The 90,945-nt window shown below is 50.2% G+C and carries 82 protein-coding genes and 4 tRNA genes; 24 read left to right on the forward strand and 62 right to left on the reverse strand.

Going from position 1 to position 90,945, the window contains the following annotated elements; translation table 11 throughout:
• The 3 genes from PG728_RS07565 to PG728_RS07575 form a co-directional block, all read right to left on the reverse strand.
• On the reverse strand, nucleotides 1-3,116 hold a 3,116-nt coding region (locus tag PG728_RS07565), incomplete at its 3' end, for a leucine-rich repeat protein (RefSeq protein ID WP_270626786.1).
• 2,544 nt (nucleotides 3,117-5,660) lie between these two features.
• The gene (locus PG728_RS07570; protein WP_270626787.1) at nucleotides 5,661-7,040 is read right to left on the reverse strand and encodes a UTP--glucose-1-phosphate uridylyltransferase; all 1,380 of its coding nucleotides are present in this window, start codon (nucleotides 7,038-7,040) and stop codon (nucleotides 5,661-5,663) included.
• 58 nt (nucleotides 7,041-7,098) lie between these two features.
• Nucleotides 7,099-8,439 (reverse strand): DUF349 domain-containing protein, encoded by a 1,341-nt coding sequence (locus tag PG728_RS07575; protein ID WP_270626788.1) that lies wholly within the window; start codon nucleotides 8,437-8,439, stop codon nucleotides 7,099-7,101.
• Between the two features lie 132 nt (nucleotides 8,440-8,571).
• Between PG728_RS07575 and PG728_RS07580 the strand changes: the two genes are divergently transcribed.
• Complete coding sequence (locus PG728_RS07580; protein WP_270626789.1) at nucleotides 8,572-9,327, forward strand: MBL fold metallo-hydrolase; 756 nt, start codon at nucleotides 8,572-8,574, stop codon at nucleotides 9,325-9,327.
• Between the two features lie 116 nt (nucleotides 9,328-9,443).
• Entirely contained in the window at nucleotides 9,444-10,217 is a 774-nt protein-coding gene (locus PG728_RS07585; protein ID WP_270626790.1) for a hypothetical protein, read from the forward strand.
• On the opposite strand, the gene PG728_RS07590 is transcribed toward PG728_RS07585, so the two are convergent.
• The 16 genes from PG728_RS07590 to thrS all read right to left on the reverse strand — a co-directional run bounded on the left by PG728_RS07590 (nucleotide 10,194) and on the right by thrS (nucleotide 27,214).
• The gene (locus PG728_RS07590; RefSeq protein WP_072509699.1) at nucleotides 10,194-12,521 is read right to left on the reverse strand and encodes a RelA/SpoT family protein; all 2,328 of its coding nucleotides are present in this window, start codon (nucleotides 12,519-12,521) and stop codon (nucleotides 10,194-10,196) included. The two genes, PG728_RS07585 and PG728_RS07590, sit on opposite strands and share 24 nt — an antisense overlap.
• A gap of 75 nt (nucleotides 12,522-12,596) precedes the next feature.
• Nucleotides 12,597-13,136, reverse strand: coding sequence for an adenine phosphoribosyltransferase (locus PG728_RS07595; protein WP_270626791.1), 540 nt, complete (start codon nucleotides 13,134-13,136; stop codon nucleotides 12,597-12,599).
• Nucleotides 13,133-14,221, reverse strand: coding sequence for a protein translocase subunit SecF (secF, locus tag PG728_RS07600; protein ID WP_072509701.1), 1,089 nt, complete (start codon nucleotides 14,219-14,221; stop codon nucleotides 13,133-13,135). The genes PG728_RS07595 and secF overlap by 4 nt, the downstream gene beginning before the upstream one ends.
• The gene (gene secD / locus PG728_RS07605) at nucleotides 14,218-16,101 is read right to left on the reverse strand and encodes a protein translocase subunit SecD (protein ID WP_270626792.1); all 1,884 of its coding nucleotides are present in this window, start codon (nucleotides 16,099-16,101) and stop codon (nucleotides 14,218-14,220) included. Before secD ends, secF begins: the two co-directional genes overlap by 4 nt.
• Nucleotides 16,102-16,137: 36 nt before the next feature.
• On the reverse strand, nucleotides 16,138-16,593 hold the full coding sequence (locus PG728_RS07610; RefSeq protein WP_270626793.1) for a preprotein translocase subunit YajC: 456 nt from the start codon (nucleotides 16,591-16,593) through the stop codon (nucleotides 16,138-16,140).
• A 113-nt stretch (nucleotides 16,594-16,706) separates the two neighbouring features.
• Nucleotides 16,707-17,765: a Holliday junction branch migration DNA helicase RuvB gene (ruvB, locus tag PG728_RS07615; protein ID WP_270626794.1), complete on the reverse strand. Its 1,059-nt coding sequence runs from the start codon at nucleotides 17,763-17,765 to the stop codon at nucleotides 16,707-16,709.
• 9 nt (nucleotides 17,766-17,774) lie between these two features.
• Complete coding sequence (gene ruvA / locus PG728_RS07620) at nucleotides 17,775-18,374, reverse strand: Holliday junction branch migration protein RuvA (protein WP_270626795.1); 600 nt, start codon at nucleotides 18,372-18,374, stop codon at nucleotides 17,775-17,777.
• 39 nt (nucleotides 18,375-18,413) lie between these two features.
• Nucleotides 18,414-19,055 carry a crossover junction endodeoxyribonuclease RuvC gene (gene ruvC / locus PG728_RS07625; protein ID WP_270626796.1) on the reverse strand — a complete coding sequence of 214 codons (642 nt, stop codon included), beginning with the start codon at nucleotides 19,053-19,055 and terminating at the stop codon, nucleotides 18,414-18,416.
• Between the two features lie 29 nt (nucleotides 19,056-19,084).
• Nucleotides 19,085-19,846 (reverse strand): YebC/PmpR family DNA-binding transcriptional regulator, encoded by a 762-nt coding sequence (locus tag PG728_RS07630; RefSeq protein WP_270626797.1) that lies wholly within the window; start codon nucleotides 19,844-19,846, stop codon nucleotides 19,085-19,087.
• Between the two features lie 87 nt (nucleotides 19,847-19,933).
• Nucleotides 19,934-20,521, reverse strand: coding sequence for an NUDIX hydrolase (locus PG728_RS07635; RefSeq protein WP_270626798.1), 588 nt, complete (start codon nucleotides 20,519-20,521; stop codon nucleotides 19,934-19,936).
• Entirely contained in the window at nucleotides 20,522-21,862 is a 1,341-nt protein-coding gene (locus PG728_RS07640; protein WP_270626799.1) for a PrsW family intramembrane metalloprotease, read from the reverse strand. It lies immediately after the preceding gene.
• A gap of 89 nt (nucleotides 21,863-21,951) precedes the next feature.
• Nucleotides 21,952-23,076, reverse strand: coding sequence for a glycosyltransferase family 4 protein (locus tag PG728_RS07645; RefSeq protein ID WP_270626800.1), 1,125 nt, complete (start codon nucleotides 23,074-23,076; stop codon nucleotides 21,952-21,954).
• Complete coding sequence (locus PG728_RS07650) at nucleotides 23,073-24,023, reverse strand: LpxL/LpxP family acyltransferase (RefSeq protein ID WP_270626801.1); 951 nt, start codon at nucleotides 24,021-24,023, stop codon at nucleotides 23,073-23,075. Before PG728_RS07650 ends, PG728_RS07645 begins: the two co-directional genes overlap by 4 nt.
• Complete coding sequence (gene pgsA, locus PG728_RS07655; protein ID WP_270626802.1) at nucleotides 24,020-24,637, reverse strand: phosphatidylinositol phosphate synthase; 618 nt, start codon at nucleotides 24,635-24,637, stop codon at nucleotides 24,020-24,022. Before pgsA ends, PG728_RS07650 begins: the two co-directional genes overlap by 4 nt.
• A 3-nt stretch (nucleotides 24,638-24,640) precedes the next feature.
• The gene (locus PG728_RS07660) at nucleotides 24,641-25,201 is read right to left on the reverse strand and encodes an HIT family protein (protein ID WP_270626803.1); all 561 of its coding nucleotides are present in this window, start codon (nucleotides 25,199-25,201) and stop codon (nucleotides 24,641-24,643) included.
• Between the two features lie 3 nt (nucleotides 25,202-25,204).
• A complete protein-coding gene (gene thrS, locus PG728_RS07665) occupies nucleotides 25,205-27,214 on the reverse strand; it encodes a threonine--tRNA ligase (RefSeq protein WP_408648218.1) in 2,010 nt (669 codons plus the stop codon).
• Nucleotides 27,215-27,359: 145 nt separating this feature from the next.
• Between thrS and gluQRS the strand changes: the two genes are divergently transcribed.
• The gene (gluQRS, locus tag PG728_RS07670) at nucleotides 27,360-28,262 is read left to right on the forward strand and encodes a tRNA glutamyl-Q(34) synthetase GluQRS (protein ID WP_270626804.1); all 903 of its coding nucleotides are present in this window, start codon (nucleotides 27,360-27,362) and stop codon (nucleotides 28,260-28,262) included.
• A gap of 19 nt (nucleotides 28,263-28,281) precedes the next feature.
• Here gluQRS and pflA read toward each other — a convergent pair whose 3' ends face one another.
• The 9 genes from pflA to PG728_RS07715 form a co-directional block, all read right to left on the reverse strand.
• Entirely contained in the window at nucleotides 28,282-29,211 is a 930-nt protein-coding gene (pflA, locus tag PG728_RS07675) for a pyruvate formate-lyase-activating protein (RefSeq protein WP_270626806.1), read from the reverse strand.
• Nucleotides 29,212-29,352: 141 nt separating this feature from the next.
• Entirely contained in the window at nucleotides 29,353-29,604 is a 252-nt protein-coding gene (gene grcA2 / locus PG728_RS07680) for an autonomous glycyl radical cofactor GrcA2 (protein WP_072509713.1), read from the reverse strand.
• Between the two features lie 85 nt (nucleotides 29,605-29,689).
• Nucleotides 29,690-31,786 (reverse strand): formate C-acetyltransferase, encoded by a 2,097-nt coding sequence (gene pflB, locus PG728_RS07685; protein ID WP_072509714.1) that lies wholly within the window; start codon nucleotides 31,784-31,786, stop codon nucleotides 29,690-29,692.
• 154 nt (nucleotides 31,787-31,940) lie between these two features.
• Nucleotides 31,941-33,194 (reverse strand): tRNA guanosine(34) transglycosylase Tgt, encoded by a 1,254-nt coding sequence (gene tgt / locus PG728_RS07690; RefSeq protein WP_270626809.1) that lies wholly within the window; start codon nucleotides 33,192-33,194, stop codon nucleotides 31,941-31,943.
• Nucleotides 33,166-33,909, reverse strand: coding sequence for a queuosine precursor transporter (locus tag PG728_RS07695; protein ID WP_408648221.1), 744 nt, complete (start codon nucleotides 33,907-33,909; stop codon nucleotides 33,166-33,168). The genes tgt and PG728_RS07695 overlap by 29 nt, the downstream gene beginning before the upstream one ends.
• A 502-nt stretch (nucleotides 33,910-34,411) precedes the next feature.
• Nucleotides 34,412-35,074 carry a dephospho-CoA kinase gene (coaE, locus tag PG728_RS07700; protein ID WP_270626811.1) on the reverse strand — a complete coding sequence of 221 codons (663 nt, stop codon included), beginning with the start codon at nucleotides 35,072-35,074 and terminating at the stop codon, nucleotides 34,412-34,414.
• A 141-nt stretch (nucleotides 35,075-35,215) separates the two neighbouring features.
• Complete coding sequence (gene rpsA, locus PG728_RS07705; protein WP_270626813.1) at nucleotides 35,216-36,673, reverse strand: 30S ribosomal protein S1; 1,458 nt, start codon at nucleotides 36,671-36,673, stop codon at nucleotides 35,216-35,218.
• A 213-nt stretch (nucleotides 36,674-36,886) separates the two neighbouring features.
• Nucleotides 36,887-39,550 carry a DNA polymerase I gene (polA, locus tag PG728_RS07710; protein ID WP_270626815.1) on the reverse strand — a complete coding sequence of 888 codons (2,664 nt, stop codon included), beginning with the start codon at nucleotides 39,548-39,550 and terminating at the stop codon, nucleotides 36,887-36,889.
• An 80-nt stretch (nucleotides 39,551-39,630) separates the two neighbouring features.
• The gene (locus PG728_RS07715) at nucleotides 39,631-40,239 is read right to left on the reverse strand and encodes an ANTAR domain-containing response regulator (RefSeq protein WP_270626816.1); all 609 of its coding nucleotides are present in this window, start codon (nucleotides 40,237-40,239) and stop codon (nucleotides 39,631-39,633) included.
• Between the two features lie 50 nt (nucleotides 40,240-40,289).
• On the opposite strand from PG728_RS07715, the gene PG728_RS07720 reads away from it, so the two are divergent.
• Nucleotides 40,290-40,375: transfer RNA gene (locus PG728_RS07720), tRNA-Leu, on the forward strand.
• Between the two features lie 207 nt (nucleotides 40,376-40,582).
• On the opposite strand, the gene der is transcribed toward PG728_RS07720, so the two are convergent.
• From der to xerD, 8 genes are all read right to left on the reverse strand, one after another.
• On the reverse strand, nucleotides 40,583-42,022 hold the full coding sequence (gene der / locus PG728_RS07725) for a ribosome biogenesis GTPase Der (RefSeq protein ID WP_270626818.1): 1,440 nt from the start codon (nucleotides 42,020-42,022) through the stop codon (nucleotides 40,583-40,585).
• Nucleotides 42,023-42,063: 41 nt separating this feature from the next.
• The gene (gene cmk / locus PG728_RS07730) at nucleotides 42,064-42,774 is read right to left on the reverse strand and encodes a (d)CMP kinase (protein WP_072509720.1); all 711 of its coding nucleotides are present in this window, start codon (nucleotides 42,772-42,774) and stop codon (nucleotides 42,064-42,066) included.
• 121 nt (nucleotides 42,775-42,895) lie between these two features.
• A complete protein-coding gene (locus tag PG728_RS07735; RefSeq protein WP_072509721.1) occupies nucleotides 42,896-44,026 on the reverse strand; it encodes a prephenate dehydrogenase in 1,131 nt (376 codons plus the stop codon).
• Between the two features lie 10 nt (nucleotides 44,027-44,036).
• Complete coding sequence (locus PG728_RS07740) at nucleotides 44,037-44,903, reverse strand: pseudouridine synthase (protein ID WP_270626821.1); 867 nt, start codon at nucleotides 44,901-44,903, stop codon at nucleotides 44,037-44,039.
• A 52-nt stretch (nucleotides 44,904-44,955) separates the two neighbouring features.
• Entirely contained in the window at nucleotides 44,956-45,528 is a 573-nt protein-coding gene (gene scpB, locus PG728_RS07745) for an SMC-Scp complex subunit ScpB (RefSeq protein ID WP_270626823.1), read from the reverse strand.
• Complete coding sequence (locus PG728_RS07750) at nucleotides 45,512-46,381, reverse strand: segregation and condensation protein A (protein ID WP_270626825.1); 870 nt, start codon at nucleotides 46,379-46,381, stop codon at nucleotides 45,512-45,514. The genes scpB and PG728_RS07750 overlap by 17 nt, the downstream gene beginning before the upstream one ends.
• Nucleotides 46,382-46,396: 15 nt before the next feature.
• Nucleotides 46,397-47,263 (reverse strand): ParA family protein, encoded by an 867-nt coding sequence (locus PG728_RS07755; RefSeq protein WP_270626929.1) that lies wholly within the window; start codon nucleotides 47,261-47,263, stop codon nucleotides 46,397-46,399.
• A gap of 446 nt (nucleotides 47,264-47,709) precedes the next feature.
• A complete protein-coding gene (gene xerD / locus PG728_RS07760) occupies nucleotides 47,710-48,663 on the reverse strand; it encodes a site-specific tyrosine recombinase XerD (protein ID WP_270626827.1) in 954 nt (317 codons plus the stop codon).
• Between the two features lie 124 nt (nucleotides 48,664-48,787).
• Between xerD and PG728_RS07765 the strand changes: the two genes are divergently transcribed.
• Nucleotides 48,788-49,075, forward strand: coding sequence for a YciI family protein (locus PG728_RS07765; protein WP_270626829.1), 288 nt, complete (start codon nucleotides 48,788-48,790; stop codon nucleotides 49,073-49,075).
• A gap of 133 nt (nucleotides 49,076-49,208) precedes the next feature.
• On the opposite strand, the gene PG728_RS07770 is transcribed toward PG728_RS07765, so the two are convergent.
• The 5 genes from PG728_RS07770 to PG728_RS07790 form a co-directional block, all read right to left on the reverse strand.
• Nucleotides 49,209-50,492, reverse strand: coding sequence for an ATP-binding protein (locus PG728_RS07770; RefSeq protein ID WP_270626831.1), 1,284 nt, complete (start codon nucleotides 50,490-50,492; stop codon nucleotides 49,209-49,211).
• Between the two features lie 307 nt (nucleotides 50,493-50,799).
• A complete protein-coding gene (locus PG728_RS07775; RefSeq protein WP_270626833.1) occupies nucleotides 50,800-53,352 on the reverse strand; it encodes an AAA family ATPase in 2,553 nt (850 codons plus the stop codon).
• A gap of 143 nt (nucleotides 53,353-53,495) precedes the next feature.
• Nucleotides 53,496-54,590, reverse strand: coding sequence for a redox-regulated ATPase YchF (ychF, locus tag PG728_RS07780; protein ID WP_270626835.1), 1,095 nt, complete (start codon nucleotides 54,588-54,590; stop codon nucleotides 53,496-53,498).
• Between the two features lie 53 nt (nucleotides 54,591-54,643).
• Nucleotides 54,644-56,095, reverse strand: coding sequence for an alpha/beta hydrolase (locus tag PG728_RS07785; RefSeq protein WP_270626837.1), 1,452 nt, complete (start codon nucleotides 56,093-56,095; stop codon nucleotides 54,644-54,646).
• An 8-nt stretch (nucleotides 56,096-56,103) separates the two neighbouring features.
• Entirely contained in the window at nucleotides 56,104-57,108 is a 1,005-nt protein-coding gene (locus PG728_RS07790; protein ID WP_270626839.1) for a 4-hydroxy-3-methylbut-2-enyl diphosphate reductase, read from the reverse strand.
• A 107-nt stretch (nucleotides 57,109-57,215) separates the two neighbouring features.
• Between PG728_RS07790 and xseA the strand changes: the two genes are divergently transcribed.
• Both xseA and PG728_RS07800 read left to right on the forward strand, forming a co-directional pair.
• Nucleotides 57,216-58,502, forward strand: coding sequence for an exodeoxyribonuclease VII large subunit (gene xseA, locus PG728_RS07795; RefSeq protein ID WP_270626841.1), 1,287 nt, complete (start codon nucleotides 57,216-57,218; stop codon nucleotides 58,500-58,502).
• Nucleotides 58,495-58,710, forward strand: a complete 216-nt coding sequence (locus PG728_RS07800; RefSeq protein WP_072509731.1) for an exodeoxyribonuclease VII small subunit — start codon at nucleotides 58,495-58,497, stop codon at nucleotides 58,708-58,710. The genes xseA and PG728_RS07800 overlap by 8 nt, the downstream gene beginning before the upstream one ends.
• Nucleotides 58,711-58,761: 51 nt before the next feature.
• Here PG728_RS07800 and greA read toward each other — a convergent pair whose 3' ends face one another.
• Nucleotides 58,762-59,238, reverse strand: a complete 477-nt coding sequence (gene greA / locus PG728_RS07805) for a transcription elongation factor GreA (RefSeq protein ID WP_270626843.1) — start codon at nucleotides 59,236-59,238, stop codon at nucleotides 58,762-58,764.
• 130 nt (nucleotides 59,239-59,368) lie between these two features.
• Complete coding sequence (gene trhA / locus PG728_RS07810; RefSeq protein ID WP_270626845.1) at nucleotides 59,369-60,058, reverse strand: PAQR family membrane homeostasis protein TrhA; 690 nt, start codon at nucleotides 60,056-60,058, stop codon at nucleotides 59,369-59,371.
• 128 nt (nucleotides 60,059-60,186) lie between these two features.
• Between trhA and PG728_RS07815 the strand changes: the two genes are divergently transcribed.
• On the forward strand, nucleotides 60,187-60,951 hold the full coding sequence (locus PG728_RS07815) for an isoprenyl transferase (RefSeq protein ID WP_072509733.1): 765 nt from the start codon (nucleotides 60,187-60,189) through the stop codon (nucleotides 60,949-60,951).
• Between the two features lie 27 nt (nucleotides 60,952-60,978).
• On the opposite strand, the gene PG728_RS07820 is transcribed toward PG728_RS07815, so the two are convergent.
• The 4 genes from PG728_RS07820 to PG728_RS07835 form a co-directional block, all read right to left on the reverse strand.
• Nucleotides 60,979-62,556 (reverse strand): AI-2E family transporter, encoded by a 1,578-nt coding sequence (locus tag PG728_RS07820; protein WP_079985863.1) that lies wholly within the window; start codon nucleotides 62,554-62,556, stop codon nucleotides 60,979-60,981.
• A 99-nt stretch (nucleotides 62,557-62,655) separates the two neighbouring features.
• Entirely contained in the window at nucleotides 62,656-63,153 is a 498-nt protein-coding gene (locus tag PG728_RS07825; RefSeq protein WP_072509735.1) for a hypothetical protein, read from the reverse strand.
• Nucleotides 63,154-63,233: 80 nt separating this feature from the next.
• Complete coding sequence (locus PG728_RS07830) at nucleotides 63,234-64,175, reverse strand: Bax inhibitor-1/YccA family protein (protein ID WP_270626849.1); 942 nt, start codon at nucleotides 64,173-64,175, stop codon at nucleotides 63,234-63,236.
• A gap of 156 nt (nucleotides 64,176-64,331) precedes the next feature.
• Nucleotides 64,332-64,405: transfer RNA gene (locus tag PG728_RS07835), tRNA-Leu, on the reverse strand.
• Nucleotides 64,406-64,548: 143 nt separating this feature from the next.
• Between PG728_RS07835 and nhaA the strand changes: the two genes are divergently transcribed.
• On the forward strand, nucleotides 64,549-65,910 hold the full coding sequence (gene nhaA / locus PG728_RS07840; protein WP_270626851.1) for a Na+/H+ antiporter NhaA: 1,362 nt from the start codon (nucleotides 64,549-64,551) through the stop codon (nucleotides 65,908-65,910).
• 172 nt (nucleotides 65,911-66,082) lie between these two features.
• Here nhaA and PG728_RS07845 read toward each other — a convergent pair whose 3' ends face one another.
• From PG728_RS07845 to PG728_RS07865, 5 genes are all read right to left on the reverse strand, one after another.
• A complete protein-coding gene (locus tag PG728_RS07845) occupies nucleotides 66,083-67,387 on the reverse strand; it encodes a histidine--tRNA ligase (protein ID WP_270626853.1) in 1,305 nt (434 codons plus the stop codon).
• Nucleotides 67,388-67,481: 94 nt separating this feature from the next.
• Nucleotides 67,482-67,554 (reverse strand) — tRNA-Glu (locus PG728_RS07850).
• 29 nt (nucleotides 67,555-67,583) lie between these two features.
• Nucleotides 67,584-67,655: transfer RNA gene (locus PG728_RS07855), tRNA-Gln, on the reverse strand.
• 103 nt (nucleotides 67,656-67,758) lie between these two features.
• Complete coding sequence (gltX, locus tag PG728_RS07860; RefSeq protein ID WP_270626855.1) at nucleotides 67,759-69,291, reverse strand: glutamate--tRNA ligase; 1,533 nt, start codon at nucleotides 69,289-69,291, stop codon at nucleotides 67,759-67,761.
• Between the two features lie 255 nt (nucleotides 69,292-69,546).
• Nucleotides 69,547-70,341, reverse strand: a complete 795-nt coding sequence (locus PG728_RS07865) for a fumarylacetoacetate hydrolase family protein (protein ID WP_270626857.1) — start codon at nucleotides 70,339-70,341, stop codon at nucleotides 69,547-69,549.
• Between the two features lie 55 nt (nucleotides 70,342-70,396).
• Between PG728_RS07865 and PG728_RS07870 the strand changes: the two genes are divergently transcribed.
• Nucleotides 70,397-73,153 (forward strand): DEAD/DEAH box helicase, encoded by a 2,757-nt coding sequence (locus PG728_RS07870; protein WP_270626859.1) that lies wholly within the window; start codon nucleotides 70,397-70,399, stop codon nucleotides 73,151-73,153.
• Here the strand turns inward: PG728_RS07870 and PG728_RS07875 are convergent.
• The 3 genes from PG728_RS07875 to PG728_RS07885 are packed head-to-tail and all read right to left on the reverse strand — an operon-like array spanning nucleotide 73,098 to nucleotide 74,210.
• Nucleotides 73,098-73,526 (reverse strand): hypothetical protein, encoded by a 429-nt coding sequence (locus PG728_RS07875; protein WP_270626861.1) that lies wholly within the window; start codon nucleotides 73,524-73,526, stop codon nucleotides 73,098-73,100. The genes PG728_RS07870 and PG728_RS07875 overlap by 56 nt on opposite strands.
• Before the next feature lie 55 nt (nucleotides 73,527-73,581).
• The gene (locus PG728_RS07880) at nucleotides 73,582-73,719 is read right to left on the reverse strand and encodes a hypothetical protein (RefSeq protein ID WP_270626863.1); all 138 of its coding nucleotides are present in this window, start codon (nucleotides 73,717-73,719) and stop codon (nucleotides 73,582-73,584) included.
• Nucleotides 73,695-74,210, reverse strand: a complete 516-nt coding sequence (locus PG728_RS07885; protein ID WP_270626865.1) for a ClbS/DfsB family four-helix bundle protein — start codon at nucleotides 74,208-74,210, stop codon at nucleotides 73,695-73,697. Before PG728_RS07885 ends, PG728_RS07880 begins: the two co-directional genes overlap by 25 nt.
• A gap of 334 nt (nucleotides 74,211-74,544) precedes the next feature.
• Between PG728_RS07885 and PG728_RS07890 the strand changes: the two genes are divergently transcribed.
• Nucleotides 74,545-75,129, forward strand: coding sequence for a nitroreductase family protein (locus PG728_RS07890; protein ID WP_270626867.1), 585 nt, complete (start codon nucleotides 74,545-74,547; stop codon nucleotides 75,127-75,129).
• 144 nt (nucleotides 75,130-75,273) lie between these two features.
• Here PG728_RS07890 and dcm read toward each other — a convergent pair whose 3' ends face one another.
• The 4 genes from dcm to PG728_RS07910 all read right to left on the reverse strand — a co-directional run bounded on the left by dcm (nucleotide 75,274) and on the right by PG728_RS07910 (nucleotide 80,252).
• Nucleotides 75,274-76,566, reverse strand: coding sequence for a DNA (cytosine-5-)-methyltransferase (gene dcm / locus PG728_RS07895; RefSeq protein ID WP_270626869.1), 1,293 nt, complete (start codon nucleotides 76,564-76,566; stop codon nucleotides 75,274-75,276).
• A 63-nt stretch (nucleotides 76,567-76,629) separates the two neighbouring features.
• On the reverse strand, nucleotides 76,630-77,325 hold the full coding sequence (locus PG728_RS07900) for an Eco47II family restriction endonuclease (RefSeq protein ID WP_270626871.1): 696 nt from the start codon (nucleotides 77,323-77,325) through the stop codon (nucleotides 76,630-76,632).
• Between the two features lie 226 nt (nucleotides 77,326-77,551).
• A complete protein-coding gene (locus tag PG728_RS07905; RefSeq protein WP_270626873.1) occupies nucleotides 77,552-77,713 on the reverse strand; it encodes a hypothetical protein in 162 nt (53 codons plus the stop codon).
• A 43-nt stretch (nucleotides 77,714-77,756) separates the two neighbouring features.
• On the reverse strand, nucleotides 77,757-80,252 hold the full coding sequence (locus tag PG728_RS07910; RefSeq protein WP_270626875.1) for an isopeptide-forming domain-containing fimbrial protein: 2,496 nt from the start codon (nucleotides 80,250-80,252) through the stop codon (nucleotides 77,757-77,759).
• A gap of 240 nt (nucleotides 80,253-80,492) precedes the next feature.
• Between PG728_RS07910 and PG728_RS07915 the strand changes: the two genes are divergently transcribed.
• The 3 genes from PG728_RS07915 to PG728_RS07925 all read left to right on the forward strand — a co-directional run bounded on the left by PG728_RS07915 (nucleotide 80,493) and on the right by PG728_RS07925 (nucleotide 83,372).
• Nucleotides 80,493-81,827 (forward strand): TrkH family potassium uptake protein, encoded by a 1,335-nt coding sequence (locus tag PG728_RS07915; protein ID WP_270626876.1) that lies wholly within the window; start codon nucleotides 80,493-80,495, stop codon nucleotides 81,825-81,827.
• Complete coding sequence (locus PG728_RS07920) at nucleotides 81,820-82,488, forward strand: potassium channel family protein (protein ID WP_072509743.1); 669 nt, start codon at nucleotides 81,820-81,822, stop codon at nucleotides 82,486-82,488. The genes PG728_RS07915 and PG728_RS07920 overlap by 8 nt, the downstream gene beginning before the upstream one ends.
• A 347-nt stretch (nucleotides 82,489-82,835) precedes the next feature.
• The gene (locus PG728_RS07925) at nucleotides 82,836-83,372 is read left to right on the forward strand and encodes a hypothetical protein (protein WP_270626879.1); all 537 of its coding nucleotides are present in this window, start codon (nucleotides 82,836-82,838) and stop codon (nucleotides 83,370-83,372) included.
• A gap of 376 nt (nucleotides 83,373-83,748) precedes the next feature.
• On the opposite strand, the gene PG728_RS07930 is transcribed toward PG728_RS07925, so the two are convergent.
• Nucleotides 83,749-83,877, reverse strand: coding sequence for a hypothetical protein (locus tag PG728_RS07930; protein WP_270626881.1), 129 nt, complete (start codon nucleotides 83,875-83,877; stop codon nucleotides 83,749-83,751).
• Nucleotides 83,878-83,879: 2 nt separating this feature from the next.
• Complete coding sequence (locus tag PG728_RS07935) at nucleotides 83,880-84,098, reverse strand: hypothetical protein (protein ID WP_072509746.1); 219 nt, start codon at nucleotides 84,096-84,098, stop codon at nucleotides 83,880-83,882.
• Between the two features lie 304 nt (nucleotides 84,099-84,402).
• Here PG728_RS07935 and PG728_RS07940 point away from each other — a divergent pair, with 304 nt between their 5' ends.
• From PG728_RS07940 to PG728_RS09365, 6 genes are all read left to right on the forward strand, one after another.
• Complete coding sequence (locus PG728_RS07940) at nucleotides 84,403-85,056, forward strand: hypothetical protein (RefSeq protein ID WP_270626883.1); 654 nt, start codon at nucleotides 84,403-84,405, stop codon at nucleotides 85,054-85,056.
• A gap of 519 nt (nucleotides 85,057-85,575) precedes the next feature.
• Nucleotides 85,576-85,905: a hypothetical protein gene (locus PG728_RS07945; protein ID WP_270626884.1), complete on the forward strand. Its 330-nt coding sequence runs from the start codon at nucleotides 85,576-85,578 to the stop codon at nucleotides 85,903-85,905.
• A gap of 65 nt (nucleotides 85,906-85,970) precedes the next feature.
• Nucleotides 85,971-86,543 (forward strand): hypothetical protein, encoded by a 573-nt coding sequence (locus PG728_RS07950; RefSeq protein ID WP_270626886.1) that lies wholly within the window; start codon nucleotides 85,971-85,973, stop codon nucleotides 86,541-86,543.
• A gap of 217 nt (nucleotides 86,544-86,760) precedes the next feature.
• Nucleotides 86,761-87,048, forward strand: coding sequence for a hypothetical protein (locus PG728_RS07955; RefSeq protein ID WP_270626888.1), 288 nt, complete (start codon nucleotides 86,761-86,763; stop codon nucleotides 87,046-87,048).
• Nucleotides 87,049-87,243: 195 nt separating this feature from the next.
• Entirely contained in the window at nucleotides 87,244-87,399 is a 156-nt protein-coding gene (locus PG728_RS07960; protein ID WP_270626890.1) for a hypothetical protein, read from the forward strand.
• Nucleotides 87,400-87,437: 38 nt separating this feature from the next.
• Nucleotides 87,438-87,620 (forward strand): DUF1963 domain-containing protein, encoded by a 183-nt coding sequence (locus PG728_RS09365; RefSeq protein WP_408648222.1) that lies wholly within the window; start codon nucleotides 87,438-87,440, stop codon nucleotides 87,618-87,620.
• A gap of 204 nt (nucleotides 87,621-87,824) precedes the next feature.
• On the opposite strand, the gene PG728_RS07965 is transcribed toward PG728_RS09365, so the two are convergent.
• Nucleotides 87,825-88,436, reverse strand: coding sequence for a helix-turn-helix domain-containing protein (locus tag PG728_RS07965; RefSeq protein ID WP_270626891.1), 612 nt, complete (start codon nucleotides 88,434-88,436; stop codon nucleotides 87,825-87,827).
• 72 nt (nucleotides 88,437-88,508) lie between these two features.
• Between PG728_RS07965 and PG728_RS07970 the strand changes: the two genes are divergently transcribed.
• From PG728_RS07970 to PG728_RS07985, 4 genes are all read left to right on the forward strand, one after another.
• A complete protein-coding gene (locus PG728_RS07970; protein ID WP_270626893.1) occupies nucleotides 88,509-88,667 on the forward strand; it encodes a hypothetical protein in 159 nt (52 codons plus the stop codon).
• Nucleotides 88,668-88,863: 196 nt separating this feature from the next.
• Complete coding sequence (locus tag PG728_RS07975; protein ID WP_270626895.1) at nucleotides 88,864-89,655, forward strand: sensor histidine kinase; 792 nt, start codon at nucleotides 88,864-88,866, stop codon at nucleotides 89,653-89,655.
• Between the two features lie 12 nt (nucleotides 89,656-89,667).
• The gene (locus tag PG728_RS07980; protein ID WP_270626897.1) at nucleotides 89,668-90,336 is read left to right on the forward strand and encodes a response regulator transcription factor; all 669 of its coding nucleotides are present in this window, start codon (nucleotides 89,668-89,670) and stop codon (nucleotides 90,334-90,336) included.
• Between the two features lie 162 nt (nucleotides 90,337-90,498).
• A complete protein-coding gene (locus tag PG728_RS07985; RefSeq protein ID WP_270626898.1) occupies nucleotides 90,499-90,834 on the forward strand; it encodes a hypothetical protein in 336 nt (111 codons plus the stop codon).
• The last annotated feature ends 111 nt before the right edge of the window (nucleotides 90,835-90,945 follow it).

Genomic DNA, 90,945 nt, shown 5'->3' on the forward strand with positions numbered 1-90,945 from the left:
AAACCCAAAAAATCCCGCGACATATGCGGACATATGTCGCGGGACATCACATTAACAACTTCACCCCAATCAGAACCTGCAGATACCAGTGTCGGTATACTAGAGAAAGCATATCTTGGAATAGTAGTTATTTCCCCCCAAGAATCAGGTAGATTGGCAAAATCATTAAGACAAAAACACTCCGAACCCAAACTATTGACTTTACCCCAGGAATCTGGCAAGGCCGCAATGTCATTATAGGCAAATGCGCTATTTCCAATAGATTTAACATTATCCCAAGAAGCGGGAATAGTAATCAGCTTATTATACCGAAAGGTTTCATCGGGGATAGCAGTTATCTTCCCCCAGGGCGCACTTAACTTAATTAACTGGTTTCTCTCAAATACGCCTTTGCCTAAAGAGCTAACTTCACCCCAAGAATCTGGTAGTAGGGTAAGCGCATTACCGGAGAAAGCTTGTTTCCCGATTTTAGTTATTTTTCCCCAAGAAGCAGGCAGTTTCGTTATCTTATTAGATTCCTTACCGTACTCGTAATAGCCGAATGCCCTCTCTCCTATTTCAGTAATCTCACCCCAGGAATCTGGCAAAGAAGTCAAACGATTAAAAGCAAATGCGTCTCCAGGAATTTTAGTAATCTTTCCCCAGGGCGCAGTTAGAGAAGTCAGCAGGTTACTCTTAAAAGCCGATACTCCAAGCTCTGATACCTCTCCCCAGGACGCAGGTAAACTGGTTAATTGATTTTTTTGAAAGGAATAGTGGGCAATTTTAGTTATTTCACCCCAGGAGTCCGGTAGGGATTTGAGCTGATTATTCTCAAAGGCAAACATACCGATCTGTTTTACGGTTCCCCAACTATCAGGCAGAGATGTTAAACGGTTGCTGGAGAAGATACTATTAGGTATTTCTGGCCATCCATCCCAGGAAAACTTTAATTCACTAATCTGATTACTGGAAAAAGCTCCCGTTAACAAACACCACTTCTGAACACAATCACTTTTAGCCTTTGTAACATCAATTTTACCCCAGTTATCCGGTAACGCAGGGATTTGATTCTTATAAAAAGCATAAAAGCCTATAAAATTAACATCTTTCCAAGAGTCCGGAATACTAGTTATCTGATTGTCAGCAAACGCGCTAGCATCTATTCTTTTTATACTTCCCCAGGAAGCTGGTAGGGAAGCTATTTTATTTCTTTCAAACACTCCCTCCGGAAGCGCAGTAATCTTGCCCCAGGGTGCTTCCAACGCCGTAATTTTATTGCCCCAAAAAGATTCCTCCCCCAGGGATGAGACATTCCCCCAAGACTTTGGAAGGGAGGTAAGGCTGCAATTCATAAATGCCTTATCACTGATACTGGTTACTTTGCCCCAAGAATCCGGCACCGCAGTAAGTTTAGTACCAGAGAACGCTTCCTGACCGATACGCTCGATATTTCCCCAAGATTCTGGCACCGAGGTTAAATCTGTTACCTGCCGGAAGCCATCAACCGCATTAATTGCCTGCCCTTTGTCACCAAATGTGGGCCAACACCAATCTGAACTATTTTTAGTCTTACCGGCTTTATGCTTATCTAACCCAGTTTCACTAAATCCGGAAATAGTGCCGCCCCTGTATTTGAAGTCTTTTACTTGCCAGCCGGGGCAGATGATTTGTTCTGGCCAGTCCGGGCCGACCGCGATAGTACCCTTAACAGTCTTAGAACGCCCCTTAGCATCAGTAACCGTATAGAAAACCTGGGTCGTGCCCTCTACCGAAGTATCCACACTCTCCGGAGACACCTTCAATAGGTTAGTTATATTGTGTCCCTCAACGTCCTTAGCACTCACGCCCTTCAATAAAGCCGCTGTAGAGCCGTCAGCCCCATTAGCTAAATGCTTATTAACCTCACCAGTAATAGTCGGCGAAAAATCAGTACGCTTATAAACAAACGTAACCGTATTATCCCCACCCACCTTCGGGGTAATCTCCTCAGCCTCCTTAACAGCCACAAAACCAGCCAAAACCGGAGCCTTAACCGTATTCTTCTGACCCGCAAAATAAACCCCATCCGGCTCCGTAAACTCACTTTGCAAAACCTCAGGGCTACGCAAGGGCTTATTAGTACCCTGTTCAATGTAGTTAATGGTGATCGAGACCGCATCCCCCGCAGCCACCTGACCAAACCCAGATTTGTACTTTTCGGACTTTACCGCGGCCGGGAGCGATTGTTGCCCGTCAGCCTTTTCCAGCACCACCCAACGCTTATTATTCGCAAACACTTCCGAACCAAAATCGGTGACAGTAGATGGAATCTTTACTTTCTCAATCTGGTTACCACTAAAAGCCTCCTGCCCTACTTGCGCCAGCTTAGACGGAAACGTAACCCCCTTGAGCTGGTTATTAGCAAACGCACTGACACCAATCTCAGTTACCGTATCTGGCAGTTCCACCGTTTCCAACTGATTATCACGGAAAACATTCGCCGAAATAACAGTTACCGGCGCATCCTTAATCTTTACCGATTTCAGGGCGTTATCGCTAAACGCGCCCTCACCAATAGTTTCCAGCGTGGAAGACTCAAACACCGTCAGCTTATTCTTCTGAAACGCGCCCTCACCAATAACCTTCAAACCCGAAGCCACAAGCTCCTTAATCTGATTATCGTAAAACGCACGATCAGCAACCTCAGTCACCGAATCCGGCAACGTAACCTTAGTCAGCTCCAGCCCCGAAAACACGCCCTCCGCAATCTTAGTAGTACCCGCCGGGACAGTCAGTTCCTTATTAGCTTCTAGCGCAGCCTTGCCCTTATCAGTCAGACCCACTAAAACGCTATCTTCAAAAACAAAACGATCATCACTAGGACTAGCACCGGCACGCAACGGCCCCGCAGCCCGCCCCGCAGCACCAGAACCAGCCTCCCGAAAATCAAGCTGCGAAGTAGCAGCCGAAGATCTATTTGCCACCTGGGTAGAGTGATTCGCGGCAGGCGCCGACAGGGGTATAACCGCCAGTAAAGAGGAGAAAACCAATCCCACCACCGACAGCAACGCCACGGTGCGCCGACTTAAAGATGCACGTGAAAAGGTTTTAGCGCCAGTTATTGAGCGACTCGCCAGATCGAAAAGTTTATCCATATCCACGCTTACCTCGTTCACGTAACATCGAAGCTAATACCGAGAATCAGCAGGAAAAAATCAGCTAATTCTCAGAAATCCACAGATTAATATCTATTATCCGGCTCTAATAGAAGGGTGTCAATCATTAATCAACTGGCGGGCGACGCCAAAAATAGGCACTTTAAGCACCCCCCCCCCGAAAAACCTTGAAATCCAGCTAAAACGCCACTTAGGAGCCTCAGGAGACTTAAGCCCTAAACCGTAGATTAAATTATTCTAATCTCCGTTTTAGGACTTTCTCCCTATCCCGACCCCGGTTTTATTCTCCCCTTATCCCGGTTTTTCCCTCTCCCTCCGCTTTTATTCACCCATTCCTCCGCTTTTATCCCCCCAGCAGTTCTTCCTTCCCAATCCCGACCCCAGCTTCGTTTTTCCCTTTCCCTAGCAGCGCTTCCCTACCAATCCTGTCCCCGGATTCGTTCTTCTCTTACCCCCCCAAGCCATCCACCCGGCATGACCTTCCGTCCCCACCAAACCGGGAGGGCGATTCCGCACCGGGAGGGTCATTCTGTCGCCGGAGAGTGATTCTGCCAAATTCCACCAGCAGTTTTAATCAATCCCCCAACCATTCCGCCCTCCCGAAACAGCTCCGCCCTCCAAATCCCAACCCTGACTTTACCCTTCCCTTATCTCCCCCTACCTTCATTCTTCCTTCTCCTTCCAAAGCCGTTCGCCGGGCATGACCACCAAAACCCAGCCGTCCCCACCAAACCGGGAGGGTCATTCTGTCCCCGGGGGGGCGATAACGACAAGCCAATCAACGCGAACAGTAAAAACACGCAACCATTCCACCCTCCCGAAACAGCACCGCCCTCCAAATCCCAAGCCAGCCGACCATTCCATCCTCCCCAGACAGTTCCACCCTCCCAATCCCAAACCCAGCAGACAATTTCCAACCATTCCACCTTCCACAGACAGTTTCACCCTCCCAATCCTGACCCTGGCTTCGTTCTTCTCTTACCCCCAAGCCATCCATCCGGCATGACCCAGCCGTCCCCACCAAACCCGGAGGGCAATTTTGCACCAGGAGGGTCATTCTGCCAAACCCCACCAGCAGTTTTAATCAATCCCCTAACCATTCCACCCTCCACAGACAGTTCCACCCTCCCAATCCGGGCAAAACCGCCAAAATCCAGCCCTCCCCACCGAACCCGGAGGGTGATTCGGTTATTGGAGGGCGATTTTACACCAGGAGGGTCATTCTGTTGCCAGAGGGTGATAACGTCAGGCAGACAAACACAACCAGCAAAAACACACGCTAACACCACCCTCCCGAGACAAAACCCCCCTCTCAGAACAGTTCCGCCCTCCAAATCCCGAACCCAGCAGACAAATCCCGACAGTTTCACCCTCCCGATTCAAAACCACCCTCCTAATTCAGCAATCAAGCCCAAATAGCGGCGATTTCACATAAACCCGGAGGGAGATTCGGTTATTGGAGGGTGATTCGGTTGCTGGAGGGCGATTTTGCACCAGGAGGGCGATAACGTCAGCCAGACAAACACAACCAGCAAAAACACACGCTAACACCACCCTCCCGAGACAAAACCCCCCTCTCAGAACAGTTCCGCCCTCCAAATCCCGAACCCAGCAGACAAATCCCGACAGTTTCACCCTCCCGATTCAAAACCACCCTCCTAATTCAGCAATCAAGCCCAAATAGCGGCGATTTCACATAAACCCGGAGGGAGATTCGGTTATTGGAGGGTGATTCGGTTGCTGGAGGGCGATTTTGCACCAGGAGGGCGATAACGTCAGCCAGACAAACACAACCAGCAAAAACACACGCTAACACCACCCTCCCGAGACAAAACCCCCCTCTCAGAACAGTTCCGCCCTCCAAATCCCGAACCCAGCAGACAAATCCCGACAGTTTCACCCTCCCGATTCAAAACCACCCTCCTAATTCAGCAATCAAGCCCAAATAGCGGCGATTTCACATAAACCCGGAGGGAGATTCGGTTATTGGAGGGTGATTCGGTTGCTGGAGGGCGATTTTGCACCAGGAGGGCGATTTTGCACCAGGAGGGCGATTTTGCACCAGGAGGGCGATAACGTCAGCCAGACAAACACAACCAGCAAAAACACACTCCAACACCACCCTCCCGAGACAAAAGCACCCTCCCAATCCCGCCAAAACCCGCAAAATCCAGCCATTTCCACCAAACCGGGAGGGTGATTCCGTCCCCGGAGGGTGATAACGTCAGGCAGACAAATACAACCAGCAAAAACGCAGGGCAATTCCACACCCGGTGGGTCATTCCGTCCCCGGAGGGGGATACCACCAAACCCCACGAGCTCCCCGGTTAAAGATGACGGGAAAAAGCCAGAAACTACGGGCATTAGCCAGAAACTATTCCCTAGTTAAAGCTAATCAAACCTAACGTGAACAGGAATTACCCTGAAAAACCCTAAAAAATACCCCGAAACTAACTCTAAAATCAGTCCTAAAATTAACCCTAAAAAATAGCCCGGAATATACTCCTGAAACTAACTCAGAAATTACTCGGAAAGAGTAGTGTTATCAGGAACCATCTGCTCGCCCTCGGCGCTCAAAGCCACATCCCCAACAACTTTAACGTTTCTACCGAAAGTAAAAGCGCCACTAACCTTAAAGGAATTAGCTTCCCGAAGTGAAGGAACCCCGAAAGCAAAACGGGACTCAAAATCAGCAATCTTCTTGAAGAAATGGCTATCCAAATCGACTTCTACATTCCGGTTATTAACCTGACGCAAATGGAAATCCTCACCAAGCTCATAAATGTCAGAACGCACCAAAGTCAGCTCGTTAGTGGTTTTAACCGGCAAGAAACGACTGCGAGGAACCAAAATCGCAGTAGCGCCCGCAAACGACGCAATCGCCGCGCCCATCGCGGTTTCCATTTGGATAACTGCGGGACTGTCAGAATCAGAGGGATCAACCGTCTTGTGATTGGCAATCAACGGCAACCCCAAAACTGCGTTACGCTCTACCAACGCATCACGTAGCTTCAACAAATCAAACCAAAGATTATTAGTATGAAAAAACGGGTGTCGATGCTCATCAGTAAAATAATCCATCTGCTCGGGAGGAGTCTGCGCCGTATCGCGCAAAATCAACTGCCCATCAGATTTACGAATCGCCAAATGACCACCCTTACGGTCATTAACTGTACGAGTACAAAGCTCCGCCGCATAGGGCGCGCCACTGCTGGCAAACCAACCAGCTATCTCCGGGCTGGGGGTAGCCCCCAAATTATCCGAATTGGAAGTCATTGCGTAACGATAACCAGCGTCAATCAGTTTATCCAGCAACCCCGAACCGAAAAGGGCGGTATAAATGTCGCCATGACCCGGAGGACACCATTCCAACGAAGGATCCTTATCCCAAGAAACCGGGGTTAAATCATCGGCGCGCAGCTTCGGCTCTTGATTTTGCAGAAAATCCAAAGGCAAATCATCAACCTGGATACCAGGATGCTTTTCCAAAGCCGCCAAAGTATCGGCTTTTGTGCGGAAAGAATCCATAAAAATCAGCGGCAATTTCACCCCGTAAGATTGCCGCGCCGCCAACACCTGACGGCAAATAATATCCAAAAAAGTTAGCCCCGAACGAACCGGCAATAAGGACTTGGCTTTATCCATACCCATAGAAGTGCCCAGCCCGCCGTTGAGCTTAATCATTACGGTTTTAGATAAAGCCTCACGAGCTTGCTCGGGACTGACCTGCGCATCTTCCAGGCTATCAACACTGGTGAGCGGGGAAATGGTTTCCTCCGGGATAAAACCGGTATGCTCGCCCTCTAGCACCTGGTAATAGTGAGAAAACACCGAGATAGCTGCCGGGCTAACCCCAGCTTGCTCCATTTTTTCCACCGCTTGAGCCAGCCCTGCTTCACTCATCTTCAGCTTTCTCCTTTACCTAAAACCATACCTAGACTGGAAAGTCTCCACCTTAAGACTAGAAAGTTTCCACCTGTTGCAACCAAGCTCTCCGTGCCTGTAAAGAGTCCTCAAGTTCTTTCAACTTGGTCTCGTCACCGGCAGATTTAGCCTGTTCGATTTGCGCCTCAATATCGGCTATTAAGCTCTTAAGCTGCCCCGCCATACCCTCGGCGCGAGCTTTAGTCTCGGGATTGGATTTACGCCAGAGGTCTTCCTCCAAGGTGCGTAAATGATCCTCAACCGCGCGCATACGTCGTTCTATCCGCTCAACATCGGCACGCGGCACATGACCAATCTCGTCCCACTGTTCTTGCAAAGGACGCAGCTTGGCTTTGAGCTGCTCAATATCGGTTAAGTCCTTCAGCGGCTCTGCCTTCTCTAAAATGGCTTCCTTCTTCGCCAAATTTTCCGTCTCTACAGCGCTCTCTGCTTCTTGCTGGGCGTTCCGGGCATCAAAAAATACCTGTTGAGCATGGTGAAAACGCTGCCACAAAACATCATCATCACGCCGAGAAGCTCGACCAGCCCGCTTCCACTGGCTCATCAAATCCCTAAACGCCCGAGAGGTATCGCCCCAATTAGTAGACGAAGAAAGCGCCTCCGCCTGTTTAATCAGTTTCTCTTTAGCGACTTTCGCCTGAGTCTGGGCAGAATCCAACTCGTTGAAAAATGCCCGCCGGTTCTTTTCAAATAAAGAACGCGCCGCCGCGAAACGCTTCCAAAGTTCGTCCTCGAAAGAGCGCTCAATCCGCGGTCCGTCGTGCTGAAGCCGCTTCCATTGGTCAAGCAAATCCCGCAGTTCCTGCCCGGACTGTTTCCATTGGGTGCGGGAAGAATCCTGCCCGGCAATTTCCTCAGCCCTGACCACCACTTTTTCGCGGTTCGCCCGTGCCTCTTCCTTAGCTTGAGCACGCTGCGCCGCAACCTCTTCTTTACGTTTATCAGCCTTTTCTTGCAGCTTAGCTACTTTTTCACGTAAAGCCGGTAAATCACCAACCGCAGCCGGTTCGCTCACCTGCTCCCGTAAAGAACTCATCGTTTGATCAATTTCGCGTTCAGCCAACTTTGGAAGCCGCTCTGCAAACAAAGAAATCTGGGCAGCTAAATCCAAATAGCGCCGCGCGTAAATCTTTAACGGATTTTCGGGAACTTCCGCCGGGAACTGTCCAATCTGGCGTTCCTGGTCACCATCCTTCACCCAAACGCGACCATCTTCATCAACCCGTCCAAAGGACAGAACCTGAGACAAATCAGGAGTTTTAGCGGTATTCACCGGTTTATTTTGGGCAGATAAATGAATCTTCCCCGGAGTGGGAACAGGTTTAGGCTTCGGTGTCATATCAGGCTGTTCAGTCACTAATTTTTTCCTTAAATCAGTTCTTCCTGCGGCTAGGTTAAGCCGCGTGCGCGTGGGATGTTTTACCCCAACAACATATTACGCACTAGAGCCCCTAAAGCGCCAACAGCCGACATACTTTAGGATAAAAACATGAGGATAGAAAAACTGTACGCGCCCTATTACAGCGAAAATCCCTACATACTGCTGGCTGACGACAGTCGAGAAGCTCTGGTTGTAGACCCCGGATATGGCGCTCTAGAGCAAATTCAATCAACATTGGACAACCTTCAGGCAACGGTGGCAGCTGTGCTGTGCACCCACGGACATTCCGACCACATTTGGGATGCGCACGCGGTCGCCGGCTCAGCTCCGGTCTATATTCCCGCCCCCGATGAATACCGTTTTCACCCCGATAAACTAGACCCGCGAGAGCGAGCCGAACACCAAATGAACTTGCCGCCTTGGCAAGAACCCCAGAATCTGCAAGTCCTGCCCGATATAGCCGCTGTAGAGGGCGTAGAGCTAGCTCCTGGAGTCTTCCTGCGTCTGCTGCCCACTCCAGGACATACCGAAGGCTCTAGTCTGTTCTTGTTGGAGACTTCTAAAGTTTCCGGCTCCGCCGCCCAGGAAGCTCAAAACTCATTTAACCAGTGGCTACGATACTCCAATCAAGAGGACAGCTTGCTAACAAAACTGGCGCTTTGCGGGGATGTAGTCTTTGCTGATTCTGTAGGACGAACCGATTTGCCCGGTGGGGACAGTAAACAAATGTTGCACACCTTGCGCACCCTGCAAAACGTAATCGACCCGGACACAGTGCTGCTACCGGGGCATGGCCGGGCCACCGTGTTCGGTTTAGAAAAAGCGCACAACCCATTTTTGGCGCAAGCCCGCTACCAGGGATAAGAATAACAACCCCGACAAAGCATCCTAGTTTTCCACAGCTATCCAGGTTGCATACTTTTCCTTACCGGCTTATTGCAGCATTTCCCGGAAAGGTTTCTAGCCTAAATCCTTAAAAGGTGGAAGCAATACTGGTAGATCCGTTAGGAAACCAAGTGATACATGGGGCCGCGCGTACCTCCCTGATTAAAGGTAACCGTTTTCAAATCTGGAACGGCGCCGACCGGGAAATACTCGCAGAACCAATCACTTTACGCTCGATTTATGGGCGCGCCTTGTTCTTAGCTCCAGTCATTCCTCGAGATTGTATCTTGACCGGGAACTCGGCTGCCTGGGTATGGGCGGGCAGTGGTAATGCCCCCGAGCTGCTGTATATAGCTTCCCCTAATCGTCCGCGCCGCGCGCAAGACTCCCGGTTTTGGATTTACCTAAATAAATCCGCCAGGCAGCACCTGCAAACCCAGAAATTAAAACCTCTAGGCTCCAGGCGCGCTAGCAGACCAGTTTTACCGACCCTGCAAGCAGTACATCCCCGAGGCCTCCCCCATAAAACCGACAAGGCTACCCCACCAGAACGCAGCTCCCTTTTTCCAAAGGACGCACCCGCAAGCTCTAAGATAATCTCCTTCTACCCCGCGCACTCCCCTAGTGCAATCCCAGACACACAACCCCGTGAAAACTCTATGAAAAGCAGAAACAATCTGAAAAGAGCCCGGAAGAAAGCAAGTAACACCCCAAAATATCTACCTGGTGACTGCTTACAGCTGGCGGGAATACAAATCTTAAGCCCCGCCGCCACCCTGGAGTTTTGCGACCGCCACCCAAACCTACCCGGAAGTCAGACCTGGGAGCGTACCTGCCTAGAATCTTTAACCTGCCGGGTGTTTACGTAAAGAATTAGTAGTCCGGTTCGCTGAAAATACTCCAGGAATCTTGCGAATATCAGTCAAAATCGTATGCAAATAGCGGCTATCAGCCACTTCGAACGTATAGCGGGAACTGGCAACCCGATCCGAAGAAGTATTGACTACCGCCGCTAAGATATTGGCTCGATAATCGGAAAGCACCTTGGTGACATCGTTAATCAGCCCTTCACGGTCAAGAGCCTGAATCTCAATCTCTACCTGGAACTTCGCCGTCGGGTGAGCTGCCCAAGACACTTTAACTACCCGGTCGGTATTCACCATCAGGTTTTGGGCATTAGAACACTCTTTGCGGTGAATCGAAACCCCATGCCCGCGGGTAACAAACCCCACGATTTCATCACCGGGCAACGGGTTACAACAGCGGGCAATCTTCGTCCAAATCTCCCCCTGTCTCATTCCCTCCACTTGGATGCCAGCGCCCTCGGCAACGGTATTAGAACGGGTATCACCCTGGGCGGGCAGTACCGCCTCGGATAGAGTTTCCTCCGCGCCGTCCTCTCCTCCGACACTTTCCATCAGCTTATCTACCACATTGGAGGCTGAAATATGGTGGGAGCCGACCGCCGCGTAAAGTGCAGAAATATCGCTATATCCCATATCGGAAGCTAAAGCCGTCATGGTGTCATGGCTCATTAGCCGCTGCAAGGGGAGATTCTGTTTGCGCATATAGGCAGAAATAATGCCTTGACCAGCTTCGATTGCTTCTTCACGGCGTTCTTTAGAGAACCAGGCTTTAATTTTGTTGCGAGCCCGGGGACTGGCAACAAAATTTAGCCAATCACGAGAAGGACCCGAATTTGCCGAACGGGAAGTGAGCACTTCTACGTTGTCGCCATTTTGCAGCTTGGTGTCCAGGGGAACCAATTTACCGCCAACTTTTGCCCCCACCGTACGGTTACCAACTTCGGTATGAACCGCGTACGCAAAATCAACCGGGGTGGAATCAGCTGGCAATTCTTTAACCTCACCGGCGGGAGTAAACACATATACCCTGGAACCAGACATTTCATAGCGCAGCGAATCCAAAAACTCGCCCGGGTCTTGGGTTTCCTTTTGCCAATCCACCAGTTGGCGCAGCCACCCCATTTCCTCTCCATCTGCTAAAACAGTTTTATTATCGCTAGTTGTTTTAGCGTTTTTAGCGTTGGGGTTCTCTTTGTAACGCCAATGGGCGGCAATACCGTATTCAGCCCGCCGATGCATCTCGTGGGTACGTATCTGGATTTCTACCGGTTTACCGCCCGGTCCTACCACCGTTGTATGTAGCGACTGGTAGAGGTTGAATTTGGGCATTGCAATATAGTCTTTGAAACGACCGGGAATCGGATTCCAGCGGGCGTGCATTTCCCCAAGAACCGCATAGCAGTCCCGCACCGTATCTACCAGCACCCGCACGCCAACTAAGTCGTAGATATCGTCAAAGTCACGACCACGCACAATCATTTTTTGATAGATGGAATAGTGATGCTTAGGACGACCAGTGACCTGACCAGCAATTTTATTTAGACGTAGCGCTTCTTTAATCTGGTCAATTACTTCCCGTAGATATTTTTCTCGCTGCGGGGCGCGCTCATGTACCAGATTATCGATTTCTTCATACAAATCGGGGTACAGGGTTCTGAAAGCTAAATCCTCTAGTTCCCACTTAATGGTGTTCATACCTAAACGGTGAGCGAGGGGGGCAAAAATCTCTAGAGTTTCGCGTGCCTTATTTTGAGCCGATTTAGGGGAAACATATTTCCAGGTGCGGGCATTATGAAGCCGATCACCGAGCTTTATCACCAGTACCCGAATGTCGCGTGACATGGAGATAATCATTTTGCGCACGGTTTCGGACTGCGCCGCCTGCCCGTAGGTAACTTTGTCTAGTTTAGTTACCCCATCTACCAGTAGGGCGATTTCTTCCCCAAATTCGCTGGTCAGCTGCTCTAAGGTATAGTCAGTATCTTCTACCGTGTCATGAAGCAGAGCCGCCGCTAAAGTGGTGCTGGTCATCCCGATTTCTGCCAAAATAGTGGCGACCGCTACCGGATGGGTGATGTATGGCTCCCCCGATTTTCTGAATTGTCCCTGGTGGCAGCGGGAGGCTGTTCTATAGGCGCGCTCGATTAGGGAAATGTCGGCTTTCGGGTGGTTCGCCCTGAGCGCACGCACCAGGGCTTGAATGTGGGGATCTATATTTTTGGAACGTCCAGTCAGCCAAGCTAAGGACGCGCGCACCCTAGAGGACGGAACCGCATTAGCGCCCTCATCAAAGGTGGTAGAACTCATGTAACTATTTTAGTGACCTAGCAGTCATTTCCCCAACTTGCCAGCTAAAAGCGTTACAAAAGCAATGGTATCTAGCTAAATCATGGTGAGGGCTTCACAGGGCAGGTCGCCAAGAGTGGAACGACCATCAAGCTCTGAAAGCTCCATTAACACACAAACTGATTCAACCTTTCCTCCCGCCCGTTTAATCAAGGTAGCGGAGGCATTCACGGTTCCCCCAGTTGCCAGCACATCATCTAGTACCAGCACACGCGCTCCCGGTTCAATAGAATCAGGTTGCAGCTCCATCCGGGACTTACCGTATTCAAGACCGTAATCAATCCCAATCACGGGGCCTGGCAGTTTACCAGCTTTGCGAATCATCAAAGTTCCCAGCCCCAGCTCTACTGCCACCGGAGCCGCAATCAAGAAACCCCGAGACTCTAGACCCGCCACTAAATCAACCCGGCCACGGTAAAAATCAGCCAGTCCCTTAACCAGCTTAGAAAAAGCCTCTCCGTTAGCCAGCAGCGGGGAAATATCGCGGAACAGCACCCCGGTTTCCGGAAAATCCGGTACATCGCGCAGATTTGCGCGAATCAATTCCCCTAGCGGCGCAAGTTTAGGGTTAATCATCGTTTACTCCTGGCAGTGCGTTTAGGCTGAGCCTGTTGCCCCTGGTGGTGACCGGCTTTTAAGGGATGAGCAACCCGAATAGTATCTTTAGCGTCCTCGGCGTCCATATCAGAGCCATTGGCTCGTTTATCCAAAACTTTTTGTGTATGGGCAGCAATCTTTGTGCTGCGCGAACGCAACACAATCAACAGTGAAGGTGCAATCAAAATCGAGGAAAGCGTACCGGCAATCATACCTACGAACAATGCCAAAGAAATATCGCGCAAAGTTCCGCCACCTAAAGCAACCCAAGAAATCAATAAAATTGAGGTCACCGGCAGCAATGCCACCACAGAAGTGTTAATCGAACGTACCAAAGTCTGGTTGATAGCCAAGTTTACAAGCTCGCCGTAGGTGGAACGAGTTTGCTGCTCGAAATCAACCGACAATTCGCGAACCTTGTCAAAGACCACCACCGTGTCATAGAGGGAATAACCCAAAATGGTAAGCACCCCAATAATAGTGGCTGGAGAAATCTCAACCCGGGTAAGTGCCAGCACCAAACCGGTAATCAGCACGTCATGGCACAGCGCAAACAAGGCGGAAACCGCCATTGTCCAGGTTCTGAAATATGCCCACAACATCAGGGAAACAAGCAGGAAGAAAATAATCAACGACTGCAGAGCCTTGTAGGTAACGTCGGCTCCCCAGGACGGGCCGATAGTGGTGGCTGCTACTTTAGCTTCCGAAACGCTATAGGCTTTCGCCAAATCGGTTACTACCTGCCGTTTGTCGTTAGTGTCAAGACTAACTGACTGTACCCTGACCGAGGACGCGCCTACCGAATTAACGGTCGAGCCTTTAAGTTTCGGGTTGGCATTGACTACGTTTTGCGCCGGTCCTTGATCAGCGCCGCTAACCGAAGAAACGGTGAACTCGGTTCCGCCCTTGAAATCAATCGAACGCTCTAGACCAAGCACTGACATTGCCAGTACCGAAATCGCCATTAAAATAGCGCCTGCAATCAGCAGATATTTACGATTACCAATAAAGTTATAGGACTTGCGACCAGAATAAAGGGCGTTACCCCAACTTGAAAAACTCACTTTTCTTCCTCCTGGTCCGTCGCGGATACTTTCGCTAACTCATCTGTGGCAGCATCATCCTGGTTGGAATCCCTATTTGCCACCTCTGTTTGCTCAGCTTTGTTTTCACTGGGCTCGTTTGAATCTTCTTCCGGCTTAGCTTTATATACCGAACGTATCTTGCGTACTTTACCAGCGCCTACATAACGGTAGGTGCCCCGCTGCGCGCCCAAATGCTCTGGGTCAAGACCAGAAAGCTTATGACCTTCGGAATAGAACTTGAAACGCAGCAGCCACACCATCATCGGGTGAGTAAAGATAAAGATTAACGCCAAGTCAATCAGGGTGGTTACCCCCAGGGTAAAGGCGAAGCCCTGAACCCCACCGACCGCAAGGAAATAAAGGACGCAGGCGGCCAAGATATTAACCAGGTCAGAGGTAATAATCGTGCGTTTGGCCCGGTCCCAACCCACGCTGACCGCGCTAGATAGAGCTTTACCATCACGTACCTCGTCACGAATCCTCTCGAAGTAAATGATGAACGAGTCCGCCGTAGTACCAATCGACACAATCACACCGGCGATACCGGCAAGCGAGAGACGATACCCCATTGACCAAGAAAGCAAGGTAAGAACCAGGTATAACAGACCGCCCGCGCTGACCAGCGAACCGACAGCAACTAAAGCCAACCCGCGATACTGCCAAATCAGGTAGAACACCACCAGAATCAAACCGATGATACCGGCGATAACGCCATAACGCAGCTGGTTAGCACCCAAAGTAGCTGAAACTTGCTGCTCGGATTGCACATCAAAGTTCAACGGCAAAGAGCCAAACTTTAACTGGTTAGCTAAAGCGGTAGCAGAAGAGCGGGTAAAAGATCCCGAGATTTCGGCTTTACCGTTAGTAATAGCGTTGTTTACCCCCGGAGCTGAAACTACTAAACCGTCTAGCACAATTGCGAACCGGTTCTTGTCATTGTTTTGTCCCGCGGGCAGACCATTTTGTCCTTGCACAGCCTGATTGCGGAACTTAAACAAGCGGGTGGTAGTGTTTCCAAACTGGGTAGCGCCTTGCTTATCGAAAGCGAGATTAACTACCCACTGACCGGTAGATTGACCAGAAGCGCCAGTTCCCATCCCGGATTCTGCCGAAGAAATCCGCGCACCCGATACTTCTGCCGGAGAGAGAATATATTTCTCGTGCCCGTCACTAGCACAAGCTACCAGCGGTTTCTTGATATCACCGGAAGAACCACCCTCTAGAGAGCTCTTCTGGGTACAGTCTTTAGCGTAAAACTCTTCAATGACTTTCTCGGTAATCCAAGCATCATCGGAGTTATCTTTAGGCTGGCTAGCGGGCTGGTCGCTAATTTTGCCGTCTTTATTTATATCGGCAGCCTGTTTAGCGAATGCCTTGGGATCGACATTAGTTTTCGGAGCAGCAGTCTTTCCAGCTTGTTGCTTCGCGGCTTGCTGAGCAATCACCGAATGCGGAACCCCGGGAGCCGAGCGCAGCACTGAACGGAAATAAAGTTCTGCCGATTGACGCACCAAATCCAAAGTTTCTTTCGAGGGATTACCTGGTAAAGACACCAAAATATTGGAGTTACCTTGCGAGGTAATCTCGGCTTCGGAAACGCCGGAGGCATCAATACGCTGACGGATAACCTCAATCGCCTGGGTGATATCTTCGGCGGTTACCGCCCTTTTTGCCCCCGAGGCAGCATTAGCTTTCGGGGTGAGAATCAGCTGAGTACCGCCCTCTAAATCCAAAGCCAAGGAGGGAGTAGGCTTTGCTTTCTTAGTGAGTACCCCCACCAGTAAAGTGCCGCCCAAAGCTAACACAAGGATTAGGAATACTGCCAGGACGCGCCCGGCCCGATATTTTTTCGTAGCCACTTGTTGTTCTTTCCGCTAAAACACCGATTATTTCGTTTAGTTATTGTCAGAAGAGTTAGGTTGTTCTAAATCAGATTCTTCAGATTTGGATTCCACAGATTCCTCTTTACTGAGGTCGCCAGCCTCTTCGGTATCAGATTGCGCCATCTCATCATTCATTGCCGAAGCGCTATCCTGGTTATCTTTTTCGCTAGCTTTCATGTCCGAATCGGTATCTGCCTCATCGGGAGCAAAAGGCGGGTTACCTACGCTGACGATTGCCCGAGATGTCCACAGGGTTTCGGTACCGTCAGAGGTTTCTAAGACAACTACGTCCCCATCGGTTTCCACATAACGACCATAAAAACCGGAAGTAGTCATTACCCATGCACCGGGAACCATGTCCCTTTCCATTTGCTCTTTGCGCTGTGCCTGCTGCTTTTTTGCATTGCGTGAAGAAAAAATCATCATCACTAAGAACGCGGCAATAACTGCCAGCAGTAGCATACTCATTGTCAAACCTTCCAATCAGAAAATCTTAACCTTAACGATTCTAAGGGTTAAGGCACGTTTGTTTCATCTTTGGCACTCAGATTTAGCCAGTTTTGTGACCAGTAGCGCCCTGATTACGTCTGTTCGATATTAAAAAGAGAATCTTCTTCCCCTAGCTGGGGCGGGGTTAAACCCAAATGAGAGAAAGCAGTACTGGTAGCTATCCGCCCTCTAGGGGTCCGCGCAATAAACCCTTCCCGCACCAAGTATGGCTCTGAAACCGTCTCTACAGTTTCCGGTTCCTCTCCCACGCTAACCGCCAAGGTAGTAAGCCCTACCGGTCCGCCCGCAAAACGCTCACACAGAGCCTGCAAAACCAAACGGTCAAGCCTATCCAAACCGGCAGGATCAACCTCAAATAGGTCGAGGGCGGCCTTCGCGGCAGACAGGGATAGCTCCCCGTTTCCGTGTACCTGGGCATAGTCGATTACCCGTCGCAGCAAACGGTTAGCAATCCGAGGAGTTCCCCGGGAGCGAGCTGCCATCTCTGCCGCTGCCTGGGGGTCAAGTTCAGCATCCATAAGCCGCGCCGAACGGGTAAGTACCTCGCGTAGCTCAGCTGGGGAATAGTAATCAAGATGGGCAGTAAAACCGAAACGATCGCGCAAAGGAGCAGGTAACAGCCCAGAACGAGTAGTAGCACCCACTACCGTAAAGGGAGGTAAAGTTAGCGGAATGGAGGTCGCACCCGGCCCTTTACCCACCACCACATCAACCCGAAAATCCTCCATTGCCAGGTACAACATTTCTTCGGCGGTACGCGCTAAGCGGTGAATCTCATCGATAAATAGGACGTCGCCCTCTTGCAGGGCAGAAAGAATCGCTGCTAAATCGCCTGCATGTTGAATCGCTGGCCCGGAAGTAAGACGCAGCGAAGTACCGGTTTCGTGGGCAATAATCATTGCTAAGGTGGTTTTCCCTAAACCGGGAGGACCGGCCAAAAGCACATGGTCAGGGCAGGCTCCCCTCCCAATAGCGGCTTTGAGCACCAGGTCAAGTTGGCGGCGAATCTTTTCTTGCCCTACAAAAGAATCCAGGTCTTTAGGACGCAGCGCCGCTTCCGCAGCCCGCTCAACCTCATCGGCACCTGCCCCCAGCGGCGAAGTAACTGCCCAATCGTTTGTTTCTTCCACTTAACTCCCCTATGCGTGGTGTTTGCCCAGTAATTGTAAGGCAGCCCGCAAAAGTTCTGGCACTTGTGCCTGGGGATTTGCCTCGGCAGCCTGGGTAACTGCCTTTTGTGCCAGCGCCGTTTTCCAACCCAACTGTTCGAGGGCGTGGCAGACTTCTTCGCGTCCCACGCTGCCAATACCCCCCAGGTTAGCGGCTTGCGTTCCCCTGGGTTCACCCAGTTTGTCACCGATTTCCACCAGGATTCTTTGTGCTGATTTCTTTCCCACTCCCGGGATTTTAGTAAGGGATTCTAGATCCTGCTGGCTAACCACCGTGCGCAACTCCTCGGGAGTAAAGACCGCCAAAGCCGCCAATGCTAGTTTGGGACCAATCCCCGACACCGAAATTAATTTAGAGAAAACATCACGCTCAGCGGGTTTTATAAACCCGAAAAGAATCCATGCGTCCTCACGCACCACCAGATAGGTTAATAGTTTTACCTGGTCACCAACTTTTAGAGCCGAAAGCGTAGTCGGAGTAGCAAAAAAACTATACCCTACTCCCGACACCTCAATAGTGGCTTGATCTAAGCGAACTTCTTCAATCGTTCCCGATAAATGCGTAATCATAAAAATTCCTGGTAAATGGCTATTAGCTACCAAAATATCCTATTTTGAAGCTTTTTGCTTTCGACGGCGAGGATCAACCGCCCCTGTTCGCCTAGTAGCCGCCTGTGCCTGTGCCCAAAGTTTTTGGGCGTTGGTAAGTTCTCCCCGGGCAGAAATCTTTCCTGATAGGGAAACATTGACTGTGCCGTCTCGGCTAGCGCCTTGCAGACCGTCACCGCGCCAACCATGACAGATAGCAATCGCTAAAGCATCAGCAGCGTCGGCAGGACGCACAACTTTATCCATTTTCAAAATGCGCTGCACCATGGCTTGAACCTGGGCTTTACCGGCAATCCCTGACCCGGTAACCGCAGCTTTTACCTCTGAGGGGGTGTGAATAGCTAGCGGCAGTTTATGCGCGGCGGCCTCACTCATGGCGATGCCCATCACCCACATAGTTGAAGTAACCGATTGCACGTTATCTTGAGCAAATACGCGCTCAACCGACATTACTTCCGGTTCAAAGCGTTCTATAGCTGCCGCAATATGGCGACGTATCCTATCAAGGCGAAAGTGCGCCGCCATATTTTGGGCAGAGCGAGCCACCTCTACATGAACCAGATGAGCCTGCCGGGTGGAATCCATATCAATAATTCCAATCCCGCAGCGGGTTAAACCAGGATCAATACCAATAATGCGCAAGGAGAAAACCTAACTTGCGTCCTATTGACCTATTCTTCTTCCTCGTATTGAGCCTGTACTTCGGGGCTAACCGTAAGATTGGTGAATACGTCTTGCACATCGTCACTGTCATCTAGGGCGTCAATTAGCCGCATCACTTGACGATATTTAGCAAGGTCAAGCTCGACTTCGGTGGTTGCTTGCCAACGTACTTCCGCGCTATCGTATTCGATTTGGGCTTCCTGTAGGGCGGTACGCACCTCAACCAAAGTCGCCGGGTCACATAGAACAGTGAAAGTATCCTCACCCTCAACTACTTCTTCGGCACCGGCATCAAGTACCGCCATCAAAATAGCGTCCTCGTCGATACCCTCAGCTTTCTCTACTTCAATGGTTCCCACCCGATTGAACAGGTAAGACACTGAACCGGGGTCAGCTAGATTTCCCCCATTTTTATTAAAGGCGGTACGCACATCGGCGGCTGCCCGATTCTTGTTATCGGTCAAGCACTCTACTAGCATTGCAACCCCAGCCGGACCATACCCCTCATAAGAAATGGTCTGCCAGTCAGCCCCACCGGCTTCTGCGCCCGAGCCCCGATTAACCGCGCGTTTAATGTTATCGGCGGGTACCGAGTTCTTCTTTGCCTTTTGAATCGCATCATAAAGCGTGGGGTTACCAGCAGGATCACCGCCACCAGTACGGGCTGCCACCTCGATGTTCTTGATTAGACGGGCAAATAGTTTACCGCGCTTAGCATCAATCGCTGCTTTCTTGTGTTTGGTGGTAGCCCACTTAGAGTGACCCGACATTCGCTCTCCTTTATCCCGCTCACATAGTAAGTTTCAAAATAACCAAGCTGATTTTACCGCTTTGATGGTCGTAGCGTCTAAATTGGCTTAATCATAGAGGGTATGGACGCTGCCGTCCCAACCTGAAAGCCATTTACTGGCAAAATCCGCCAGCTTCGTTGGATAAATCGTTTGCTGCTGGTTCAAGGACGCAAGCTCGCTAACTGGAATCCAACTAAGTTCGTCCAACAGTTGCTTTTCCGATAATGTCCAACCACTGGCATTGGCTGGTGGCGTATCTTGGTCAAGGCGGGCGAGAAAATACTGTTCTGCTTGGATAGCCCAAAGACTATGGAATTTTAATAAAGATTCCCGGTAAAGCACCGGTCCGGTTAATTGGGTGATATTAAGCTCTATCCCGGTTTCTTCTTTTAGTTCCCTTAACGCTGCTACCTGGGGACTTTCCCCCGCTTTGATACCGCCTCCGGGAGTAAACCACCAGCGGTGGTTAGCATCAGAAAAATCATGACCAGAGATTAAAAGTATCCGATCATAGCTGTCGAAAAGGATAATCCGAGCCGCCTGTCGCCCCGGATATCCGTCCTCGTCAATAAGCCAATCGCTCCCTAAAGAGTTTGTGCCAGAAGGCGGAAAAGGATTAGGGATAGGGCGCGGAAGCCGAAAATGGTTACTCACCTACGCGCGCCCCATTCTAAACGCTGCCACCTGCGAACTTGCGGACGCAAAATCTGCGCGTGCGCGTAGTAATTTCTTCACTGCCTCTTGGTTTTCTTGGCTGATAGTGTCACTAAGTCCTCGATGGGAACTGGCCACATAGTTTAACGCCAATACGGTACATGCCTGTTGGAAAGCAGATACTGCTTTGCGGGCCAGCGGAGAAATAGTGCGTGCCGAACGTCTAGCGCGACGCCGCCCCGATAAAGAACAGAGCATTTGCGCTTCCCGTTCATCAATCCAGCCAGCAGCGATATAGGCTTGTAACCCATTTTCAATTGCGTTTCGCTGCCGCACCGAAACCACCAAGTTAATCACTAACCAAGTGATAAACATTGGTCCCCAAAAAAACACGTAAGAAACCACAAACAAGGTTGCAGAATAGGTCGCTAAACCATTCCAGGCAGCGTGTAAACAAACCGCGGAAGCCAACCCGGAAACCGTGAGTATAGCTCTGGTTTTAACAGAAGGAATCCTGGTGAGTGCCATTCCCAGCGCCAGACCGAAAATAGAAGTATAGACGGTGTGACCAAAAGGTCCCAGCATGGCGCGCATAAAGAAAACCAGCGGAAGCTCTTCATAGAAACGGGCAAAATAAAGAACGTTTTCAGTGAACGCGAATCCCGCCGCCAGAATACCGCCAATAACCACCCCATCTAGCGGACTCTTAACTGCACGGCGACGAGCCAACATAATGATTATCACGCCGAGTGCTTTCAAAGACTCCTCTACTAACGGAGCTACAATCGTGGCTACAATTCCGAAAGATTGGAAAGGGGTAGGGCCAATATCAACCGATTGCAAGGCCTTACTAGAAAAAGAATTAAGCCCCAAAGCACATATCGAGGCGATTCCTGCTCCCCATAGGAACGCCACTACCAGTAGCCACCAGGGTTTAGGAGCCCACCTATCTAGCCACACCATCACAATTACCACGATTGCCATCGGAACCAGGGCGGCAATTACCGCACCTATGGTACTAGCAACCGATTCCTCCGCGGCGATAAAAATCGCGAAATAGCTCAAGCCTCCACCGGCAGCTATTAAGCAAAATAGCTCTAGCCAGGGAAAAGAATTTAGTCGGGAACGTTTAGAAGATTTTTCTGCCCCAGGATCAACCACTAATGGCTGGCTAGATGCCCGCTGAGAAACTGCCGGATGAGGAATTAGGGGATCAGCTGGCAAACTAAGGGCATCAAAGCTGTAATGCTCCACTAATTGTTGCTCCAGCTGGGCATGAGTAACGCCAACACCAGCTAAATCGGGAGTACCCGCAAGATATGCCGGGTTGTTTTGGCTCACCTATTCCTCCTTTGCTGGGCTAAACCTAGTTTAACGGTAAATCGCTATTGCTCATTTTCTTATATCCCGCCGCTAAGTGGAAATATGCTTTAGCCCGGCGGGTTCTGCTCGCTGCCACCCAGGCAGCGCCAATAAACCTCTAATACTTGATCGGTAACCGCTGACCAGTCATAGCGTTTCGCATTTTCATGTCCCCGCCTTGCCAGATGCGCTGCTTGCTGGCGATTCTCACACACTGCTAGCAGTTTTTCAGCCAGCGAGTTTTCGTCCTCGGAAATAAAAATTTCCCCTAAACTCCCCTGTTCTAAAACCGCCTCAAATGCAGGAATAGAGGACGCGACCACCAGGCAACCGCCTGCCATAGCTTCCACTAGCACGATTCCGAAAGACTCCCCACCGGTTTGAGGAGCAACATAGGCAGTAGCCGATTTAAATAGGGAGAGCTTGTCTTGTTCCGAAAGAGGTCCTAGGAACTGCACATTTTCCCCGTAGGGTTCTAAATCGGCGCGGGCGCGACTGGCACTTCCTGGCCCCGCAATCAAAAAACGCGCCTGCCCAAACCGCGCTAGCACCAAAGGAATAGCCTTAACCAGTATCGCAAGTCCCTTGCGGGGTTCATCAAGACGACCTAAGAAACAAAAAACCGGGGATTGCTCACTATCAGACCAGGTAGCCCTGGGATTAGCTTCGGCGAAAGCTGAAAAATCAACCCCGTTCGGAATAATAACTGCGTCCCCACCCTGGTAGCGAAGCAAAGTACGCCGTGCCTCACTAGAGACTGCGATTTGGGCACTCAGTTTTTCTTTAACTGACTGCACTACCGGTTTACCTAAGGTGTATAGCAAAGAACGTTCAATCGCCACATGAAAAGTCCCCACCACCGGGCAGCGCGCATGTTGCAATGCAATTAAAGACACCGAGGGAGTAGCGGGTTCATGAACGTGAAGAATATCGAAATCACTGGTAGTAACCCACTGTCTGGTTCTAGCAGCAACCCGTGGCCCAAAAGCTAGCCGCGCCACAGAGCCGTTATAGGGAATCGCGAAAGTCTTGCCCGCGTTTACGAAACCGTCTTCACTATATTCGGTTTCTACCGGCGCAAACACTGAGACTTCATGTCCGCGCCGCCGCAATTCGCGCGCCTGATCGCGTACATGAAACTGTACGCCTCCCGGCACATCGTAGGCATAAGGGCAAACTATCCCAATTTTCACTTTGCTGACTCCTGCCTTGCTCGCTCTCGTGCCCTAGTCAAACGCTGTTTATCCAAATCAGATACAAAAAGCTTTTGTAACATAAACCAAGAATGGGGAGATTGAATAATCATTCGCGAAACCCGCTGCGCCCAATCCCTAGTCATAGTTTCTACCTTAGCGGTTTTAATTGAACCAGAAATACTAATCACGATTCCCCATTTGCAAGCAGATTCCCGCCTTCTTGCCTCCCCCAATTTTTCGACACTCATATGAGCGCAATACAAAGGGAGTTTCAGTTTCTTCGCCAGGGCAGCCGGACCGGCTGCCACCAGTGCTTTTGATTTTCCAAAAGGAACTTCAATACCGCTACCAGTAATGTCACGGTCAGCAAGTAACGGAATCAAATAGTTGCTTTCACCAGCTGCCTTAAGCAATTGAGGAAAAGGTTTTCCTCCTTTTTCCGCAAAAATCAGCCGCATATTCGCTTGCTGCCTAACCTTGGTAAATGCTTGAAATAGCGCTTCCGGTTTTACTTTCTCCGCCACCGTAAGCACCGGGCTAATCTCTAGATTCGCGAAATAACCCGCCAAATCCCAGTTTCCCGAGTGAGTAAGAGCCAAACAGACGCTACCTTGAGAACAATCCCGCAACAGGTTTTGCGTATCCCCCTGTAGCCTCACCCGAGAACGGATTTGAGAATCCGAAAAACCCTCCAGCAAAACCGTATCCGCAAACAGACGCATATAGCCCTGAATCCCTGCGCGCACCGCACCTTCGATACTGCGCCCATCTACCCCCAGTTGACGCAGATTCTTACGATATTGACGTACCCCGGAAGTATTTAGACGGTATAGCAAACTTCCCAGCAGATTAGCTGCCCCATGCAGGAAACCAACTGGAACGTGGCTAAGTAAACCGAGAGTGAGTTCAGCGGCAATAGCGCTAAACTTAACGGGGATTCTCACTGGTCGATATGCTTTCTTACAAAGTAAATCCGCTGACACACCGTCACAAAACTGGCAAAAGCTACCCAGCCTAAAGCCAGCGGAAAACAGATAAGTGGCGCCCCCAGGTCGGTTATCCCCGCACCCACCAGGGCCACTATCAACCTATCGGTACGCTCCCCAATCCCCACCTTAGCGACCACCCCAAAGGCTTCCCCACGAGCCCTAACATAGGGTACCGCCGCCGCCCCTACCAGCGCGCATATAGCGCAAATAATGCTGGCAGTGCGCACAGATCCAGGGGTAAGCCCCACTATCGCCCAATAAAGCAAAGAACCAAAAATAGCTCCATCTGCCAAGCGGTCAAGAGAAGAATCCAAGAATGCTCCAAACCGGCTAACCTGATTAGTTAGCCGGGCAAGCACTCCATCTAAAGAATCAGCGAAAGCGGTCACCCCAATCAAAACCGCCCCTAAAGCTAGATAACCGCGAGCCAACAAGCCCATAGCTAACGCCACATTAATTACGGTACCGGCAACGGTTACAGTATTGGGACTAACCCCCATTTTTGCCAGTATTTTTGCAGGTTTTGAGAATACGGCACTCGCCAAGGATCGACCATGATTTCCTAGCATTATTTATCCTTGCCAATTAGCTGCTATACGGGAACGAGCCTCGCTAAGTAGCTCGGGAATCGCTTTCGTGCGGGCAATCAGAGGGAAGAAATTGGTGTCACCGCCCCAGCGGGGAACAATATGTTGATGCAGGTGACCAGCGATACCTGCTCCGGCAACTTCGCCTTGATTCATCCCTAAGTTAAAACCGTCCGGGTTGGCAACCTGCTTTAAAGTTCTAATCGCTTTCGCAGTTACTTCCCCAAATTCGGCTCTCTCATCCTGGGTTAAATCAATATATTGAGGAATATGCCGGTAGGGGCAAATCAACATATGACCAGAGTTATAGGGGAAAAGATTCATAATCGCAAAAACCAGTTTCCCGCGATAAACAATCAGCGCGTCCTCGTCGCTACGCTTCGGGGCGGCGCAAAACGGGCAGTGCGCACTGTCCTTGGTTGTGGGGCGTTCCTCGCCAGAAATATATACCTGACGGTGAGGAGTCCACAGCCGGTTAAAAGCGTCCGGCACGGCTCCAAATCCCTCACTGCCCTCAGTTAGAGGACGCGCATCTACCTCGTTCATAAGCTATTTCCGCTCTTTAATCGCTTGGGTAATCTTGGTGATAGCCTGGGCAATCGGTATCGCGTTTTCTTGGCTACCGTCCCGATAACGGAACGAAACCGCGCCCGCTTCTGCGTCCTCGCCCCCAGCAATCAGGGTAAAGGGGATTTTATCTTTCGAGGCGTTACGGATTTTCTTGCCGAAACGGTCATCAGAGGTATCAACCTCGGCTCTAACTCCCAAAGCGCGCAGCTGGGAGGCTACATCTTCCAGATAATCATTAAAGGCTTCCGCCACTGGCACGCAGCGTACCTGGATAGGCGCTAGCCAAGCGGGAAATGCCCCGGCATAGTGTTCTAGCAGCACCCCGAAGAAACGCTCAATAGAACCAAATAGGGCGCGGTGAATCATAACTGGACGCTGATGGGAACCATCGGCGGCAGTATAGGTTAAATCAAAACGTTCGGGCAGGTTAAAGTCCAACTGGATAGTAGACATTTGCCAAGTACGCCCAATCGCGTCTTTGGCCTGTACCGAGATTTTCGGTCCGTAAAAAGCAGCTCCCCCTGGATCCGGTACTAAATCTAGTCCCGAGGCGGTAGCTACCTGTTCCAAGGTTCTGGTAGCTTCTTCCCAAACTTCATCATCACCCACGAACTTTTTCGGGTTCTTGGTGGAAAGCTCTAGATAAAAATCATTCAAACCATAGTCTTTTAACAGGTCAAGGACGAAAGTTAAAAGATTGGTTAGCTCACCTTTCATTTGTTCCCGGGTGCAGTAAATGTGGGAATCGTCTTGAGTGAAACCGCGAGCCCTGGTCAGACCGTGTACCACCCCGGACTTTTCGTAGCGGTAAACCGTTCCAAACTCGAATAGGCGCAGCGGTAATTCCCGGTAGGAACGCCCTTTAGAAGCAAATATCAGGTTGTGCATCGGGCAGTTCATAGGCTTTAGATAGTAGTCTTGCCCTTGCTTGGTGACATTTCCTTCCTGGTCGTGCTCTTCGTCCAGGTGCATAGGGGGATACATTCCCTCGGCATACCAATCCAGGTGTCCCGACTTCTTGAACAGTTCCCCTTTAGTGATATGGGGGGTGGATACGAAAGAATATCCGCCCTCGATATGGCGTTTACGGGAATAGTTTTCCATCTCCATGCGAATCGTAGCGCCCTTGGGGTGGAATACAGGCAGACCGGAGCCGATTTCATCTGGGAAAGAGAACAAATCGAGTTCCCGCCCTAGTTTGCGGTGGTCACGCCGTTCTGCTTCTTTTAGGCGGGTCTGGTAGGCAACTAAATCATCTTTGCTAGCCCAGGCAGTACCGTAGATACGTTGCAGGTGGTCGCCCGATTGGTCACCTTTCCAATAGGCAGCAGAAGATTTCATTAAAGCAAAACCGTTACCAATATAGCGGGTATTGGGAACGTGCGGCCCGCGACATAAATCTTTCCAAGCGCACTGTCCATTGCGATCGATATTGTCATAAATAGTGAGCTGACCTGCTCCGACTTCTACATTTGCGCCGTCAGTTTCACTAGAGGCAGTCCCTTTAGTGTCAATCAGTTCCAATTTGTAGGGTTGATCAGCGAGTTCTGCTTTTGCCTCCTCATCGCTTACTTCCCGCCGCACGAAACGCTGCCCGCTTTTAACGATTTTCTTCATCCGTTTTTCCAGGTCTTTTAAAAGCTCGGGGGTAACCGGATCGATATTGCCAAAATCGTAATAGAAACCGTCGATAATATAGGGACCAACCCCCAGGTTGACATCGGGGTAAACCTGTTGCACTGCTTGGGCGAGGACGTGGGTGGCTGAGTGGCGAATAATTTCTAGCCCCGCCTGGCTATCAGCGGTTATTGGTTCTACCTGGGCATCCTCGGGCAAGGTGCGGGCTAAATCCCAAGGCTGCCCATTAACGACCATAGCCACGATAGTGCGGTCTTTGCCCCACAAATCCAGCCCGGTGGTCGTGGCAGCTATATCTTGAGTTTCTCCTGCGATTTGTACCCTGATTTTATCGCCATCTGCTGCCGCCACATTTGCCTCCGTATTGTAGGAATAAACTGTTAGCCATTCTACCTGCCACCCTAAAACGGTTAAAATACTAGAGTACAGCCGGATAGTTTTCGGTGACAGATTTCCTAAAACACCCTGCCATACCGACCATTTTAGGGGGTGAGTTATGCAAACAGGTCGCTACGCGCCCTCGCCCACCGGCAGACTCCACCTTGGAAATTTGCGTACCGCGCTGGTTGCCTGGGCGATAGCGCGCCAGGCAGGCGGGCGTTTTGTAATGCGTTTTGAGAATCTTGACGATCGCAGTCGCGACCATTTTCTGACCACTCAGCTTGCCGATTTAGAAGATTTAGGAATCGACTGGGACGGGGAACCTTTGGTGCAGTCTGATTGCCTTTCCCGTTACGAGGACGCATTTGAACAGCTCAAAGCAGCAGACATGGTTTATGAATGTTACTGTTCCCGCCGGGAATTATCGCAGCTAGCTTCCGCCCCCCATCACCCTCCCGGAGCCTATAGCGGCAGGTGTCGCTTACTTAGCGAGCCAGAGCGAGAACAAAAACGAAACTATCTGTGGGAAAAATATCGACGCGGCCCTGCCTATCGGTTAAAAACTAATCTCGATAGCGCCACTTTCCCCGATAAGGTTTATGGATTACAAAACGGCTCAATCGATGACTTCGTGTTACGCCGCTCTGATGGGGTATTTTCCTACAATCTGGTTTGCGTGGTAGATGATGCCTATCAGGGGGTGACTCAGGTATGCAGAGGACGAGATTTAATCCCCTCTACCGCCCGGCAAAACTATCTGCACCAGCTATTAGGTTCTACAATTCCCCAGTATTACCACGTTCCCCTAGTGTTAAATCGCGAGGGGCAGCGACTGGCAAAACGAGACGGGGCAGTAACTCTACCCCAGTTAAAGGCAAAAGGAATAGGGAAAGCAGACATACTTGAGCTGCTTGCGTCCTCTTTAGGGTTTTTTAGGGTGCGCAGTGCCTCGGAATTCTTGCAAGCCTTTGACCTAGAGAAAATAAGTCGTGCAGATTGGCGGTATCTGGGATTATGATAGAACTCAATCAAATCTGTTAGCCAGAAAAGACTTTATCGACCCCGGCAGATTTAATTATCTCTATCGCTTGCGCTACCTGTTCCTTAGTGGGAACCGGAGTGTCCTCAAGGGAATACTGTAGCCCCAAATGTTCCCATTTATCCCTCGCCATTTGATGAAATGGCAATACTTCCAAACGCTCCAGGTTAGGCCAACGCCCGGCAATGTTAGCCACCTGGCGGATATTATCAGGGTCATCAGTTAAACCGGGTACCAGCACAAAACGCACCCAGACCGGGATACGGGCTTTAGCTAGGCGATCGCCAAAAGCAACCGTAGGTTCTAAATCGCGTCCCGTAACCCGCCGGTAGGTGGCGCTATCCCCACTCTTGACATCCAGCAGCACCAAATCAAGATTATGAAGATCCTCATCAGGCAAATTAGCCCCTAAGAATCCGGAAGTATCCAGACAGGTATGTATCCCCTCTCGCCGACACATTCGCAACAGGTTACGCACAAACTTTGCCTGCATCAGAGCTTCTCCCCCAGAGATGGTAAGTCCCCCTCCGGTAACCCGAAAAATACTGCTATAACGTTTCACAAGGTTAAACACATCAGCAATGGTGACAGCGTGCCCGTCACGCATTTGAAAAGTATCAGGATTATGACAGTATTGACACCTTAAAGGACACCCCGACAAGAACAAAGTCATTCTGGTACCCGGACCATCTACAGCGGTCACTAGTTCCCAAGAATGAACCGAAGCTAAAGTACCTTCCCGCACCGCCTCGTTGTGTTCGCTATGAGTCATCTCGGGGGCTTCAGCTAATGCCCCCAGCCCCCACCGCCTAGTGCGCGGAATCAATTCCTCTAAAGGCAGGGGTGCATATTCCCCGCTTACCCCATCAGCTGCCGAAACCTCGACAGTATTATTTGGGTTCTTACTCTCCTCTTCCAGGCTAGACATATCTAATACCAAGGTTATTTCCTATCTAAATTGTTCACCCTGCATCCTGCAGAACCTAAACATCAGCAGACCTCAACATCAAAAGGGCGGGTATCTTTGCTATCTCAAAGATACCCGCCCAAATGATTTATAAGCAATAACTTACAGCTTGTTATGGAATGTACGGGAAATAACATCCAGTTGCTGCTCGCGGGTTAGCTTCACGAAATTAACCGCGTATCCGGAAACCCTAACCGTCAGTTGAGGATATTTTTCCGGGTTTTCCATCGCATCTTCCAAAGTGTCCCGGTTAAGAACATTGATATTCGCGTGATATAGTCCCTGAACACCGCCGTGAGATTCCCGGCTGGCTTTCATGGATTCCAAACGCTGATCAAAAGTCATAGTACTCATTATTATCTCCTTGCTTTATTCTTCAATTATTTATAAAAGATTAGGGTCATTACAGCACAACCTGGCAGGTAGCGCCCAGATAGTGCTAGCAGCCGCACCCCTGAGGGATGAAACCGGCATCCATAATCCCCACCAGGTTCTTAATCTGCTCGTCCTCGGTACGCCCCAAAGAGGAAGGAACAATCGTGTTCGTCAGGGAAATCCCGTCCAATGCGTCGTGGTAGTCAAGCTTGCCTACCGAAAGCATCGAAGCCAGCATTCCGTGAGAATCCAAACCGTTCTCGGGGTTAGCGCCGGGAGCAAACGGAGTCCCTGCCTCGTGACCGGAGGGGAAAGCCCCGGTAGCCTTGCCGTAAACCACATTAGAGGTAATGGTTAATACCGATTGGGTAGGAATAGCATCCCGATAGAGTTTAATCTCTTTAATCTTGGACATTACGGTGTGAACAATCGTGGCCGCAATATCATCAACCCGGTCATCATCATTACCGTAGCAGGGGAAATCTCCCTCTGTCTGGTAATCAATAACTAGACCAGTTTCATCGCGTACCGGGGTAACCTTTGCATATTTAATGGCAGACAGGGAGTCAGCTACAATCGACAGTCCCGCGATTCCGCAGCCCATGGTGCGCACAATCTCACTGTCGTGCAGTGCCATCTCGATGGATTCGTAGGCGTAACGGTCATGGCAATAGTGGATAATGTTCAAAGCTTCTACATAGGTGCCGACCACCCAGTCAAGCATTTTTTCATAGCGTTCCCACACGTCATCAAAGTCGAGAGGCTCATCCCCTTGCACGCCCTCGTAACCGGAAACGATTTGTTTACCAGTGACCTCATCACGGCCGCCATTTATCGCATACAGCAAGGCTTTAGCGGCATTAACCCGAGCGCCAAAGAACTGCATTTGCTTACCGACCCGCATCGGGGAAACACAGCAAGCAATCGCGGCATCGTCACCCCACTGCGCACGAATCTGATCGTCAGCTTCATACTGTACTGAGGAAGTTTGAATCGAAATATGGGCACAGAACTTCTTGTAGCCCTCTGGTAGGCGCGGGGACCAGAAAATCGTGATATTTGGTTCTGGAGCTGGCCCCAGATTTATTAGCGTCTGCAGAAGCCGGAAGGAAGTCTTGGTAACGAGGGTGCGCCCGTCCTCACCAAAACCAGCATCAGACCAGGTAGCCCAGTAAGGGTCACCCGAGAAAATCTGGTCATAGGCTTCAGTACGCAAAAAGCGTACAATCCGCAGCTTAATCACCAAAGCATCAATGATTTCCTGCGCGCCCTGTTCGTCTAAAGTACCCTCGGCGAAATCCCGTTCAAAGTAGCAATCAAAGAACGCAGACAAACGACCGATAGACATGGCCGCCCCGTCTTGGCTCTTAACCGAAGCTAGGTAACCGAAATAAGTCCATTGAACTGCTTCTTTAGCGTTCATTGCCGGCTGGGAAATATCAAACCCATAGCTTTGCGCCATAGCCTTGAGCTTCTTGAGAGCCTTAATCTGTTCAGAGTGTTCCTCACGGTAACGTGCCCAATGCTCAGAGAAAGGCTTATCGGCTACTTTGTCTTTGGCTTCCTGTTTCCACTCGATTAATTTATCTACGCCATAGAGTGCAACCCGGCGGTAGTCACCAATAATTCGACCCCGCCCATAAGCATCGGGAAGACCAGTAATAATATGGGAAGACCGAGCTGCCCTGATTCGGGGAGTGTAAATATCGAATACCGCATCATTATGGGTTTTGCGGTAGCGGGTAAAAATCTTTTTAACCTCGGGATTAACCTCTTTACCAGCCTCTTTAATAGCGGTTTCCACCATGCGCCAACCACCATTAGGCATCATGGCACGTTTTAACGGAGTATCGGTTTGCAAACCGACGATTACGTCGTCCTCTTCACAAATCCGTCCCGGAGCAAAAGCATCAATATCGGCCGGAGTATCAGTATCTACATCGAAAACCCGTTTTTTGCGTTCAACCGAAAGATAGTTTTCCTCTAGAGCCTGCCAAACCTGTTTAGTTTTTTCGGTCGGGCCACTTAAGAATGAAGCCTCACCCTCGTAGGGAGTGTAGTTCTTTTGGATAAAATCGCGTACATCGATTTCTTTATCCCAGTTACCACTGTTGAATGAGCGCCAGGCATCATTAGCTGTCGCCTCTATTGGGGTTGCCATTATTTATTTAACTCCTCCGGCGGGATCACCGCGCATAAAGTTTACTTAAGATTGTTAAATCCGGTGTCCCAATTATATTAGGGGAAAACAGCTGCTAACAAGCTTAGTGCCACCTAACTCACTAAACGATAGCTATCTAACATTATTTACAGCCCTAACCACTATGTGAACGTAGCGGAGAGCCACAATAAAAATCACCCAAAACTTTATCTCGATAGGCTAGATAGTCACCTTCAATAATTGCTTGCCTAATGCCTTGAACCAGTTGCACCGTGAAATACTCGTTATGGATAGTAGCCAGCGTAAACCCTAGTAACTCTTTGGCTTTAAATAGATGCCTCAGGTAAGCGATAGAGAAATTCTGGCAGGTATAGCAGTTACAATCCTTAACCGGCGCACTGAAATCATCCTTGAACTCCGCACGCGTTAAATTAAAGCGACCGTAACGCCCATAAAGCCCGCCGTTACGTCCTATCCGGGAAGGATTTACGCAATCGAAAGTATCCGCTCCGGCTTCTACCCCCGCGAAAATGTCATCCGGTTCGCTAAGGCCCAGCAGATGACGCGGTTTTTCCTCTGGCAACTCTTCACATACCCAGTTCACTATGGTGGCGAGATTCTCTTTCTCTAAGGCTCCCCCAATTCCGAAACCATCAAAACTACGCCCCGCTACCTCCATTGCCGATAGGTCGCGGGCAGCTTTACGCCGTAAATCCTCATATTGCGCCCCCTGAATTACCCCGTAAAGCATCTGGTAGGGCTTATCGGCACGCTCGCGGGTAAGGCGCTCATGTTCTGCCAGGCAGCGAGTAGCCCAACGCCGGGTACGTTCCAAGGACTCCACCTGATATTCACGTGAGTTTAGCAAGGTGGTGAGTTCATCGAACGCCATCATAATATCGGCACCCAAATGGTGCTGAATTTGCATAGATTTTTCTGGGGTAAAGCGATGGAGAGCACCATTTAGATGAGAACGAAAAGTAACCCCATCATCATCAACTAGGGCGTGCCGTTCCTTCTTTGCGGCCACCGTATAATCGGCGCGTCCGGAACCACTAAACTCTCCAGACAGTACTTTTTTATATCCCGACCCGAGCGAAAGCACCTGGAATCCGCCCGAATCGGTAAAAGTTGGACCATCCCAGCTCATAAAACGAGCTAATCCACCGGCTTTGTCAACAATTTCGGGCCCGGGCTGTAAATACAGATGATAGGCGTTAGCCAGGAGAGCTGAAGCCCCCAGTTGCTTCATAGCTTCCGGCAACACCGTTTTCACAGTGGCTTTCGTGCCTACCGGGATAAAAGCCGGGGTCGGGACATCTCCATGGGGAGTGTGAATAATGCCAGCGCGCCCTCTCCCGCTGGGCAAATCCGCTATTTTAGTGAACGTCAAGACCGTACCTTTCATGCTTTTTCACCCTAGAAATCACCGCATAGGTTAGTGGCAAACACAAGATTTCAACTGCACACTTATACAGGTAGCCACCCAGGAAAATATAAATCATTAACTGGGAAAAACTCATGATTCCCGCAAAGGCGATAGTGCAAAAAATAATGGAATCAACCAGCTCTCCTGCCAAAGTAGAAGTTACCAGGCGAACCCAGAGATTATTTTCCCCCCAACGTTGCTTAATCTTCACCAATACATAGGCGTTAAGCCAGTTACCAAACATATAACCCGCCATGGAAGCAATCACAATGCGGGGAACGAACCCAAGCACGCTTTGGAATGCATCGTTATTTTGGTAGGAGGCTTCTGCGGGGAGCATTCCCACCACCCAAAAGGTCAGGGAGGCCATTACCGAAATCACGAAGCCCATTACGATAGCACGCTTAGCAGCCTTTAGCCCCCAAACCTCGCTAATCACGTCTCCTAAAACATAGGTTAGGGGGAACAAAATAGCGCCCCCATCAAAAACTATGGGACCAATCTGGATAGCTTTGGTGGCACAAATATTTGCGACCAGGAGGAAGGCCACAAAGAAAATAACGCAAATATCAAAAAGACCGCGCGGGCTGCGGGCAAAAACTGCCTTTCCCGCCGGGGAAGCTGGGCTTTCTTTAGGGGTTTCGGTACCGAGGACGCGGGGCTCGGGCAGGTTTGAATCGGCAGATTTTTCCAAAGTTATCACCTGCCTAATGTAGCAGCCCCCCTGGGGTACTCGTCCAGTTAGCCCAAAGTGCAGCTTTAGGCTCTTGTTTTATACTGCCGGGAGATACCGGTGTCCTGCTGTGCAGATAAAAAGCCACACGGGCAAGGGTTTTCCTATACGGTTACTAGCTTCATTAGTTTGAGTTTGTCTCCTGAATATCTAGGAGGCGCGGGCAGAGGCTTTATCCGAGTCGGCTAGGCGGGCGAAAAGCTTAATAATTGTCTATAGTTATCTCGAATTATTTATCAAGAGCAAATACCGCCGTGCAGATTCCCGTGGAAGAACAGGCAAATTGGCAGTCTGCGCAGATACCAAGCGGCACGGGCAGAGGTTTTATCCGAGTGGGCTAGGCGGGCGTAAAAACTCGAAAAATGCCGGTGGCTTTTTCGAGTTTTTGGGCAGGAGGAAAAACCTCTGCCCGTGCCAACGTAAATGAGGGCAGAGATACTTCGGCTATTTCATAGGGATTCTATTAGCTATCACCATTGGCCAGGCGTCGCAGCTCCGGCCATAGCTCGCTGGCGACAGTGCGCCGCAAATCTTCACAGCTAGTGTCATTTACAAGTTCATAATTAGCAATTGCGCGTCGCTCTTCATCACTGGATTGCGCCGCAATCCGGGCGTCTACTTGCTGGCGTTCAAGACCGCTTCGCTGATATAGCCGCTGGTATCGTTGCTCTATCGGGGCAGTAACCGCCACCACCAGGTCAAAAGCATGAGCAGCGGGATTCTCGACCAGCAGCGGAATATCGTAGACCCCAATATCGCCAGAGTTCAGCGAAGCAAAAAACCGGTCAGACAAAAACGATATATAGGGGTGAGTTATTGATTCCAGTAGGCGGCGGGAATCGGGATTATTAAACACTATGGTCGCGAGCTCACCGCGGTTCACTCCGTTTTCCCACTCGGGATGGTTAAAAGCACGAGCAATATCGGGGGCTAAATCTACCAACGCTTGACCTGCGAGTTCATCGGCGCTACAGGTCTTTGCCCCCAAGGCTTTAAGCGTTTGTACCGTAGTAGATTTACCAGAGCCAATACCGCCAGTTACCGCCACTGATAAAGCATTAGTGGGGCAAGCAGCTGCCCAGCGCGCTCCCCTATCGGGATTGCGGTAAATCAATAGTTCACTCACCCTGCCAGCCTATCCAGGTAGCTATCCCAAGCAAAACCGAAAAAACAAAGAAAAATGGGCTGTCGGAGTCAAATACTTGACTCCGACAGCCCAAAATTCAAAGTTAAACCACTATTTAATACCCAAACGGTATTAAAAGGTTTATTCGCCGGTTAGCTTCTCCCGTAGAGCTGCGAGAGCTTCATCTGAAGCTAGAACGCTTTCAGAATCTTCAGTCTCGGTAGAGTAGCTGGCGTTTTCCGCCGGATCAGGGCGAACCGCAGCTGCTTCACTATCAGCTTCCAGAGCCTTAGCTACCTGCTCCTTGTGAGCCTTCCAACGTGCCTCAGCCTGAGAGTATTCCTCTTCCCAAGCTTCCCGTTGTGCCTCGTAGCCTTCCATCCATTCGTTAGTTTCCGGATCGAAGCCCTCGGGGTACTTGTAGTTGCCTTCTTCATCGTATTCAGCGGTCATGCCGTACAGTGAAGGATCAAACTCGGTATTGCTCGGATCAACACCCTCGTTAGCCTGCTTGAGAGACAGGGAAATCCGGCGACGATCCAAGTCAATATCAATAACTTTGACAAAGACCTCTTCGCCAACCTTAACAACCTGCTCCGGTACTTCTACGTGACGCTGCGCCAGCTCGGAGATATGCACCAGACCCTCAATGCCGTCCTCGACCCTAATAAACGCGCCGAAAGGAACCAGCTTGGTGACCTTGCCAGGAACGACCTGACCGATAGCGTGAGTGCGGGCAAAAGTCTGCCAAGGATCTTCCTGGGTGGCTTTCAAGGACAGCGAAACCCGTTCGCGATCCATATCCACATCCAGAACCTCGACCGAAACTTCCTGACCAACTTCGACAACCTCGGAGGGGTGGTCAATATGCTTCCAAGAAAGTTCGGATACGTGAACCAGACCGTCCACTCCGCCCAAATCTACGAAAGCACCAAAGTTTACGATAGAAGAAACCACGCCGGAACGAATCTGTCCCTTTTGCAAGGTATCCAGGAACTGGGTGCGTACTTCGGCTTGAGTCTGCTCTAGCCAGGAACGACGGGAAAGAACCACATTGTTACGGTTCTCATCCAGTTCAATAATCTTGGCATCTAGTTCCCGCCCAATATAGGGAGCGAGGTCGCGTACCCGACGCATTTCAACTAGGGAAGCCGGTAGGAAGCCACGCAAGCCGATATCCAAGATAAGACCGCCCTTGACCACCTCAATCACCGTACCGGTGACTACGCCGTCAGCTTCCTTAATCTTCTGGACATCACCCCATGCACGTTCGTATTGAGCGCGCTTCTTCGACAGCAGCAGACGACCTTCTTTGTCCTCTTTCTGCAAGACTAGGGCTTCAATTTCGTCACCCACCTGGACAACGTCCTCGGGGCTAACATCATGTTTAATGGACAGTTCGCGTGAAAGGATTACGCCCTCGGTTTTGTAACCAATATCGAGGAGGACCTCATCACGATCAACACGGACAACAGTACCGGTAACGATGTCACCATCACCAAAGTACTTAATAGTTTTATCGATTGCAGCTAGTAGTTCTTCTTGCGAACCGATATCGTTTACGGCAACTTGATCGAGTTGCTCAGTAGAGGTGGTCATAGAGATAATTTCTCCAAAACGGACTTAATAGACAATATGGACAATTTTGGCTTCTCTTTCAAGAAACCTTAAAGAGCCTATCAGCAAAAACCGTTGAATCTCCAACTGAAAAAGCCCCTGTCGGGTTATTTCCCTAAAATGTATCCGATTACACAGCCTTTTTCAGGACGAACAGCCCCCCCGTCTTGGCACCTAGTTAGATACAACTTTCCTCTAGTGGGCAGCGCTTCGCCAATTGCTGCCTACTCCGATTCCCACCGACAAAGGAACTTCTAAGCTAGCCGCATTACACATCGCATCCTCTACCAGGCAGCGCAGCTGGTTTTCCTCTCCCGGCGCTACCTCAAGAATCAATTCGTCATGAATCTGCAACAACACCCTGGAAGATAGCCCTTGCGCCTGAAGCTGTTCATCTACCCGAATCATTGCCTGTTTCATTAAATCCGCAGCGCTGCCCTGAATCGGAGCATTAAGAGCCGCCCGCTCCGCCATTCGCCGTAAATTGTGGTTGGAGCTCTTCAGATCCGGGAGGGCGCGCCGTCTGCCCTGCATGGTTTCGGTGTAGCCAACTTTTCTGGCACGTTCAACAATCTGCTGTAAATAACTACGTACTTTCCCGAAACGTTGAAAATACTGATCCATCAACTTTTCGGCTTCCTTTTGCGCAATACGCAGTTGGCTAGCCAAACCGTAGGCAGAAAGCCCATAGGCAAGCCCGTAAGAGGTAGCTTTAACCTTTGACCTCATCTGTTCAGAGACGTCTTCGGGGCTAATATCAAAAATCATGGCCGCCATCGTGCGGTGTAAATCTTCTCCGGTCTTGATAGCGGCGATTAAATCTTTGTCACCTGACATATGCGCCATTACCCGCATTTCAATCTGGGAATAATCCACGCTCATCAGGTTTTCAAACCCATCCCCAAAAATAAACGCCTCCCGAATTCGTTGCCCATTAACCGAGCGAACTGGAATGTTTTGCAAATTCGGTTCTGCCGAAGAAAGCCGCCCGGTTGCGGTCACTGTCTGCTTAAATGAGGTGTGAATCCTGCCATCGGGGTGAACTGCTTTTTGTAGCCCTTGCACGGTTTGTAAGAGCTTTATGGAATCGCGGTGAGCTAGCAAATACTGCAAAAATGGATGCTGAGTTTTGCCAAACAGCCACTCCAGGGCATCAGCATTAGTGGTGTAACCGGTGCGGGTTTTCTTGGTTTTGGGCATCTGAAGCTGCTCGAATAACACTTCTTGCAGCTGTTTAGGACTAGAAAGATTTAAATCAGGACGACCGACCTGAGCGCGCGCCTGCTGTTTTGCATCCTCGGTTTGCTTCCTTAAATCGTTTTCGAGATCTCCTAGCACCTGGTCTGATACTGCGATTCCGGTGTCTTCCATCCGAGCGAGAATCTTGGAAATAGGGCGTTCCAGCTGCAACCATAAATGCTCGGCTCTACTGGAGGATAATGCTTTCTTTTCAGCCGCAGCGATTTGCGGCAGCGCCGCTGCCATCTGCGCATTTTTAGTATCTGAAGTACCAGATAAATCCAGAGTTGCCTGCCCGCTATCCTCTTTATTTCCGGGGGAAAGCGAATATCCTAAGAGCTTTTCACTCAACACTTCTACATCATAGGAACGCGCCGATGGGTCTAGTAGATAGCCTCCGATTTCGGTATCCCATCCGGGCATTTCTACTTTGATTCCCCCGCCTTTTAAGGCATGCCAGGCAGCTTTCCAGTTATGGAAGATAGCGATATCAGCTCTAGCTAGGAAGTCTTTAAGAGCTGACACCAAGTCCGGTGGGGCTGCAATCAAATCAATGCTAGCCACCTGGTTTTCGCTAGCTAAAAGCACTCTAGTAGCATCCCCTGATCCCGGAGTGCTCTCTCCTTCTACGATTACGCCCACTGGTTTTGAGAGGGCGCAAATCCATTTAGGGATGTCTTGTTCGGCAAGCATCTTAACTTCTTCCCGAGCGCTGGGCGTTTCTTGCGCCAGCTCAAACGCGGGAACGCTGGCTAAAGCAGCGCGCAGAGTTTGCCCGATTTCCAGTTTATCTAGCAGCTTTGCCAGTGAATCGGCATTTGCTTTCCCAAAGGTTAGCTCCCCGACTTTTATCCCTAAGTCCAGGTCAGTTAGCAGGGCGTTTAGTTTCCGGTTTCTTTTCACGTCCTCAATATGTGAACGCAGATCTTCGCCCCGCTTACCGCCAATATCGGCGGCGTGGGCGAGAACCCCAGCCAGCCCGTCATACTTATTTATCCAGGCGGCAGCGGTTTTCTCTCCTACTCCCGGTACTCCGGGCAGGTTATCTGCTTTTTCACCAACTAAAGCAGCAATCTCTGGGTAACGATGAGGGGGAACCCCATATTTTTCGGCAATAGCCTGCGGGGTCATTCGTTTTAAGTCGGTAATTGAGCGGGAGGGATACAGTACGGTGACAGATTCATTCGATAATTGGAAAGTGTCGCGGTCTCCGCTGGCTACCAGCACCTGAAGTCCCTGTTCACTGCCCTGCGTAGCTAAGGTAGCTAAAATATCGTCAGCCTCGATATTTTCTTGCTCTAAAGTAGTGACCCCCAGGTGAGCGAGCGCTTCTTTAATTAGCTCTATTTGTCCCTTAAACTCGGGCGGAGTGGGTTTACGACCCGCCTTGTACTCCGGGTATTCATCGGTGCGGAAAGAATGGCGAGAAACATCAAATGCCACCGCTAAATAATCGGGCTGTTCATCTTGCAACATTTTTACTAGCATCCGTAAAAACCCGTAAACCGCGTTGGTATATTGACCATCGCTGGTGCAAAATGCTTCCGGATTTAGGGCATAAAACGCGCGAAACGCCGCTGAATGACCGTCAATTACAAGTAGGGTTTTGTTCTCAATCATCTAATCCTCCTAGGGACTATCCTAGAGAAAACACGCCTGGGTTGTACCGGCAGCGCTGCGCCGGATAGTTATTGCGCTACTTAACCGATTTGTTCAATAACTGCTTCGGCAACCTCGCGCATGGTTAGTCTGCGATTCATAGAGGTGGTTTGAATCCAGCGGAAAGCTTCCGGTTCGCTCATCTCCATGTTCTCCATGAGCAGACCCTTAGCTCTGTCTACCACTTTGCGAGTCTCAAAACGGTCTTGCAGGTCAGCTACTTCATTCTCTAATGATTGGATTTCGGCGTGCCGCGAAAGGGCGATTTCTAGCGCTGGCAATAACTCGGCGGGCGTAAACGGTTTCACCACATATGCCATGGCTCCTGCGTCTCGAGCGCGCTCCACTAACTCTTTTTGCGAAAATGCGGTAAGCATCACTACGGCGCAGGAAACTTCCTTCATTATTTTTTCGGCGGCGCTAATCCCGTCCATTTTAGGCATTTTTACATCCATAACACACAGGTCAGGCTGATGTTCCAGGGCTGATTGGTAGGCGGATTCTCCGTCTGCTGCCTCGGCTACAACTTCGTAGCCGGCTTCCGTGAGAGTTTCCACAATATCGAGTCGAATCAGGGTTTCATCCTCGGCGACCAGTACTTTTCTGCCGGGGAGATTATTTTTTTTAGCATTAGATTTCAAAGTTGCCACGTATCTATATTAGACTGAAATGGTGCGCTCGTTGAAGCGCTAAAGAAAAAGCCTCGATGGCGGAATTGGTAGACGCAGCGGATTCAAAATCCGCCGTCCTTCACCGGACATGTGGGTTCGAGTCCCACTCGAGGTACTTATGGGGCAGATTCCACCCTCTCAGCTATTTTGGCTGTTATTTTGGGGGGGTCTTCTAAAGCCAAAGGACGTTTTTTGTACCTGAATTCACCCTCTTAACCGCTAAAAACTTTCCCTATGAGAATCCTCACTAAACCTATGCTCCCCCGGCTCAGTAAATTTAGCTACGCAGATAAGACGAGCAGTCGGGGGGTAGGCAAGTAGGCTAGGAACGTTTGCGGCGCTCACGCACCCGCACCGAGATTTGAATCGGGCTACCGGCAAAACCGAACTGTTCGCGCAAACGGTTTTCTAAGAAACGTCGATAGGACGGCTCTAGGAATCCGGTAGTAAAGAACACGAAACGCGGCGGAGCAGCGCTAACCTGAGTCGCAAACATAATCCGCGGCTGTTTTCCACCCCGAACCGGGTGAGGATGCTCGGCAACGAGACGACCGAGGAAGGTATTTAACTCACTGGTTGTAATTCGGGTTTTCCAGCCCGCAAGTGCCTGAGTTAAGGCTTGTTCAATCCGGTTAGTATGCCAGGTGGTCTTGGCCGAAAGATTAACCCGAGGAGCCCAATCAACATGGGATAATTGCAGCTCCCATTCGCGTTCTAAATCGCGCCGCCTCTCCTCGTCAAGTAAATCCCATTTATTATTGACCAACACCAAGGCTCGTCCCGCAGAAATTACTTGCTCAATGATTCTAATATCGGCACTAGCTAGCTCCTGGGAAGCATCTAGTAGCACCATTGCTACATCGGATTCCTCAATCGCTGTCTGAGTCCGTAAGGATGCATAAAAATCAGCACCTCGGCTTTTATGCATCCGACGGCGAATCCCGGCAGTATCTACAAAAGTCCACGGAACCCCCGCAATCTCGATAACCTCATCCACGGGATCTCGGGTAGTGCCAGCCAGCTCATTTACCACCACCCGCTGTGAGCCAGCTAAGGCATTAAGCAGCGAGGACTTCCCCACATTGGGGCGACCCACCAAAGCCACCCTCCCGGGGCTGCCTTCAACTAAAACCGGCGCTAAATGGGATTTTTCCGGAAATACAGCTATCAGTTTATCCAGTAAATCGCCACTGCCCAGACCGTGTAGCGCTGAAAGGGGGAAAGGCTCACCTAAACCAAGCGACCACAGAGCCATAGCATCAGCTTCTAAGCGCTCTGAATCCACTTTATTAGCCACCAAAATAACCGGTCTACCGCATTTTTGCAGTATCCGTGCAATCTGCATATCGGTTTCGGTCGCTCCCACCTGGGCATCGGTGACAAACAAAACCGCATCGGCATACTGCAAAGAAACCTCGGCTTGCGCCGCCACCATTTGGTCAAGACCTTGAACCCCCAGTTCCCAACCGCCAGTATCCATAAGCAGGAAATCTTTCCCCGCCCACTGCGCCTGGTAACGAACCCGGTCTCTGGTGACCCCTGGTTTGTCTTGCACCACGGCAGCGCGCCGCCCCAAAATCCTATTTACCAGGGTAGATTTCCCCACATTAGGGCGACCGATAACCGCAACTACCGGTAGTGCAGCTAAATCTTGCTTTTCGTCCTCTTCGCCACCGTTTTCCAGCAACTCAAGGTCATTTTCTTGTAGCTCAATCTGACTAAGTAGCTTTGAAGAATCCACAGGGATTTGGTCTTGACTCACGTTCTAAAGTCTAGGCGAGGACGGGACAGTTTGGCGAAACTCTAGGCGTGGCGCGCCTTGAAAACCCGTCCCACGATGGCAACCACGGCTTCTAGGGTTTCCTCTTCGCTTAAGTCAGAAGAATCCAGCAGCTCGACTCCGGGAGCAGGAGTAGTGAAATTATTTACCTGTGAGTCAGCCAGGTCACGAGAGCTTACCGCGTCTGTTCCCACACCTAATTGACCCTGACGACGCTGCTGGCGTACCTGTTCAGAGGCAGTAAGCAGAATCTTTACGTCCGCATCTGGGGCAACCACAGTAGTGATGTCACGACCTTCGGCAACAATCCCCCGTCCAGATTCTTGAGCAGCTTTTATTAGCTGACGTTGGCGAGCAATCATTTGTTCCCGAACGCCTGGCACTGCGCTCACCCGGCTGACCATACTGGTAACTTGCTCGCTGCGCAGCAAAGCGGTTACATCCCGTCCATTAATGAGGACGCGAGGAGCGTGCGGAACGTCCTCTACCTGCAGGGGAATACTTGCAGCTAGCATCGCAAGAGCTGCCGGGTCGTTAAGGTCGGTTCCCTGCTGTAGTGCATACCAGGTCAAAGCGCGATACATCGCACCAGTATCCAAAAAGCGCGTACCTAGCTCTGCAGCCGATAGGCGCGCAATTGTAGACTTACCTGCACCACTAGGCCCATCAATGGCAATTACCAAGCCAGCGCCGAGAATCTGCTGGCTAACATATTGTGAACCGTCACCTGACATAGCGTTACAACCCTTCTGAAACCATCTTTAGCAAGATGCCTAAATATATCAGATACCTTTTGATAATAAGCTATCTTCGCCTTTTGTTACAGTTTATTGGAGATTACCGGTCGGCTCCATTCTAAAAAGACACTATTTCCCAGCCTTTAACCGCCAGTTTTTCTGCCAGTAAATTTGCGGCGTTAGGTTCTATAGCCAGGCGTGCCACCCCAAAGGCAGCCCCCGGAGAATGTTCCAGTTCCAGATCCTCGATATTGATACCGGTATCGCCCACAGCTTGAAAAAGTCGCGCCAAACTCCCAGCTATATCGGGAACTTTAACCATTACTTCCTGGTAACGCCGCGGCGCTCCCCCATGTTTACCCGGAATCCGCGCCACTCCCAAGTTTCCTTGCCGCATAGCTAAAGTTACCGCTCCCACCAAGCTCGGGGAAGGAAGTGCAGATCCCGGATGTTCGAGGGCGTGCAATACTTGCTGCAAATCATCGGCAAAAGCACGTAAAACTTTCGCCACGTGCTCGCCGTTACCGGCAATAATAGCTGCCCAGAGCGCCGGATCAGAAGAAGCAATCCGGGTAGTATCGCGCAAACCCTGTCCTGAAAGCCCTAAAGACTCTAGCGGAGCTTTCGCCAGTTGTGCCGCCAACAGGGAAGAAACCAGCTGTGGAACATGGGAAACCAAAGCCACAGATTGATCATGAGTTTCCGCATCTAATTGTAGCGGCATAGAACCTACATCCAAGGCCAAAGTACGCATCGCCAGCACCGCCTCAGCGCTGGTGTGTTCGCTGGGCACTACCACCCAAGGACGCGATTCAAATAAATCTTCGCGGGCAAAGGCAGTGCCAGAACGTTCCCTCCCCGCCATTGGATGCGAGCCCACGTAGCGGGAAATATCCGCCCGCGCCTCTTTAATTTCCGCTAGAATCACGGCTTTTACCGAAGCCACATCGGTCACCAGCGATTCGGGAAATTCCTTTAACGCCGATATTACCTGTCTACCTGCAACATCAGGCGGGGTAGCTACCACCACTAGGTTAGGTGACGGGCAGTTTTCGTCCCACTGAATACCAGCTCCCATATCGCAAGCCAAAGCGGTAACCACCGGAGAAATATCTCGTAAAAAGACCTTCACCCCGAGTTTACTAAGCCGCATTCCCAGGGAAGCGCCGAGCAGACCGACCCCAATAATCAATACCGGCCCGGTAGTTCCCACCTGCGAGTTAGCGAGGTTTGTTTTCAGGTTTTCCATAGCTTACAGCTTAAAGGTCTACGCTTTTCATTAGCACGCTTAGCTCGGGTTTTGAAAGAGTGCGGGTTGCTCCCAGCGGTAGATTCCCCAGTTTAACTGTTCCATGACCTATCCGAGATAGTTCCATTACCGGCGCGCCTACACTGTCAAGCATTCTGCGCACAATCCGGTTACGACCTAGATGCACTTGCAGCTCAACTAGAGTTAAACCTCCGTGAGATCCTTTGATAGTTACCCTATCTGCTCTGGCAAACCCGTCCTCCAGTATGATTCCCTCACGCAGTTTTTGCGCACTTTTCCCGGTAAACTTGCCTTTCACGGTAGCTAAATAGGTTTTCGGTACTTCCCAGGAAGGATGGGTTAGCCGGTTAGCAAGTTCACCATCATTGGTGAGCAGCAATAATCCAGAGGTATCTATATCTAAACGCCCCACATGAAACAGCCGCACCCGGTAATCGGTCAAAAAACGGGTAAGGTCGTGGGGGTCGCCCCGCAGGGAAGATTCCACCCCGGTAGGTTTATTTAGGGCGATGGTTAGGCGGGAATCGTCAATAAGCACCGGTTGTCCATCTACGTGAATCATTACCTGTTCTGGATTCACTTTAGAACCAAGTTCGCGCACCACTTTGCCGTTTACTTTTACCCGCCCGCTAACAATCAATTTCTCACAGGCGCGCCGAGATGCTACCCCGGCAGCAGCCAAAACCTTCTGAAGCCGCTCTTTTTTGGGGGCTCCCTGTACTTGCGCGGGTTTTACCGGCGATGTTTTCTCCGCCGGGAGCGGCCTTCTAGCTGGAGCCAATGGGATATCCCCAATAGGACGTCCTAAGCGGTCAACGCCCTCATCACTTTTCTGATACGAGTTCAGATCGCTCAATTAATTTCTCCTATATTTTTCTAAACTTCCCTTATCCTATCGCGGAGCCAAATTAATCTTTTAGCCGTGCCTCTAATTCATCTAATTCTTCCCTCGCTGGCAGGTGCGGAGCCAAAGGAGGTAACTGATCGAGACCAGTAAGACCCATTCGCTCTAAGAAAGTAACAGTAGTGCCATACAGCACCGCCCCTGAAGGTGCCTTATCCACTTCCTGAATCAAGTCATGGGCAAGTAAAGTTCGTACCACCCCATCTACGTTCACTCCCCTAATACCGGCAATTACGGAACGCGAAACCGGCTGCCGGTAGGCAATCACCGCCAAGGTTTCTAATGCCGGACCAGATAGCTTAGAGGTTCCTCCCTGAATTAAAAATCCGGAAATAATCTCTTCTTGCGCAGCCGCCGAATATATCCGCCAGCCTCCCCCCACGTTACGTAACACGAATCCGTGAGCGCGTCCCGTCTGCCCTGAATACTCCGCAGATAAATAGTTCAAAGCGTCCTGTACCTGCTCTGGGCTAGCCGAAACGGCCTCGCACAGGCGCTCTAAACTGACTGGCTCAGCGGAAATAATCAAAATTGCTTCCAGGGCGGCAAGCAGCTGTTCATCATGGTTTATTGTCATTTACCGCTCCATAATCATCGAAACTAAGGTTCGTAAAATCCGGAATTTGGTCAGTTTCCAAAGTTACATAGAGCTCTCCGAGAGCTTTTTCTTGACTTAAATCCACGCAGCGGTGACGGTAAAGCTCCAATAAGGCCAAGAATCTGGTCACCATTTCGGTCGGGTTCTTCGCGGAGCGGGTGAGCTCCCTAAAACTAGCTTTACCTGCCATAGAGAGTTCTTTCACCAAAATTTGGACTTGCTCGGCCAGGGAAGCCTGGGGCAAGTGCAGATGGGACAGGGATACTTCCGGAGGACGGCGGGTGAAGGCTTCGGCGGCGGCGCGGGCTAAATCCTCGGAGGTGAAAGTAATATGCAGAGGCGGCAAAAGGCACGCGAACTTTTCCGGTAACGGGACTTCTCTAGGATAGTAAGCCCTACCTTCTCCAATGCGTTCACCAAAGTAGTCGGCAACTTCTTTATAGGCTCGATATTGCAATAATCGCGAAAACAGTAGGTCACGTGCCTCAAGATATTCAGGATCGAGTTCTTCGGCTTCTTCTCCGGGTAGCAACTGGCTGGCCTTGATGTTGAGCAAAGTTGCCGCAATTTCTAGGAACTGGGAGGCTTGCGATAAATCCGGAAATGCTTGCATATAGGCAATAAACTCATCGGTTACCTGCGCTAGCGCTACCTCGGTAATATCCAGCTTATTTTTAATAATCAGGGTCAGCAGTAAATCTAAAGGTCCGGAAAAAACCTCTAAATCCAGCTCGAACCGCGGAACTTTGGGGGAATCGATTACCGAGGAATCTGGTACCGAGGACGCAGCTAGAGCATTTCCTGCGGGAGTGACGCTAGCCTGTTCAGTCATAGTGAAATAGGCTCTTTAGGCCGCGTCACCACGAGCAATAACCTCGCGCGCTAGCTGACGATAGGCGGCAGCTCCCGCGTGTGAGGGGGCAAAAGTAGTAATCGGTTCAGTCGCCACCGAGGCATCTGGGAACTTTATCGTGCGGCGAATAACGGTTTGATAGACCAGGTCACCGAATGCTTCTTGTAGGCGTTCCATTACTTCGCGTGAATGTAGGGTGCGGGTATCGACCATGGTGGCTAAAATCCCATCAATTTTAAGTTTCGGGTTAAGCCGGTCACGCACTTTTTCAATCGTTTCTACCAGTAGCGCTACCCCGCGCAGGGCGAAAAATTCGGTTTCCATGGGAATCATTACCCCGTGGGCAGCGGTCAAAGCATTAACGGTCAATAGCCCCAGGGAGGGCTGACAGTCAATCAAAATCACATCGTATTTTTCACTGACCAAATGGAGAGAACGCGCGAGTGCCATTTCCCGGGCAACCTCGTTCACCATTTGAATCTCAGCTGCCGATAAATCTATATTGGCGGGAGCTAAGTCCATACCGGGAATCGACGTGGGACAGATAACCTGATCTATGGTTACGTTTCTATCTAAAAGCACATTGTAGATGGTGGCATCGAGGTCGTTGCCGTTTACCCCCAAACCGGCTGTGGCCGCGCCTTGGGGATCGAAATCTACAATCAACACCCGCCGCCCATATTCAGCGAGGGCAGCCGCCAAGTTAATGGTGGTTGTAGTCTTACCCACTCCACCTTTTTGATTACACATAGCGATAATCCGCGCCGGACCATGCGACTGTAGAGGCGCAGGCGCGGGGAATTGCGTATCTTTCGGGGTTGGCGGGGGTATCAAACCGGGTTGAATCTCACTCACTCTTATAACAATATGACAACCGGAGAAAAATTGTTACCAAGCGGCGTTCTCGTAGCCTGTAATCTCCCCTCGCTCGGTACCGTGAAATGTAAATCTCACTACCCGCATAGAAAAGACGCAGGCGAAAATAACCACGTTGGTAGAGACTTAAATGCAGTAATGCTCTCCCAAATACTCTAACTAACTTGCGGGAATGTGGAGCTAAGACCTGATTCGAGCAGTGGCACACAGTGCGGAGATTATTCTTTCTGAGTAGCTGCGGCGCAGGTAAGACATAATGCTCAGATATTACCCGAGTAGGTACGGTGACGTCCTGTGCGGGGAAATTATTTTATCCGAGTAGGTGCGGTGGGCATAAAGTCTGGGAAATACCGCGGTATTTCCCAGACTTTGGGCGGGAGGAAAAATATTTTCGCCGCACTACCCCGCGCCCCGGTAACCGGCACTAATCGCTACCGAGCACGCGGATGCGTTTCTTGATACACCTCGCGCAACAATGTGGCAGTTACCTTGGTATATATCTGGGTGGTAGTTACATTCACGTGACCGAGTAATTCCTGCACTACCCTAACGTCCGCGCCGCCCTCTAACATATGGGTGGCAAAAGAATGCCGCAGGCTGTGGGGGGAAACCGCCGTTTCTATGCCCGCTATTTCTGCGCCCTCGCGAATAATATTCCAGGCACTTTGCCGCGATAAGCGCCCTCCCCGCAAATTCAAAAATAGTGCCGAACTACCCCGGCCTTTTTGGGCTAGCCCCGGGCGCGCGCGCACCAGATAGGCTTCTAAAGCCTTAACCGCGTATTCTCCTAGCGGCACCAGGCGCTGCTTATTGCCTTTACCGGTTACGGTCACCAGGGTAATCGGATTTTCCCCTGCATCTTCTGCCTCCCTGCCAGCTAGTATCCCTAAATCGTCTACATCGAGGGCGCATACTTCACTCACCCTAGCTCCCGACGCATACAGGGTTTCCAGTAGTGCCCGCGAGCGCAAAGAGGCCAGATCCTCCCCACTAAAGGCTTCCAGTAAAGCGCGGGTTTGCGTGATAGTTAGTGCTTTGGGCAGTGGACGCGCTAAGCGGGGATTTTCTAGGCTCTCGGTGGGGTCGGTTTCACTTAGGCGCTCGTTTTGCGCAAAGCCGTGAAATCCGCGCAGAGAGGTCATTAGCCGCGCAATTGAAGAGGCCGCCAACGGGTTTTTCCCGTCTTCCCCGGCTGCGGCCGCCTGCAAGAACGCCCGCAAAGTTTCGGGGGTGATTTCCGCTAGAGAATGAACACCGGCGCCGACTAAATATTCGTGGTAACGCGCCAGGTCACGCCGATAGGAGCCGACAGTGTTGTTTGATAATCCTCGTTCAATCGCCAGGTGATCTAAATATGCTTCGCTCGCCTGCTCGATTTCGTCCATAGGGCTATTTTAGAGGGAGCAGCCACTTTTATTTGAGCACCACCGGTGACAAAAGCGGTTTTCCGGCATCAGTTTGCCACCAAGGTGATAATAGAATCATCGTTGATTTTAGGAGTGATGATTTATGGCGTTATTCGCGATTGAATACTTTTATGACTCGACTGCTGCCGAAAAAATGGATGAGGTGCGTCCTGACCACCGCGCGCATCTGCGCGACCTGCATTCTCAAGGCATAGTAAAACTGGTGGGTTCTTGGGTAAATGATTCCCAACCCGGCGCGCTAATCGCGGTGGAAGCTGAATCCGGCGAGGATGCCCTGGCCGCTTTAGCTAAGGATCCCTTCTTCCTGGCGGGTTTCATTACGAGTCGCAAAGTACACCAGTGGAACGTAATCATCGGAGAAATCGCCTAGTCATAGCGCTCTTAGCGGAATCTGGATTTAACTCCGGCAGCTGGTACGCCCTCTAATTGCTTTCTTTCGCGCGAGCTGAAGGATTTTATCCCTGCCACCTCTGTGCATAAACTGCTGCCAGGATGCAGAACTGTTAAGGCTTGAGGGAGGTGGCCGGAAGTATGTAGATTCCGGTTTCTTTATCCTGCATTACGGCTTGCAGGTGTCCGACGATAATCCCCATTACTTTCGGTTTCTTTTTCGCGTAGCGGTAGAAACGAGTAAGACTGGTTATTGCGTCTTTGATGCTGCCATCACTTAATTTAATTTCAAAAGCCGCATAGTCGCCATTCTTAAATTCGAGGATGGCATCAACTTCATCACCAGAAACGTTGTCGCGGAAATGGAAAAGATGCCCTTCGTGATAGTCGGCATAAATTCGTAAATCTCGTTCCACGAGTGCCTCAAATAGTAGTCCAAAAGTTTCATGGTCATGCAGCAGTTTTTCAACACTCAGACCTAGGCTTGCACAACAAAGGGAAGGATCCACCAGATGCCTTTTCGCGGCTTTCCCAATTCTTGCTGAGGAACGGTAATTAAGACTGAAGGCTTCTTGATTTGCGGTCAGATATAAACTATCGAGGACGCTGAGGTAATCTGCGATGGTTGCACGACTTTCGATTAACTCATCTTGGTTTTCATATTCTTCGATATCTTTAACCAGGGTTTTGTTTCCGACTAAAGTTGATTCATTCCTGGAAAGCGAACGTAAAAGCATACGCATCTTGTGCGGATTACGTTTCCTTCCTGCCCCTTCATGCATATCTTTAGTTACCAAAGAATCAATATAACTCTCGGGAATAACTGCGCAATCTTCCTCCGCCATATCGATGTTTTCTGGCCACCCCCCTCTCACGATGAGGCGGGCAAGTTTTTCCAGGTTCACATCGCCCACGTATCCCGTTTTAACCGTTCCTTGCAATAGGCTAGACAGAGATACTTCTCCGGTGGAATCACCTGATTCATACAGACTCATAGGATGCATGCGCTGGGTTACTATTCTTCCTACCCCAGAGTGGAATACCTTGTGCTCACCTTCATTGACTTTCAAAGCGGTTGAACCAGTCAGGAGAAATTTCCCTTTTTTCCGATCCGTGTCACACTCATGCCGTACTGCATCCCAAATCTCGGGAACAATCTGCCATTCATCAATCAATTGAGGACTTTGATGAGTAAAAATGTATTTGGGATTAACCCCTGCCAGGTCACGCTGACTTCGATCCGTTAGATAACTCACGCTATTTGCATGCGCCAAGCTTGTCCAGGTCTTTCCGCACCACTTCGGTCCCTCAACACAGACAGCTCCGAAGATGTTTAAGTATCTTGCGATTTTTTCGTCAATAAGTCTTGACCGATATCCTGGTTTTATTAAGCTCATTACCCCACCTCTAAAAGAAGTCTACCTGGGCATTGAGCACTTTTCAAGCAATTCATTGTGCACTTTTCAGAGAATTTGTTGAGCACTTTTCAAGCAATTCACTGAGCACTTTTCAGAGAATTGTTCCTATGAGTAGTCAGAGGATTACTACCTCCCTGCTAACGCATTACGTTATTAACGCTAGACGTTAAATTTGAATTCGACTTTATTCCCTTGGCTATACGTGCACTCTGACCTCAAACGAAGACACGCTCTGGCTCACCTCTGAGATCAATTACAGCAAATACCCTCACACGCAAAAACTTGGTTACGACTGGTATTTCTTCACTCTCTTCAGCCATTTTGCAATGACTTCAATTTCGTCCTCTAGCTCTTTGACATCCGGTGGAACGTAATTAAGTTCAGGATGAGGATCGTGCCGTGACGCCCACCCAGAGATGCGACTGTAGGAGTCATCATAGGTTTTCACGTCTTCTTCTGTTACACGACCAATGATTCGCAGTTTCCCAACTCGGACTTCTAAAGATTTATAGTCAACCAGTGGCTCGGCGATAACCTGGCTGATTATGCGCTCCCAGGTCTGCGACATGTGGCCTGCAATATCTTGGGTTGCTCGCAGATAGTCCGCCTCACTCATCCCCTTCTCATTGCGGCGCAAAGTCGCAACTTTCTCCCGGAGAGCATTGACACGTTGGGCAGCATCCTTCGCGGTCCAGGGATGGTGCAAAGTCGTGTAACCTGGCCCCAATTCCCTCCGTTTTTCAATGCCTCGTGTAGCAAATTTGACACTGGACTCGTCTGCCGCTTTATGCAGGAACATGGTGAAGGCTACGTCATGCGTGAACACCACAACTTGCCTATTTTTAGCTAGCTCTACGATGCGCCTCGCAACAGACTCGCGCTTCATATGGTCAAGGGAAGAAACCGGATCATCGAAAAACAGAGCCGACTTACTCGCGTCGAAGTGAGCCTCTGTGAGAAAACCTGCAAAACCGAGTGAGGTCTGTTCCCCTTCAGATAAGACATGCTCGAGCCTTCCACGATGGGCACCCACCAAATCTGCCTTGTGGAGTAGAGTTCCTTTTTGGGCTCTGGTGCATCCGAACGTGACGCGTTCCAGGCCGAGCTTCTTCGCCTCGCGCGTGAAGTATTGGCTCGCCTCCCCAGTTACGTATTTCTGGGTGAGTTCTTTCACCTTCTCAGTGATTTGACGAGAGTTAGTCTCCGAAAGTCTTTCATCGAGCTTCGCCAACTCCTGAAGTCTAGTTCGTTCCGTTTCTATAAGTTGCCGCCCGTCCCGCATCGCAATCTGATCACGCAGTTGGCATTCTCTCGACTTTGCTTGGGCCAGTTTTTGTTTGAAACTCTCTGCGTCCACTTTTTTGCCTTGTTCACGGCAGGAAGCGGCTTCTTTACGCAGAGCAGAGACAGCGACAATAACCTCAACACGTTTCGGCTTTCCGTCAGACAATAGTGCGAACTTACGATTATCTAACACCTCTATTATCGAATCAATTTTTTCCGTATCGATCTCTGCAATGTGCTTTAACTTCTCAATAGCCCTTTGCACAGTGGCTGGTTCGACCTCTACTCCGTCAATTTCCTTCCTAAAGGCAGCTGCCTTTTCCTGTGCAGCTTGTGCTTCTTGAGCCGTCGTGTCCATGACAAACTGTTGGAATCTCATAAGACGTTCTGCGGCATCAGTGCCTAGCGCCTGTTGGCACAGAACACAGACTGCCCCGTCAGTGGTATGTGGGAAGTCGTGATTCCGATAAGCCACCTTCGAATATGATTCCGCTGCCCTCCACAGTGCCTTCCATGCCTGTGACCCAACTTCGCTCAGGGGCTCTTTGTTGTCGAACGCCTCAGACGAGGCAAGATCCGCTGCCCTCTGCGCAGTTTCAGCCTTCTCGGTCAGCTCTCTCAGCTGCGTCTCGGCTTGAACTCCAATATTTTTGTCGATCTCCTCCAAATGATCAGCGATCAAATCGAGAGCCTCAGCTGCCTCTTTCAGACGATCTCTTTCTTTAGTTGGATCGATTTCTCGAAGGCGAGAAACCTCTTTCATCTGTTTCTCAAGGAGCTCAGCCACGTCGGATGGGCAGGCGACTGCTGCTGTCAACTCATCGTCCGTTGTAGCAGCATTCAGCCCTTTAAGGAACTTCTCTCCAGCACTCCCTACGCTAACCTCAGGCAGAGATCCACTATTGCTTTTCTGTTCCTTCCACTTCGAAAGCACTTTATGCACACCGACACATACCTTCCCGAGCTCCTCCAATAGCTGCACAGCCGAGGGACGGTAAGAAATCTCCGTTTCTTTGGTCAGGTAGGTATCTCCGCAGTGCTCGTCATAGAAGGCAACGCGACTGAAGTCAGGGTCAGCCGATTGGCCTAACTGGGCCGTTCTCTCAGTATCGCCAACCTGAAAAATGACTTTACCTGACGGGGAATCATCCGTATCAGCGAATACATCAGGGAGAATGTCACCCTTATGGCGCGCACGAACTATTGAACGAATCACCCGGGCATAACCGGACTTACCACTACCGTTGTTTCCAAACACCACGGTGAGACCATCTGGTTCAAATGTAAGTTCTTGGTCAGCGGCAAGGCGATTAACATTCGTGAGTTCTTTCACCGCAACTATGCGAACCGACTCATCTTTTGTTGTCTCTGAAGGTACGAGTTTTGCAAACCAACCACCATTAGGCGCCGACTCAGGTTCTTGGAGCAAGCTTTTTGCGATCTCCTCATAGTCTTGCTCATCAAGAGGCCCTTCGGTGGCCATACGAGCCAAAGCCTTCTGTTGCCACCAAGGTCTCGACACTGCCCATTGCAACACATCCTCGTAAGCTGTCATCTATGCGCTCCCTCACTCGTCGCTACACAGGGAGAAGAAATGCTTGGCGTATTGCAAGCCTGCAGGCCGTAGTTTCTGCAACAACGCCCTCGGTCTCATGCATTGGCGTACTCTCCTCGCTCACGGCGACGTCTCCGCTCGTCCTACTTCTTCCCCCCAGACGTAAGCCCCGTGCGGAACTCGACTACGTCTCCGTCTTGCATCACGTAGTCTTTGCCCTCTTGGCGCAGCTTTCCGGCCTCACGCGCAGCGTGAATCGAACCCAGTTCCACTAGCTCATCAAACCCGATAATCTCGGCTTTAATGAATCCCCGTTCGAAATCACTGTGAATTACCCCGGCGGCTTGGGGGGCTGTCCAGCCTTTACGAATCGTCCAGGCGCGGGACTCTTTTTCCCCAGCCGTCAAATAAGTTTGCAACCCCAAAGTATCGAAACCCACCCGGGCTAACTGGTCAAGACCGGACTCGCTTTGCCCGGACTCTTCCAGCATTTCCCGCGCGTCCTCTTCATCCAGTTCTACTAGATCCGCTTCAAACTGGGCATCTAAGAAAATCGCTTTCGCTGGCGCAACTAGATTCTCTAATTCTTGGCGTTGCCCCTCATCGAGTAACTGATCCGCATCCATATTGAACACGTAGATGAACGGCTTCAAAGTCATCAGTTGGAATTCTTTCAGCAGTTCTTTATCCAGTTCATCGTGGGCAGATAGCAGCGCTCCGTCCTCTAAAATCGCCTGGGCTTTCTTTACTTCTGCCAGTACTTCCGGTTCGGTTTTGCGCCCTCGGACTTCCTTTTCTAAGCGGGGAACCGCTTTTTCTAGAGTCTGCAGGTCGGCGAGAACCAGTTCGGTAGAAATAGTTTCAATATCGGAAGTCGGATCAATCTTGCCATCTACGTGCACCACGTCGGGGTCGCTAAACACCCGGGTTACCTGGCAAATCGCGTCAGCTTCCCTAATGTTTGCCAAAAACTGGTTACCGAGTCCCTCCCCTTGAGAGGCGCCCTTCACGATTCCCGCAATATCAACGAAAGAAACCGTGGCGGGCACAGTTTTCGCCGAATTAAACATTTCGGTTAGTTTTTTCAGGCGTGGATCCGGCAGCGGGACCACCCCCACGTTGGGGTCAATAGTCGCGAACGGATAATTCGCTGCTAATACGGTTGCGCGGGTGAGCGCATTGAACAAAGTTGATTTACCAACGTTAGGTAATCCTGCAATCCCAATTGTTAAAGCCACGTCTCTACCTTATCTAAGCGTTAAAGCCGGGGGAAAATCACTACCTCGCCAACCTAGACCGCGCCATTGATAGTGCGAATTATTTCGGCAATCGAAGTATAGAACTCCCCTGCCCGATTTATAGGGAGCAGCACCGCCAGTATTACCAGCATCATTGCAGCTACGCACCCTAGCAATGCTCGCAGATAGGACGCACGCGCCGCTTTTTCCATTATCTTTGGCACGAAGCGAACCACGAGCGCCAAAGCCAAGATGGCTATAGCAGCTACGGCAGTAATGGCCCCCAAACCCATCAGTGAAAATACTCCCGGATTTTTTTGCGGGATTAGCGCGGAATCGGCTCCCAAGATTTGCGAAACCTTTGGGGCTTTAGTGGTGCGAATCTGCTGCCACCAGCGGTAAAGGTCGGGCATTTGGTCGCGCCAAGTAGCCCAGTTGTGCCCTCCTTCGGCTTTAACATTCAACTGTAGACGGTCGCCAGGTGCTAACTGCGCCGCGGAGAACGCTTTTGCGATATGGATAGATTCTCTGTCCAATTGCGCCCCAAACACGTACATATCTAATGTCCAAGGGCGCGGCCTGCTTATTAAAGAAGACAAAGTATTATCTTGGAACGTTTTTCCAGAACGCACCCCCCAATTTCCAACAATCGGCTGATCATAGCCAGAAAGTACGCCACTAGCTCCAAAGACATCCCCATATAAAACCCCCAGGCGGGCGGCACAATACGCCCCGGAAGAATTACCGGCAATCATCCAATCCTGACGGTTATCGGAAACATTGGGAAACACCGAGCGAATCATTTTCGGAATATCGAAACTGAGCCAAGTCGCTGTTTGCGCCCCTCGCTGAACATTTGCACAGGTAGGCGCTTTAAGATTCACGTTGCCTTCGGGAATAACCACAATCGTGGGAGCAATTTCCCCCTGGTCAATCGCTTTTTGTAAAGTACCGGAAAAATCTAGGGCGCGAGCAACCGAAACAGGAGAACCGGGATAGCCGTGAATAAACTCTAAAACGTTATAGGTTTTTGAACGGTCTTGCGGGTCATATCCCTCGGGTGTCCACACAATAACCTGCTCTTTTACCCCCGATTTTGGACCGGAAAATACCGTTACTTCTCCGCCCTTAGCGGAAGGCTTGAAACTGGGGAACCACTGTTCTTGACCCGGTAATGCCGAAGCGGTTTGCGGGTTCATTTTCTGTGATTGCGAGGACGCGGAAGCAGTTTTTTTAAGCTCCTCACCCCTTAGGGTATCGGTAATTGTCACCTTGGTTGTTTGCTTATTAGTCAGCATTTCCCACAGCTCAACTGGGCTAGAGAAATACTGCATTGGGCGATTAATAACCAAAGCGATTGCTATTACCTGCACTATCGCCACCAATAGGACTAACCCGGTGGAACGCAGCGCCTTTCCAGGTTTGCGAATCATCTGCGGTAAAGCTAGCAGAGCCCCTACAGCCAGTAGGCAGGAAATAATAACGAATGGTAAAGAAGCTAACACCTATTCTCCTAGCAGGTATGCCCCGGATCGTTTGTGCGCCGGCGGTTATTAGTCTTAATTATTCCAGCTTCTGTCAGTTCTTTACGTAAAGGTAAAGGCAGCGCGAAAGTTACTGTTTCCCGGGCAGTTTCTACTTCTTGCACGTCCGCAAAACCCCAGTGGGCAAGTTGCTCCAAAACTTCCTTTACCAGCACTTCCGGTACTGAAGCTCCCGAGGTAACCCCTACCGTTTGCGTCTGACTAAACCATTCTTTTCGCATCTCGGAAGCTGTATCAATCCGGTAGGCGCACTTTGCTCCCCCCTCGAGGGCAACTTCTTTCAACCTCACCGAATTCGAGGAATTTGCCGAACCTACGACAATGACAACCTGAGCGGCTTCCGCAATCTTCTTTACTGCACCTTGGCGGTTTTGGGTAGCGAAACAGATATCTTCACTGGGAGGATCGTTGAGATTTGGGAAACGTTCCCGCAGCTTCTCTACGGTTTGCCTAGTCTCATCTAAACTTAGCGTGGTTTGAGAAAGCCAGACTACTTTTTCCTGGTCGCGCACCTGCACTTGGTTCACGCTCTCTAGATCTCCCACTACCTGAATATGGTCGGGAGCTTCCCCCTGAGTGCCTTCTACTTCCTCGTGCCCAGCGTGTCCCACCAGCACAATGTCATAGTCAGCTTTGGCGAAACGCAGGGCTTCGCGGTGGACTTTAGTCACCAGCGGGCAGGTGGCATCGACGGTTTTAAGTCCCCGACGCTTGGCTTCTTCGCGCACCGCCGGCGATACTCCATGGGCGGAGAACACTACCCTTGCTCCGGCAGGTACTTCATCTAGTTCGGTCACAAAACGCGCACCTTTAGCGCTCAATTGCTCTACCACAAACTTGTTATGCACGATTTCTTTACGCACATAAACCGGCGCACCATAGAGAGCCAACGCTTTTTCTACCACGTCAACCGCGCGATCTACTCCCGCGCAGTAGCCACGCGGAGCCGCTAGAAGCACTTTCTTTTCTGCCACATATATATCCTACTAAGGTATTATGCCTGATGCCCATCGGCTAAACACTGTTTATACCGCAGAGCTCATCTATGCTAGCGACCCGAAGTTGCCGATACAATAAAGCGGTGCAAACAAATCAGTCCCAGCCCGGCATCTCGCTTGCCCCCACTGCGGCGCAAACTACCCGCGATAATCCCTGGCCACTCTCGCTGCTGACCCAAAATATAAAGAAATATGTCAGCCGGATGTCTCGGCTTTGGGTATGCGGGCAGGTAGTGGAATATAAGCCCCGCCCCGGCTCCCGGATGGCGTTTTTTGTACTGCGAGACACAAAAGAAACCACCTCGATGACAGTGAAATGTTTCCCTACCGTGCTAGACCAGGTGGGAAGCGATTTTTCTGAGGGCGCGCAGGTAGTAGTGCTCGCCAAACCTGACTTTTATGAAGGCTCGGGGTCTCTATCCTTATTTGCTAACGAAGTGCATACAGTGGGAGTTGGTAATCTACTGGCTCAGATTGAGCAGTTACGGAAAAAGCTAGCGGCAGAAGGTCTATTTTTAGAGACAAAAAAGCAGCCCTTACCGGCGATTCCGGGCAAAATTGGTTTAATCGTAGGGCGCAACGCTAAAGCCAAACAGGACGTGATGGTAAATGCTTTGGCTCGTTGGCCACTTGCCGAGTTTGAGGTGCGGGAAGTGGCAGTGCAAGGGCCCACCTGCGCCCAGGAAGTAACCCGGGCTTTACAAGAGCTGGACTTTCTGCCCGAAGTGGAAGTGATTGTGATTTCCCGCGGCGGCGGAGCGGTGGAAGATTTGTTGCCATTTTCTGAGGAATCTTTGGTGCGGGCAGCAGCGGCGGCGCGCACCCCCCTAGTTTCCGCTATCGGGCATGAAGAGGACGCTCCCCTGCTAGATTTCGTAGCTGACTATCGGGCTTCTACCCCTACTGATGCTGCCCGGAGGATTGTGCCTGATTTACGAGAAGAAACCTTGGGGCTGGAAAATGCGCGTAGCCGTTTACGCACCCTAATATCCGCCCTCCTCGATCAACATCTCGGACAGTTAGCTAGTCTTAGGGCGCGACCAGTTATGGCTGATCCGGCGGCTGTAATTGCCGCGCAAGAGCAATCTTTAGCATTAGCTAGTCAGCATCTACGTTTTCGTTTTGAAACCAGCCTACAAAATCAGGTGACCTCACTTAATGGATGGAAAGATGCTCTGAAAGCATATTCTCCGCAAGCTATTTTGGAACGTGGGTACAGCATTTTGCGTTCCCCGTCCGGAAGTGTAATTAACTCGGTTTCACAGGTTAATAAAGGTGATTTGCTCGAAGCCATTTTCCCTGATGGAAGCGCAGTTACAAAAGTTTTTGGCACCAATGCGAAAACCACTCCAGGAGGTAAAAATGAGTGAAACAGACTCTCAGATTCCGGTATCGGAGCTGTCGTATGAACAAGCCCGCGAGCAGTTAGTGTCAGCTATTGGGCAGCTAGAGGCCGGTAAACTGGGATTAGAGGAATCCTTGGAGGTTTGGCAGCGCGGAGAGGAACTAGCTAAACACTGCCAAGCTTTTCTTGATCGGGCTAAAGCCCGTCTAGATCAGGTAAAACAGGCGGATTAGCCCCTACAGCACCTATTTGTTATGACAGTAGGGGCATACCCGAAAGCGCCCCTACTGGTAGGGGGTTACTTCTAATAGCTCTACTTTAATTATCTTGCCATTGGGCGCTTCATAATCTACACTTTCGCCTACCTTATGTCCCATTATGGCTTTTCCTAAGGGAGCATCTGGGGAATAAACATCCATTTCAACATCGGGGCTGGCTTCCCGTGACCCCATCAGGAATGTTACTTCACGGCGTCCTAAAGTAGCTTTTACTACCATTCCAGGCTCGACTATGCCGTCATCTGCTGGAGGCTTGCCAACTTCGGCGTTTTCAATAATCTCTTTTAACTGTAGAATGCGGGTTTCATTCCAGGATTGTTGTTCGCGCGCGGCGTGGTAGCCACCGTTTTCTTTTAAGTCTCCCTCTTGACGGGCTTCATCGATGCGACGAGCGATTGCTGGGCGTTCCACTTCTTCGAGGTTGCGCAGTTCGTCTTGCAGACGATCATAAGATTCTTGGGTCATCCAGGTCTTGTCTGCCATATTGTTCTCCTAAGCTCATATACAAAAGACTGACCGCGCCGAGCGCGGTCAGTAAATAGCAGTTTTCAGTCTAACAAATCGCGGTAACGCTGGCTATTAATTTTGCTGGTTGCAAAATGGCAGCTAAGCACTAGGACAATACTGCGAAATAGGCGGCGATACAGATACACACCCAGCCCGCTACCGTTCCACTGTGGAATATCTCGTGATAGCCAAAATATTTTGCGTCTCTACCCGGCCAGCGAATCCCGTAAAAAATTGCCCCAATTGAATAACACAGCCCCCCGGCAATGAGCAGCCAGATAACCGCCCATCCCCCGGCTATGAGGATGGGGTTCATATACCACAGCGCTACCCACCCTAGAAGAATATAGATGGGGACATATACCCAGCGAGGAGCATTAACCCAAAAAACTGATAGGAAAATACCAAGTAATGCCCCTAGCCATACTATTAATAGTAGATGGGTAGTTTGCGATTTGTTTAGTAGGGATACCGCTATTGGGGTATATGACCCGGCAATCAGCAAGAATATATTACAGTGATCTAGGCGTCTCATCACCCCGTAGCCCCGCCTACCCCAAGGAACCCGGTGATATAGGGCGGAAACTCCAAATAACAGCAAAGAGCAAACTAGAAAAACCGCACACGCCCACCGTTTTTCCACGTTATCAGCAAGGCAAAGCATAACTATTGAGGCTGCTAAAGCTAGTGGTGCGGTTCCGGCATGAATCCAGCCACGCATTTTAGGTTTATAACCGTAAGCATCTTTCCTATCCACTTCGGATAACCGATTTTGAGTTTCGCTTTGGCTTTGCACTGTCCCCTCCTGAGCTGGTGAAAACTTTATGCAATCATCAATAACCTACGGTAGCGTAACTTATCGAGGGTGTCAAACATCTCCTAGGCGGGGTAAAATCCTAATGTCTACCTCATAAAGGAGCGAGATTGAGCCACCTAAGTAACCTGGTATATCGCCTATATGCCCGCAACCTAGAGAAAGCGCTGCCCACCGAGTCGCTGCCGCGTCATGTGGGAGTAATTCTCGATGGTAATCGGCGCTGGGCTCGTCAAATGGGTGCTAAATCTGAAACCGGTCATAAGGTTGGAGCTGATAAAGCACTAGAGTTCCTGGGGTGGAGTGAAGAGGTAGGTATCCAGCTAGTAACTCTCTGGATGCTCTCAACAGACAACCTCCGTCGTTCCGGAGAGGAATTAGACAAACTCTTTGACATAATCTGCGCAGTAGTAGAACAAATTTCATCCCAAGGGCATTGGCATCTGCGTTTACTGGGAAACCTATCCCTCTTACCTAAGCCGGTACAACAGCGCCTAAGCCAAGCAGTAACTAACTCTTGCCAGGACTCTCCCCTAACCGTAAATATCGCGGTCGGTTACGGAGGAAGAGAAGAAATAACCGAGGCGGTACGCGATTTACTACTTGAAAAAGCCAGTTCAGGGACAGATTTACAATCTGTAGCCGAGAACCTGTCAGTAGATGAGATTACCTCTCACCTCTATACCGCCGGTCAGCCCGACCCGGATTTAGTTATCCGCACCTCTGGTGAACAGCGTCTTTCCGGGTTTCTCCTATGGCAATCTACCCATTCAGAATACTATTTCTGTGAAGCGTTCTGGCCAGACTTCCGCAAGATTGATTTCTATAGGGCGCTGCGTGATTTCGCTTTACGCGAGCGTCGCATGGGAAAATAACCCCCGCTGCGCATTAGCTGTTTCCCGTCAGTCTTTAGAGTTCCCCTCAGACCCCTCGCCCTTAGTCATAGCTACCTTTTGGGAGTGTATCGTATCTTCAATTTTCTTTTGGGCTCCTACCTCAAAATCGGTTTTAGCATCTCCCGGAACAGTCTGGTTCGGATCGGAACTAGCGAACTCGCTGAGCGCATCCTGAATCTGCAACTGTACTTTTTCAGCTTTTTTGGCATGTTCATAAGGAGTTTTATTCTCACCATTCTTTTCGGCCAGAGCCTTTGCCTCCCGAGCCTCAGATAGATTTTGGTCACTGGGACGAGAGGATTCTGCAAGTTCTTTATCTAGCAAACCAGGAGGTCCTCCCGGTCTATCTTGCTGATAGTTGAGGCGGATAAAGCTGTCATATCCTTTCAGGTAGAGCACCGTAGTATTTATAAACGCCAGCAACGGTACCGCAAATACGGCTCCAATGATTCCTACAGATGCCCCGCCAGCTGCAACCGCCAATAGAACCGCTACTGGATGCAAACTGACCGCATTAGACATTAATGCTGGTTGAAGCAGATTTGATTCCAATTGCTGCACAACCAGGATAATAATCACCATCACTACCGCGGTAGTAAACCCTTTATCAACCAGGGCAATTGCTACTGCCATCATGCCAGAGATGATAGCGCCCAAAATAGGCACGAACGCAGCCAAGAAAACCAGCATCCCCAAGGGAATCGCTAAAGGAACCCCGATAATAAAGGCTCCTCCCCCAATACCAATCGCATCAATAGCAGCAACTAGACATTGAGTGCGGGTATACGCCCCCAAAGTAACCCAACCGCGAATGGCGGCTTCGTTCAAAGGATTGCGTGCCGACCGGGGTAAAAGACGTAAAAACCATTGCCAAATCTTTCTTCCGTCCTTAAGAAAGAAGAATAGGCAGAATAACGCGGTAAGAAGCCCGGTAAAGGCGGAGGCCACAGCCGACATAGTGCCCAGGGCATTACTGGCAAGCCAGGAGGCGTTCTTACGGGCATAATTTTGGATTTGCTCTTGGGCTTGTGCCCATAGGTCAGACACCGTGTTGGTATCAAGTTGCAAAGGACCGGTAGCTAACCATTGAATCCCCTCATCAATGCCGTCTTTAGTGCGCGAAACCAAGTTCGGAAGTTCCGAAGCAAGCTGGGTAGTAGCCACCGAAATCATCGCGGTAACTACCCCCAAACCGATAAGCAAGGTTACGGTTGCCGCCAGAGTACGCGGAAAATGTAGTTTAATAAACAGCAGTCGCAAAAGCGGCTCTAAAAGCACAGCTAGCAAAACGGCGATTGCCGCCGGAACCACTATTATTTGAATTTTGCTAATTACAAAAACTAACCCGGCGAACGCGCCAGCAATCACCAGCATCCGCCATGACCAATCTGCTGCTACCCGCAGGGTGAGAGGAACCGCAGTTTCTTGCGGGGTAGCTTCCCTGTCGTTTTCTTTCATCTGCGGCATTTCCTCGCGATAAGAGGGCATTTCGGGATGTGGTGCGGACGACTTATTCCTTGCCGAGGACAGTGAATCCACTAGATTTCTGGCTGTTTTGGTAAAGCGTTCAAGACGAAAGGTCATAGTTAAAGGGTATCAGCGCCTCCGACCCTATTAGTAAAGCAGCAGATAACAGCGATACTATTAACCGCTGTAGGAACTAATTCTTGAGTGGCAACGGGGCTAGCGGGTCATACGAGAAATGAATTGCCCCGACTCTTCGTCTATTAAACTCAAGCCGTCCATAGTGAAACCATTAATTCGCAAAAATCTGCGCTTTAGCTGGTCAGAGCGCAGCACCCAAATCTGTGCGGGAGTATCGTGATCAAGTACATAGTCCAGTAAACGTTGAGCTACTTGCGGTGAATAGAATTGCTCAATCACCCCAAAAAAGGCAATATCCAGGTCGCGGGGAGCCGGTCCTAAGTTATGGTCGTTTAGAGAAGACTTTCTTACATAAGCCATTCCCACTACCTGCCTACCCCGCGAAGCAAAAGCAATAGCGCGCCCTTTAGTTTGCAAAATCTGCTCATGCCAATAGCCAACTAAAGCCTCTTCGGTATATTTTTCCCAAAACGATTCTGGAGCCGCATGACCGATAGTCTCGGTGAGAATCTGGTAGTGTGCCATAGCTGCACCGGCAGCATCAACCAGAGTTGGGGTTCTCACAATCACCGACATGGCAGATTCCTTTCAACAAAAAATGGGGGCAGCTACTACTTATTTATATAGCAGCTGCCCCCATAAACAGAGCAATTAAGCTAGTTATCTCGAAGAATAGCGATAATCCGCAAAATCTCGACATAGAGCCACACCACGGTGACCATAATCCCTAGGGCGCAGCTCCAAGACATTTCTTTATCGACTCCCAGACGCACGCCCTCGCGAACCATATCAAAATCTGAGATTAGTGACATTGCGCCGAAAATCACTGCAAATAGCCCCACCAGCAGTCCTAAGGGTAGCCCGAATAGCGTGATTTGACCCAAGTTGCCAACTGCGCTAGCTGGGGTGAGCACCGCCAAAACCATAGCTAGAAGCCGATAAACCACGATTCCTACTATGCCAACCAGCATTATCTTCATGAACTTTGAATTCACCCGCACCAGCCCAGTTTTAAACAGCACCAGGCAGGTTACAAACACCGCGGCCGTACCCAGCAACGCTTGAATCACAATACCCGGGTAGGTGTATTCGAAGAAAGCAGAGATTCCCCCGATAAACAGCCCCTCGAAGAGGGAATAACCCAAAGTAATCGCCGCGGAAGGTTTTTGGCGGAACGAAGAAACTAGCACCAGCGCAAACGCCACCAGAGCGGAGACGGAAGAAATGGTGAGCATAGTTCCGGCATTCGCAGTCAGATCATTTACTCCCCAGAACCACAGCGCCGCAGCGGCTAAAATCATCACCCCGAAACTTGCCCCGGTACGCACCAGCACATCATCCAGGGTCATAGGGCGGGAAATTCTTTGCGCAGCCCCAAGCGGCTCCGCCTGATTGTAGGCAGTCCCATTATTGGCAGTATGAGGGTCATACTCAGATGTCCCCACCGGGGTGGCGCTCTGCGGGTAAACCGGGTTTCCTGCTGAGGTATTCTCTCCATAAGGGGCGTTAGTTCCTACCTGGTACCCAGGCATTTCAGGATACCCGGCAGGGGTGCGGCGCATTTGTTCGCCCACTTGATTCATAACCGGATTTGCCATCTGAATCTCTCTTTCTGTAGGTGTTTGCCGTTTTCCAGTTGCGACTATGGCAGTCCGCCTGCGAAAGCGTCAAAGCCAAGAACACTGTCACTAGAGAAAACGTTAGCGAGTGTTCCTTAAAAAAATCTGGATAAGTTCAGAAAGAAAAATGGAGAGTACCCCCGGTCGGACTCGAACCGACACTGGACTGATTTTAAGTCAGCTGCCTCTACCGATTGGGCTACGGGGGCCTACCAGGATTTTTACCCCGGTAAGACCGGGAATATCAGGTAGGTTTGCTGTTCTTTAGGCATAGCCCGCAGAAAAGCACCACTGTCATATTAAACCTTAGGCGCTGCCGATTGTCGAAACGAATAACCGTTAAAGTAAAGATATGAGCGAAAAACGCGAAGAGAAATTCAAGGTATCCGCTGACAATAAAGCTCAGCGAGATATTCATTACTATCCATTAGAAAAAGATGTTGAAGAGCTGGTTAGTCCCCCTGACTACCAGGATTTAGCGGCTCCCCACCCCAAGGACTACACCGAGAAGGCTCCCCACGGGGTGGCGACCTCGATTAAAAGAATCCTGGCAAACGATATCGTTGCCGGAATGATTTTGGTCTTTGCTGCAATCTTCGCTCTGCTATTAGCGAATGCCCCCTCCCCGGTGCGCGAAGCATATATGGCTCTTTCTAACTTTGAATTTGGCCCCAGTTCGCTAGGACTGCACCTGTCGGTTCACGAATGGGCACAGGACGGTATTTTGACTTTGTTTTTCTTTACCGTGGGACTTGAGCTAAAACAAGAGTTCACGATTGGTTCATTGCATAACATTAGGGTCGCAGCCATGCCGATTATCGCCGCAATATTCGGCATGATTGGTCCTGCCGGTGTCTACCTGATAGGAACTGCGATTTCCGGGGATAATGCCTGGCACGGGTGGGCGATTCCCACCGCTACCGATATTGCTTTCGCAGTGGCGATATTACAAATCTTTGGTCGCGGTCTGCCACTAGCTGCGCGTACCTTCTTACTGACCCTAGCGGTTGCCGATGACCTGGGTGGGATTTTAGTAATTGCTATCTTCTACGCCACCGGGATGAACTTTTTATCGCTGCTGCTGGCATTGGTCTGCGCCGCGATTTTTGGTTTCTTAGCCCAAAGGCGAATTGGACGCTGGTGGATACTGATTCCTCTGGGCATTGTTACCTGGTATTTCATGTTTGACTCGGGAGTACATGCCACTATTTCCGGGGTGCTGTTGGGAATGACGGTACCCGCCAAGCAGCGACCAAATGAGGAAGAACCAGAAACTGAGCGTTTAACCGAGGCCGTTAATCCCTTTAGCGCGGGACTGGTGGTGCCGATATTCGCATTCTTCGCTGCCGGGGTAAACGTAGTGGATGTGGCAGGAGGTCCCCTCAACGTGATTACTCACCCGATAGCAATTTCGGTGATGCTAGCAATGCCGTTGGGAAAGTTCCTGGGTATTTTCGGCTCAGTGGCTTTATTCACCAAGGTTACCCCGCTTACCTTAGGTGAGGGCGTAGGAATGCGCGATGTACTCCCGATTTCTATAACCGCTGGTATCGGTTTTACGGTGGCACTATTGATTTCCCACCTAGCCTTTAGAGGGGACGAGGAGCTTACCCAAGCTGGCTCCCTCGGGGTGCTAATGGGGACTCTCGCATCGGTGATAATCGCCGCAGTTGCCTTGAAGCTGAGAGTTAAGCATCTTAAGGACGCAGAATAAATCTGTTCTGTATCTATTAGCTGACCTCTGCTTCTAATCCCCCCTAGACTTTACTCTCCAGGTAGCAGCCCTTTTGCTAGGCGGCTACAGAGCGGAGTCTAGGGGGATTAACAGATACTAAGCTCCCCTTTTAGGTAGCTTTCCGCTATAGGGGGATTTTCGTCCTCGAAACCTACTGTTCGAGGACGCGCGCCTCACCCAGCAGCGCTGCATAATCTGGGCATTCTTGCTCGGCGACCGCTAGATATTTACTAGGTAGTAACAAACGGTTGTAGCCTAGCTCAGCTGCTTGGGTAAAGAATCCTGCCGAGATTTTACGTGGCGCTTTTAACAACCCAGCACTTTGCGCCCCCTCCTGTAATAGCCCCTGTCTAAGACCAAGCGCCGCCAACGCTTCCTGGGGTTTTTGATAGGCGAGGGCGACTTTCAAGTTTTCTCCCACTTCCGGTAGAGAAACTAAATCAACGATGCGTTCAAAACCGAAACTAAAACCAACCGCCGGTACGTCTCGTCCGAGCCAGCGTCCTACTACCCCGTCATAGCGTCCTCCTCCACAAATCGAGGAGCCGGAAGCGGTGTGGGAGACCTCGAAAATCGAACCGGTGTAGTACCCCATACCGCGCACCAAAGTGGGGGTGAACTTGATTTTAATATCGGGGCAGATTTTACCAACCTGAGCAGCAATTTCACCGAGGTCATATAGCGGCAGCTCGGTTTGTAAACCAGATACTTCCAAAGTTTTCGTATCTGCTTGCAGGTCTACAGCGGAAATGCTAGCTACCGCTGCAACCAAAGATTGAGCTTGACTATCACTAGCAATCTCGTGAGTAACCAGTTCTTTAATCACTGCCTCTTGACCGATTTTCTCCAGCTTATCCAAGGTGATAAAGGCACTATCCTGCTTATCGCCATCAATACCGGCAGCCCTCATCAGGTCACGCAGGAAACGGCGATCATTAATCAACACGGTAGAGTCTTTGTCTAACCCCAGTTTGGTAACAGCACTCCATGCGGTCGCTAAGATTTCGACCTCTGCACTAAAAGAACTCTCCCCCAAAATATCGATATCTACCTGGTTAAACTGGCGGAAACGCCCCTTTTGCGGACGCTCGGCGCGCCAAACCGGGCCGGTTTGGAAAGCACGGAACACATTCGGCAGTTCCGCCTGGTGAGTAGCGAAATAACGGGTTAAAGGCAGGGTCAAATCGTAGCGCAAACCCAAGTCTGCCGCGTCTCCAGGCAAAATAGCTTCCTGCGGGTCAAGACCGCGCCGCATAACCTGGAAAATCATTTTCTCGTTCTCTCCGCCCTGCCCGGATTGGAGGCGACCAATAGGCTCTAGAGCGGGAGTTTCCAGCTCCATAAAGCCTAAAGAAGTATAGGTTTCACGCAGCACAGCCAATACCCGTTCCCGCCAGGCTTTTTCAGTAGGTAAAAAATCTCGCATTCCGCGAGTAGCAACTATTTTTCCAGACATGGTTTTAACTTTAGCATTAGCGAAAGCGACCGGAGTTTAGCAATTGAAAGCCCTCTAGGCTTCCGGTAAAAACAAAACTAAATAAAAAGCGTTGTACCCCCAACGGGATTCGAACCCGTGTCTACGCCGTGAGAGGGCGGTGTCCTAGGCCTCTAGACTATGGGGGCGTAGAAAAAGAACAATTGTTCTTACTTCGCTGGGGTACCAGGACTTGAACCTAGAACAACTGAACCAGAATCAGCCGTGTTACCGATTACACCATACCCCAAGGGCTGTTCAACTAAGCTGACGCTTAATCGCACAGTCACCTACTTTAACCCAGTAGGTTATCCCGCTTCAAATCATTTCGTTGTGTGACTAATCACCAGATATTATTGCTGTTGCAGGTGGGTTAATAGTTGCTGCAAACGTTTAACGGTGGAGTCTTTTCCTAGTATCCCAATCGAATCGAACACCGGAATCGACACGTTAGATCCAGTTATTGCCACAAATAAAGGCTGGAATGCAATGCGAGGTTTCAGACCCATTTCTTCTACCATGACTTTACTCATAGCATCTTTTACGGTCTGGGAATCGCCGATAGTTCCGAGCCGCCCTACTTCGCCCTCCGGCAAGGCTTTAATCACTTCGATAGCTGCGGCTAGTACTGCGGTGGCATTGTCTTTGAGTTTGCGCAGCGGTTTTTCTTGATATTCCACTTTTTCATCGGGGATAAATAGGAAACCGAGTAAAGATTTTGCCTGTGAAAGTACCTGCATTCTGCTTTGAGCTAGCGGGGCCGCGATTCTAAGCAGTTCCCGTTCGTTTTCTTGAATATCATCCCAATTATCTTGGCTAAGAAAACCGCCAGCATACAGGTAGGGAACGATTCGCTTCGTAAAATCATCAGAATCTAACAGCCGGATATGATCGGCATTAATTGCCAGGGCTTTTTTAGAATCAAAACGCGCCGGATTCGGATTAACATCATGAATATCAAAGGCTGCTACCAGCTGTTCCTTGCTAAAGATATCCTCATCAGCTGACAGTGACCAGCCTAATAGCGATAAATAATTGAGCATCCCCTCGGGAATCATTCCATTTTCTCGATGAAGTAACAGATTCGATTCGGGATCGCGTTTTGATAGTTTCTTGTTTCCCTCCCCCATTACATAAGGTAAATGCCCAAACTCGGGAATTCGGTCGGTAATGCCAAGCTCAATTAAGGCACGATAAAGCACAATTTGGCGCGGGGTAGACGAGAGTAGGTCTTCCCCGCGCAGCACATGGGTAATATGCATCAGGGCATCATCTACCGGATTAACCAGGGTATATAGGGGGTCTCCACCGCCACGCACAATCACATAATCGGGTACTGATCCCGCTTTGAAAGTAATATCTCCCCGCACCAAGTCGGTGAAAGAAATATCTTCATCGGGCATCCGCATCCGCAGTACCGGCTGGCGTCCTTCTGCCCGGAAAGCAGCAATCTGTTCCTCGGTGAGGTCGCGGTCAAAGCCGTCATAACCTAGCTGAGGATTGCGCCCAGCGGCCTTATGGCGAGCCGCTACTTCCTCGGGAGTGGAATAGGATTCATAGGCATATCCGCCCGCAAGCAGTTTTTGGGCAATATCTTTGTAAATCTCCATCCGCTGGCTCTGCCGATACGGACCATAGGAGCCGCCCTTATCCACACCCTCGTCCCAATCTAGCCCTAACCAGCGCAAAGACTCTAGGATTTGCTGAAAAGATTCCTCAGAATCCCGTTTCGCGTCAGTATCCTCGATTCGGAAAACAAAAGTACCGCCGGTGTGACGCGCATATGCCCAGTTAAATAGACAGGTACGCACCATTCCCACATGGGGAGTACCGGTTGGGGACGGACAAAAACGCACGCGAATATCGGAAACAGACTCCGAAGTCATACCTAAAGTCTCCTTATTAAAAGTCGGAAGTTCGTCCTCATTCTACTTCCTTGCCCATTCCTTTCTCGAAACTGCCGCTAAAGCTCCTGCCCTACCAGTCGTTCCTGAAGCTACGAGCTTGCCGAACGCCACTCACCTACCCTGGTTTAACCGGCGGGCGATAAGGCTCACGGCAAGCACGTCCTCGGAAAGAAATCCCTAAAAGCTGAAGCGGGGAAGCAGAAAAGCTAAAAAGCCATCTATATCGACAGGTAACTAGCGGGAAGCACTGACCACCAGATTTTCGAGCACTCCAATACCACTAACCATTGCCTGAAGACGCTGACCAGGACGTACAGGTTCCGGCAGGTACATTCCGCCCACAATCACTACGTCCCCAGGCAGCAAGGTCATCATGGCGCTGACCTTAGCGAAAGCATCACATACGCGGTAGCTAAAATCACTGCTATTTGCGGTTGCAACCTCTACCCCGTCCACTTTGGCGTTAAATGTTACCTGGTCGGGATTAAAAGTAGGATCTACCACAATCCAAGGACCGAGCGGAGCTGAAGTGTCCCAAGCTCGGCGCTGACAACCTCCCAGATTTTCATTGCCCAAGCTACAGTCAAGCCCGATAGTCCACCCCGCTATGACCTGGTCAAGCTGATCGGATAGGACATTTTTGCAAATAGTTTTCACCACTGCTGCTAACCCTACAAAAATCTGGGTGTTACCTCCGCCCCAGGCGGGGATAGCAATCGGGTCATCTGGACCAATAACCGCAGTATTGGGTTTGATAGCCACCTGTGGAAATTGCGTTATTTCAACACCGACAGAGTCTGCGCCGCAGTCTTCCTCGCAATTTAAAGGCTGATTTTGAAAACAGCTAACGACTTTCGAGCGAGGAATTACTGGAGATAGCAGCCGTGCCTCCTCTAAAGTATAAAGCTGCCCGGAGGGTTCGGCCTTTTGGAATAGGGGGTCACCTTTTAAGGCAACTAACCGTTCACTTCCATCTTCTAACGCACCGTAAATGAGGGAATCATCAATCCGAAATCGCACAATCTTCATAGAGCCAAGTTTAACGCCCTTGCTAAAGTAGAAAGGATGAGCGAAGGAGGAATAGTTGAGCCTACTCGATGATTCAGCTAACAATTTGCCTAATAAGCCCTGGCATAGGCTACTTGATGCTATGTTTTCCCCCACGCATCCTCCAGTTAAACCTGGAAGCGATTTAGGAATTTGCATCGAATTAGACGGTTCTTTTCATCCGTTACGCCGTGAGGTTTCGGGGGCTTGGACTCGAAGTCGTGCCAGTTGGCGCGACCTTTGCCAAACAAAATGGGAATCGGTTTGTGCCGGATTGGATAGGACGCAGCTAAGCTGCTTGCGACAGGTGGCTCCACTTTTACTAAAGGCTCCTCATATGCGTTCCGCCAGTGACAACACCGAAATTTCACTGGCCATGCGCCAATTGGCTCGCGCCGGTTTTGGATTCGCCACCGGAAGCGAGAAACTCACTAATCTAAAGTTTTCTTCTGCCCTAGCCAGTCCGTTCCTGGACTTTTCTTCCCGCGGGGATTTGGTGGTGCGTTTCGGGATAGACTTTTCTGCCACTAACCATGATTTACGGGTATCTGCTTCTACCTGCGTAGCTGCCGGTTCTCAAATCGTGGCTAGCCGTGAACTGGGGTTAGTCGCCCTCTGGGATGACCGCGCCGCTGACCTCTCGCGAGTGTTGGGAGCAAAACCGGTGTGCATTCCCCAAGCCGATTGTGAAGAGTTTTTACTGCAAGATTTTCCCCGCCTAAATGATATTTTCGCCGCCGGTTCGCTAGACGGCACGTTCACCTGCCCAAAGTATCGTTATCGGTTACAGGTGTCTACGATGCCAGAGGACGAGCAGTATCGAATCCACTTACGCCCTGTGCGGGAGTGGGCTGGACATTTTCGAGAAACCACTGCCCCACCAGAGCAAATAACCCAATTGTTTGAAAGGGTTAGTACCTGGCTTAGAAACCAGGTATCGATGGCGACTTTCGACAGTTATCTTTCTTACCCTGCCAGTCGGATAAACCAGTTATTGGACGAGCTTGAAAATGCTTTTTCTGGCGAACCTCTACATATTGACCGCCGCGGGATTCCGCGTTCTTTTTCCCAGTCCGGAGGGCAAATTGAACTGGATTTAATCCCCAATGAATACGGCTGGTTTACCCCGAAAGTGCGCTTACATTTTGCAGGGTTAGAGGGGTTAGAGGGCGTAGAGGATGTAGAGTACGCAGAGGGCGTAGAGGGGCGCGATTACGATGTCACCGATTTATCGCAGATTCGCGAGCGCGGCGGGCTGATTGGAAAAGACACTTATTTAACTGAATCCGAAATGGATTTTTTGACGCTGCTCAATAACCGCACCAGGCTAAATCAGCGCGGAATCCATCCTGCAATAATTCAGCTCTCCCAGATTTTAGAGGGAACTGAAGTTAAAATAAACGGTCTGGACGCTTGGAATTCTCTAAAAATTGATTTACCGGAGATTGCTTCACCTCGGGGAGTAAAACTTCGTGAATACCAGCAAGCCGGTGTCTCATGGCTGCTGGCTCAACTAGCGATTGGACCGGGAGCTCTGCTGGCCGACGAGATGGGGCTCGGGAAAACCCTGCAGATTTTGGCGGCGATTAAGTCACTACCGGTTTGCGGTCAAGTCCTAATTGTCGCTCCCACATCGGTGATTAATGTTTGGGAGAGTCAAGCTAAACAATTCTATCCCGATATTTCGGTGCTTTCCCTGCGCAGTGGTACTCAAATTGAAGAGGGCTTTGCCGGGGCTGATTTGGTAATCACTTCCTACGGGTTATTGCGTCGCCACGCCGATAGTTTTACAAGTAACCGCTGGCAAGGATTAATTCTCGATGAAGCACAGCAAGTGAAGAATCCGCGTACCCAAGCCTGGCGCGTCCTCGCCGATATGCGTCGAGACTGGACGATTTGCGCTACCGGCACTCCCCTAGAGAATTCTTTAACGGATTTACACGCGATATTATCTTTGGCGCAACCGGGAACTTTGCTTTCGCGAGAACAGTTTTCTGCCCTGGAGTTATCGGGAGGTGACCAGGCACGTTCCCTGGTTGCTCCCTATATGTTGCGCCGCACCAAGGAGCAGGTTGCTCCCGATTTGCCGCCCAAGATTGAGCAGGTGTTGCGAGTTGATTTAGAGCCGAATCATGCCCTCGCCTATCGGGAACTTGAAGCTCAAGCACGCCGGCAAGTTGGGAAAATGTTAGGGGAAGGCAACCGGATGTCAATTTTAGCGGCGCTGACCGCGCTGCGGCGAGCCAGCCTAGATCTGCGTCTGGTGGGGGCAAGAGCAAAGACTTTTAGCGCTAAAACCCGTACGCTTATCGAGCAGTTGCAGACTATACCTGACCATAAAGCCCTAGTGTTTTCCCAGTTCACATCCTATTTAGGGCTAATTAAGGAGGCTTTAGAGACCGCGGGGATAAAAACTTGTTACCTTGATGGCTCGACTCGGCGGCGTGACCAGGTTGTTAAGGAGTTTTCCGAGGGCGAGGCACAGGTTTTCTTAATTTCACTGCGGGCTGGTGGCACGGGGCTTACTTTAACCGCTGCCGACTATGTGTTTGTGATGGATCCGTGGTGGAATCCGGCGGTGGAAGAGCAGGCTATTGACCGGGCGCACCGTATCGGACAAGAGCGACCGGTCAATGTTTATCGCCTGGTTTCGGCAGGAACTATTGAAGAAAAGGTTTCTCAACTTCAACAGCGTAAACGCGATTTATTTTCTTCAGTGGTAAACGCTTCCAGCTCTATCACCGATTTAGCTGATGCTTTGTTGATGAATAGCGAGCAGCTAAATAGGAACTAACGAATATAAAAGCAACAATAACCCATAGATAATAGCCTAGATTACTCCATATACTAGAACCTTTTATTTCCATAGCAGTCATTGCTGATAAGCCGAGAAATATGCCATAAAATACGTCTAGAAGAAAGCCGGCAGCACTATTTATAGTTTTATTTGAGAATACTTTTTCATTTTTAGATACTTTAGTTAATAGCACACTGGCAAGCATATAAATTAGTGTGGAACTAAAAAACATCCATATTTTAATATCTGGTTTCCCAGTCACCCAAAAAAGCCCGGATGCCACTGAAAAAGCAACCACAATAATAATCGATAGGGTTACTATTTTACCGTATCGAAACTTTTTATCCGATTTTGTTTTCTTGGATTTCATATCAAAAGTATCTCACATAATCTCTTCACTATTTCAAAGGGGATATTCTACCTAGCTAATACTTCTCACCTTGGGTTATTACCCTAGTGTGAGGATTTAAGGACGACTCGTAGGGGCAAATAATCAAGACCAACTTGTGGGTAGCAGGGAAACTACGGAAGTTGTAGGTCAGCAAGCAGTCAGTTTCTTCCATTTCCTGATTTTGGTGCGAAAGGTAGTAAACGGGGCAACCGTGTTGATATGTATCCATTTCCACACCGGCCATGCCGAGGGGGTAGACGAAGCCCATGCACGCTGGCCAGAGGCGAACAGTTCGGTTACACTGAGAGTATTTACCAGGTAAATAACTTCATCTAGCAGCACTTTGAAGCGGTCAATCAGCTCTTGGGTTTCCACCTGCTCCCAACGCTTATAAAAAGACTCATACAGGCCGCCCAAATTATTCCATTTGTAGCCGGGAGCCGGAGTAACCACCTCGATACCAGCTTGTTCATCGCGTTCCCATCCCAGCAAAAGCTCCATCCACCCCAATTGATAAGCAAGCATCTGGCGGGGAGTGCGATCTACCCCCTCGACTAACAAATCCCAACTACCCGCAGGAACCTCGGCGAATTCGCCGATAAACAGATTAGCCCGTTTAGTAATCTCGGCAGCTAACTCGGTTCCTGACTCATATGTCCTCATTTCCTACCCCCTAAAGCTGGTTACACCTCTTTAGCGCGACTGCCGCAAGTCTTAGCTACTTCTGGTGACCGTCTAAAGTCTTGCTTATCCTCGGTTGCTATTAAAACTCCCGTCTGTCGTCCTCAAGATTATAAAACACTGCTAAAGAATCCGCCCCACATCCGCACCGCATTCATAGGCGCAGCTTATGATTTTCGCAGCAAGCGAGTAGCGGTTATTTCTTTTTGACTCTCGATGCTAAAGACTGCTGAACAACGTTTATGCGCAGGGAGCTGAATTCTGCTGTCGCTGCTAGCGGTCGTAGAAATTCTTAGAGAGGATTAAAAGGAAATAGATGGAAGGAATAGTTATGAAGTCCTTGGAACTTTTGCGCAATCGGCGCTCGCGCTACCAACTGAACCAGGAGATTCCCCTCAGCCACCAGGAACTGCTCGATTTGATCGACGAGGTAACCGCGCAGGTACCGGATGCTTTCAATATGCAGTCACAGCGTCTAGTGGTAGTTACCGGAGAGAATCAAGACACCCTCTGGAATCGGGTTTTCGAGGTTTTTGAAGGAAAAGTTCCGCGGGAAAAGATTGATTCTTTCCGGGCTGGATACGGCACTATTCTCTACTTTTATGACCAGGCAGTCACCGAAGAAATGGCGGGCAAGTTCAGCGCCTATGCCGACAAATTCCCGCATTGGGCGGCGCAATCTCTGGGAATGCTGCAGTTTTCGCTGTGGGTGGCTCTCCGCGAGGCGGGCATTGGGGCTTCCCTGCAACACTACAATCCAGTGATTGACCACGAGGTTAAGCAACTGTTTGACCTGCCCGAAACTTGGGTTCTAGATGCGCAAATGCCCTTTGGACTGGCCAGTGACGAACCACAACCTAAGCAGCTGCAAGACATTCGTCAGCGGGTAATCCAGCGCTAGCTGTCTAATGGAATGCCAGCAAGGTCAAACTTTGGGATTAGCCTTGCCGGCAGCCTGGCAGCGTTAATAGTTAACTCCAGTTGGAATCCACCCGACATTTTCAGGTATTAGCCCAAATTTTGCGATGCTGCCAGACCTAACAACCTATATGAGTGCGCCCTGCTCACTGCTGTTGGTAGGTATTTCTGATCTCAGCGAAAGAGGCGTCACTACCTCCATAGTGTCCTCTAGGGGGATTTCACCTAAAGCTGCCAGCACGCACCTGCCTACGTGGTAACCCAAGTTTACCGGCACCGCGTTACCGATCTGTTTATATTGCGCCGCCATGGATCCGCAAAACTCCCAGTCATCCGGGAAGGTTTGAATCCGGGCATACTCTCGTACTGTGAAAGGACGCGTTTCGCTGGGGTGGCAACGTTCGGTCTGTTTTTGCGCCGGGTTACAGGTCAGAGTTAGCGCGGGCTGATTCCAAGCCATACGCCGCGCCATTCCGGTTTTACCTCCCCCTAGAAAATAAGACTTACCCATATATTCTCGCTGTATCTCGTCAGGAAGGTCTCGCCAGTTCCCGCCCTCGGGAATCCTTTCCATAACCTTAGCTTTACGTTCGGTGTAGCGCTGACCTGGGGACTGCGGAACATTTTGCAGCGCTTCTTTTAGGGTGACCACATAATCGTTTTCTTTAGGAAAAATGATTGGTAAATCTAGATCTTTGCGAGTGGCAAATAGAATCAGTCGTTCGCGCTTTTGTGGCACATCTAAGTATTGCGCCCGTAAAACTTGGTAGTTTACTCGGTAGCCCAGTTCATCAAAGGTATTGAGCATAGTGGTGAGGGTATTGCCGCGATCATGTTTTACCAGTCCTCGCACATTTTCACCGACGGCAATCGCGGGGCGAATAGTCCGGATAGCCCGAGCAAACTCGAAGAATAGGGTACCGCGCGTATCCTCGAATCCCCGACTTTTTCCCGCATAGGAAAACGCTTGGCAAGGGAAACCGGCTTGGATAACTTGCGCGTCCAGCTGGGAAAAATCTACCTCATGCACGTCATCGGGGCAGATATTCCAGTCCAAGCCATGCTCCTGGCTATTTTTACGCAAAGTCGCTACCGCACTGCGATCAAACTCATTGAGAAATACATGTGGGATTCCCGCATTATGGAAACCGAGAGCAGTACCGCCGCCTCCGGCAAATAAATCCACGCAGGTAGACCGGGCATAGGTTTTTTCTGAACGCAGTACCGTAAATGGTTTTTCTTCCCCGGTTCCTGAGAGTTTACGTTGCAGCCTTTCGATTTCAGCCACATTAAATAGACGGTTTCCCCGTCCATCACGACTAGCCTTAATCAGCCCCTGTTTAGCCCAACGGCGGATAGTATCCACCGAAACTTTTAGCTCCCCGGCAGCTACGCCTATTTGAACTAGCTTATTTTCCACCAACACCCCTTTTACCTAGTACCCTTGCATAGGTAAAGGTTACTATAAGAAAGTTTCTTTCGGCTAGATTGGCAGGCTAGTAGTGAACAAATCTTCCATTTCTTTTTCGTCTAGTTTTACGCCTTGACCAGTAATATCGGAAAAAATTCGGGGTAATGCCATATAAATTTCATGCAATGCAGTGGGACGGCCGAACACTAAGGAATAGGCAGTTACCCCGTCGCATACCCGAACTATTGATTTTTCCGAGCGTCCCGACACTTTCCAGGGACGATCATATTGCTCGGGAGTTTTTGGCACGATTTGGAACAGATAGGCGATAGCATCACCTGCACGAGCTAAAGAATCTAGGTTGTCCCAGATATTCTTTTCATCAGACGCCTTGATCGTGTTAAATCGATTTTTTACTTCCGCAAACAGCGGTTTCTCATGTAGAGGATGCAAAAATCCTGGTTTTGTTCTTAAATCGATGGAACCACCTGAGGCGCCAGTTTCCGTCCAGTTCTCGGCCAGTCCCAGCACCCGCTGATGCCAATACCCCACGTTATCGGACAAGGTTTTATTCAAAGAGCGTTCTTTTTCAAACAGGCGAGCTTGAGATACCGCCTCCCCAGCAATAACCGCTTGTGCCACCAGAGTAAAGGGATCAGGAGGGAGAGGCTTGCGTTTTACCGGGGAAAACACTTTGGAAAAAGACAGCTTGGTAACCTCATATAACGCGTCTTCATCAATCCAATCTAAACCGTACGAATGTTTCATAGCCAAACAAAGCCTCTCAAAAATACGATTTCCGCCACTGCAAAAACCAGTTTGTCCTACGCGTATGCTACCAAGTTTTCCCTCCCTCGATACCTCAACGAAACTTTCGATTAAAAAATACACCGTACAGCCACGAGCTAAATTCTGAGATCTTCAATCCCGAGTACTGGCTAGTTGATTACTCCCTTATAGGGCTAAAGCTGGCTGCGCTATTTGCCTGCCGCCTCTATCGCGCCAGCCGGAAAGTATGGATAGCGGGACTCCTAATTGGATTCCTATATTTCCTGGTGATGTCGTTAGAGCTCACCGCCTTGACCATGGCAGATACCGATCCGGTAGCACTTACCGAACAGACCAGTATCGTGATGATGTCACTCGCAACTGCCACTTTGGCGAGGGTATCGGCAGAAATGACCCGACTTCTATCAGCATTAAACCCAGCGGTAGCGGCGGCGCAGGATCATTGCTCCGCCCAGCGATACCCCCAGGGCGCAAATCCCCAGAAGTGATGCAGCCCCGCTGCCGGTGTGAACTATTTCTTCCGGTATCGGTGGGGTTGTAGGAGGTGTCGCCGGCGGAGTTACCGGAGGGGTTGTAGGAGGCGTAGGCGGCGGGGTGGGCGGAATAAAGGTGTTGGTGAAGAACACCAGGTTAACCCCATCGTTCTGCTCGGCTTGGGCGACTTGGCTGACTTTAAATTTACCCGTAAGTTCTGCCGGTAAAGTCTCGGTCACCTTATAGGTGAGTGCCACTCGCTCTTCCGGTTTCTTCTCCACATCTGCGGGCGTATATTTTGGTAACTTCTCGAGGGCGAATTGGAAGTCTTTACCCTTGCCCTGCTGGAAACTGCCGGATTTCAAATATTTTCGCACCGGTTCGGTCGCTATTATGTTTTTTCCTTGCCAGGTTTCCACTGCGAAGTTATCGATATAATCGCGCATATCGATATCTTTAAGCAGGTCATCACCACCCTCCCAGTGTTTCTTAACTAGCAAATCCAGGTAAGGAATAATCTCGGTTTCTGAATCGGGAATCCGGTTATAAATCGGCTGTTCCCCCAGTTTCTTCAGTTTTACTTGAAACTTAATCGAAAGGTTTCGCTCCGCAGGGATCTTAATCGCCTTCAGAAAGTCGAACTCTGCTACCTGGGTTTTAACGTTATCTAGCAGCCTAATCTCCCGAGTGTCCGGGTCATAGCTTGCTGTAAAGTCGGGAGCTACTTCCTCACCCTCCACGACTTTTAGAGAACCCGGAACCAGTTCCAGGCGTTCATCTAGCTTATCGACTAACGTGGCCGTGTCCTTAAAGCCCATGTCCACATACTTGCCATAGGCCACCACCAGGCGGTGATCTCCCGGAATCTTCGCGTTAATCCGGTAGTCGATTAAGTCTCCCCTGCTGGCGTAGGCTTTTTTCGCGTCCTCCCCAAACGGATACTTTGCCTGGTCAATCACTTTGGCGAAATTCGGTTTTTGCGGTACCAGCAATAGCAACGGGGTTTTGTAACCAATCAAAGCGCGAGCGCGCGGGTTATCGTTAAATCGCTCATCGGTACCACCATAGGGATTAGCCCACACTTCTTCATGATTGCTGTTCGACTGGAGCATCCTCATAGTGAGCCGCCCATTTTCTGCCAGGCGAACTCGGTACTGTAAGGACAGGTCGTAGTCATTTTTGAACGCTGGCGAGGCGTCTTCAATCCGCACCGTATATTCCCCCGGGGTTACTGCCTTAAACAGGCTTGCCGGATAACCGAGGGCGGCTGTAGAGGCGGTAGACTTGGTGACCAGCTTCCCGTCCTGGCCATAGAGCCCCAAAGTAAAACCTGGTTTCGCATAGGCAGTTGCAAAAGAATCATACTTGACGCTTTCAATATTAGAAGCCAGGATATAGACCTGTTTTCCGAGGATAACCGTCAAGCTATTAGTCGCAAGATCGAATTGTTGCTCCGCGATTCCGTAATACATGTAGGATTTCGGCAGACTGGGCAAAGAAAGTTTCGCACCCTCGGGCACCCCAGCGGCTTGAATGTCGAAAGAATAATCTCCGCTGGCAGTAGGCAGAGAAAGCTGTTTTTCTGCCTGAGGATCCGGCTTACCCCCGATATTAAACTTCCAGGTGTCATTCTCCCCCAGCACCTCCAAAGGGCGCTTGATAGTCACGTGATAGGTCTGATCCACCAGCTTTACTTGCTTTAAAACCAGCTCAAAACCACCATCTTTGGCCAGCACCTTATTCACGGCGTAAACCGATTTTTGCCCGTCGTTATTCATGGTGACGGTTGGCAATTCTGCTTGTGCTGCCGGAACCAGAGAGCTCGGGGCAAACTTGCCGCTATCATCGTAAGCAGCCGCTTTTAGGAAACCGTGACCGGAAGAATCCTTAGTGACAGTCACCTTCTCAATTTCTTTGCTAACCGGGTTGTATAGCGGGAGTTCAAAGGATTCAGCAGTACCATGAAGGGGCTTCTCGGCTTCATCGACCATAGTAATGTCGTAGCGCGCCGAGATTTTTTCTTTAAAAGTCATCCGCATTTCGGGGGTTCCATCAGAGCCCGCCGCAACCTTTACTTTTACCGACTCCCCTACCTGCGAAAAACCTTTCTTCACCGAAAAAGTGATTTCCTTACCGATGGGGTATTCTGCGGCCTCGAGGGCGAACTCAATCTCGCATTTTCGCAACCCATTTTCTAGGGTTTTGTCCGAGGTAACGTCTGCGGCCTCGATCTCGTAGGAGTCAGCAAACCAGCCGGTACCTTCTTGGATCTCTAAATCGGTGCACTTAGCCCGGGTATAGATAGTTGCATAGAGGGCGGCGGTATTTTCGTCCTCCCCGGCAGCTTGAGCCAGGGGCGATAAAAGCACCATCCCCAGGATCAAGGCGACAATAACGCTGATCAGAGACAGATTCGCAGCTTTTCTATTCATATTCCCCACTTGCGGTAGCAGTATTTGAACCTGGTGCCAGAATATATCGCTGGAGATAGCAAAAATAATGCGGCGTAAAAAATCACAACTATGTTTACTTAGAAGGCAAGAACCAACCCCAGAAAAATACTGCAATATCAATAGTTGCTATTACTCCCTTTAACCTGGAAAACAGCTAACTCTATTTTGCTAAGAACCGCGCACTTGCCGGAGGGAGCAATACTGCGTAGTATGCAGTTCGTGTCCAAAACACAGCGGCATTATTTCAACTATGCGGCAGTGATATTATCCGGGTTCCTCATCGCCCTGCTGATAGGAACCTGCCTACTAATGCTGCCGTTATCAACGGTGCATGTCGGAGGGCTACCGCTACTTCCGGCCTTATTTACCGCCACCTCTGCCCTCTGCGTTACCGGCTTAACAATTGTTGACACCGCCACCTACTGGACGGATTTCGGCAAGGTCGTGATTTTACTATTAATACAGGTAGGCGGCTTCGGGGTGATGAGTTTTGCGGCCGTGCTCGCCCAAGCAGTAATCCGCCGAGAAAGCCATAGCGCCAAGCTGGCTTCAGCGGCAGAACGGCGCAGCGTCACCGGCAGGTTGGGCGTACTGTTGCGCCGGGTACTGGGAACTTCCCTCTTGATTGAGCTACTCACCGCCATTCCCCTGACGATTCGTTTCCTGTCACTAGGGTATTCGCTGCCGCGCGCCCTCTGGCATGGGGTTTTTCATGCAGTTTCGGCCTTTAATAATGCTGGCTTCGCCCTCTATTCCGACAATATGTCTTCCTTCGTGGGCGATTGGGGGGTGTGTCTGCCCCTGATTATTGCGATCATTATCGGAGGTTTGGGATTCCCCGTTCTCTTCCAACTTCGCACCAGCCTATTCAAGCCTTATCGCTGGTCGCTGCACACTCGGATGATGATAGCTGGCACCGGTGGTCTGCTGCTATTTTCTTCCCTACTGGTTACGGCTTTCGAGTGGCATAACCCGAAAACTTTAGGCAAACTCCCTACCTCTGATGCGATTCTGGCCGGAATATTTCAAGCAGTCCAAACCCGCACCACCGGTTTTAACTCCATAGATATTGGACAAATGCATGAACCCACCTTGTTTGCGATGGATACTTTTATGTTTATCGGGGCTGGACCGGCCGGAACTGCCGGGGGTATCAAAATCACCACCATGTTTGCCCTCCTGGCGATTGTCGCTGCCGTTATTCGCGGCCGCAACCAAGCCGTGGTGTTTGGAAAAAGCATTTCTTCTGAGGTCGTCCATCAAGCAGTCGCGGTGGTGGTGTTGGGATTTATCTTGGTGGTTACTTCCACCATTTCAATCATGTTCTTAACCCACTTCACCTTGTCGCAAACCCTATTTGAAGTGTTCTCCGCTTTTGGTACCGTAGGGCTATCTACCGGAATAACACCGCTACTTAACGATCCTTCGCAGTTAATACTTATAGCTTTAATGATTATTGGGCGATTAGGTCCGATTACGGTTGCTACCGCACTCGCTTTCGCACCTAGTGCCTCTAAGATTTCCTTCCCCGCAGAAAGGCCGATCATTGGTTAATTTCTCGAAACCTACTTATGCGGTTCTAGGTTTAGGACGCTTTGGTAGCGCCGTCGCCCGCGAGCTGATGTCAGACTATGCCGTGGTTGTCGGTATCGATTTAAACGAAACGGTAGTAAACCGTAATAACGGCATCTTGAGCCAGGTGGCACAAACCGATGCCACCGATATTGCTTCCATTACTGAGCTCGGCGTCGCTGATTGCGATGGCGTAGTAGTCGGGATTGGCGGCCCCCATGTGGAGGCCTCTATCCTCACCTGCTCGCTGCTCACCGATATGGGGGTTAAGAACCTGTGGGCAAAGTCCTCCGGAACCGCCCACGGACGTATCTTGGAACAAATTGGGGTGCCTCATATTGTTCATCCCGAGGTAGCGATGGGGCGCAGGGTTGCCCACTTGGTACGCGGGGTAAACCTGGACTACGTAGAACTGTCTTCCGGCACCGCGATGGTTAGAACTATTCTTCCCAAGTCGGCGGTCGGCTCTCTCGATGAGGTCGATCTTTGGAACCGGCACGGGGTAAAGATCGTGGCGGTGCTGCGGGAAAACCAATGGCAACCGGTGCTGGGGGCAGTAGAACTTTCCGAGGGCGACCAAGTCCAGATTTACGGCAGCGCGAAGCAGGTAGAAAAGTTCGCCCGCCTCGCCCCCCGGCTCTAGCTGCCCTACCCCACCGCGGCCACTAACAAAAACCGGACTACCTACCTCCGCAGCCCCTACTGCAGTGGCGATAACCCAAGTAGTGGTGCGGGGACAATTCAACCTCGGCGGGTTCGGTCTACGACGAGCGGGGACTATTGATGTTCTAGTAATCCCAATAGCTATAGCACAATTCTCCTGTACCGACATACCGACGAATGTCGGTATTGAATACCGACAAATGTCAATGTTGTAGCGCTAGCAAAAAATGGTTACCTGGCAATGTCCCTACGAGGAGACCACAGCTCATATTCCCACGCTGTGTAACACACCATCTGTAACGATGGCATGATGAAAGGAATACAAAGATGAAACTAGGTAAAGTTACTCAGTTTGCTACAGCAAGTGTATGCACCCTCGCTTTATCGTTTACAGCAGTCGGAGTAGCGAACGCCGCTCCTGCAACAGAAGCCGAAACTATTTCCATTACAACAAATAACAATTATAATGTTTTAGCATCTGACGACTTCAGTGAAGATGAAAATACACAAGCAATGTACCAGCTCCTTAACTACTACGCTAATATTCCAGATGCCGTCTTAGAAAACGGAGATGCCGCATTACAAGATTGGCAGAAGCAAAACCCAATCACTACAACCCGTGCTTCTGTTCTTGGCTGTATAGGTGCAGTAGCTTGGCTGATAGGAAATAATGTAGTTGGAGTAGCAAAAATAGTTAAAATTAAACGGCTAATTAAAGCTCTTGGAGGGGTTAAAAACGCTGTGAAATTAATGTGGAACGCTAGCTTTAAAATAGAAAAAATGAAAGCTGCCGGTGGCGCATTAACAGAATTAGGCGCTGAATTACTTGGAGTGTCTGGGGTGAAAAAGCAATGCTTCAGTTAGCGAGAAATGCGTTAGTTCTGTTGGGATTAATCGCAGCTTTACTAAGCGTTATCTTTGGGGTTATGACTCTAATCGGTCGCCCTAGCTTTATCTACTTAAATATGCTGTGCCTGGCTGTATGGGCACTAACATTCGTCAGTGTTAAGTTAATCGAAAACATTATTAATCACAGGTGACTGATACAGGTAAATTCTGGTAATAACGTTTCTGCCATCTACCCTCTACTTTTGGGTATTAACCCAAGTTTTTATCATTATCTCACCCACGAGGAAATAGCGGGCACTATGATAAAACACAAAGCCCAGAAGGTAAAACCAGGTCTCCCATCTTGACTTAAAGGGAGTCTAGCGGACGCAAGCACTGCTAGGTTCTCTTCTCATTTCTTTTCCGGTCTACGAGCCATTATCGCGCTAACCTGGGAGATACCCGTTAGCCAATCTGCCACCACAGGGTTGATAGAAGCGACAAGATCGAAAGCTTCTTGAATCTGGGTTTTCACGTCCACGTTTAGCAATAGTTCGACATGGGATACCCGACTTCGTAGCCGGTGTAGATCGGCAAAACAACTTCTGTGTTTCCGAGGACGGTTTGCACGGCTGCCGTTAATTCACCATGCCATCGGTACAGGTTTAGAGCCGCCTTGCGATTACCGTTACAGCGCTCCAGGTAAGGATTCATGCGGGCAGTAGAAAGCGCCTCGATAACCATTTGGCGCCAATCTTCCATGTCTCCGATTATCCCATGAGCCAACACATGTTGGAATGAGGTGAACACACTTTGGCTGATTCATCTTTGGTTTGAAGATTGTCCCAGAGGGCGAACGGAAGTTTAAGCGAACCGCCCAAGCGGGGACAAAGACGTCGGATTTGATAAGAGCCCAGGGGCTAATGCCCGAACCCAGCGCCCTACCTACCCCTGTTTACCAGGAGGGTTCTTGTATTCGGCGTCTGTTTGAAGCACATTAGAGGGGGCGGCTATCTTGGTTATGCTAATGGCTGGGATCGCACTACTGAAGGGAATCCTGTGAATCATGCAAACTACGCGTTTATTTTTACAGAAATTTAACCCAAAACTGGCATCCAGAGTAAATGAGCATAGCCCCGGACTAGTTTCAGATCTAGTTTTTAACGGGTTTAGTGAACGAATAGTCCTCTTATTACCCCTAGCAACCGACCATGGAGAGACCACTTGGACAGAGCTAGCCTCTAGGCACAATGTTTCTGTCCCTAGTCATTACTGGACTCGAAAAACATTTCATAATTGTGGTGCTGAAGGTATTTACTATCCAGAAGGAGAGATTCCTGATAGAGAATATGCCTCTAAGCTAGCAGCTGCACTATCAAATTCTTCTGAAAGTTCTTCTTGGACTGGAATTTTTTGGGGCGGATATGCTGAACAGCAATGTCGAGCAAATATTATCGGTCCAGAAGAATCTTCATTCCTTAGGCCCGAACCATATTCCATGATTCAGCTTCCGACAGGGCAATTGGAAGCTTTATTGCAAGCACGTTTACCTTCAATACTTTTTGATGACTCGGTTTCGTGTGTAGTGACTCAACCAATCTACGGAGATCGACTTTACGTTTCGTGCGAACACACACTGGCTACAGTTTTGGCCTCTGAGCTTGGTGACGTTTTCCCTGTTTCACCGGCTGACCCCATGCCAGATTATCTGCCCTATTAACCTATCGGTGTAGTCTCAGCCAGCTGGTGAGGACGAACGCTGCGGCAAGCCCCGCCTCATTATACGTATAAAAGATAAAGTGAGCCAGCTTGAACTGGGTAAACGTTACTGTGAAATGACGCTGTTTTACGGCGATGGCATGGGAGCAGGAATAGCTGACTCTATTCGCTCTTTGGTCCAGTAATTACTATCACCTACAGGTGCTTGCGTTGAGGTTGGAGAATCCGGCACTGGACTAGCTTGCCGTGAATGCAAAGCAAGAAGAACTAGCCCAATCACAAGGCAAATCCCTACACATACGCAAAGAATCGGTAGGACACGACCACCCCAACACGCCCGAAACATACCCATATTTGGATACTAACCCAAAAGTCCTAGCTTTAACGATGTGCTGCAAGAAGGCGCACAACTATATCGGATGGTTTTAAAGAGATTATATTCATCGCATCAATCGCGAAACATGATAGGCTGCGGAATACTGCCGCGCGGTACTTCTCACCCAACACGACAGGAGTTTTTATGAATAAAAAGCTTACAGCTATTGTCGCTGTGACTGATGTATCTCAAACTCTCACTTCAACACGGGACACCAAGGCTACTACACTCGGCGATTCAGCTTCCAGCAAAATCAGCATTCCAGAGAGCAGCGATGCCCCAATCAGCCTTCCGGACATAGATGGAGATAGTCATTTAACGATTCCATCCGCAGAAAACGCAGATTATGAAGTAATTAGTACCGGAGACGTCGTAATATCCGGTGAGGATGAAGCCGCGAGCTTATTAATCCAGGATTTCCCCCTACCGAGCTTCAATCCCAAATGGATGGAATTCGCGTTATTTCTGCATTGAAATCCCCCATGGAGCTCATAGTTCAAATCTCATCCTCGCCCATATAAGAAAGCAGTTCTTAATAAATGTCCTGCCGCACTGCGGCAATATCCGCCCAAATGTTAGAGGTAGAGATGAAACTCGACGATAAATACGTTCTATCTCCAAGCGGAAGTTCTGGAACGCTTTGGGTACATCTTGCATGGGATGGTAAAGACCCAAATAAGCCCGCAGTTCTTCCGGATGGGCGCGATTGGGAAGAGGTAATTGTTAAGGAAGGCTTGAAGGGATTACCTTCCCTGATCTGGCTAGAGCCGTGGAACTCAGGGCGTCTTGTAGATTGGCTCTGGCCTGGACTGAGCGAAAGGGTGTTTTCGCAAAATATGCTAAAAGTTTTCCTCAACTGCGGAGTAAAAGGAATAGAAACTTTACCGCTCACTATCAGGCGCAAACAAAATCCCGACATTGAGGGATACTCACTTGTAAAATTTAGTGGAGATGAGCAAGTAGAGCATTTTCCGCCAGGCAATCCATATGGATTTAGTCTCGTGGTAAGCGAGAACATCAAGGAAGAGCTCATGACTCAAAAGCTAACAGGTTTTACTATACAAACCGCTGCGGATGCTTGGGAAGAGCACCTAGCAAACGTTGAATCCTAACCGGCTGGACAAGACGCGGACGACAATCCCGCCTCAAGCCCGATACAGTCAAAGTAGTTAGCAATAGCTCAAAGCCCCGAGCGGATACATTCCCTTCGAGGCTTTACCGTCACCAGCGATAATGGGTTCACTCCCAAAAATTCGAGAAGCAACACAGTGTTGGTGTGGCTCTATTGAAGTATTGTGGCGTCTCGATTTAACTGGTAGGAGATAACTCATGATTCCTGTTAGCGGATTCAAAGAGGAAGTTAGGAAGTGGCTTTCAAATCAGGGTGTAACCGTTCTTAACCCGCAACCTTGTTTTGTGTTTTCTGAGGCATCCTTTGAATCAGGGGATACTGGTTTAGCCGATTACTTCACCAGCGGGGCATGGATTTCATGGCTTGGAGGTCCTGGAATCTCTGGGGTTGACTGGCCGCACAATGCTGCGGGTAAGCCGTTGGCTCATGTTGCATCTTTTTGTTTGAGCGAAGCTCATCCCCATCCAGAAATGGCAGCTTCTTGAGGAAACTATCCCTCCCTACCTTAAGGTTTTTTAGAGATTTACCATGATCTCGAAACTTACGGGAGTGAGGCTGAGGATGCGGAAAACGCCGGTTGGCGGGTGCGCTACATTCCCAGCACAAAGGGATTGGATTTAGTACATCCAAGCAATATTCCCGAGCCTATCTCTGGGGAGGAATGCCAACAAGGACTCCTCATGCCTGGATTCACCCTACCCGCATATACCGATATCGATTCTGCTAGTGGGATTGCATTTGAGGTGTGGGAACACTGCATTGAAGATCTTCAAGCTATCTGGCACGAGCAACGCTTCAGCGAAAAACTGACTACGCTGTTCCGTTTACCCATCTAGGTGGACACTCATGGAACGGAAAGACAGGATTTGAAGAACTGCTAAATGCCGTTCTTCCTATCTCTGATTCTGACACCCACGTTTTACTGGCAACAGTAGAATCCTGGACTACGCTTAACGGCTGGTTTTCAGACGCAGGAAATCTAGAAGTATGGATCCGGCAAAGCGACTTGAAAAAACTTGATTTCTCCCATGTATGGTGCCTAATCCGAACCGACTAGGAACACGGATTTTCAAATGAGGGTAGCTGACATCATTTGTTAGTTACCCTCATTTTCTAGGGCAGGGCGGTTGAATCTCTACCAGGTGGGTGCCTGGACAGCGGACTAGACCAACCGTACGCAAAAAGAGCGAATCAAACAGGGTATTGCCCCAATTTATCGCTGAACGCTGCGCGAGGAGTGGCTTGTAGCTGGTCATCATGATCAAATTGTGCGGTTGACGACGCGGTATACGTCTTGGCCGATTCGGAACTTCTTGTCCACACGGTGACTAAGTTCTTCTGCAATGACGGCCACTGGGGTCACGGTTGCAAGGAGTTGACGGTTCTTATCCTCAACGAGGTAATAGCGCTCATTGAGCTTCTCAATACCATCCTTAATATCGAAAATGCGCAAAATATCGATAATGAAATAGTTCAATATAGAAATGCTCCACTCAATCACTGACTCAGTTTTTGTGTTCTTGTGCCTGTGCCGTAGTGGCCGGATGGTGGCATTCGGAAATACATGACGAATTGCTGCGTCATACTTAGCCTGCTTGGCTCCGGTAGATGCATGTCCGACAGTCACATTTTCCAGATCAATCGGTACTCGCATCTTCACATCGGTAGTAGGGCCAGGCTCTTCGTCAAGCAGGTAGTCAACGCTGACATCAAACAACACTGACATGGCTTTGAGGTTATCGGTATCTGGATAGCCTTTGCCGGATTCCCATTTCGTGACTGCTTGCCTTGAAACATGAATTCTCTCAGCGAGTTCTGCTTGCGAGAACCCGAGGTTCGTGCGGCATTCTTTAATTCGTTCTGCCAGTGCCATAATCATGCTTTCCCTTCGATCGGTTTAATACTATAAGCGTCTACCGCGGCGGGGACAGACGCAAGCGATCCCATGGCTACGCGAGATTTCCTACCAGCTACCGATGGTTGCCACCTGCGTGAACAGCACAAATACCGCAACATTGTGAGGACTCGATGGCTAAAGATGGAACAAACCGAGGCGGCGGCGCGGATACGAGCCGGTCGGTGTACGACTCACGCGGCCTATTGATGTTGAGAATTTTTTATGAAAATTATTGACAGTAAGGGTTACCTAACTTAACATTTTCCTTGTCTCTAAGAGGAGGTCGCAGCCCAGATTCCCAAGCTGCACTACCCGCCGTCAAGCAAGACGGCACGACGAAAGGAATGAAGTCCATGAATCTTCGAAAATTTGTGAAGCTGACGACTGCTAGACCGCCACGGCGATGAGTATCACGCCAAGTTTAGAAGCATTCAGCTCTGTTTTAACCGCTGTGCTCGTGCTGGTTATCGGTCTAGCTCTACGGTGGCAAAACGGACGGCGAGTGCTCGCAGAACAAGAAAAAGAAACCATAAGGCGAGCCGCCACTGAAAACCGCAGGGAGCTGGCTCGCCAACTGCACGATACAACAGCAAAAGATTTGGCTCACGTGGCCGTGCTTGCCCAAGACGTGACCACTCGTCACCCGGAACTCTCAAGTGAACTCTTGCCCCTGGTAGTGGCTGCTACGGACGCCTCGCGACGGATCCGCCCTATGATTCTCTCGATCGATACCGCAGCTACCGAGATGCCGCTATCACAGGTTGTGCAGCAGGTGACGCACATGTTGAAAACCCGGAATATCACGCTCGACACCGGTATCTCCGAGGGTCTGGATGAGGCGGTGACGCGCCAACAACGGTTGACGGCTGCCTTGACCATCAGGGAGTGCGGCTCGAATATTCTGAAATACGCACCAGCAGATTCGGCAGCAAACCTGGTGATTGACACTGACGCCGAGCCCGGCGTGCTCATGATCTCGCTCAGCAACGAAATCGCTGATACCCCGGCAGCTCCGGGAATGAGTAGTGGCTACGGGCTAGCAAACCTGGGCAGCCGGATCTGCTCCGAAGGTGGCACCATGGAGGCGAGCAACCTGGGAGGTCAATGGCTGATTTACATCACGATCCCCGCACACAACCACCCAGACAAGCAGACCGAAAACCACACCAACAAGCAAACCCAGAGTCCACAATGAAAGAGCAGACCAATGAGTGCACGCGAGATTCGCATCCTGCTAGCCGACGATGACCAGATTATTCGTGACGGGCTCACGAACCTATTGAACGCGCAAGACGGTCTGCGGGTAGTGGCAACAGCCCTCAACGGCGCACAGGTGTTCGACCAGCTCGCCTTGCACCGGGTGGACGTGGCACTACTGGATGTGGATATGCCGGTGATGAGCGGCATCGAAGCCGCCCGCCGGATTAGCCACGAACAACCTGGCATCACGATTATCATGCTCACCGCATTCGAACACGAAGAATCCCTCGGACAAGCCATCGGTGCGGGCGTGCGCGGATTCCTCACCAAAGACATACCCGCCCCCGAACTCGCCCAGCTCATCCGCAAAGCATACGGTGGACAGCAAGTGATGGCACCCCGCCCTACCGAAATCCTCACCGCATCCTACGCCGAAACTCACGAGAACCGGGAGAAATACGCGGACTTTATCAACGCCGTAAACACCCTGCCAGATCACCTGCGTCCCACGTTCCGGCTACTGCTGAAAGCCTTTGCCAACAAAAACATAGCTCGGCAAACCGGGCTCACCGAAGCAACCGTGCGATCCTATGTCTCCGATATCCTCACCCACACCGGCTGCGCTACCCGAGGCGAACTTGCCATTACCGCCGTCAAAGCCGGAATCCAAGAATAACCCCACCAGTGATCCTCTCTAAGTGAGCACGCTCCTGCGCGCCAAGCAGTGACCTGTCACGCTGTTTTCCTTGAAAATAAGCCGCGAAACGACTGGATAAGTGCGTGGGTCTATGGCTGTATATACATACCGAAACGGTACACAACAGATAAGGAAACAGCCATGAACATCAAAGAACCTAAATGCAGCGTCGAGGAAGAAAACACCGAACGCCTTATCGGACGTGCTAACCGGTTGGGATACACCATCACCAGCATTGAGATTCAACCTGGCCGGGTCACGATTTCTATCGTTCCTTCCCCGCTGTTCCCCTACACCCCGGAGCTTGACCGGGATTTTAAAACCGATCAATGGCGGGTGCAAATCACCGCCTACGGAGCGTTGAACCTAGACAACATCGAACAAGTCACCGAGGGCTACGGGCGGGCAGCAGCGATGGTGCGTGAACTTGAGCATGCTACACCAGGAAACGTTGTCAACTACCACCTGCCCCGTTAAAACTAAACACACAGGCAAACCCACCTGGCGTGGGGTTTTCCTTTATCGTGAAGCGTTATGAACTAGAGATGTACATCTCTAAGTTTTATTGAAAATAGGTGGAAAATGACT

It is taken from the genome of Varibaculum timonense (assembly GCF_027694345.1).
GTDB lineage: Bacteria > Actinomycetota > Actinomycetes > Actinomycetales > Actinomycetaceae > Varibaculum > Varibaculum timonense_A.

Bases quoted from the DNA above. Each gene is read 5' to 3' on its own strand.
- PG728_RS07570 (WP_270626787.1), bottom strand. From the start codon at position 7,040: ATGAGTGAAGCAGGGCTGGCTCAAGCGGTGGAAAAAATGGAGCAAGCT.
- PG728_RS07580 (WP_270626789.1), top strand. From the start codon at position 8,572: ATGAGGATAGAAAAACTGTACGCGCCCTATTACAGCGAAAATCCCTAC.
- PG728_RS07590 (WP_072509699.1), bottom strand. From the start codon at position 12,521: ATGAGTTCTACCACCTTTGATGAGGGCGCTAATGCGGTTCCGTCCTCT.
- PG728_RS07595 (WP_270626791.1), bottom strand. From the start codon at position 13,136: ATGATTAACCCTAAACTTGCGCCGCTAGGGGAATTGATTCGCGCAAAT.
- PG728_RS07610 (WP_270626793.1), bottom strand. From the start codon at position 16,593: ATGAGTATGCTACTGCTGGCAGTTATTGCCGCGTTCTTAGTGATGATG.
- ruvA (WP_270626795.1), bottom strand. From the start codon at position 18,374: ATGATTACGCATTTATCGGGAACGATTGAAGAAGTTCGCTTAGATCAA.
- PG728_RS07630 (WP_270626797.1), bottom strand. From the start codon at position 19,846: ATGTCGGGTCACTCTAAGTGGGCTACCACCAAACACAAGAAAGCAGCG.
- pgsA (WP_270626802.1), bottom strand. From the start codon at position 24,637: ATGCTAGGAAATCATGGTCGATCCTTGGCGAGTGCCGTATTCTCAAAA.
- PG728_RS07660 (WP_270626803.1), bottom strand. From the start codon at position 25,201: ATGAACGAGGTAGATGCGCGTCCTCTAACTGAGGGCAGTGAGGGATTT.
- gluQRS (WP_270626804.1), top strand. From the start codon at position 27,360: ATGCAAACAGGTCGCTACGCGCCCTCGCCCACCGGCAGACTCCACCTT.
- pflA (WP_270626806.1), bottom strand. From the start codon at position 29,211: ATGTCTAGCCTGGAAGAGGAGAGTAAGAACCCAAATAATACTGTCGAG.
- grcA2 (WP_072509713.1), bottom strand. From the start codon at position 29,604: ATGAGTACTATGACTTTTGATCAGCGTTTGGAATCCATGAAAGCCAGC.
- pflB (WP_072509714.1), bottom strand. From the start codon at position 31,786: ATGGCAACCCCAATAGAGGCGACAGCTAATGATGCCTGGCGCTCATTC.
- tgt (WP_270626809.1), bottom strand. From the start codon at position 33,194: ATGAAAGGTACGGTCTTGACGTTCACTAAAATAGCGGATTTGCCCAGC.
- rpsA (WP_270626813.1), bottom strand. From the start codon at position 36,673: ATGACCACCTCTACTGAGCAACTCGATCAAGTTGCCGTAAACGATATC.
- polA (WP_270626815.1), bottom strand. From the start codon at position 39,550: ATGATTGAGAACAAAACCCTACTTGTAATTGACGGTCATTCAGCGGCG.
- cmk (WP_072509720.1), bottom strand. From the start codon at position 42,774: ATGTCAGGTGACGGTTCACAATATGTTAGCCAGCAGATTCTCGGCGCT.
- PG728_RS07735 (WP_072509721.1), bottom strand. From the start codon at position 44,026: ATGGAAAACCTGAAAACAAACCTCGCTAACTCGCAGGTGGGAACTACC.
- scpB (WP_270626823.1), bottom strand. From the start codon at position 45,528: ATGACAATAAACCATGATGAACAGCTGCTTGCCGCCCTGGAAGCAATT.
- PG728_RS07750 (WP_270626825.1), bottom strand. From the start codon at position 46,381: ATGACTGAACAGGCTAGCGTCACTCCCGCAGGAAATGCTCTAGCTGCG.
- xerD (WP_270626827.1), bottom strand. From the start codon at position 48,663: ATGGACGAAATCGAGCAGGCGAGCGAAGCATATTTAGATCACCTGGCG.
- PG728_RS07765 (WP_270626829.1), top strand. From the start codon at position 48,788: ATGGCGTTATTCGCGATTGAATACTTTTATGACTCGACTGCTGCCGAA.
- PG728_RS07770 (WP_270626831.1), bottom strand. From the start codon at position 50,492: ATGAGCTTAATAAAACCAGGATATCGGTCAAGACTTATTGACGAAAAA.
- PG728_RS07775 (WP_270626833.1), bottom strand. From the start codon at position 53,352: ATGACAGCTTACGAGGATGTGTTGCAATGGGCAGTGTCGAGACCTTGG.
- PG728_RS07800 (WP_072509731.1), top strand. From the start codon at position 58,495: ATGAGTGAAACAGACTCTCAGATTCCGGTATCGGAGCTGTCGTATGAA.
- greA (WP_270626843.1), bottom strand. From the start codon at position 59,238: ATGGCAGACAAGACCTGGATGACCCAAGAATCTTATGATCGTCTGCAA.
- PG728_RS07820 (WP_079985863.1), bottom strand. From the start codon at position 62,556: ATGACCTTTCGTCTTGAACGCTTTACCAAAACAGCCAGAAATCTAGTG.
- PG728_RS07825 (WP_072509735.1), bottom strand. From the start codon at position 63,153: ATGTCGGTGATTGTGAGAACCCCAACTCTGGTTGATGCTGCCGGTGCA.
- PG728_RS07830 (WP_270626849.1), bottom strand. From the start codon at position 64,175: ATGGCAAATCCGGTTATGAATCAAGTGGGCGAACAAATGCGCCGCACC.
- nhaA (WP_270626851.1), top strand. From the start codon at position 64,549: ATGAGCGAAAAACGCGAAGAGAAATTCAAGGTATCCGCTGACAATAAA.
- PG728_RS07845 (WP_270626853.1), bottom strand. From the start codon at position 67,387: ATGTCTGGAAAAATAGTTGCTACTCGCGGAATGCGAGATTTTTTACCT.
- gltX (WP_270626855.1), bottom strand. From the start codon at position 69,291: ATGACTTCGGAGTCTGTTTCCGATATTCGCGTGCGTTTTTGTCCGTCC.
- PG728_RS07865 (WP_270626857.1), bottom strand. From the start codon at position 70,341: ATGAAGATTGTGCGATTTCGGATTGATGATTCCCTCATTTACGGTGCG.
- PG728_RS07875 (WP_270626861.1), bottom strand. From the start codon at position 73,526: ATGAAATCCAAGAAAACAAAATCGGATAAAAAGTTTCGATACGGTAAA.
- PG728_RS07880 (WP_270626863.1), bottom strand. From the start codon at position 73,719: ATGGAAGAAACTGACTGCTTGCTGACCTACAACTTCCGTAGTTTCCCT.
- PG728_RS07885 (WP_270626865.1), bottom strand. From the start codon at position 74,210: ATGAGGACATATGAGTCAGGAACCGAGTTAGCTGCCGAGATTACTAAA.
- PG728_RS07890 (WP_270626867.1), top strand. From the start codon at position 74,545: ATGGAAGGAATAGTTATGAAGTCCTTGGAACTTTTGCGCAATCGGCGC.
- PG728_RS07900 (WP_270626871.1), bottom strand. From the start codon at position 77,325: ATGAAACATTCGTACGGTTTAGATTGGATTGATGAAGACGCGTTATAT.
- PG728_RS07910 (WP_270626875.1), bottom strand. From the start codon at position 80,252: ATGAATAGAAAAGCTGCGAATCTGTCTCTGATCAGCGTTATTGTCGCC.
- PG728_RS07925 (WP_270626879.1), top strand. From the start codon at position 82,836: ATGAAACTAGGTAAAGTTACTCAGTTTGCTACAGCAAGTGTATGCACC.
- PG728_RS07935 (WP_072509746.1), bottom strand. From the start codon at position 84,098: ATGGAAGATTGGCGCCAAATGGTTATCGAGGCGCTTTCTACTGCCCGC.
- PG728_RS07940 (WP_270626883.1), top strand. From the start codon at position 84,403: ATGCAAACTACGCGTTTATTTTTACAGAAATTTAACCCAAAACTGGCA.
- PG728_RS07945 (WP_270626884.1), top strand. From the start codon at position 85,576: ATGAATAAAAAGCTTACAGCTATTGTCGCTGTGACTGATGTATCTCAA.
- PG728_RS07950 (WP_270626886.1), top strand. From the start codon at position 85,971: ATGTCCTGCCGCACTGCGGCAATATCCGCCCAAATGTTAGAGGTAGAG.
- PG728_RS07955 (WP_270626888.1), top strand. From the start codon at position 86,761: ATGATTCCTGTTAGCGGATTCAAAGAGGAAGTTAGGAAGTGGCTTTCA.
- PG728_RS07960 (WP_270626890.1), top strand. From the start codon at position 87,244: ATGCCTGGATTCACCCTACCCGCATATACCGATATCGATTCTGCTAGT.
- PG728_RS07965 (WP_270626891.1), bottom strand. From the start codon at position 88,436: ATGGCACTGGCAGAACGAATTAAAGAATGCCGCACGAACCTCGGGTTC.
- PG728_RS07970 (WP_270626893.1), top strand. From the start codon at position 88,509: ATGGCTACGCGAGATTTCCTACCAGCTACCGATGGTTGCCACCTGCGT.
- PG728_RS07975 (WP_270626895.1), top strand. From the start codon at position 88,864: ATGAGTATCACGCCAAGTTTAGAAGCATTCAGCTCTGTTTTAACCGCT.
- PG728_RS07980 (WP_270626897.1), top strand. From the start codon at position 89,668: ATGAGTGCACGCGAGATTCGCATCCTGCTAGCCGACGATGACCAGATT.
- PG728_RS07985 (WP_270626898.1), top strand. From the start codon at position 90,499: ATGAACATCAAAGAACCTAAATGCAGCGTCGAGGAAGAAAACACCGAA.